The following is a 110,939-nucleotide window of genomic DNA, read 5'->3' on the forward strand; positions in this document are numbered from 1 at the left end:
GGCGATGCGACCATGAGTTTCGTTCTTAACTACAACTGATCGTTGTTGGCGGTGGGCAGCAATCCTTTTGCTCGCGGACCTGATCCCGGCCTCGGCCGGATCGCTGTCGCCAGCCCTCGGTTATCCAGCTTTTCCGAGCGCACCAGAGAGCAAATAGAAGGGCGCGCGCGCGAGGCTCCCACCGTTCGATTTCACAACCGCCGGCGTCCGGCTAGAATACCGACGGATCACTCTTGATCCATCCCCCATTGCCACAGACCAAAGCGGCACTCTCCATAAGAGGGTGACGCTGTTGCTCGTGGGACAACGGCCCATTTGCGCAGGTTGCCGGGGTTCGATTCACAGGAAGGTATTCCATGATTCCAGCGTGTTGTCGGGCTGTCGTTCTCTGTCTGTTGTTGGCTCCAACGTCCGTGCTGTTTGCACAGGAACAAGCTGTTTCCCTGGTCGGACGGGTGGCGGTGGCCAGTCGACCCTGGCTGAAGGAGGAGGACCGGCAATGGCTGGCAAACAGAGGGCCTCTCACGGTGGGCGTGGCATTGCCCGACTATCCGCCGCTGGGCATGCTCGACGTCAATCGGTTCCAGGGTATTACCGCTGATTATCTGTCCTTGCTGTTCGAGACGCCCCCCGTGGTGCGTCAGTTTCCTTCCCGGCAGGTGGCCTTGACTGCCCTGCGCAATGGTGAGATCGACCTGCTCGGCGGCGGCACCGAAGTAGAGGCCAGCGAAAACGGTCTGCGGCTGACCCATGCCTATGAACCTGATCAGCCGGTGCTGGTCACGGCCGAAAGTCGCCCATTCGATCCACAGACACGCGGCACGACACTGGCCGTGGCTGCCGGCTACCTTTCCCAGAAGCAGCTCTTGAGCGCCTATCCCAACAGTCGGCTGTTGATCTTCGCTTCTCCGCAGCGTGCGCTCGAGGCGTTGAGCCTCGGGGAGGTCGACGGGGTGATCGATGACGCGATATCCGCCCATTACCTGATCAACATCAATTACCTGTTGAACCTGCATATCGAGAATTTCGCCCCGGTAGAAAGCCATGGGTTCGGCTTCCTCGTACGGGCTTCCGATGCGCGATTGCAGGAATTGATCGAGCGGGCCCTGCTGCCGATTCGGGCACGTTACGGCGAAAAAATCCTGCGTGGCTGGAGCGCGGGGCGTAACCTGCGCCTGACTCAGCAGCGGGTGACGCTGACGCCTGCCGAGAACCGTTGGCTGGCCGCGCACCCGGAAATCCCGGTGACTGTCAATGATTCTCTTGGTGCCTTGGGGCAACTGGACCGCAATGGGCGGGTGCGGGGTATCGGTCCTGACTATCTCGAGTTGATCAGCCAGCGCAGCGGCCTGAAGTTCCGCCTTATCCATGTGCAGAACTACGCCGAAATGAAAACGCAGATGGGCAACGGCAAGGCCATCATGACCGCCGCCGTTGCGCCCGGCCCGGACGCCGAGGCGGATATGGAGATCCTCCTGCCGTACCTGAGGAGCTCGGTCGTGCTGATGACTCTGCGCGGTCCCCGGCATGACGCTATCCATGGCTTGCAGGACCTGCGGGGCAAACGCCTGGCCAGTGTATCGGGCTATTTCATCAATCAGATCATCCAGCAGGACTATCCGGATATCCGGCTACAGATCTACCCCAACTTCCGGGAGGCCATGCGCAGTGTCGACGATGGGCGCAGCGACGCTTTCGTCGGTGGCGACTACACCGGGCGCTTCCTGTCCGCCCAGGGTTTCAACAACCGCTTGCGGGTGAGCGACATTCTTGACGAGTACGCCCGGCCAGTCAGCCTCGGGGTGCTGAAAGGCCAGGAAGAATTGCGCAGCATCCTGGAGAAGGCTCAGGTCGCCATCGCCCCGGAAGAGGTGGCGGATATCGTGGAGCGATGGGAGCCACGGTTCGCTGCCACCGGCAGCCACTTCTGGCGTGACCATCGCAGTAATATCCTGCGGCTCGGCGGTGTCTTCGGCTTGCTGGTCCTGTTGTCGCTGATCTGGGGGTTCTACCTGACCCGGCAGGTGCGCAAGACCCGCCAGGCCGAAGGCGAGCTGGCGCTGGCGCGGGAGAAGGCCGAAGCGGCCAACGAGGCCAAGAGCATCTTTTTGTCCACCATGAGCCATGAGATCCGTACTCCGCTGAACGCCATCATCGGCCTGCAGGAAGTGGTGCAGCAAAAGGCCGAACGGGGCGAGCTGGACCTGGCGTCGCTGGCCGTCGCGCAGGAGGCGGCACAGGGGCTGCTGCTGTTGCTCGGTAATGTGCTCGACCTGAACCGGATCGAGTCGGGGATGATCGACTCGGCGCCCGAAGCGGTGCTGATCAAGGCCCAGATCGAAGCGATCGCGCCCCTGGTGGTCGGCATGGCGCGACAGAAGCAGCTGGCGTTCGAGATGCAGTTCACTGGCGACATGGAACAATGGGTGCTGATCGATCCGCTGCATTTGAAACAGGTGCTGTTCAACCTGCTGAGCAATGCCATCAAGTTCACCGAGCGCGGCCGGGTGATGCTGCATGCCTCGGGCAGCCGGGAGGCAGCAGAACATCTGCACCTGTTGCTGGAGGTCATCGACAGCGGTATCGGTATCTCGGAGCAGGACCAGGCCAGATTGTTCCAGCCATTCTCCCAGGTCAGTTCGGCTCAGACCGGGCAAACCTTTGGCAGTGGGCTGGGGCTGAATATTACCCGGCGGCTGGTCGAACTCATGGGCGGCACTATCGTCCTGAGCAGCGAACCGAATATAGGCTCCTGCTTCAGCGTGACCCTGCAACTGCCCCTGGCCGAGGCGCCTGCCGAAGCGGCGGCAGACGTACCGCAGGCGAGCACGGAGCCGCTTTCGCTGAATATCCTCGTTGCTGAGGACAATGCGTTCAGCCGGCTGACGCTGGAAGAGCAATTGCTGGTCCTGGGGCATCGCGTGACGCTGGTCGAGGATGGGCAGGCGGCGTGGGAAGCCTGGCTGGCCACTGAGTACGATGTGTTGATCACCGACAGCCAGATGCCACGCCTGGGCGGCTATGACTTGACCGTGCGCATCCGCCAGATAGAGCGCGAGAAGGGTCGCCGGCGCTGCTGGATCCTGGGGGCGACCGCCAGTGCCGAGGACGCGGAAATCCAGCGCTGCCTGGCCGCCGGGATGGATGAGGTGGTGTTCAAGCCCCTGACCCAGCAGGTGCTGAGACAGGCCCTGGAGAATACTCAACGAGCCCCTGCGCGGGCTTGAGCGCGACGAACCGGTCACCAGGACAGATCCCATCCCGGACAATCGCGGCGCTGACTGAGCGGGCCGGACGCACTCAGCGCCGGCTTTCCCAGCATCGCACTGGCCTGCATGGCCCGCCTGAATATCTCCCCGCTTCACCTTGATATGCCGTTGCGCCGTTCACCCAGGGCGGCCATGGCAAGATAAATCCTAGAGAAATTTAAGATTCGGCTGATTTACGTCTGACCTGGGCTCCACTCACTCTTTAGCGCATTCGAGCCGCGTTCCGCACACCACCCTGCCTACAGTCCCCCAACCACGCGTGGCATTCCTCTCACAGAGAGCAGCCGTGGACAGCGAAGCCGCTCCCCTGAACCTTCCTGCCGGATGACGGACACGTCCGCACCCACCGCAGGCCGCTGACCAAGCCCTTTTAAACATTCCTTCCATCGGAGATGACCATGACCATTCTCTATCGCGACATGAATCAAGCCCAGCTCGACGCGGCGTATAACAACACCGAGGCAGTGCCGGATTTCCCCGGTATCTACGCAGACTTGCAGGCGCGTAGCGCCAGTTTCTACGCCTCTGTGGCCGGCCGGCTCGATCTGCCTTACGGCACCGGCCCCAGGCAGCGTTATGACTGGTTGCCCTGTGGCAAAGCCGACGCCCCGACGTTCATCTTCATCCATGGCGGGTATTGGCAGAATTGCAGCAAGGAAGATTTCGCCTTCATCGCCGCCGGTCCCCTGGCTGCGGGGTTCAACATCGTCCTGGCCGAATATACGCTCGCGCCGCAAGCCTCGATGACACAGATCGTCAGCGAGATTGGCAGCCTGCTCGAGCATCTCCAGGCCGACGTTGATCACCTGGGTATTGCGGGGCACAAGGTGGTCCTGAGCGGGCACTCGGCTGGAGGCCACCTGGCGATCCAGTTCCGTTCGCACCCATGGGTGACCGATGTCCTGGCGATCAGCGCGCTGGTCGACCTGGAACCCATAAGCCTGTCGTGGCTCAACCAGAAACTGAGTCTCTCGGAAGCGGAGATCAACACCTATAGCCCGCTGCACCATATCGACAAGGGCGTCCATACATGGGTGGCGGTAGGTGCCGACGAACTGTCGGAACTGGTCCGCCAGTCTGATGAATACGCCAAGCAAGCGTTGGCCCGAGGAGAGTCTGTGCAACTGATTCACGTGCCGGGCTGCACGCACTTTTCAGTACTGGACGAAATGGCAAAACCGCAGGGAGTCTTGCTTCAGGCTTTGTCATCCGCCAGCTGATCGTGGATCGGAACTGAGCAAACCTGTGTCGAGCCGCCAGTTGCTGGCGGCTCGCTTGAGCAGGACGTTGGGGTGCGACTTACATCGACAGGATCAGGCGCCCGGCGAACAGAATCAGAATCACTCCCATGGTTCGCTCGAACCAGTGGCCCATGCGCATGAACAGCAAGCGCACTCGCGGGCTGGAAAAGAACAGCGCGACGATCACGAACCACAGCGCGTTCACACAACACATCCATACACCGTAGAGCGCCTGCACCTTGAGGGGCGTGGTGGCGCTGATCACCGTGGTGAAAATCGCCAGGAAGAACAGCGTGGCCTTGGGGTTGGTGGCGTTAGTCAGGAAACCGGTCATGAAGGCCTTGGGCAAGGTCTGCCGCTGCACCTGATCGTTGTTCGTGTCGCTGCCCTCGATCGATGTCTTGGGTTTGCTGCGCAGCAGGCTGACCCCGAGATAAAGAATGTAGGCGCCGCTCACCACCTTGGCCACGTTCAGCAGCCATGGCGTGGTGTGCATCAGCGCACCGACCCCCAGCAGGGTGTACAGCACATGCACGGAAATCCCCGCGCCGATGCCGATGGCCGTGCACAGCCCGACCACCCGGCCAAAGCGCACGCTCTGGCGGATGGTCACGGCAAAGTCAGGCCCGGGAGCCACCACGGCGAGAAAGTGGATGGTCGCCAGGGCCAGGAATTCGCCTAGATAGTTGGAAAGCATTTCAACTCCAGAAGGTCAGGGGGGACGAGCTGCCGCGATAGCCGACAAAAAAGGAAAGGCTCAGGCGCGGGTTGGCCACCCCCGGGGTGACTGCGTGCATGCGCCTTGAGTTGAACATGATGAAATCCCCGGGCTCCGGACGGATCTCCAGCGAGGGTGTGCCGAGCAGGGCGGGGTCGATGCCGTAGCTGTCGCCGCGCATGTCGTCGAACTGGTCCGGGGAAATATCGTGATTCCACATCTGCAGGGCGCCACCCGCATCGGGCATGTTCAGGTAGAGGTTGCAGGCGAACTGCGCCTCCAGGCTGTGGGCCTGGAAGCTGTCGGGGGCGTCCTTGGCGAAAATGTCGTGATGGGCGAGGAAGCACACCCCGGGTTTCACCACCCGCGACAGGCCAACGTACATCTTGCGCCCGTACAGGTTTTCCAGGTGAGCGCCGGCCGGCCAGGACTCGTCGAGCATGCAGCGCAGGGTGTCGACGGGAGACGCATAGGGCGCGCAACGCGTGCGCAGTTCGGCGATGTTGGCGGTGGCGCGTTCGAAATAGTCTTCGATCAGCAGCGGCTGGTTTTCCGCCTCATAAAACGCCATGCCGATCCGCCCGATGCTGGGGGCGTTGATGTAGCCCTCGAAGCCGGGAGCGAGAATCTTGTCACCCAGCTGGATCGCCTGGGTGTGCGGCAGGAAATTCTTGATGCGCAGGGCGAGCACTTGTTCCTGGGCCAGTTTCTTTATGCACGTCTCATCGAGACGCTCGACGTCAAGCATCATCTGCAGATCCCTCTATCCGATAATCGTCGAACCCGCGCACGCGGGTTTCCCCTGTGTCAGGCGATGCGTCGCGTGATGTGCAAGGCGACACCGCCGATGAATCAGTCCACGTGGTAGTGAACCGAAAGCATTCCTTTTTTCTGCGAGAGGGAGGCGATAGTGACGTTGCCCAATTCCTTCAGGCGCTTCACGTGGGTCCCCCCGCAGCCATAGGCGGGAAGCTCGCCGAAACCGATTTCCCGCGAGCCTTCACGCAGCGAGACCAGGCGCGGCAGGTCGGCGGCAATCCAGTGATCGATGCCACTCTGCAGGCTGTCGACGTCGAGTTCCTGCGGGCTGTCCCCGGGCTTGAAGGACACGCGGCCCTCGCCAGGCCAGTGATGGGCCTTGACCGGGACCCAGCCGCGGGTTTCGCCGAAATGACCGATCAGGTGCCCGGCCGAGTGCATGCGGGTATTGAACTGGCGGCGCTGTTCATCGACCTGGACCTGGACCATGCCCGGTTGCACCGGCTGGCTGACGTAATGAATGATTCGCTCGGGTTCCTGGACCACGCGCAACACCTGGCTTTCGCCGATCCAGCCGGTGTCGCAGGGTTGGCCGCCGCCTTGGGGATGAAAGATCGTGGCACGCAGGATCACCGCGAATTCGTTGTCCTGCGGGGTGCATTCGAGCACTTCAACGTTGGCCTTGAGTTCATCATTATGAAAAAAGAGGCGAAGCGTCATATTCCGTGCCCTTATTAAAATACCTTTTTTAATTATATGGCGCGGCGGAATTGCGTGATAATCCGTTCAAACCTCAAAGGACTGTTGTGCTGTGAGCATAAATCTTCCCCTTCCGCTGCTGGGCGAAATGGCGATTTTCGTCAAGGTCGTCGAGGTCGGCAGCTTCTCCGAAGCCGCCCGCCAGCTGGGCTCGTCACCGTCGGCGGTGAGCCGCAGCATTTCCCGTCTGGAGAAGGCGCTGGCGACTCGCTTGCTGCAACGCACCACGCGCAAGTTGCGCTTGAGCGAAGGGGGCGAGGAGGTGTTCAAGCGCTGCAGCGAGATGGTCAGCGCCGCCAAGTCGGTGATGGAAATCAGCGGTCAGTTCACCCACGAGGCCGAAGGGCTGGTGCGGGTCAGCGTGCCCAAGGCCGTGGGGCGTTTTGTCGTGCATCCGTACATGCCCGAGTTTCTGCGGCGTTACCCCAAGGTCGATGTCGAGCTGTTATTGGAAGATCGCAACATTGATCTGATCGACGACAACGTGGACCTGGCCATCCGCATCACCGATCGGCCGCCGGCGGGGCTGGTCGGGCGCCAGTTGCTGACCATCGATCACATGTTGTGCGCCACGCCGCAGTACCTGGCCGAGCACGGGACGCCCAGCCATCCCCACGATCTGCTCAACCACAGTTGCATTTACCTGGGTGAAACCCCCAGCGATGCGCGCTGGAAGTTCAAGAAGGGCAGCAAGTCGGTGACGGTTGGCGTGCGTGGGCGTTATGCGGCCAATCACACCGGGGTACGGCTGGGGGCGGTGCTGGAGCATATCGGTATCGGCAGCTTGCCGTACTTCACGGCGCGGCATGCCCTGGAGCAGGGCTTGCTGGTGCAGGTTCTACCGGACTGGACGTTTCTCGCTTCCTACCATGGCGGTGCCTGGCTGTTGCATTCGCCAACCCGCTACCTGCCGCCGAAGCTGCGGGTATTCATCGATTATCTGGTGGAGTGCCTGGCCAAGGAGCCGACCTTGAGCCGGCAGGGCAAGCAGGAGGCGAAAGGCTACGAACAACCCGAAGGCGATGGAGCGGGTTGAGCCAGCCGTTCATGGGTAGAAAAAAGGCCCGCCGGTTCAACCGTGCGGGCCTTTGTAGCATCCGGGCCGGACTCAGTGCTTGCTGTCCTGGGCGGAGAGCGCCAGCAGTTGCTTTTCCTGGTTCCAGTCGAACGGTTCATCATTCTGCTCGGCTTCGTAGCGACGCTCTTCGAGCGCCTGGTACAGGTCGATTTCCTCGTCGGGCATGTAGTGCAGGCAATCCCCAGCGAAGAACCACAGCAGGTCGCGCGGTACCAGATGGGCGACCTGTGGATAACGCTGCATCACCTGGCACAGCAGATCCTGGCCCAGGTACTGGCTTTCGATCGGGTCGATCGGCAGCGAGGCGCGCAGTTCGTCGAAGCGTTCCAGGAACAAGGCATGGCTTTCTTCGGGAACCTGCTCGGCTTCACCCACCGCGACCAGGATACTGCGCAAATGGTCGAGCAGGACGAGATGATCGGCGACGACGTTGGACATGACATGAGTCCTCAACAGCAAAACGGGCGCGGGAGTATATAGCTCCCGCGCCCGGTTTCATAATCCGCCTGACGGTCCTGCGCCTTAGCGGGTTTTCCCTTCGCTCAGGGTCAGCTCTTCCTTGGCAAAGTCATCGACATCGATGACTTTGCGGCGGGCGGCTTCAGCCTCGCGCAGGGTCTGGGCTTCCACCGGCTGCAACACGCCGGCCTCCAGCGCGGCGTCGATGGCATGCTCGCCGGCCACCGGCTTGACCTGGCCACTTTTCAGCGCCTCGTGCAGTTTTTTCTGCAGCGGGTGACTGGCGCTCAACAAGTCGAAGGCCTGTTGCAGGGCGCCGACCGGGTCCTGCGTCGATTGTGGGCGGTAGCAGCCGGCCAGCAGCTCTTCCAGGGTCGGGTCGCCCTTGGCCCGGCCGATGATCGCGGCGACTTCGGCGTCCAGCTGGTCGGACGGACCTTTGTGACGGCGGCCGAACGGGAATACCACCACCCGCAGCAGGCAACCCAGCACCCGGTTCGGGAAGTTCTCGAGCAGTTCGTCCAGCGCCCGTTCCGACTGGCCGAGGCTTTCTTCCATGGCCCAGGTGAACAGTGGCTGCAGATGCTCTGGCGAATCCAGGTCGTGGTAGCGCTTGAGGGCGGCGGAGGCCAGGTACATATGGCTGAGCACATCGCCGAGGCGTGCTGACAGGCGTTCGCGACGTTTCAGCTCGCCGCCCAGCAGCATCATGCTCAGGTCGGCCAGCATGGCGAAGGCCGCGGCCTGGCGATTGAGGGCGCGGAAATAACCCTGGCTGAGCTTGTCCCCCGGCGCCTGTTCGAAGTGCCCCAGGCCGAGGTTCAGCACCAGGGTGCTGGCCGCGTTGCCCACGGCAAAACCGATGTGCTTGAGCAGCAGGCCGTCGAATTCGAACAGCGCCTGATCGTGGTCTTCGCGACCGGCCAGGGCCATTTCCTTGAGCACGAACGGATGGCAGCGAATGGCGCCCTGGCCGAAGATCATCAGGTTGCGCGAGAGGATATTCGCGCCTTCCACGGTGATGAAGATCGGCGCGCCTTGCCAGCTGCGGCCCAGGTAGTTGTTCGGGCCCATGATGATGGCCTTGCCGCCGTGCACGTCCATCGCGTGGCTGATGCACTCGCGGCCGCGTTCGGTCAGGTGGTACTTGAGAATCGCCGACAGCACCGAAGGCTTTTCCCCCAGGTCGACCGCATTGGCCGTGAGCATGCGCGCGCTGTCCATCAGCCAGGCGTTGCCGCCGATGCGGGCCAGGGCTTCCTGGATGCCTTCGAAGGCATTGAGCGGGACGTTGAACTGCTCACGTACCTGGGCATATTGGCCGGTCACCAGGCTGGTGAACTTGGCCGCGCCAGTGCCGACGGCCGGCAGGGAAATGGAGCGGCCGACCGACAGGCAGTTCATCAGCATCATCCAGCCTTTGCCGAGCATTTCCTGGCCGCCGATAAGGAAGTCCAGGGGAATGAACACGTCCTTGCCGGAGTTCGGACCGTTCATGAAGGCAGCGCCGAGCGGCAGGTGGCGACGGCCGATTTCCACGCCGGGGGTGTCGGTCGGAATCAGCGCCAGGCTGATCCCCAGGTCTTCATCGTCACCCAGCAGATGGTCCGGGTCGTAGGCCTTGAAGGCCAGGCCGAGGAGGGTGGCGACCGGGCCCAGGGTGATGTAGCGCTTTTCCCAGTTCAGGCGCAGGCCGAGGGTTTCCTCGCCTTGCCATTGGCCTTTGCAGATCACCCCGGTATCGGGCATGGCGCCGGCGTCGGAACCGGCCAGCGGGCCGGTGAGGGCGAAACAGGGGATATCGTCGCCACGGGCCAGCCGCGGCAGGTAGTGGTTACGCTGTTCGTCGGTGCCGTAATGCAGCAGCAGCTCGGCGGGGCCGAGGGAGTTGGGGACCATCACGGTGGACGCCAGGTCGCCGCTGCGGGTCGCCAGTTTCATCGCCACCTGGGAGTGGGCATAGGCGGAGAAGCCCTTGCCACCGAACTCCTTGGGGATGATCAGGGCAAAGAAGCCGTGTTGCTTGATGTGCTCCCAGGCGGCGGGCGGCAGGTCCATGGACTGGCCGATCTGCCAGTCGCTGACCATGGCGCACAGCTCTTCGGTGGGGCCGTCGATGAAAGCCTGTTCCTCTTCACTCAACTGCGCTTTCGGGTAGGCCAGCAGCTTGTCCCAGTCCGGACGGCCGCTGAACAGTTCGCCGTCCCACCAGACCGTGCCGGCATCGATGGCGTCGCGTTCGGTTTGCGACATCGGCGGCAGGACTTTCTGGAGCCAGCTGAACATCGGGGCGCTGAAGTACTTGCGGCGCAGGTCGGGCAGTAGCAAGGGCAACGCCACCGCAGCCAGCAGTACCCAGAAGATCAGCAGCAGCCAGCCCGGTGCACGGCTGAAGGCGCCCATGGCCAGCAGGTAGACGGCCACCACGCCCAGGGCGGGCAGGGGCGCAATGCGGCGGTGGGCCAGGTAGGCAATACCGACCAGCAGAACCAGTATCCACAACAACAGCATATTTAATCCTCCGTGAAATCAGGGGCAAAATCACCCACAGAGCTTAGTCGGCATCCGACAAAAGGGGTGACAGGGCAGTGCGCTTGCGGCGGTAAGAAGAAGCGGACGCAGGCGTCAGGCATCGGGTCAGCAGTGTGTCGATCTTGTCAGGCTCGAAGCGGCAGCCTCTGATATTTGGCCGAAACGTCGTTATCGCTGGGATGAGGCCGTCGCTAGACTCGGGACTTCACTCGGAGATCATCCCCATGCACGAGTACCTGAGTCCCAGCCGCTTCATCGATAGTGACCACCCCGCGGTGGTGGAGTTCGCGGAAACTCATCGTGGCGCCAGCAGCGATCCGCTGGAGCAGGCGGTAAGCCTCTATTACGCGGTGCGCGAGGCCGTGCGCTACAACCCCTACACCTTCAGTCGCGACCCCGAGACCCTGCGGGGCAGCCATGCCCTGGCCGCGGGCGAAAGTTACTGCGTGCCCAAGGCCACCCTGCTTGCCGGCTGCGCGCGGCATTGCGGGATCGCCGCGCGGATCGGCCTGGCGGACGTGCGCAATCACTTGTCGACCCCGCGTTTGCTGGAGTTGCTGCGCAGTGATGTGTTTGCCATGCACGGCTATACCGAGCTGTACCTGCAAGGACGCTGGGTCAAGGCCACGCCGGCGTTCAACCGGAAACTCTGCGAGATGTACGATGTAGCGCCACTGGAGTTCGATGGCCGTCATGACAGCGTATTCCACCCGTTCAACCGCCAGGGCGAGCAGATGATGGAGTACGTGCTGGACCACGGACAATTCGCCGACGTCCCCGAGACCTTCTTCTTCAAACACCTGGAAAAATGTTATCCGCATCTGTTCGCCGAGCAGATGCCGTTGCTGCTGGGCGACATGCAGAGTGATTTGAGTCAGGTCTGATCCGGCGTAGACTGCCTCGGCATTCATCACTGAGGAGCGGTCATGCTGAAGATCTGGGGTCGGAAAAACTCGTCGAATGTCAGGAAAGCATTGTGGTGCGCCGAAGAGCTCGGGCTGACCTACGAGGCGGTGGATGCCGGTGGTGCCTTCGGTGTGGTGGATACCCCGGAATATCGGGCGATGAATCCCAATGGGCGGATTCCGCTGATCGAGGACGACGGCTTTGTGCTGTGGGAGTCCAACACCATCGTGCGTTATCTCGCCGCGCGCCATGCCGCCGGTACGGCCTGGTACCCGAGCGATGTACAGGCGCGGGCCTCGGCCGAGAAGTGGATGGACTGGACCACCTCGACCTTCGCCGAACCCTTCCGGCACCTGTTCTGGGGTGTGCTGCGCACGCCGGCACAGCAGCAGGACTGGGACAAGATCAATGCCGCGCTGAACAGCTGCGGCGAACTGCTGGCCGTGGTCGACCAGGCCCTGGCCGAACATCCCTACCTGTCCGGCGAGGAAATCGGCATCGGCGATATCCCTCTGGGCAGCTTCATTTATGCCTGGTTCGAAATGCCCATCGAGCGCCCGCAATTGTCTAATCTGCAAGCCTGGTACGCCCGCCTGCAACAGCGTCCGGCCTACCGCAAGGCGGTGATGACCGCGTTGACTTAATACTGACTATCAATACGGGTGACTGTACTTGTGCGGCGTCGGCAAGCACCATTGGGTGTATCCGGCGCCGTTGCAATGCAGGCGGTCCGCCCTTACTTATAATGTTCTCCCTTCTTGGTGCGTAAATCCGATATGAGTTCCGCTCTGTCCATCCGGCAGCTAACCAAAACCTACGGCAACGGTTTCCAGGCCCTGAGTGGTATCGATCTGGATGTCGCCGAAGGTGACTTCTTCGCCTTGCTCGGCCCTAACGGTGCCGGCAAATCCACCACCATCGGCATCCTCTCGACCCTGGTCAACAAGACCAGCGGCACGGTGAATGTCTTCGGCCATGACCTGGACCGCGAGCCCGCCGCGCTCAAGCGCTGCATCGGCGTGGTGCCACAGGAATTCAACTTCAACCAGTTCGAGAAGACCTTCGACATCGTGGTGACCCAGGCCGGTTACTACGGTATCCCGACCAAGGTCGCCAAGGAGCGGGCCGAGCAGTACCTGACCCAGCTCGGCTTGTGGGACAAGCGCGATGTGCCGTCGCGCTCGCTGTCCGGCGGCATGAAGCGCCGCCTGATGATTGCCCGCGCCCTGGTGCACGAGCCGCGCCTGTTGATCCTCGACGAACCGACTGCCGGCGTGGACATCGAGCTGCGCCGTTCGATGTGGACCTTCCTCACCGAGCTGAACCAGAAAGGCATCACCATCATCCTCACCACCCATTACCTGGAGGAGGCTGAGCAGCTGTGCCGCAATATCGGCATCATCGACCACGGCGCCATTGTCGAGAACACCAGCATGCGTCAGCTGCTCAGCCAGCTGCATGTGGAAACCTTCCTGCTCGACCTGAAGACCGACCTGAAGGTGGCGCCGCAACTGATCGGTTATCCAAGCAAACTGCTGGACAGCCACACCCTGGAAGTCCAGGTCGACAAAGCCGTGGGCATCACCGCGCTGTTCAGCCAGTTGGCCCAGCAGAACATCGAAGTGCTGAGCCTGCGTAACAAAACCAATCGCCTTGAGGAGCTGTTCGTGTCCCTGGTGGAGAAAAACCTGTCGAAGGTGGCGGTATGAGTTCCGAGCTACGGCCCAACCTTGTCGCGCTGAACACCATCGTCTATCGCGAAGTACGGCGTTTTACCCGGATCTGGCCACAGACCCTGCTGCCGCCGGCGATCACCATGGTTCTGTACTTCGTGATCTTCGGCAACCTGATCGGCCGGCAGATCGGCGACATGGGTGGTTTCACCTACATGGAGTACATCGTGCCGGGCCTGATCATGATGTCGGTGATCACCAACTCCTACGGCAACGTGGTCTCGAGTTTCTTCGGCAGCAAGTTCCAGCGCTCCATCGAGGAATTGATGGTGTCGCCGGTGTCGCCGCACACCATCCTCATCGGCTACACCCTGGGCGGTGTCCTGCGGGGGTTGGCGGTGGGGGTGATCGTGACGCTGCTGTCGCTGTTCTTCACCCACCTGCAGGTGCATCACCTGGGCATCACCTTGCTGGTGGTGGTCCTGACCGCGACGATCTTTTCGCTGTTGGGCTTTATCAACGCGGTGTTCGCGCGCAACTTCGACGATATCTCGATCATCCCGACTTTCGTGCTGACCCCGCTGACCTACCTGGGCGGGGTGTTCTACTCCATCACCCTGCTGCCACCGTTCTGGCAGACGGTGTCGCTGGCCAACCCGGTGCTGCATATGGTCAACGCCTTCCGTTTCGGCATCCTCGGGGTTTCCGACATCCAGATCAGCGTGGCCATTACCTTCATGCTGGTGGCGACCGTGGTCCTGTACTTCGGTTGTGCCCGCCTGCTGGTCAGCGGTCGCGGCATGCGCCAGTAAGCCCGCGCAGAAACGACAACGGCCTCCCTAGGGAGGCCGTTTGCGTTTCTACAGCCGGCTCTGCTTGCGGCGGCGCCATTGCCGGCTGACCCACCAGCGCCAGTACAGCATGGTCAGGCAATAGGCGAGGGCGCCCAGCACCAGGCCGGCCACCAGCGAGCCCAGCAGGAACGGTTGCCAGAGGGTCGAGAGTTCGCCGCTGATCCATTCCCAGGTCAGCTCGTCGGGCAGGGTCCGGGCGGGTACGTTCATCAACCAGGCACCGATCTGATAGGTGCAGAAGAACACCGGCGGCATGGTGATCGGGTTGGTCAGCCAGACCAGGCTCACGGCAATCGGCATGTTGCCGCGCACGGAAATGGCCAGCACGGCTGCCAGCAGCATTTGCGCCGGGATCGGCATAAAGGCCGCGAACAGGCCGACCGCCATGGCACGCGCCACGGAGTGCCGGTTGAGGTGCCAGAGGTTGGGGTCATGCAGCAACGTGCCAAGAAAGCGTAAGGACTTGTGTTCCCTGATGCTGGTCGGATCTGGCATGTAACGTTTGAATAGGCGCCGGGGCATAAGGCTTCTCGGTCAGTTCAAGCGGCAAGTATGCCCGGATTCTAGAAGGCGCCCATTCAGACTTTGTGACAAATGATAAAGCCGGCCCCCGGTCCGCTGAGCTAAGCCAGAGAGTGGGAACACTCAAAAACTGCTCAAGGACGGGCTTATGCGCACAGGGATGCTGGCGTTGGCGGCGGGGCTTTTGAGCCTGCGCTTTTTGCCGGCGCTGCCAGCGATCGGATGGCTGGCAGTGCTGCCGGTAGTGGCCTTGATGCTGTTGCCGTTTCGCACCTATCCATTGGCCCTTTTTCTGTTGGGCCTGGCGTGGGCCTGCATCAGCGCGCAATCGGCGCTGGATGATCGTTTGGCGGAACCACTCGACGGGCAGACTCGCTGGCTCGAAGGTCGAGTGGTGGGGCTGCCGCAGCAGGCCGAGGGGTTGGTGCGTTTCGAGCTGGAAGACGGGCGGGCGCGGCGCGGGCGAATCCCGCAACGCCTGCGCCTGGCCTGGTATGGCGGGCCGCCGGTGCACAGCGGCGAACGCTGGCGCCTGGCGGTGAAGCTCAAGCGACCTGCCGGCCTGGTCAATCTGCAGGCCTTCGATTACGAGGTCTGGTTGCTGGCCCAGCGCATCGGCGCCACGGGTACGGTCAAGGATGGGCAATTGCTGGCCGCCCCCCGGGAGAGTTGGCGTGCGCGCATTCGCCAGCGCTTGCTGCAAGTCGATGCCCACGGGCGCGCCGGCGGCCTGGCGGCCCTGGTGCTGGGCGACGGCTCAGGGTTGAGCCAGGAAGACTGGCGTGTCTTGCAAGACACCGGGACCGTGCACCTGATGGTGATTTCCGGGCAGCACATCAGCTTGCTGGCCGCAGTGATGTACGCCCTGGTGGCGGGGCTGGCCCGTTACGGCCTGTGGCCCGGACGCAGGCCCTGGCTGCCCTGGGCCTGCGGGCTGGCGTTCGCTTCGGCCCTGGGGTACGGGTTGCTGGCGGGGTTCGATGTGCCGGTGCGCCGTGCCTGTGTGATGGTTGCCCTGGTGCTGATCTGGCGCCTGCGCTTTCGCCACCTGGGCGCCTGGTGGCCGTTCTTGCTGGCATTGAATGCGGTGTTGTTGTTCGAGCCGCTGGCCTGTCTGCAGCCAGGTTTCTGGCTGTCCTTTGCCGCAGTGGCGGTGTTGATCCTGATCTTCGGCGGGCGCCTGGGAGGCTGGCGCTGGTGGCAGTCCTGGACCCGTATTCAATGGTTGATCGCCATCGGCCTGTGCCCGGTGCTGCTGGCGCTGGGGTTGCCCATCAGTCTCAGCGGGCCGCTGGCCAATCTGCTGGCAGAGCCCTGGATCAGCCTGCTGGTGCTGCCGCCGGCGTTGCTCGGCACCTTGTTGCTGGCGGTGCCTTACCTGGGCGAAGGTTTGCTCTGGCTGGCCGGTGGCTTGCTGGACCTGCTGTTTCGCGGCCTGACCCTGCTGGCTGCCCAGTGGCCGGCGTGGGTAGCGCCGGCCATACCGCTCTGGGCCTGGAGCATCAGCGCGCTGGGAGCCTTGCTGCTGTTGCTGCCTGCGGGCGTGCCGCTGCGTCCCTTGGGCTGGCCGATGCTGCTGTTGGTGGTGTTCCCGCCGAAAAGCACGCTGCCATATGGCGAGGCGGAAGTCTGGCAACTGGATGTCGGGCAGGGCCTGGCGGTGCTGGTACGGACTCGCGAGCACGCGATGCTGTATGACGCCGGTCCGCGTTTTGGCGATTCCGACCTGGGCGCGCGGGTAGTGCTGCCGTCCTTGCGCAAGCTGGGCGTCGCGCGCCTCGACCTGATGCTGCTCAGCCACGCCGATGCCGATCATGCCGGTGGCGCCGACGCCATCCAGCGCGGCTTGCCGGTGGCCAGGCTGGTCAGCGGCGATCCCGAGGGTTTGCCGGCCTATTTACCGGCAGAGCCTTGCGCCAGCGGCGAGCAGTGGCAATGGGACGGGGTGCGTTTTTCCCTGTGGCAATGGGCAGGTGCGCAGAACGGTAACCAGAAGTCCTGTGTGATGCAGGTCGAGGCCCAGGGCGAGCGTTTGCTGCTGACGGGGGATATCGATGCCCTGGCCGAGCGCGCCTTGCTGGATACCCCGCTGGCCGTCGAGACCCACTGGTTGCAGGCGCCGCACCATGGCAGCCGCAGTTCGTCGTCCGCGGCCCTGCTCAAGGCCCTTGCGCCTTCGGCGGTGCTGATCTCCCGTGGGCACGGCAACGGGTTTGGGCATCCGCACCCGCAGGTCGTCGAACGTTATCGCCAGCAAGGGGCCGCCATTTACGACAGTGCGGAGCAGGGAGCGCTGCGGCTGATGCTGGGCACTTACACCGAACCGACGAGCCTGCGGGCGCAGCGGCGCTTTTGGCGCAAATGGCCACTATCTCCTTAAATAACCGAGAGTTATTAAAGCCTGAAGGCATGCGACATCAGGTTCTTCGGTGCATTCGGCCCCTATGTTAGAGTGGCGCACTTTTTCGAGGGGACTGTCACTGTGTGGGAATTGGTCAAATCCGGCGGCTGGATGATGTTGCCGATCATTCTGAGTTCCATTGTCGCGGTCGGCATCATTGCCGAGCGTCTGTGGACCCTGCGGGCCAGCCGCGTTACCCCGCCTCATCTGCTGGGCCAGGTGTGGCGCTGGATCAAGGACAAACAGCTGAACAAGGACAAGCTCAAGGAACTGCGCGCCCATTCGCCCCTGGGCGAGATCCTGGCCGCCGGCCTGGCCAACTCCAAGCATGGCCGCGAGGTCATGAAAGAGTGCATCGAGGAAGCCGCCGCCCGGGTCATCCACGAACTGGAGCGCTACCTCAATGCCCTCGGCACCATCGCCGCCATGGCCCCGCTGCTGGGCTTGCTGGGTACGGTGCTGGGCATGATCGATATTTTCAGCTCGTTCATGGGCTCGGGCATGACCAGCAACGCCGCGGTGCTGGCCGGTGGTATCTCCAAGGCGCTGATCACCACCGCGTCCGGCCTGATGGTCGGTATCCCGGCAGTGTTCTTCCACCGTTTCCTGCAACGCCGGGTCGATGAGCTGGTGGTGGGCATGGAGCAGGAAGCCATCAAGCTGGTCGAAGTGGTGCAGGGCGACCGCGATGTCGATCTGGCCGAGGGCAAAGCGTGAAATTCCGCCGCAAGCCACGGGAAACCATCGATATCAACCTCGCGTCGTTGATCGACGTGGTGTTTATCCTGCTGCTGTTTTTCGTCGTGACCACCACCTTTACCCGGGAAACCCAGTTGCGCGTCGAGTTGCCGGAGGCCGTCAGCGGCTCGCCGGCCGAAGACCAGCAGACCAAGCAACTGGATATCGCCATCAGCGCCGACGGGGTGTTTTCGGTGAACAACCAGGTGCTGCCCAAGAGCGACCTGGCCAGCCTGATCGAAGCCTTGCAGAAGGAGTCGGCGGGTGACACCAACCTGCCGCTGTCCATCAGTGCCGACGGCAAGGCCCAGCACCAGGCCGTCATTACCGCGATGGACGCCGCCGGCAAGCTCGGTTTCAGCCATCTGCGCATGACCACCGTCGAGGCGGCGCCAGCACCCTGATGGCCATGTCCGATCGTTTGCTCGCTGCCTGGTACAACGGCCATCCCGCGCTGAAACTGCTGCAGCCCCTGGAGTGGCTCTATCGCCGGGTGGTGGTGCGCAAGCGCGAACGCTTCCTGGCCGGTGAGAGCAATGTTTACCAGCCGCCGGTGCCGCTGGTGGTGGTCGGCAATATCACCGTGGGCGGTACCGGCAAGACGCCGCTGATCCTGTGGCTGATCGAGCATTGCCGGCGCAGCGGGCTGCGGGTCGGCGTGGTCAGCCGTGGTTACGGCGCCAAGCCGCCGCAGTGGCCATGGCGGGTCACCGCCGAGCAGAGCGCCGCTGTCGCCGGCGACGAGCCTTTGCTGATCGTCCAGCGCAGCGGCGTGCCGCTGATGATCGACCCTGATCGCAGTCGCGCCGTGCGAGCCCTGCTGGCCGCCGAGCCGCTGGACCTGATTCTCTCCGACGACGGCATGCAGCATTACCGCATGGCCCGCGACCTCGAGCTGGTGCTGATCGACGCCGCGCGCGGGCTGGGCAACCGGCGTTGCCTGCCGGCCGGGCCGCTGCGCGAGCCGGTCGAGCGCCTGCAAAGCGTCGACGCAGTGCTCTACAACGGCGCCAGCGACGATCGCGAGGATGGCTTCGCCTTTCGCCTGGTGCCCACCGCCCTGGTCAATCTGCAAAGCGGCGAACGTCGCGGGCTTGAGCACTTCGCGCCGGGGCAGGCATTGCACGCGGTGGCCGGTATCGGCAATCCGCAACGTTTCTTCACTACCCTTGAAACGCTACACTGGCAGCCTGTCCCGCATGCTTTCGCCGACCACGCCGAATACAGTGCGCAGGCGCTGAGTTTCACTCCGGCGCTGCCGCTGGTCATGACCGAAAAGGATGCGGTGAAGTGCCGTGCCTTCGCGGCTCCCGACTGGTGGTACCTGGCGGTGGATGCTGTGCCATCCCCGGCCTTCGTGGCCTGGTTCGATACGCAGCTGATGCGCCTGTTGCCCGCTCGTCTTCTGCCTTAACGCTTCTATCCAGGGAATTCTCATGGACACCAAATTGCTCGATATCCTCGCTTGCCCGATCTGCAAGGGACCGCTCAAGCTCAGCGCCGACAAGACCGAGCTGATCAGCAAGGGCGCCGGCCTGGCCTATCCGATTCGCGATGGCATCCCGGTCATGCTGGAAAGCGAAGCCCGCACCCTCAGCACCGACGAGCGCCTGGATAAATGACCACAGCCTTTACCGTTGTCATTCCAGCCCGATTCGCTTCCACCCGCCTGCCGGGTAAACCGCTGCACTTGATCGCCGGCAAGCCGATGATCCAGCACGTCTGGGAGCAGGCCTGCAAGAGCGCCGCCCAGCGTGTGGTGGTAGCGACTGACGACGCGCGAATCGTCGAGGCCTGCCAGGGCTTCGGCGCCGAAGCGGTGCTGACCCGCCAGGACCACAATTCCGGTACCGATCGCCTGGCGGAAGTCGCCAGCCAATTGGGCCTGGCCGCGGACGCTATCGTGGTCAATGTCCAGGGCGACGAGCCGCTGATCCCGCCGGCGGTGATCGACCAGGTGGCCGCCAACCTGGCCGCCCACACCGAAGCGAGCATGGCTACCCTGGCCGAGCCGATCGAAGACGTCGAGACCCTGTTCAACCCGAACGTGGTCAAGGTGGTCAGCGACATCAATGGTCTGGCGTTGACCTTCAGCCGCGCCACCTTGCCGTGGGCGCGCGATGCTTTTGCGAAGAATCGCGACTTGCTGCCGGAAGGCGTGCCGTATCGCCGCCATATCGGCATCTATGCCTACCGCGCCGGCTTCCTGCATGACTTCGTCAACTGGGGCCCGTGCTGGCTGGAGAACACCGAGTCACTGGAGCAGTTGCGGGCCTTGTGGCACGGCGTGCGTATCCATGTCGCCGATGCCCTGGAAGCGCCGCCTGGTGGTATCGATACCGCCGAAGACCTTGAGCGCGTTCGTCGCCTGCTGGAGGCCTGATGCGGGTTTTGTTTGTCTGCCTGGGCAACATCTGCCGTTCACCGACGGCGGAGGGCGTGCTGCGCCACAAGTTACGTGAAGCGGGGCTGGCCGACCGGGTCGAAGTCGCGTCCGCGGGGACTGGCGAATGGCACATCGGCAAGGCGCCGGACAAGCGCAGCCAGCGCGCGGCGCTGTTGCGCGGCTACGACCTGTCGGCCCAGCGCGCACAGCAAGTCAGCAGCGCGGACTTTGCTCGCTACGACCTGATCCTGGCCATGGACGAGAGCAACCTGCGCAACCTCAAGGCGCTGCAGCCGGCCCAGGGCAAGGCCGAGCTGGACCTGTTCCTGCGCCGCTACGAGGCGGCGGTGGACGAGGTGCCGGATCCTTACTACGACGGTGAGCAAGGTTTCGAGCAGGTGCTGGACCTGATCGAGTACGCCAGCGATCGGCTGGTGATCGAGCTGAAGGGGCGGCTATGAGCTTGCATCTGCAGTCCCAGGTTTCCCTCAAGCCCTTCAACACCTTCGGCGTCGATGTGCGCGCGCAGCTGTTCGCCGAGGCCCACAGCGACGCCGACGTGCGTGAGGCGCTGGCCTATTCGGAGCAGTACCAACTGCCGCTGCTGGTGATTGGCGGCGGCAGCAACTTGCTGCTGACCGCGGATATTCCAGCGCTGGTCTTGCGCATGAGTACCCGTGGCATTCGTCTGCTGAGCGACGATGGCCAGCAGGTAGTAGTCGAAGCCGAAGCGGGTGAAACCTGGCATCCCTTCGTGCAGTGGACCTTGCAACAGGGCTTGTCCGGTCTGGAAAACCTCAGCCTGATTCCGGGGACTGTGGGCGCCGCACCGATGCAGAACATCGGTGCCTACGGGGTTGAGATCAAGGATGTGTTCGCCGGCCTGACCGCACTGGATCGGCAGAGCGGTGAGTTGCGCGACTTCAGCCTGGAAGAATGTCAGTTCGCCTACCGCGACAGCCTGTTCAAGCAAGAGGCCGGCCGCTGGCTGATTCTGCGGGTGCGTTTTGCCCTGGCCCGCAGCGAGCATCTGCACCTGGAATATGGTCCGGTGCGCCAGCGCTTGAGCGAGCAGGGCATCGAGCAGCCGACGGCCAGCGATGTCAGTCGCGCCATTTGCAGCATCCGCAGCGAAAAGCTGCCGGACCCGGCGGTACTGGGCAATGCCGGCAGTTTCTTCAAGAACCCGGTGGTGTCCGCTGCTCTGGCGGCCGAGATCAGGCAGCGGCATGCGGGGCTGGTGGGTTATCCACAGGCGGACGGGCAGGTGAAGCTGGCTGCTGGCTGGTTGATCGAACAGGCGGGCTGGAAGGGCTTTCGCGATGGCGATGCCGGGGTGCATCGTTTGCAGTCGCTGGTGCTGGTCAACTATGGCGGTGCCACGGGCTTGCAGCTGTTAAGCCTGGCACGAAGGATCCAGCAGGATATTGCCGAGCGCTTCCATGTTCAGCTGGAGATGGAGCCCAATCTCTATTGAGCCCGTTGAGCTAAGCTCAAGGCGCGCCAGCAAAGCCTTGCACGGGTTCACACCCTGCAAGGCTTTTTTGTTAATTGCGGCTTAACTTAGCCTGCTAACAATGCAACTATTTGTACCCCAAAGGCCCGGTGAAGACTCCCCGTCTTCATAAGAGAGCCCATTAGCCTGAGTCGATCTGCTCCTGCAAGTCGTTGTGCTCAACGGCAGATTGCTCGACCCCATAAACGGAAAATATGCGGGCGTGCCCATGATTACCCTGAAACTCAACGGTCAAGATCACCCACTGGATGTCACCGAGGACATGCCGCTGCTCTGGGCTATCCGCGACGTGGCGGGCTACAACGGTACCAAGTTCGGTTGCGGCATGGGCCTGTGCGGCGCGTGCACCATTCATATCGACGGCTCCCCGGCGCGCAGTTGCATCACGCCGATCGGCTCGGTGGTCGGGCAGGACGTCAGCACCATCGACAACCTGCACAGCGACCCGGTCGGCAAAGTCGTGCAGCAGGCCTGGCTGGACAGCGCGGTGGCCCAGTGCGGCTACTGCCAGGGCGGGCAGATCATGTCGGCCACCGCCTTGCTCAAGGTCAACCCCAACCCCAGCGACGAACAGATCGAAGCCGCCATGGTCGGCAACATCTGCCGCTGCGGCACCTACAACCGGATCAAGACGGCGATCCGCCAGGCCTCCACCCACCTGAAGGAGGCCAAGGCATGAGCCAGCTGCCGAATGATTTTGCCTTGAGCAACCTCAGCCGCCGCGGTTTTCTCAAAGGCGTCGGCGCCACCGGCGCATTGGTGCTGGCGGCCAGTTGGGGCTGGCAGGACGCTTTCGCCGAAGAGAAGAAGTTCGGTGCCGACGGCATGCCCAACGGCTGGGTCGATGACCCCAAGGTGTACGTGAGCATCGCCGCCGACGGCAGCGTGACCGTGCTCTGCAACCGTTCGGAAATGGGCCAGGGTGTGCGTACCAGCCTGAGCATGGTGGTCGCTGACGAACTGGAGGCTGACTGGGCGCTGGTGAAGGTCAGGCAGGCGCCGGGCGACGAGGCGCTGTTCGGTAACCAGGACACCGACGGTTCGCGCAGCATGCGCCATTGGTACGAGCCGATGCGGCGCTGCGGTGCGGCGGCGCGGACCATGCTTGAGCAGGCAGCGGCCGAACAATGGAAAGTCCCGCTGGCCGAGTGCCGGGCGCAGTTGCATAAAGTGGTCCACCAGCCGAGCGGCCGTGAACTGGGCTACGGCGCCCTGGCCGCCGCGGCGAGCGCCCTGGCGGTGCCGGCCCGCGACAGCCTGCGGCTGAAGCAACCCAGCGAATTCCGCTACATCGGCAAGGAGGGCACCCGCGCCATTGATGGTGCGGATATCGTCAATGGCCAGGCGGTCTACGGCGCCGACGTGCATTTCGACGGCATGCTCTTCGCGACGGTTGCACGCCCTCGGGTCTATGGCGGCAAGGTCAAATCCTTCGATGGCAGCGCGGCGCTGAAGGTGCCGGGCGTGATCAAGGTGGTGCAGATCGAAAGCCGTCCGCTGCCTTCCGAGTTCCAGCCGCTGGGTGGTGTGGCGGTGATCGCCAGCAATACCTGGGCAGCGATCAAGGGCCGCGATGCGTTGAAGATCGAGTGGGACGATGGCGTCAACGCCGGCTACGACTCGATTGCCTACCGCAAGGAGCTGGAAGCCGCGGCGCTCAAGCCCGGCAAGGTAGTGCGCAGCACTGGCAATATCGACGACGCCATGAGCAGCGCCGACAGCAGCCTGGAGGCCTCCTACTACCTGCCGCACCTGGCGCAGGCGCCGATGGAGCCGATGGTCGCCGTGGCGCGCTTCCAGGACGGCCAGTGCGAAGCCTGGGCTCCGAGCCAGGCGCCACAGGTGACCCGCGAACGTATTGCCGAGCGCCTGGGCATTCCCTTCGACAAGGTGACGGTCAACATCACCTTGCTCGGCGGTGGTTTCGGGCGTAAATCCAAGCCCGACTTCATCCTCGAGGCGGCGATTCTCGCCAAGGAAGTGCCGGGCAAGGCCGTGCGGGTGCAATGGACCCGCGAAGACGACATTCACAACTCCTACTTCCACACCGTGTCGGCGGAATACCTCAAGGCCAGCCTGAACAAGGACGGCATGCCGTCCGGCTGGCTGCACCGCACCGTGGCGCCGAGCATCACCGCGCTGTTCGCCCCGGGCATGAACCATGAGGCCGCCTTCGAGCTGGGCATGGGCTTCACCAACCTGGCCTATGCGATTCCCAACGTGCGCCTGGAAAACCCCGAGGCCGCTGCGCATACCCGGGTTGGCTGGTATCGCTCAGTGTCGAACATCCCCCACGGTTTCGCCATCCAGAGCTTTGTCGACGAACTGGCGCACAAGGCGGGCCAGGACCCATTGAAGTACCAGCTCAAGCTGCTGGGGCCGGATCGCCAGATCGACCCACGGACCTTGAGCGAAGAATGGAACTACGGCGAGTCGCCGGAGCGTTACCCGATCGACACCGCGCGCATGCGCGGCGTGCTGGAGACCGCGGCCAAGGCGGCGGGCTGGGGACGCAGCCTGCCCAAGGGCCGCGGCCTGGGGCTGGCGGTACACTACAGCTTCGTCACCTATGTGGCGGCGGTGATCGAGGTCGAGGTCAAGGATGATGGCACCTTGATCGTGCACAAGGCCGATATCGCCGTGGATTGCGGTCCGCAGATCAATCCCGAGCGTATCCGCTCGCAGTTCGAGGGCGCCTGTGTGATGGGCCTGGGCAATGCGGTGGTGGGTGAGATCAGCTTCAAGGACGGCAAGGTCCAGCAGGACAACTTCCATATGTATGAAGTGGCGCGCATGTCCCTGGCGCCGAAAGACGTCGCCGTGCATCTGGTGACGCCACCAGGCGATGTGCCGCTGGGTGGTGTCGGTGAGCCGGGCGTGCCGCCGATCGCGCCGGCCCTGTGTAATGCGATCTTTGCCGCCACCGGCAAGCGCATCCGCAACCTGCCAGTGCGCTACCAGTTGCAAGGCTGGCAACAAGCGAGCAAGGCCTGATGGACAGCGTTGATCTGAATGTCCTGCGCAGCGTGCTGGAATGGCGCCGCGCGGGGCAGCGCGTGACCTTGTACAGCGTGGTTCAGACCTGGGGGAGCGCGCCGCGGCCACCGGGGGCGATGCTGGCTTTGCGCGAAGACGGCATGGTGATTGGCTCGGTCTCGGGCGGTTGTATCGAGGACGACCTGATCGCCCGTTTGCACGATGGCCGCCTGCCTCTGGACGGGCCGCCGGTGCAACTGGTGACTTATGGCGTGACCCGCGAGGAGGCTGCGCGTTTTGGCCTGCCGTGCGGCGGCACCTTGCGCCTGACCGAGGAGCGGGTTGGCGATCCGGGCTGGGTCGCGGAACTGCTGGCTCGTTGCGAGGCGCATGAAATCGTCGCTCGGGAGTTGAACCTGAGCAGCGGTGAAGTGCTGCTAAAGCCGGCCAGCAAGACCGATGTGCTGAGCTTCGATGACACCACCCTGCGGGCGATCTATGGCCCGCGCTGGCGGCTGTTGCTGATCGGCGCCGGGCAGTTGTCGCGGTATGTGGCGGAAATGGCGCGGCTGCTGGACTTCGAAGTGCTGATCTGCGATCCACGCAAGGAGTTTGTCTACGGTTGGGAAGAGCAGCACGGGCGTTTTGTGCCGGGAATGCCGGACGATGCGGTGCTGAATATCGAGACCGACGAGCGTACGGCCATTGTCGCGCTGACCCATGACCCCCGGCTGGATGACATGGCGCTGTTGACCGCGCTCAATTCCCGGGCGTTTTACGTCGGGGCGCTGGGCTCTCGGGTCAACAGTCAGAAGCGTCGGGAGAATCTGGCCCAGCTGGGGCTGGAGCCGCAGGCCATCGAACGCTTGCACGGACCCATCGGCCTGCATATCGGCAGCCATACACCGGCGGAGATTGCCCTGTCGGTGATGTCGGAGATCGTTGCCATCAAGAACGGCATCGACCTGTTGCAGAAAAAGCCGCCCCAAGTGGCTGCGCAGGTGAGCGCGTGAGCGAGTCGCTGTGCGCGGTCATCCTGGCCGCGGGGCAGGGCAGTCGTTTCCGACAGGCGGCGGGGGGCGGGCAAGACAAGTTGCTGGCTCCATGCCTGGGACGAGACGCGGTGATCAGGCCGGTAGTCGAGCAGGTCCTGAGGAGCTTGCCCGCCCTACTGGCCCGTAGAGTCCTGGTGACAACGCCGGACCGTGCCGAGGTGATTGCCTTGGCTGAAGCCTATGGCTGCCAGGTGGTGCTTCTGGATTCGCCGGGCATGGGCGACAGCCTCGCGGCCGCCGTCGCAGCCTGCGCCGATGCCAGTGGCTGGCTGGTGGTGCTAGGGGATATGCCCTTTATCCTGCCGTCGAGTATCGAGAGCGTGGTGCGGGAACTGGGCGAGCAAATGATCCGGGTGCCTGTTTATAAGGGGGCCTATGGTCACCCGGTGGCTTTTGGTGCGGCCTTTGGGCAGGCGTTGCAGGGCCTTTCCGGGGATCGGGGGGCCAGGCCATTGTTTGCCGCGGGGCAGGTCGTCGAGGTGGAACTGGCGGATGCTGGCGTGTTGTGGGACGTGGATACGCCGCAGGCGTTGGTTTTTACCGGTTGAGATCGCTGGGCTCGCTTTCGCGGCGAAGATGTTGATCGAAGAATTGCAGGCATAAAAAAAGCCCCGCCTGGGTGACCAGGCGGGGCTTTTTATCGGGCTAGGAATCAGACGAGGGGTTTAGGCTCGTGCTCTTCTTCCTGGGCCTTGGGCTTGTGCTCTACCACTTCTTCGACGGAGCGCGGGGCTTCGTCGGCGGCAGGCGCAGGTTGCTCGATGGCTGGTTCGGCAGCAGGAGCAGCCTCGACCACCTCGGCAACCACCGGCGCAGGCTCGGCGGCCACTACGGTTTCTGCCGGAGCTTCAGCGGCAGCAGCGGCAGCCAGTTCGGCTTCCTTCTGCAGACGCTCGGCTTCGCGCTTGCGACGACGCACTTCACGCGGGTCGTTTGGCGCGCGACCGGTGCTGGTCAGGGCGCTGGCCGGAGCGGCCTCGATAACCGGTGCAGCCACTTCGGCGGCAGGTGCCTCAACCGGCGCCGCCGGTGCGGCAGCCACAGGCTCGGCAACTACAGGTTCAGCAGCCACGACTGCTTCAGCCACAACTTCTGCGACTGGCGCAGGCGCTTCGGCAATGATCGCCTCGGCGGCACGCTCGAAGGCACTAGGCGCTTCCTGGGTTGGTTCTGCCGCTGGTGCTTCGGCGACTGGCGCTTCGACCACAGGCTCGGCAACGACTGCAGGTTGTTCTGCAACAATTGCAGGTTGCGCAGCCTGTTCTTCGTGCTGTTCTTCACGAACCTGGGCGACTTCAACAGCAGGTGCTGCTGGAATCTCTACCGCAGTGGTGGCCTCGACGACTGGTGCTTCGACGGTCGGTGCGGCTTCCTGGACGGCGGCGGTGGCACGTTCGGCCTGCTCGTGAGCCTGGGCTTCGGCCGGGGCGCTGATCACGGTGCTGGCAACGGCAGCGGTTACCGCCAGGCCTGCGGCCAGATCGGCGCTGCTTGGCTCTTCGCTGTTTTCTTCCGAACCTTCGATCACATTGCCGTTGGCGTCACGCTGACGCTCGCGACGGTTGCTGCGACGACGCTGGCCACGGGAGCGGCGGCGTGGGCGATCGCCCTCGGCGTTCTCCTGACCGTCTTCCTGCAGTTGCTCTTCGTTCGGCAGCAGCTCTTCTTCAGCTACGGCAGCGGCCTGTTCGGCGCGAGGTTGACGCTCTTCACGCGGTGGGCGCGGTTGACGCTCTTCGCGCGGCTGACGAGCCGGGCGTTCTTCGGCGGCAGCGACAGCGGCAGGAGCAGCGTCCAGCGGTTCGCGCAGTTCACGCACGCGTTCTTCACGCTCGCCGCGTGGCTTGCGGTCTTCACGTGGTGGGCGTGGTTGACGCTCTTCACGTGGCGGACGTGGCGCGCGCTCTTCGCGAGCGGTGGCCTGGACTTCCTCGCGAGCCTCGCGAACTTCGCGTGGCTGACGCTCTTCGCGGGCTTCGCGCGGTGCGCGCTCTTCACGAGGGGCGCGTTCTTCGCGTGGCTTGCGCTCTTCGTCGCGGCGACCGTTGCGATTGCGGCTCTGCTGACGACCGTTGCGGCGTTCTTCGTTGCGTGCAGGACGCTCGGTGGCCGGTTTTTCAACCACGACCGGAGCGGCTGGCTCTTCCTTGGTGGCGAACAGGCTGACCAGGGATTTCACCAGGCCCTTGAACAGGCTTGGCTCGGCAACGGCGGCCGGAGCGGCAACCGGGGCGGCGACCACTTCGGTTGGAACCGGTGCATTGGCACGGGCTGGAGCGGTCTTGACGGCGGCTTCCTGGCGAACCAGGGTGCGGGTCGCGGCGGCTGGCTGGACTTCTTCGGCTTCGGCAGCGGCAGCGGCGATTTCGTAGCTGGACTGGTTGATGCCGGCTTCCGGGCTGTCATCACGCAGACGCTGGACTTCGAAGTGCGGCGTTTCGAGATGGTCGTTCGGCAGAATGACGATACGAGCACGGGTGCGCAGTTCGATCTTGGTGATCGAATTGCGTTTTTCGTTGAGCAGGAAGGCAGCAACCGGAATCGGCACTTGGGCGCGAACTTCGGCGGTGCGATCTTTCAGGGCTTCTTCTTCGATCAGGCGCAGGATCGCCAGCGACAGCGATTCGACGTCGCGGATGATGCCGGTGCCGTTACAGCGTGGGCAGACGATGCCGCTGCTTTCGCCGAGGGATGGACGCAGGCGCTGGCGGGACATTTCCAGCAGGCCGAAGCGCGAGATGCGACCGACCTGGACGCGAGCGCGGTCGGCTTCCAGGCATTCGCGGACTTTCTCTTCCACGGCGCGCTGGTTCTTGGCCGGGGTCATGTCGATGAAGTCGATGACGATCAGGCCGCCGATGTCACGCAGGCGCAGCTGGCGAGCGATTTCTTCCGCTGCTTCCAGGTTGGTCTGCAGGGCTGTTTCTTCGATGTCGCTGCCTTTGGTGGCGCGCGCCGAGTTGATGTCGATGGACACCAGGGCTTCGGTCGGATCGATAACGATGGAGCCGCCGGAAGGCAGTTCGACGACGCGCTGGAAGGCGGTTTCGATCTGGCTTTCGATCTGGAAACGGTTGAACAGTGGAACGCTGTCTTCGTAGAGCTTGATCTTGCTGGCGTACTGCGGCATCACCTGGCGGATGAAGGTCAGGGCTTCGTCCTGGGCTTCAACGCTGTCGATCAGCACTTCGCCGATGTCCTGGCGCAGGTAGTCGCGGATGGCGCGGATGATCACGTTGCTTTCCTGGTAGATCAGGAAAGGCGCTGCGCGGTCCAGCGAGGCTTCTTTGATGGCGGTCCAGAGTTGCAGCAGGTAGTCGAGGTCCCACTGCATTTCTTCGCTGCTACGGCCCAGGCCGGCAGTGCGGACGATCAGGCCCATGTCGGCAGGGGCGACCAGGCCGTTCAAGGCTTCGCGCAGTTCGTTGCGCTCTTCGCCTTCGATGCGACGGGAGATGCCGCCGGCACGCGGGTTGTTCGGCATCAGCACCAGGTAACGACCGGCCAGGCTGATGAAGGTGGTCAGGGCTGCGCCCTTGTTGCCACGTTCTTCTTTTTCGACCTGAACGATGACTTCCTGGCCTTCGCTCAGGACGTCCTTGATATTGACGCGGCCTTCGGGAGCTTTCTTGAAGTATTCGCGGGAGATTTCTTTGAGGGGCAGGAAGCCGTGGCGCTCAGAGCCGAAATCGACAAAGGCAGCCTCGAGGCTTGGTTCGATGCGAGTGATACGGCCTTTATAGATGTTGGCCTTCTTCTGCTCGCGTGCACCGGATTCGATGTCCAGGTCGTAGAGGCGTTGGCCATCTACCAGTGCAACACGCAACTCTTCGGGTTGAGTTGCGTTAATCAGCATTCTTTTCATGTAGTACCGTCGGTTTCCGGGCTGCCGGAAACGGCGTTCGGCACACACGACTTCTCACGGTCGGTGTCAGGTGCGTCAGGAGCGGTTGGCCGCTCCAGTGTCTAGCGAAATCCGGCCAGTTGGGGCGAACTCGCGACTCACGCGTCCTGCTTGCTGGGGTGACAAAAGGCACCTCTTAAGCAAAAGCTCAATCAGGAGGAGGAATCAACCGGCGACTGTGGACGAGATGAAGCGTCTTGATAAAGCCTAATGCTACACAGTCCGACGGTTGTGCATCTCCACCCTACACGTATCCCTGATAATTCGGGTGCTGCCGCGCGCAGAATCCGCAGCGGGTTGGCATTTACCGTGAGCTCCGAAAGGGGAACTCACGCATCATGGCTAATTTAGGCGGTGTTTCCGAAGCGCTCGCTCGGGTTCGTTCGTAGCTGACTGCACTTTGTGAACTGGCCGTGAATATTTGCTCGAAAGGCGAGTGGAAACTCTGCTTTTCGGCGTGCTTCAGGCCTCATGTCACCTGCGCTTGTTACAACTGCAAAACTCCACCGTTCGTAGCGAAAGCCCCGTAGGACGGCCTCGCATCCTGGTGAATTGCGTTGGTCAGGGCCGGCTGTTGGCCGTTGGTCCGCTGTCCAGGCCGCTTTTGGCGGCGTTCGCGACTATAGCAGTAATCATTAAGTGCTTCAATTCCATAAAAAATTGTTATCATTTGCGCCATGACGACTACTGCCCCCTCGACCCCAGGCGTTCAACTGCTTGAGGTCTCGCCGGAATATGCCGGCCAACGAATCGACAATTTCCTCCTCGCTCGGCTCAAAGGCGTGCCCAAGACCTTGATTTACCGCATTTTGCGCAAAGGCGAAGTGCGGGTGAACAAGGGCCGGATCAAGCCCGAATACAAGCTGCAGGCGGGCGATATCGTGCGCGTGCCGCCGGTGCGCGTGCCGGAGCGTGACGAACCCGTGCCCGTGGCGCAGGGTTTGTTGCAGCGCCTGGAGGCTTCGATTGTCTATGAAGACAAAGCCCTGATCGTGATCAACAAGCCCGCCGGCATCGCTGTGCATGGCGGCAGCGGTCTGAATTTCGGGGTGATCGAAGCCTTTCGTCAGTTGCGCCCGGACGCCAAGGAGCTGGAGCTGGTCCATCGCCTCGACCGCGATACTTCCGGCCTGCTGATGATCGCCAAGAAACGCAGCATGCTGCGTCATTTGCATGAAGCCTTGCGCGGCGATGGTGTCGACAAGCGCTACATGGCGCTGGTGCGCGGCAACTGGGCGACCTCGATCAAGCAGGTCCGTGCGCCGCTGCTCAAGAGCAACCTGCGTTCCGGCGAGCGCATGGTCGAAGTGAACGAAGAGGGCAAGGAGGCCTTGACCGTGTTCAAGGTGCTGCGCCGCTTCGGTGACTTCGCCACCATGGTCGAAGCCAAGCCGGTGACCGGTCGTACTCACCAGATCCGTGTGCATACCCTGCATGCCGGGCATTGCATTGCCGGCGACAGCAAGTATGGCGATGACGATTTCACCAAGGAAATCCGCGACCTGGGCGGTAAGCGCCTGTTTCTGCATGCCTACATGCTGACCGTGCCGTTGCCCGATGGCGGCGAGCTGAAATTGCAGGCGCCAGTGGATGAAATGTGGGCCAAGACCGTGGAGCGCCTGAGTGCACCCTGATTACAAACTGCTGATCTTTGATTGGGACGGCACCCTGGCAGACTCCATTGGTCGGATAGTCGAGGCCATGCATGTGGCTTCCGATCGCTCGGGGTTTGCCCGGTGCGACGATTTTGCGGTCAAGGGCATTATCGGCCTGGGATTGCCGGAGGCGATCCGCACGCTGTATCCGCGCATCGGCGATGCCGAGCTGGTAGATTTTCGCCAGCACTATGCCGATCACTACATCGCTCTCGAGGCCGAGCCTTCTCCATTGTTTGCCGGGGTGGTGCAGTCTCTCGAAGCTTTCCGGCGCGAGGGATATCATCTGGCGGTAGCGACCGGTAAGGCGCGTCGTGGTCTGGATCGGGTGTTGAAGGCGCATGGCTGGGAAGATTATTTCGACATCACCCGCGCCGCCGACGAAACCGCGAGCAAGCCTCATCCGCTGATGCTCGAGCAGATCCTGGCGCATTGCGAGGTGCGCCCCGAGCAGGCGTTGATGGTCGGTGATTCCTCTTTCGACCTGCTGATGGCGCGTAATGCAGGCATGGCATCGGTTGCGGTCGGTTATGGCGCGCAATCGCTGGAAGTCTTGCAGGCTTACGAGCCGCGCCTGTCTATCGATAGTTTTCCTCAATTGCATGCCTGGCTTGGCCGGCGGGGCAATTGAGTCTTTTGGGGTAAAAGCATGAGCGACGAATGGAAAGCGCCAAGTAAGTCGGCTGCCGACAGTGCTGACGACAAGAGCTGGAAGCTGCTGGAAAAGACCCTGCTGGCCGGTGTGCAAGAGCAGCGGCGTTCGCGGCGCTGGGGGATTTTCTTCAAGCTCCTGACCTTTGTTTATCTGCTTGTGGCCCTGGCGCTGTTTACGCCGTTGATGGATATGGAAAAAACCGCCACCCGCGGGGCCGGTTACACGGCGTTGATCGAGGTGACGGGCATGATCGCGGACAAGGAGTCGGCGAGCGCCGACAACATCGTGACCGGCTTGCGTGCGGCTTTCGAGGACTCGAAGGTCAAAGGCATTGTGCTGCGTATCAACAGTCCTGGCGGCAGCCCGGTGCAGTCGGGTTATGTCTATGACGAAATCCGTCGCCTGCGTGGCTTGCATCCGGATATCAAGGTGTATGCAGTGATTTCCGACCTGGGGGCTTCCGGCGCCTACTACATTGCCAGCGCCGCCGATCAGATCTATGCCGACAAGGCGAGCCTGGTCGGTTCCATCGGGGTCACGGCGGCCGGTTATGGTTTCGTCGGTACCATGGAGAAGCTGGGTGTGGAGCGTCGTACCTACACCTCGGGTGAGCACAAGTCGTTCCTGGACCCGTTCCAGCCGCAGAAGCCCGAGGAAACCCAGTTCTGGCAGGGCGTGCTGGATACCACTCATCGCCAGTTCATCGCCAGCGTCAAGCAGGGGCGTGGCGAGCGTCTCAAGGACAAGGATCACCCGGAGCTGTTCTCCGGCCTGGTCTGGTCCGGCGAGCAGGCACTGCAACTGGGCTTGATCGATGGGTTGGGGAATGCCAGCTCGGTTGCCCGGGATGTGGTCGGCGAGAAGGAGTTGGTGGATTTCACCGTGCAGGAGTCGCCTTTCGATCGCTTCTCGAAAAAGCTGGGTGCCAGTGTTGCCGAGCATTTGGCCATGTGGATGGGCTTTCAGGGGCCGACACTGCGTTGATTGCGCTGTTTTAAAAAGAGCCGGCCCTATGGCCGGCTTTTTTAGTGTGGGTGGTCAGGGGATTTCCACGCTTTCGGCGAGCAGCATGTCTACCAGGCGGATCAGCGGCAGGCCGATCAGGCTGCTGGCGTCGCTGCCCTCGGTGCTGCGGAACAGGCTGATGCCTAGGCCCTCAGCCTTGAAGCTGCCGGCACAGTCATAAGGCTGTTCGGCGTGCAGGTAGCGTTCGATGCGGGCAGGGCTCAGCTCGCGCATATGCACGGTGAAGGGTACGCAGTCGACCTGGCAGTGGCCGCTCTCGCTGTTGAGTAGGGCCAGGCCGGTGAGAAAGGTCACGCTGGCGCCGCTGGCGGCGAGCAATTGCTCGCGCGCCTTTTCGAAAGTGTGGGGCTTGCCGATGATGCGCTCGCCGAGCACCGCGACCTGGTCCGAGCCAATGATCAAGTGTCCCGGGTGGGTGGCGGCCAGCGCTCGGGCTTTCTCTTCGGCGAGGCGCTTGACCAGGTCGCTGGCGGATTCGCCGGGGCGATGGCTTTCGTCGATATCCGGTGAGTTGCAGATGAATGGCAGGCGCAGGCGGGTGAGCAATTCGCGCCGGTAGGCCGAGCTTGAGGCAAGTAATAAAGGCAGCATGCGCATCTCCTGAGGCTGGCCGCGAATTCTAGCGGGGCTTGCAAGTGACGGACAGGGCTGAATTTCCTTTGACATGGCCAGGGGCATCCCTATAATGCTGCGCCTATGTTGAATGACCCGATTCCACCTCACGTTGACCCGCGCAAATTGGCTGACCGTGGCACCACCCTTCAAGGTGAACTGCTGCTGGCCGATTTGAAGAGACTCTGCGACCCGCTTTCCGACGATGTCGGTACGGTGCAGGCTAAATTCGTTTTTGAACGAGATGAACGTAAATCTGTGGTGATCCACAGCTTTATCGACACTGAAGTCAAAATGGTTTGCCAGCGTTGTCTTGAGCTGGTCACCCTGCCGATCCACAGCGAATGCAGTTACGCTGTGGTGAAGGAGGGTGCGAATACCCAGTCGTTGCCGAAAGGTTATGACGTGCTGGAACTGGGCGAAGATCCTTTGGATCTGCAGGCTTTGATCGAGGAGGAGCTTTTGCTCGCCTTGCCCATCGTGCCTGCTCATCATCCGGAAGAATGCCAGCAGCCGGCGGGTCTCGATGAGCCCGAACCGAGCGAGGACGAGGTAACGCGGTCCAACCCGTTCAGTGTATTGGCGCAGTTAAAGCGTGACCCAAACGTTTAGGAGTTAATCAATTATGGCTGTTCAGCAGAACAAAAAATCCCGCTCTGCCCGTGACATGCGTCGTTCGCACGACGCTCTCGAGGCTAGCACCCTGTCCGTAGAAAAGACCACTGGTGAAGTTCACCTGCGTCACCACGTATCGCCAGAAGGCGTATACCGTGGTCGTAAAGTGATCGACAAGGGCGCTGACGAGTAATCCTTGTCCGCTCAAGTCATCGCGATTGACGCAATGGGCGGGGACTTCGGTCCCCGCAGCATTGTTCAGGCCAGCCTTGCTTGCCTGTCTGCCACCCCCTCGCTGCACCTGGCCCTTGTCGGCCAACCTTTCCTTCTAGAAGAACTGATTTCCGGTCATTCGGCTGTGGATCGCGCGCGCCTGACGGTTGTGCCCGCCGCAGAAGTCATTGGCATGGATGAAAAACCTTCCCAGGCTCTGCGTGGCAAGCCGGACTCCTCCATGCGAGTGGCGTTAGAGCTGCTGCGTGATGGCAAGGCCCAGGCCTGTGTCAGCGCCGGCAATACCGGTGCGCTGATGGCGTTGTCGCGTTATGTGTTGAAAACCCTTCCGGGCATCGATCGTCCGGCGATGGTGGCGGCTATTCCAACCCAGCGCGGCTATTGCCAGCTGCTGGATCTGGGGGCAAACGTCGATTGCAGCGCCGAGCACCTGTTCCAGTTTGCGGTCATGGGGTCGGTGGCAGCCGAGACGCTGGGGGTCGTTCGTCCGCGAGTGGCGTTGCTCAATATCGGTACTGAAGACATCAAGGGCAATCAGCAGGTCAAGCTGGCAGCTAGCCTGCTGCAGAATGCCCGGGGTCTGAATTACATCGGTTTTGTCGAGGGCGACGGATTGTATCGCGGCGAGGCGGATGTGGTGGTATGCGACGGTTTTGTCGGCAATATCCTGCTCAAGTCCAGCGAGGGGCTGGCGACCATGATTGCCGCGCGTATCGAATCCCTGTTCAAGCAAAACGCGGTTTCCCGTGTGGTCGGTGCTCTGGCATTGCCGCTGATGCGGCGCCTGCAGGCTGATCTGGCGCCGGCGCGGCATAATGGTGCGAGCTTTCTCGGCTTGCAGGGAATAGTCGTGAAAAGCCACGGTTCAGCAGGGGTTCAGGGCTTCCAGAGTGCGATTCAACGGGCGTTGATCGAGATCCAGGAAAACCTCCCTGAGCGCCTGCACGGGCGGCTCGAAGATCTGTTGCTTTAGGCGTTTGCACTCGGAAATGCTTAAATGTGACCGCTCAGTTCAATTGGCCATCCAACTCTCAGTTTCTTGCGTCCACCACGGTGCGGCGTCAATTCTCCGACGACAAGATCATTAGGGGCTTGTTACATGTCTGCATCCCTCGCATTCGTCTTTCCTGGACAGGGCTCGCAGTCCCTCGGCATGTTGGCCGAGTTGGGCGCGCAGTACCCGTTGATCCTCGAAACCTTCAAAGAAGCTTCCGATGCTCTGGGCTACGATCTCTGGGCCTTGACCCAAGAGGGTCCCGAAGAGTTGCTCAATCAAACCGACAAAACCCAGCCGGCCATTCTGACCGCCTCCATCGCCCTGTGGCGTCTGTGGCTGGCGGAAGGCGGGGTGCGCCCGGCATTCGTTGCCGGCCACAGCCTGGGTGAATACAGCGCGCTGGTTGCCGCTGGCAGCCTGACTCTGGGCGAAGCCGTGAAGCTGGTAGAGCGTCGCGGCCAGTTGATGCAAGAAGCCGTTCCTGCAGGGCAGGGCGGCATGGCGGCGATTCTCGGCCTGGAAGATGCCGATGTGCTGGCCGCTTGTGCCGAAGCCGCACAAGGCGAAGTGGTCAGCGCGGTCAATTTCAACTCCCCGGGCCAGGTGGTGATCGCCGGCGCCAAGGCCGCTGTCGAGCGCGCCATCGAGGGTTGCAAGGCGCGTGGCGCCAAGCGCGCCATGCCATTGCCTGTCAGCGTGCCATCACACTGCGAGCTGATGCGTCCGGCTGCCGAGCGCTTCGCCGAGTCGATTGCCGCCATAAACTGGCAGGCACCCCAGATTCCACTGGTACAGAACGTCAGCGCTGATGTGGCGCCGGATCTCGAAACCCTCAAGCGCGACCTGCTGGAGCAGCTGTACAAGCCGGTGCGTTGGGTGGAGTCGGTGCAGACCCTGGCCGCCAAGGGCGCTACCCAGCTGGTCGAGTGCGGTCCGGGTAAGGTCCTGGCGGGCCTCAACAAGCGCTGCGCCGAAGGCGTATCGACCTCTAACCTGAACACCCCAGATGCCTTCGCTGCCGCTCGCGCAGCGTTGGTCTGAATTAGGAGAAGCCTGCATGAGTCTGCAAGGTAAAGTTGCATTGGTTACCGGCGCCAGCCGCGGTATTGGCCAGGCCATCGCGCTTGAACTGGGTCGCCTGGGCGCGATCGTTGTGGGTACCGCAACTTCCGCTTCGGGTGCCGAGGGTATTGCTGCCACCTTGAAGGAAAACGGCATTCAGGGCGCAGGCCTTGAGCTCAATGTCACCAGCGACGAGTCCGTTGCTGCCGTGCTGGCCAGCATTCAGGAGCAGTTCGGCGCGCCGGCGATCCTGGTGAACAACGCCGGTATTACCCGTGACAACCTGATGATGCGCATGAAAGACGACGAGTGGTACGACGTGATCGATACCAACCTGAACAGTCTGTATCGCCTGTCCAAAGGCGTTCTGCGCGGCATGACCAAGGCTCGCTGGGGTCGAATCATCAGTATTGGTTCGGTGGTGGGTGCCATGGGCAACGCTGGCCAAGTAAACTACGCCACCGCCAAGGCGGGTCTGGAAGGTTTCAGCCGTGCTCTGGCGCGTGAGGTTGGCTCGCGGTCGATTACCGTGAACTCGGTGACTCCGGGTTTCATCGATACCGACATGACCCGCGACTTGCCTGAAGCGCAGCGTGAAGCGCTGCAAACACAAATTCCGCTGGGTCGTCTGGGGCAGGCTCAAGAGATCGCGCAAGTGGTCGCTTTTCTTGCATCCGACGGTGCGGCATACGTGACCGGGGCTACAATCCCGGTGAACGGCGGGATGTACATGTGAGTTAAATGTGACGGATTGCTTCAAAAAAATGTCATACGAGCTGTCTAAAATCCGTTATAAAGCTGCAATCAATTTATAGGCAGGTGGCCAAAGGGTTTGAGGAGTGAAGCTTTCAGTTGAAAAGCTGAAAAGCCTTTCTATACACTTACCCACTGGCCAGCTGCCTGAATTTGTCCATTAGGAGTGAAAACAAGGTATGAGCACCATCGAAGAGCGCGTCAAGAAAATCGTTGCTGAGCAACTGGGCGTTAAAGAAGAAGAAGTTGTTAACACCGCTTCCTTCGTTGAAGACCTGGGTGCCGACTCCCTTGACACCGTTGAGCTGGTGATGGCTCTGGAAGAGGAATTCGAGACCGAAATCCCTGACGAAGAAGCTGAAAAGATCACTACCGTTCAAGCAGCTATCGACTACGTTACCAGCCACCAGGCTTAATCGTATTTAGTCGTCTTTTGCTGTCATGGAAAAACCGCACTGCCGTTACGGCGTGCGGTTTTTTCTTTAGGCCTGATGCAAAGTGTCGTCATTAGAAAAAAGGAGAGTGCTGTGTCGCGTAGACGCGTCGTAGTCACCGGTATGGGTATGTTGTCGCCACTGGGTACGGATGTTCCGAGCAGCTGGCAGGGCATTCTGGCTGGCCGCAGTGGCATTGGTCTGATCGAACACACCGACCTTTCTGCCTATTCCACCCGTTTTGGCGGCTCGGTAAAGGGCTTCAATGTCGAGGAATACCTGTCGGTCAAAGAGGCCCGCAAGCTCGACCTGTTCATTCAATACGGCTTGGCGGCCGGTTTTCAGGCAGTGCGTAATGCTGGCCTGGAAGTGACCGATGCCAACCGCGAGCGAATCGGCGTTGCCATGGGGTCGGGTATTGGCGGTTTGACCAATATCGAGGAAACCAGCCGCACGCTGCATGATTCCGGCCCGCGTCGAATCTCTCCATTCTTCGTGCCTGGCTCGATCATCAATATGATTTCCGGATTCCTGTCCATCCATCTGGGTGCCCAGGGGCCGAACTACGCCATTTCCACAGCCTGCACCACAGGTACCCACTGCATTGGCATGGCGGCCCGCAATATTGCTTTTGGCGAAGCTGACGTGATGATCGCCGGTGGCGCTGAAATGGCCGCCTGCGGCCTGGGCATGGGTGGCTTTGGCGCATCCCGCGCACTGTCGACCCGCAATGACGAGCCAACCCGTGCCAGCCGTCCTTGGGACAAGGGCCGTGATGGCTTCGTGCTGTCCGACGGTGCCGGCGCGCTGGTGCTCGAAGAGCTGGAGCATGCCAAGGCCCGTGGCGCGACCATCTATGCCGAACTGATCGGTTTTGGCATGAGCGGCGACGCCTATCACATGACTTCGCCACCCGCCGATGGCGCCGGCGCGGCGCGTTGCATCGCCAATGCGCTGCGTGACGCCAAGCTGAACGTCGAGCAGGTGCAGTACATCAATGCCCACGGTACTTCGACACCTGCCGGTGACCTGGCGGAAGCCGAGGCGATCAAGAGTGTGTTCGGCGATCACGCTTACAAGCTGGCGATCAGCTCCACCAAGTCCATGACCGGCCATCTGCTGGGTGCCGCGGGTGCCATCGAGGCCATCTTCAGCGTGCTGGCGATCAACAGCCAGGCAGCGCCACCGACCATCAACCTCGATGAGCCGGACGAAGGTTGCGACCTGGATTTCGTGCCGCACACCGCGCGCAACATGGACATCGACGTGGTGCTGTCCAACTCCTTCGGGTTCGGCGGTACCAACGGCTCCCTGGTGTTCCGCCGGTTCGCCGGCTGATGGACAGCTGGGTCGACGGTCAGCCGGCTGACGTACTGTCGCTCAAGGACCGCGGCCTGGCTTATGGCGACGGTCTGTTCGAGACCATCGCGGTGAAGGCGGGCCAGCCCTTGTTGCTGGAGCGGCACCTGCTGCGTCTGGCCGAGGGCTGTTCGCGCCTGGCCATCGCTGCCGATCAAGCGTTGATCCGCAGCGAGCTCACCGCCTACGCCTCGCTGCTGGGGGAGGGCGTGCTCAAGCTGATCCTCACCCGGGGTGATAGCCAGCGCGGTTATGCCGCCGACCCGCGGGCGCAGCCGCGGCGAATCCTCCAGGGTAATGCGCCGGCCGCTTATCCGGCGGCGCATGCCGAGCAGGGGGTTCGACTGTTCCCTTGTACTACCCGCCTGTCCGAGCAGCCCTTGCTCGCCGGCCTCAAGCACCTCAACCGACTGGAGCAGGTTCTTGCCCGTTCCGAGTGGCAGGACGGCGAGCATGCCGAAGGCCTGATGCTCGACGTTTCCGGGCGGGTGATCGAGGGTGTGTTCAGCAATCTGTTCCTGGTGCGCGACGGTGCCTTGTTCACGGCCGATCTGAGCCGTTGCGGGGTCGCCGGAGTGATGCGCGCTGAAATATTGTTTCAGGCCGCGTCCTTGGCTATCCCCACGGAAATCGCCGACATCAGTCTCGAACAGTTGCAACAGGCCGACGAAGTCTTTGTCTGCAACAGTGTCTATGGCATTTGGCCGGTGCTTGCCTGTGGCGCACTGCGCTGGTCGGCCGGACCGCTCACCCGTAAACTGCAACGCATTGCCCGCACGCTACTGGATGCCTGATTTGTGAGACGTAAACTATTGCTTCTGCTGGAGACCGGACTGGTTCTGGCAGGTCTGGCGCTGGGCGCCTCGGCCTGGAAGTTGAACTCGGCGCTGGAGCAGCCTCTCAACCTGACCCAAGAGCAATTGCTCGACGTGCCGGCTGGCTCGACGCCAGGCGGTACCTTCAACCGTATGGAAGCCAATGGCGTTCTCAAGGACGCGTTCTGGCTGCGCCTGTACTGGCGCTTCAACATGGAAGGACAACCACTGCACAGCGGTGAATACCGCATGACCCCAGGGATGACCGCGCATGGCCTGATCGGGGTCTGGCAGCGTGGTGAAGTGGTGCAGTACAGCCTGACCCTGGTGGAAGGCTGGACTTTCCGTCAGGTGCGCGCGGCGTTGGCCAAGCATGACAAGCTCGAGCAGACCCTGAATGGGTTGAGTGACAGTGAAGTCATGGAAAAGCTCGGTCACGGCGGAGTTTTCCCCGAAGGCCGGTTCTTTCCCGATACCTACCGTTTCGTGCGCGGGATGACCGATGCTGAACTGCTGGAAAAAGCCTACAACCGCCTGGACGAGGTGCTGGCCAAGGAATGGAACAAGCGCTCGGCCGATGTGCCTTATACCGAGCCCTATCAGGCGCTGATCATGGCCTCGCTGGTGGAGAAGGAAACCGGCGTGCCCCAGGAGCGCGGACAGATTGCCGGGGTATTCGTGCGCCGCATGCAGGTGGGTATGTTGCTGCAAACCGATCCGACGGTGATCTATGGTCTGGGGGAGCGTTACAACGGTAAGTTGACCCGCGCCCTGCTGAAGGAAGCGACCCCCTACAACACCTACGTGATCAGTGGCTTGCCGCCGACGCCGATCGCCATGGTCGGCCGCGAGGCGATTCATGCCGCGCTCAACCCGGTACCGGGCAGCAGTCTGTATTTCGTGGCGCGTGGCGATGGCAGCCATGTGTTCTCCGACGATCTGGATGCGCATAACAATGCCGTGCGCGAGTTCCAGCTCAAGCGTCGCGCCGATTATCGTTCCAGCCCGGCACCGGCGGGCAGCCCGGCGGTTTCCGAGACTCCGGAGTCGACCCCGGCGGCGTCACCCGATACGGCGCCCGAGGCAGTTCCGCAGGAGTCCCCTGAAGAGCCTTCTCAGGAGGCTCCCCAAGTGAGCCCGGAAGTATCGCCGCAAGCACCGCTCGAAACTCCCGTCGAGCCCGAGCCGAAAAGCCCGCAATGACTTTGATTAAGGACTGCCTGTGACTGGCTTGTTTATTACTCTGGAAGGCCCGGAAGGCGCGGGTAAGAGCACTAACCGCGAATACCTGGCCGAGCGCCTGCGCGCCGCTGGCATCGAGGTGTTGCTGACTCGCGAGCCGGGCGGTACGCCCTTGGCCGAGCGGATCCGCGAGGTGCTGCTGACCCCCGGCGACGAGGTCATGAATCCCGATACCGAGCTGTTGCTGGTGTTCGCCGCGCGCGCCCAGCATCTGGCCGAGGTGGTTCGTCCGGCGCTGGCCCGTGGCGCGGTGGTGTTGTGCGACCGTTTTACCGATTCCACCTACGCCTATCAGGGTGGTGGTCGTGGTTTGTCCGTGGAGCGCATCGCGACCCTGGAGCAGTTCGTTCAGGGTGAGCTGCGACCCGACCTGACCCTGGTGTTCGACCTGCCGGTCGAAGTGGGCCTGGCCCGCGCCCGCGCCCGTGGCCGCCTGGACCGTTTCGAGCTGGAAGGCCGGGTGTTCTTCGATGCGGTACGCCAGGCGTACCTGAAGCGCGCGGCGGCCGATCCGGCGCGTTACCTGTTGGTGGATGCGGCGCAGCCGCTGTCCCAGGTCCAGCAAGCACTGGGCGTACTGTTGCCGAAATTGCTGGAGCTGCACCGTGGCTGAGGCCTTTCCCTGGCAGGACGAACTCTGGCAGCAGCTGGCGGGCCGAGCGCAGCATGCCCACGCCTATCTGCTCCATGGCCCGGCGGGCATCGGCAAGCGTGCGCTGGCCGAGCGCCTGATGGCGCGCCTGCTGTGCCAGCGTCCGGCCGGGCTGGATGCCTGTGGGCAGTGCAAGTCGTGCCTGCTGTTGCAGGCCGGCAGCCATCCGGACAACTACGTGCTGGAACCGGAGGAAGCGGACAAGGCGATCAAGGTCGACCAGGTGCGCGAGCTGGTCAGCTTCGTGGTGCAGACCGCGCAACTGGGCGGGCGCAAGGTGGTGCTGATCGAGCCGGTGGAGTCGATGAACATCAACGCTTCCAACGCGCTGCTGAAAAGCCTCGAAGAGCCGTCCGGCGATACGGTGTTGCTGCTGGTCAGCCACCAGCCGAGCCGCTTGCTGCCGACCATCAAAAGTCGCTGCGTGCAGCAGGCCTGTCCTCTGCCCAGTGAGGTCATGAGCCTGCAATGGCTGAGCAAGGCGCTGCCGGACTGTTCGGAAGAGGAGCGGGTCGAGCTGTTGACCCTGGCGGCCGGTTCGCCCCTGGCGGCTGTCAGCCTGCAAGCCCAGGGCGCGCGCGAGCAACGGGCGCAGGTGGTCGACGGGGTGAAGAAGTTGCTCAAGCAGCAGCAATCGCCGACCCAACTGGCCGAAGGCTGGAATGCGATACCCTTGCTACTGCTGTTCGATTGGTTCTGCGACTGGTCGAGCCTGATCCTGCGCTATCAGCTGACGCAGGACGAGGAGGGGCTGGGATTGGCCGATATGCGCAAAGTGGTGCAGTACCTCGCGCAGAAGTCCTCCCAGGCCAAGGTTCTGGAGATCCAGGACTGGATCCTTGCGCAGCGCCAGAAGGTGTTGAACAAGGCCAACCTCAATCGGGTGCTGTTGCTCGAAGCCTTGCTGGTGCAGTGGGCCGCACTGCCTGCCCGCAACTGACGGCGGCGCCTGGAAACAAACCGAATCGCCGGCTGCTCCTCGGGCCGGCCTGTTCATTGACCGAATGTGGTTGTCGCTTCTTATGCTTGTAGATTCCCATTGTCACCTCGATCGCCTCGACCTCGCCGCGCACGACGGCTCCCTGGATGCCGCCCTGGATGCGGCTCGTCAGCGCGGTGTCGGGCATTTCCTGTGCATTGGCGTCAGCGCCGACAATGCGGCCGACGTCAAGGTGCTGGCTGAGCGTTATGACGACGTCGATTGCTCGGTGGGTATCCATCCCCTGGATGTCCAGCCCGGCGCCGCACCAGCCCTCGACTGGCTGCTGCGGGAGCTGAATCACCCGCGGGTGGTGGCCATCGGCGAGACCGGCCTGGATTACCACTACGAGCCGGAAGCTGCGCAGTTGCAGCAGGAATCCTTCCGCCTGCACCTGCAAGCCGCCCAGCAGACCGGCAAGCCGGTGATCGTCCACACCCGTGGCGCGCGCGCCGATACCCTGACCCTGCTGCGTGAAGCAGCGTTACCGCAAGCCGGGGTCCTGCACTGCTTCACCGAAGACTGGGACATGGCCAAGGCCGCGCTGGACCTGGGTTTCTACATTTCCCTGTCCGGGATTGTCACTTTCCGCAATGCCGATGCGCTGCGGGACGTGGCGCGCCAGGTGCCGGCCGACCGTTTGCTGGTGGAAACCGATTCGCCGTACCTGGCGCCGATTCCTTATCGCGGCAAGCCCAACCTGCCGCAGTACGTGCGTGAAGTCGCCGAGTTCCTGGCCATGCTGCGTGGGGAGCCCTACGAGCGTTTTGCCGAGCAGACCACCGAGAACTTCAAGCGTCTGTTCCCGCTGGCGCACGTCAAGGGCTGAATCGCAGGCAAAAAAAACCCGGGTTCTGGGGGGTGAATCCGGGTTAAGACCATTAGGAGTAAAACAAAGGCACACCATCCCTTGGTACCTTCATCGGCGCTTCACTTGGGGGAGATGTCACGCCGACATTTCAAGTATTGATCACTATTGAATTCAGTCCAGTTGGCCTTGCTCGTTTCTTAAACAAATTTGGAATACGAGCGCTTCGCTTGAGTTCTCATTGCCGGGCGATGTCAGCCACAATGGCGAGAGTCTCGTCGATCACGCGCCTTTCGGTATAGAAATGCGGTGAAAATCTAACTCCGGGACCACGGGGAATACACACCACCTGCTGCTGTTGCAGCGCCTCATGAACTGCCTGATTATCGATGCCATTGATACTGAACGAAAAAATTCCGCCGCGTCGGGCAGGGTTGAGCGGGGTGTGCAGGCATACGCCGGGGATAGCATTCAGGCCATCCTGGAGCCACTGGACCCGTTCGGCGATCAAGGTCGCTACTTGTTCCATGCCCACTTCTTCCAATAACGACAGGCTTGCTTCCAGGGCCATGGCGCCAAGCATGTTCGGGCTGCCGCACTCGAAGCGCCGCGCGCTCTTGGCCGGTTCCCATGCGCTGCGGCTGTAATCGCCCATGTGTTCCAGCATGTGCCAGCCGAACTCATGGAGCTTGAGCTGCGCGCGCAGCTCGCTGCGGCAATAGAACACGCCGAGGCCTTCAGGCCCGAGCATCCATTTGTGGCCGTCGGCCATGGCGAAGTCGCATTGATAGGCCTGGACATCGAAGGGTTGGGCGCCCAGTTGCTGGATCGCGTCGATGCAGAACAGCACGTTCTGTTGTTTGCAGCCGGCGCCCAGGCGCTGCAGATCCAGGCGCAGACCGCTGGCGAACTGCACCGCGCTGATCGCCATCAGCCGGGTGCGCGGCCCGCAGGCGGCCAGCAGGGCGCCTTCCGGATCGTCGCCCTTGAGGCTGACCTGCAGCACTTCCACGCCCTGGCTGGCCAGGGCTTCCCAGACGACGCGGTTGGAAGGGAATTCCTCGTCGCTGATGACGATCTGGTCACCTTGTTCCCAGGGCAGACCAAAGGCGACGAATGACAGCGCTTCCGAAGTATTTTTGACCAGCGCGATGTCATCCGTTGACGGTGCATTTAGCAGGCGCATCAGGCGTTCGCGCAGACGTTGCTCAAGGGCCATCCAGTCCGGATAGTCCCGCGCACCCAGCAAAACGTTCTCTTTGGCGAAGCGCGCCACGGCTTCGGCGGCTCGATTCGGCCAGGGGGCGACAGCTGCGTGATTCAAATAACGCAGGCCCGGGGCCTGTACAAATTCATCAAGAAACATAGTCATGGTCGGATGATCCGTGCATTTTGGCGCAATTTAGGCATAATACGCGGCTTCGATTTTGACCCCGACAGACCTTTTCTTATGCAGAAAGAACCTCGTAAGGTCCGTGAGTTTCGTCGCCGTGAGCAAGAAATTCTCGATACCGCGCTCAAGCTGTTCCTCGATCAAGGTGAAGACAGCGTCACCGTCGAGATGATCGCTGATGCCGTTGGTATCGGCAAAGGGACCATCTACAAGCACTTCAAGTCCAAGGCGGAGATTTATCTGCGCCTGATGCTCGATTATGAGCGCGACCTGAACGAGCTGCTGCACTCTGCCGATGTCGACAAGGATAAGGAAGCCCTGTCCCGGGCCTACTTCGAATTCCGCATGCGTGATCCACAGCGTTACCGGCTGTTCGATCGCCTGGAAGAGAAGGTGGTCAAGGGCAACCAGGTGCCGGAAATGGTCGAGGAGCTGCACAAGATCCGTGCTTCCAACTTCGAACGCCTGACCTTGTTGATCAAGGGCCGCATCAGCGAAGGCAAGCTCGAAGACGTACCGCCTTACTTCCACTACTGTGCGGCCTGGGCGTTGGTGCATGGCGCGGTGGCGCTGTATCACTCGCCGTTCTGGAGCAACGTGCTGGAAGACCAGGAAGGCTTCTTCCAGTTCCTGATGGACATCGGCGTGCGCATGGGCAACAAGCGCAAGCGCGACCCCGATAGCTCCGGCAGCTGATTCATTCGGTGGCCTTATGGCGCCATGATTTCTCTATATGGCGCAGTGTCCCAGGAATATACTCAGGCATGGGACTTGCCAAAACCTGATTTTTGAGTCAGGTTTTGGTCGGTTCACTCTTCCTTCGCCGGAGTTATCCATGATCGTTGATCGTCAAGGCAGGCGTTTTCGCAATCTGCGTATCAGCCTGACTTCTGCCTGCAACTACGCCTGTACCTACTGCGTGCCCAACGGCAAGCGGCTGGTGGCTGCCCAGGACGAGTTGTCGGCCGAGGCCATGGCGCGCGGCGTGGCCTATCTGATCGAGGCGGCAGGCATCGAACGCTTGCGGATCACCGGCGGCGAGCCCCTGGTCAGTCCGAAACTCGAAGCCTTCATGGCGGCGGTGGGGCAAATGGGGCTGGAAGACATCAGCCTGACCACCAATGGCCAATTGCTCGCACGCAAGCTGCCGTTGCTGGTGGATGCCGGTATCCGGCGCATCAACGTTTCCCTCGATACCCTGGACGCCTCGGCTTTCCGCGGCATTGCGCGTGGCGGCGATCTGGCGACCGTGCTCGACGGCATGGACCAGGCTCGCGCGGCGGGCATGAAAATCAAGGTCAATATGGTGCCGCTGCGCGGGCAGAACCTGGACCAGGTAATGCCGCTGCTCGACTACTGCCTGGAGCGTGGCTATGAACTGCGCTTTATCGAGCTGATGCGCATGGGCCACCTGGCCAGCGATTCCAACGCTTTCCTGCAGCAGTTCGTCAGCCTGCAGCAGCTGCTGAGCCTGATCGGCGAGCGCTACGAATACCTGCAGGCCGATGCACCGGTGGACGCCACCGCAGTGCGCTATGAAATTCCGGGGCAGGGCCATTTCGGCGTGATCGCCAACGAAAGCGTACCGTTCTGCCGGACCTGCTCGCGCCTGCGGCTGTCGTCCACCGGCTGGCTGCACGGTTGCCTGTCGTCGAGTAACCGGCATTACGTCGGCGATCTGCTGGACAAGCCGCGCCACCAAGCCTTGCCGGCCTTGCAGCGCCTGCTGGTCAAAGCCTTGGGCGACAAGCAGGATGTGGCGTTCTCCGGTGGTGCGACGGTGATGAAAATCATCGGCGGCTAAACCCCATCTCCCTGATCCCCGTCCTCTGTAGCCGCTGCCGCAGGCTGCGATCGAGGGCGTAGCCCTCGCCAATCCAGGCGACCCCATTTCTCTCCAGCCAATAGCCTTCACCAGGTTTGTGGCTGCTGCGCAGCCATTCGCAGCCTGCGGCAGCGGCTACAGGCGCCCGAGCTGGCGCGGAAGCTGCATCTCGTGGCCATTCGCCGGTTTTCCGTCACCGGCTTCTGGAGGGAAGGATGCGTAGCCTGGTTTTGCTGCTGGCTTTTTTGGGGCTCGGCGGCTGCATGAATGTCAGCGATATGGGCGAGGGCGTTCGCTATCACATGAGCGATGCGGGTTTTCTCGATCACAGTAATACCCAGCGCTCCAACTCGTTCCGCGTTCAGCCGGACTCGTTCATTTTCATCGCCCAGGGCGCCTTTGCGCCGCCGGGTAGCGCTTACCCGCGCCCCAACGTGGTGGCCGAGGAAGCCTTCAAGGGCTTTATCCAATACTTCCCCATGGTCCGCCGCGCCCGGGCGCCGGAAGGCCTGGACCAGGCCATGGCCGAGGCCCGTGAGGTGGGTGCGCATTACTTGCTGTACACCCGTTTCGCCAAGGCCGACGATCGTATTGGCAACTCCGATGAGTGGTTCGACCAGGAAGCCGTGGATCGCCTGGGGATCGACAACGGCGTGATTCAGATCATGCTGATCGAGACCAGTACCCAGTATCTGATCGACACCGCGCGGATTCGCAGTCGTGGCGGTTTACTGACGTTCCACGACAACAAGCCGGAAGACCTGCTTGGCCCTCCGCTCGAACAATACGCCCGCAGCCTGTTAGGCTTGAGCGATTAAGCCAAGCACGAGGAGAGCAGCATGAGTGGTCCGGGCAAAGCCAACGATCTGTTGGCGCAGATCCCTAAGGCGCAGAAGGGCTTGCCGCCGGTCCACCTGTGGAATCCCGACTTCTGCGGCGATATCGACATGCGTATCGCCCGCGACGGCACCTGGTACTACCTGGGTACCCCCATTGGCCGCAAACCCATGGTCAAGCTGTTCTCCACCATCATTCGTCGCGACGGCGATGACTACTTCCTGATCACCCCGGTGGAAAAGGTCGGCATCAAGGTCGATGACGCGCCCTTTGTCGCTGTCACCCTGGAGGTCGAAGGGGAAGGCGAGGCCCAGGTCCTGCGCTTTACCACCAACGTCGATGAGCAGGTCAGCGCCGGCAGCGAGCATCCGCTGCGAGTGGTGATCGACCCGCAGACCCAGGAGCCGGCGCCTTACGTTCATGTACGCAGCAACCTGGAAGCACTGGTGCACCGCAATGTGTTCTACCAACTGGTGGAGCTGGCGGTGAGCCGTCCGATCGACGGTCAGAACTGGCTGGGCGTCTGGAGCGGCGGGGTGTTCTTCCCGATCGGCCTGGAGCCCTGAACTGCGAAATACCTTGTTTCCCGAATAAATATCTTGCGACGAAGATCGCGTTTCGGGTATCAATTTGTACATGATTAAACATGTTCGATTTGACAAGAAAAAACGCGTGGTCGATGAGCTGATCCGACGCATCGAAAGCGGCCTCATGGAGGACGGTTTCCTGCTGCCGGGCGAGCATCAGTTGGCCCAGGAGTTCTCGGTGAGTCGTGGCACCTTGCGCGAGGCCCTGGCCGAACTCAAACGCCGCAACTACATCGCCACCCAGAGCGGGGTCGGCTCCATCGTCACCTATGACGGTGTGGTGCTGGACCAGCAGAGCGGCTGGGCCCAGGCCCTGGCGGACACCGGTGCGCTGATCAACACCGAGCTGCTGCGCCTGGAAGCGGTGCAGCGTCCCGACCTGCTCAGCCGCTTCGGCACTGACCAGTTCATCGCTCTGGACCGGCGCCGGCGCTCTACCGACGGCACCGTGGTTTCCCTTGAACGTTCCCTGATGCCTGCCACCGGAGGCCTGGAAAGCCTGCCGCGGGTAGGGCTGATCGATGATTCCCTGACCATTACCCTGGCCGCCTACGGCTATATCGGCGAGCGCGGCGATCAATGGATCGGCGCCGAGCCCCTGAACGAAGAACAGGCGCACCTGCTGGGGCGTCCGGTCGGCAGCGTCTTCCTCAAGGCCCTGCGGACCACCTATGACCGTCGCGGACGCTTCATGGAGCAGGTAGAAAGTTTCCTCGACCCGGTGCACTTTCGCCTGCACCTGCAATTCGGGGCGCAGAAATGATCCCGCTGGATCGCGCTCTGGGCGCCTTTTACGGGCTGGCCTTGGGCGATGCCCTGGGCATGCCGACTCAATCCCTCAGCCGGCAGCAGATCAAGCAGCGTTTCGGCGCCATCCATCGCCTGGAAGACGCCGGCCCCGATCAACCGATTGCCGCCAACATGCCCAAGGGCTCGATCACCGACGACACCGAGCAGGCGATCCTGGTCGGCGACCTGCTGGTCGCGGGCAAGGGGCGGATCGAACCGGCGGCGCTGGCCCACAGCCTGATCGAGTGGGAAGCGGCGATGCAGGCCAAGGGCTCCCAGGACCTTTTGGGCCCCTCGACCAAGCGCGCCATCGAGATGATCCTTGCCGGCCATACCGCGGAAGAGGCCGGGCGCTACGGCACCACCAACGGCGCGGCGATGCGCATCACCCCGGTGGGCATCGCGGCGAATGTCGACGATGTCCAGGGCTTCATCCGCGCGGTGGTGGAAGCTTGCCAGGTCACCCATAACACTACGCTGGGTATCTCCAGCGCGGCGGCGGTGGCGGCGGTGGTGTCCGCCGGGATCAACGGCGTGCCGCTGGGCGACGCCTTGCAGATCGGCGTGCAGATCGCCCAGGAAGCAGAGCGGCATGGCCACTGGGTGGCTGGCGGGCGTATTGCCACGCGCATCAGTTGGGCGCGCACCCTCAGCGTCGAAAGCGACAAGGCGCTGCTGGCCGATCTGTTGTACGACGTGATCGGCACCTCCGTCGCGTCCCAGGAGTCGGTGGTGGTGTCCTTTGCCCTGGCGCACCAGGTGGCCATCGGTGAACTGCAGGCGTTCGAGGCGCTGTGCATGGCCGCGAGCCTTGGGGGCGACACCGATACCATTGCCGCCATCCTCGGCGCGATGCTCGGTGCCTGCCAGGGGATGGAGTGCTGGCCGGCCGCCTTGATCGAGCAGATCAAGCAGGTCAACGACCTGGATCTCGAACCTCTGGTGCAGGGGTTGCTGGCCCTGCGTTAAAGACTGGCTGCCTGGCCAAGGCTCCCACCACCTGTGCGCGAGCCGTCGCTGAAGCATTTTTGCCATGGATAGCAGGAAACGGCGAGGAGTGCCGGGATGTCTGATCGACTTCCGAAATTGCCGACAATCACAACAAGGGCAACAGGAGCTTTTTCATGAGTGCATCGAACCCCGGGCAAAGCGCCGGGCAATTGGAAACCCGCGGCATCGAGCCGGTGCCGGAAGGCGAGTGCAACGGCCATCCGCTGCAATTGTTCTGGGTCTGGTTCGCCGCCAATATCAGCATCCTCGGCTTGCCGCTGGGGGCGACCCTGGTGGCCTTTCGTGGCCTGTCGATCTGGCAGGCGATCATCGTCGCCATCCTCGGCGCCGCCGGTTCGTTCGCGGTGGTGGGGATCATCTCCATCGCCGGCCGTCGCGGGCGGGCGCCGAGCCTGACGCTGTCGCGGGCGATCTTCGGCGTGCGCGGCAATATCGGCCCGACCCTGGTGTCGCTGATGTCGCGCCTGGGCTGGGAAACCGTCAATACCACCACCGCCGCTTTCGTCCTGCTGTCGCTGTGTTCGATTCTGTTCGGTTCGCCGGTGGCAGCCAAAAGCGCGCCGCTGCTGACCCTGCTGTTCATCGGCATTTTCGTGCTGCTGACCCTGGCCGTCTCCGGCCTCGGCCACGCGACCCTCTTGGTGATCCAGAAGTGGGCCACCTATGTATTCGGCGCGCTGAACCTGCTGGTGGGCGGCTTCCTCTGCGCCACCATCGACTGGAGCGCGGTGTTCAACGCCACCCCGGCGCCGTTGAGCGCGATGATCATCGGCGTCGGCACCATGGCTGCGGGCACCGGTATCGGCTGGGCCAACGCCGGCGCCGACATGTCGCGTTATCAGCATCGTAGCGTCAAGGCCGCGCGCCTGGTGGCGTCGGCGGCCTTCGGTGCCGGCATTCCGCTGGTGCTGCTGATTACCCTGGGCGGCCTGCTGTCGGTGGGCAACGATGACCTGGCCTCGGCCACCGACCCGATCGTGGCGATTCGCGACATGCTGCCGACCTGGATGGCGGTGCCGTACCTGATCACCGCTTTCGGCGGCCTGCTGCTGTCGAACAACCTGTCGGTGTATTCGGCCGGCCTGACCACCCTGACCCTGGGGCTCAAGGTCAAGCGGGTGTACGCGGTGGTGGTGGACATCGTGGCGATCTTCGCCGGCTCGATCTACTTCATGCTGATCGCCGAGAGTTTCTACGGGCCGTTCATCACCTTCATTTCGCTGCTGGCGGTACCCATCACCGCCTGGGTCGGGATCTTCGTGGTCGACCTGATCCACCGGCACTACTACAGCCCCAAGGACCTGCTGGACGTCAGCCCGAGCAGTGCCTACTGGTATCGCGGCGGGGTCGAATGGCGGGCCTTCGGTGCCTGGGCGCTGGCCATAGTGCTGGGTTTCAGCTTCACCACCATCGGCACCACCGCCGAAAACATCTGGTTCGCCGGGCCGCTGGCCGATTCCTGGCTGGGTCATAACGGCCTGGGCTGGATTGTCACCTTCCTGGTGGCCGGTGGTGTGTATGCGGTGCTGGGCGGGGCCAGGGACCGCCGCGGCGCTTTTGTCGAGAATGCCAATGCCTAGAATGCTGCACACCGGCCAGGTGATGGTCGATCTGGTGATGTCCGTGGAGCGCCTGCCGAGTTCCGGCGGCGATGTGCTGGCGCAATCCGCCAGTTTCGAGGCCGGCGGCGGCTTCAACGTGATGGCTGCCGCCCAGCGTAACGGCTTGCCGGTGCTGTACCTGGGGCGACACGGCAACGGTCGCTTCGGGGATCTGGCTCGTGAGGCAATGCGCGCCGAGGGCATCCGGATCGCTCTCGAGGCCAGCCGCACCGAGGACACCGGCCTGTGCGTGGCGCTGACCGAAGCCTCGGCCGAACGCAGCTTCATTTCCTACATCGGGGTGGAAGGCCAGCTGTCGGCCGAGGATCTGGAAGGTGTTGCGGTGCAGGCCGATGACTTTGTCTATGTCAGCGGCTACAGCCTGCTGCATGTCGGCAAGGCCGAGGCTTTGCTGGACTGGCTGCTGGCCTTGCCGCAGGGGATCCAGGTGGTGTTCGATCCGGGCCCGCTGGTGGAATCGCCGGACTCCGAGGCCATGCGCCGGCTGCTGCCGCGTATCGATCTCTGGACCAGCAACAGCGTCGAGGCCTTGCGCTTCACCGGGACCTCGACCATCGCCGAAGCCCTGCGACGCCTGCATGACGGACTGTCGCAGGAGGTGTTGCTGGTGGTCAGGGACGGGCCGCAGGGTTGCTGGGTCAGCCAGCATGGCCATGGCGCCCATGTGCCGGGCTTCAAGGTCCGGGCGGTGGACAGCAACGGCGCTGGCGATGCCCATGCCGGAGTCTTTGTCGCAGCGCTGGCGCAGGGGCTGGAGCCGCTGCAGGCGGCGCGCCGGGCCAACGCCGCGGCGGCCCTGGCGGTGACCCGCTGGGGGCCGGCCACCGCGCCGGGTACGGTGGAGGTGGATGCGCTGGTCAATGCGGATAGCGTCCGCGCCTAGGCGTTCGCCGACTGAACGATCGCGAGCAAGCTCGTTCCCGCCGGGAGTAGGCCTGCTCGCGATCCATGGTTTATTCCGCCTTGCGCAATGCCTCGATCAGTTCCTGCTTGCTCATGGTCGAGCGGCCACGAATGTTCTTCGTTCGGGCCTCCTTCAGCAGGCTGTCCTTCGTCTGGGTACTCAGCGACGCCGTGCTGTTGCGGGCATGTCCTTCACGGCTGGCGACGGCGCGCCTGGCCGAGGACTGGCGCGCGGCGGTTTTTTCCGAGGCCGGTGTGCGTTGCCCGGAACCGCCAGCCCGTTCCCCTCCACCGGACTGCTTGTTCACCGTGGCCCAGGCGCGCGCTTCGGCCTCGTCCTTGGGCACGCCCTTGGCTTCGTAGCCGGCTTCGATATGCGCGGCCTTGCGCTTCTGCTCGGCGGTGTATTTGGCTTTGCTTCCACGAGGCATGAGGGCTCTCCTTTGGCAATGGGTACCTGAAGTTGGGGCGGGGAAAAGGCCGATAAGTGCCCGGGAATCGACGAATGGGGCTCTGGATACCCTGCCAGAGGGTGTGATCGCTATCACAGAAGCGCGGCATTTCGCGCAAGAGGGGCAGGCCAGGGCGGCCCGAGGTTTGCCAGGACGGGGGAACTCTCGCACAATGCCTGCCCCGGAAATGGATGTGTCTGACGAATTCTCAGGCCTTTTCGCGAGTTACTCATGGATGATTCTTACGCCCCAGATCAGGGGCGGCCGATCGACACGGCACACCTGCCGTCAATCCCCTGTTGTGCCCATCCAACCCCGTCACCGGTCTGTCGCTGCCGTGCGGTTGGTCGTGGCCTGTTTTTAAAGGAATGAACCAATGAATACCCGGATGTTTTTGGCTGCGGCCCTGTTGGGCGGCACCGTGCTGTTGGCCGGTTGTGGCGACAAGAGTGAAAAGGTCAGCCAGCCCGTCGCGCAGGTCGATACCCGGCAACAGGAAATAGAGAAATACAACCAGTACGTCGGTGCGGCGAACAGCATCAGCGAATCCTTCCAGACCTTCCTCCAGCGTTACCAGCAGTACGAGGTGCCGGCCCTGGCGGGCAAGGCGCCGATCACTGCCTTCAGCATTGGCAACGATATCCTCATCGATCGCCTGAGCCGGGCGCTGGATGGCGCCCTGGCCATCGATACGCCGATCCCGGAAGTGGATCAGGCGGCCCAGGCCTTTTCCGCGGCCCTGAAAACCCTCTCGCCCTTGAGCCATGAACTGCAGAACTACGCCACTTCCAAGGGCTACCTGAGCGACAACGGCGAGCTGGCCCGTCGCCAGAGCCAGGCCTACCTGGCCGCCCTGACCGCAGTCAGCGAGAAGGAGCAGGGCTTCTACGCCGGCCTTGGGGCGCGTGACCTGGCGCTGACCAAGCAGGCATTCGATGAGGCGCCGAAAGACACCGCGGCCTACTACCGTGCCGGGCTGATCTACTACGGCAAACTCAACACCGCCGATGCCGAGACGCTGTTCGCCGAACCGAACGATCCGCAGGCCCTGGCGGCCTTCGAGAAGTCCCTGGCACTGGTGGCCGACGCGGCCGCGGGCTGGAATGGCAAGGTCAGCGCCCAGGCCGCGCAGAGCGGCAAGTCGTGTGGTGGCGGCATGCTGGAAATCAATGAGTTCATCGGCCAGTCGCGTTCGATCGTCCGCGACGTCAAGGACGGGGTGTACAAGCGCGCTCCCGAGGGCGCGATGAAGAACCTGCCGGCACACATGCAGAGTTCGAGCATCGTCCGCTCGGCCAACCGCTACAACCGCACCTACGGCAACATGATCAATCGCTTCAACCATCCGACCTGCTGAGTCGGCGCTGACGGCACCCGCGTCGTAACGCGGGTGCCGGTGGGCGCGAACGAACGCCCCGGTCTTCGATCAGGCGTCCAGCTTGCGGGCCGCTTCCACTCCGGAAGCGGTCAGCTTGATCGGCAGGTTCAGGGCATGTTCTCCCGCCGGGTTGAGGGTGACATGGCCCTCCTTGATCAAGCCGCGTTCCTGCAACATTGCCAGGGTACTGGCCACGACTCTTTCGCCGCGATAGTTATCCAGCACCTCCTTGCCCAGGCCGTTGGGGTGGGCGTGCAGCAAGCGGGTGAGCACTTCTTTTTCCAGCTCTTTGTCGACGTTCATGCGGACCTCTGTGTGGGAAGGTGCGTGCCTGGTTCATTGATCGGTGCCGTGGCCTTCGGAGCCTGTGCCGCCGGTGGTGGTTTTCGGCTTGCTGTCCGGCGGGTCGGTGTCCAGGGTGCCGGCGCGGCCGGTGTCGTTGCCCTGGATACGCGGATCGGTACCCGTGGCAGGGGGCAGGGTGCTTTCGTCCACCTGCGGTGGGTTGATATTGATGTTCGGCGAGCCTTGGGTGGCCGGGGACTTTGGCCGCTCCACCGGGTCGGTCGGGCCGCTGGCGCCGGCGAAGGCCGCCGAGGACAGCAGCCCGGCCAGGGCGAGGAGCGTCAGCCTGGATTTGATCATGATGTCGCCTCCATTCGTTTTTAGAGTCGCTACCTGATCTTGGGCTGCCGGCGATTTTGATTGGTGCCTGATGAACGACGAACGGTTCAGGCGTTCTGCGCGACCTCTTCGGGTTTCAGCCCGCGCCAGACCAGGCGCCCGACGCTGATCAGCCAATTCAGCAGGGCGATGCCCAGCACCGTGAGCATCAGCGCCGACATGCCCTGTTCGACGATGATCCGCCCGGCCAGCAGCGGAAAGCCGAACACCCCGATGAAGTAGGCCAGGCTGAACAGCAGCAAGGCTTGCGAGGTGTCGCCGGGCGGTGCTTCGTTGGCGGCCAGGCCATTGATCACCGAGTACGTCAGGCCGTAGCCGACCCCCAGCACCACGGCGGCCAGCAGATAACTCACCGCGTCATCGACCATCAGCTGGAACATCAGGATCGACCCCAGCATCAGCCCCGAGAGCAGGCACGCCGCGCGATAGGCGTCGCGCTTGACCACGAAGCCGGCGATCAGCAAACGGCTGCCGATGGCGGCTGCCATGAAGCCGAGAAAGAACAGCGAATAGTCCAGCGAGCGGGAGGCCGCGTAGCTGGTCTGGAAACTCGACAGGCCGCCGAATACGCAGCCGCCGAGACCGACCATGAGGATCGGGAACAAGGCCTTGGACGAGAGCACCCGGGCGCTGCTGGCCCAACTGATTTTCGCCGCGCCGCTCCCCAGATGGCTGGGGTGTCTTTTCAGCAGCGCGCCCAGGCGCCAGAAGATCAGCACGCCGATCAGGCTGGCGGCCGCGGCAAGCAGAAACGCCATGCTCAACGGGTAGCCCAGGGCATTGGCCAACCGCCCCAGCAACGGGCCCGAGCCGATGCCGCTCATCATGCTGCCCGACAACAGGGCGAAGAATCTGGCCCGCTGCGCCGGCGCCACCATCATCGCCACGATGATCGGCCCCAGGGTGTAGAACACGCCCCAGCCCAGGCCCAGGGTCAGGCCGAAAAACAGCAGGGCATCGCCGAAGCCCGGCGCCAGGGCAAAGCCCAGGCTGGCGACCACCAGCAGGCAACCGAACAGGGCAATCGAGCGCGCGGCGCCCAGCAGATCCGACAGGTGCCCGGAGAAGATCACGGCGAAAAAGGTGCTGAGCATGGCGACCGAAATCACGCTGCCGGCATCGTGCTCATTGCCACCGCGCGAGCCGATCAGCAGCGAGAGCAGGAAGGTCGAGCCATAGGACAGCGACAGCAGGTAGCTGGCGACGCAGAACAGCCCGAACAGCCTGGCTGGAACCATGGGGGGTGGAGTAGCGCTGGACATGCGCAGGCCTCGTTCTTGTTGGATTCATGAGGCGCCGTTCTACCATGGGCGGCTGTCGCGTTAGTTGTGATCTTGCAGGCTTCAGGATTAGCCCGCAGCGGAGTAAGTCAGCCACCAATCTCGTCGATGAATTCGTCCATGAAGCGCTTCAGGCGGGCATGGCGCACCTGCGCCAGGCGCGCGCCGGTCACGGTCTGGAAACCCTCGGCCAGGTGCAGCAGCTTGGTGTGGAAGTGGTCGAGGGTGAAGTTCAGGTCGTCGTAGCCGCGGTGTTCGGCGTGCGGGTCGTGGGGATCGTAGAAGGCTCGGTTCAACCGGCCGCCGACATAGAAGGTGCGGGCCACGCCGAGAGCGCCCAGGGCGTCGAGACGGTCGGCGTCCTGCAGGATCTTCGCCTCCAGGGTGCGAGCCTCGATGGCGGCGGAAAAACTGTGGGCTTCGATGGCGTGGGCCACCGCGGCGATCGTCGCTTCGGGCCAGCCCAGTCGGTGCAGCAGGGCCGCGGCCTTTTCCGCCGACAGGCGCGAGGCCTGGGCGCGCAGCGGTGAGCTCTTTTCCACGGCGACGCAATCGTGCAGCAGGGTGGCGGCCAGCAGCACTTGCAGATCGCCGCCGTCTCCCCGGGCGATGCGCCGCACATTGGCCCACACCCGCTGCAGGTGCGACAGGTCGTGGGCGCCGTCGTCGACGGGCTCCAGCGCGTGGGGCAGCAGGGTGTTGGCGAGATCGGGCAGGGGAGCAAAAGCGTCGGAAGTCATTTCAGCCAGGCAGTAAAAGTACAGGCGCACACTGTAGCCGCTGCCGCAGGCTGCGATAAGGCCCGCGGGACCTTCGGGCGTCGATAAAAGTGCCGTGCGCTTCGCGACCGATCGCAACCAGCGGCAGCGGCTACAGGTATCGGGCAATTCCGACATGGACAATCACCCGTCACGACCTCCAGGCATATCCCTGTGAAATACCCGTGCATGTCCTTCCCCTGTCGATTTAATATGGCCGCCTGCCTTCCAACCGAGACCCGCCGATGTCCGTCGAAATCCGTCCAGCCGTGCCCAGCGATGCACCGCAAATCCTTGCCTTCATCAGGGAGTTGGCCGATTACGAACGTGCTCGTCATGAGGTCATCGCCAGCGTCGCCGACATCGAACACAGCCTGTTCAGCGAGGGCGCCACGGCCCACGGCCTGATCTGCCTGCGCGACGGCGTGCCGATCGGTTTCGCGGTGTTTTTCTTCAGCTATTCCACTTGGCTGGGCAGCAATTGCCTGTACCTGGAAGACCTCTACATCACCCCCGCACAACGCGGCGGCGGCGCTGGCAAACAGCTGCTGCGGCACCTGGCGCGGATCGCCTGCGACAACGGTTGCGGGCGCTTCGAGTGGAGCGTGCTGGAGTGGAACGAACCGGCGATCCAGTTCTATAAATCCCTGGGCGCCCAGCCCCAGGAAGAGTGGGTGAGGTACCGCATGGATGGCGATGTGCTGCGCGCGTTCGCCCAGGGCTGATTTACCCGGCGTTTCTTTCGTGCAGGAGCGAGCTCGCTCGCGCTAGCAATCCTGACAGCCAACTCCATTCTCAAGGCAGCCCTCGAGCTCAGGGCTGCCGTCGTTCGACCAGGGCTCAGGCCTGCAGGCGCCAGCCCGCCATATGGGCGAGCGCGGACTATAAGGCAGCGTCTCTGGAGCGGACGAGGTTCTTTGCAAAGCTTGTAGAAGCAGCGGGTCGACGCTCGATTGCCCGCGATGATGCCCGCTCTGGCGCTGCATTTTTTGGACGGGGTACATATCCATTCCTGCGGTCACGGCGGCTTATGGTTCGCCCTTACGGCGACTCACTTTTTATCGACTGCCGTAGGAGCGAGGCTTGCCCGCGATGGCGCCGGTTCTGGCGCTGCCTTTTTCGGACAGAGTACATATCCGTTCCTGCGGTAACGGCGGCTTAGGGTTCCGCCCTTACGGCGGGTCACTTTTTTTCAAACGCCAAAAAAAGTAACCAAAAAACGCTTGCCCCTGCGTACGGCCTTCGCTGCGCTCAGGTTCCCTCGCTCCGGCGTCCATCAGGGGGCATCGACTCCGGTCGGCTTCGCTTCGACCTCCATACGATGTCCTCGACTGCGTCGAGGGGCGCTGCGCGCCATCCCCCTGATGAACGCCTCCACTCGGCCTCCCGATGGGGCGGGTAGATCAAGATCAAAAGCCAAAGCCAAAGCCATGCGCGACCTACCGGTCGGCGCTAAATCTTGTAGCCGCTGCCGAGCCCGCGAGGCTGCGATCGGCCTGGGCGGCATTCCGACGCAGCGGACGCCAGGTCTTGAGATCGCTGGAGGACCTTCGGTCCTATCGCAGCCTGCGGCAGCGACTACAGGGGATTTAAATCCCATAATATGGGAATGACATTTATATATTGAGATTTTATTCGGGTCGGGTTTATAGTCGCCGCCATCAGCTCTTACGCACTCACTGCCAAAAACAACTCACAGGTGAAGCGATGCAGGCGCAATTGATCGCGCTCGATTGGGGAACCACCTCCCTTCGTGCTTACAAACTCGCAGCAGGCGGCCAGGTGCTGGAACAGCGTGCGTTGACCTCGGGGGTCATGCAGTTGCCGAAGGTGGCACGGATGATTGCCGGCCAGCGCTGCGACGACGGTTTTGAACTGGCCTTCGATGAGGCCTGCGGCGACTGGCTCGACGCGCAACCGGGACTGCCGGTGATTGCCTGCGGCATGGTCGGCAGCGCCCAGGGCTGGCGCGAGGCCAGTTACTGCGAGACCCCGGCGGATGTCGCCCAGCTCGGGCAGGCCCTGGTGACCTTGCGCAGTCGGCGCGGGGTGGACGTGCATATCGTGCCGGGGGTGATCCAGCGTTCGCGCTTGCCGAACGTGATGCGGGGCGAAGAAACCCAGGTGCTGGGGGCGCTGCCGCAGCTGCCGGACGGGGCAGGGAACGACGTGCTGATCGGCCTGCCCGGCAGTCATTCCAAATGGGTGCAGGTGGCCGATGGCTGCATCGTCCATTTCGACACCTTCATGACCGGCGAGCTGTTCGCCGTGCTCAGTCAACACAGCATTCTCGGCCGCACCCAGGAGCGGGGCGCGCCATTCGACGCCGAGGCCTTCGACCGCGGCGTGCAGGTGGCCTTGTCCGCCGAGGGCGAAATCGGCCCGCTGTCGACCCTGTTCAGCGCCCGCAGCCTGGGGTTGACCGGTGAACTCAGCGGTCGCGCCCAACCGGACTATCTGTCGGGCCTGCTGATCGGCCACGAACTTTGCGCATTGGCCTCTGTGCAGCGGCGCCGGCGTCACAGCGACCCATTGCCGTCGATCGTGCTGATCGGCAATTCCCAGCTTTGCGCCCGTTACAGCCGGGCCTTGTCCGCCTGCGGTTTTCCCCGGGCAATCCTGGCCGAACAGGCTACCGAACGCGGTCTATGGCACCTGGCCGAAGCGGCCGGGCTGCTGGCGCGCGTCCCTTGCGTTCACCCTTGAAAAGAGGTCCGACATGCTCAAGCAAGCACTGGCACATAACGGCCTGATCGCCATTCTCCGGGGGCTGCGTCCGCCAGAAGCGGCGGCCATCGGCGAAGTGCTGTATCAGGCGGGGTTTCGGGTTATCGAGGTGCCGCTCAATTCGCCACAACCCTTTGACAGCATCCGCATCCTGCGCGACGCCTTGCCCGCCGATTGCCTGATCGGCGCCGGTACGGTGCTGACCCCGGAGCAGGTCGAGCAGGTCAAGGCCGCGGGCGGCCAGGTGATCGTCATGCCCCACAGCGATACCAAGGTGCTGCGCGCGGCCAGGGCCGCCGGCCTCTATCTGTCGCCCGGCGTGGCCACGCCGACCGAGGCCTTTGCCGCGCTGGCCGAAGGCGCCGACGTGCTCAAGCTGTTTCCCGCCGAGCAGATGGGCCCGGCGGTGGTCAAGGCCTGGCTCGCGGTATTGCCGGCCGGCACCGTGTTGCTGCCGGTGGGCGGGATCACCCCGGACAACATGCAGGTGTTCGTCGACGCCGGGGTCAAGGGCTTCGGCCTCGGTTCCGGGTTGTTCAAGCCAGGGATGAGCGCCGCCGAGGTGGCGACCCGCGCCAAGGCCTATGTCGCCGCCTGGAATGCGCTGCGTTAAGACTTTTTGGCGCCCTCGGCGCTGCATCCGACAAGAGAGACAAGAAGATGAAAATCACCAAGTTGACCACCTTTATCGTTCCGCCGCGCTGGTGCTTTCTCAAGGTCGAGACCGACGAGGGTGTCACCGGCTGGGGCGAGCCCGTGGTCGAAGGTCGGGCGCACACGGTGGCCGCCGCCGTGGACGAACTGGCCGATTACCTGATCGGCAAGGACCCGCGCAATATCGAGGACATCTGGACCGTGCTTTACCGCGGCGGCTTCTACCGCGGCGGCGCCATCCACATGAGTGCCCTGGCCGGGATCGACCAGGCGCTGTGGGACATCAAGGGCAAGGCCCTGGGGGTGTCGGTCAGCGACCTGCTGGGCGGCCAGGTGCGGGACAAGATCCGCGTCTATTCGTGGATCGGCGGCGACCGTCCGGCCGACACCGCGCGTGCCGCCAAAGAGGCGGTGGCGCGTGGTTTTACCGCGGTGAAGATGAACGGCACCGAGGAGCTGCAGTTCCTCGACACCTTCGACAAGGTCGACCTGGCCCTGGCCAACGTCGCCGCGGTGCGTGACGCAGTCGGCCCCAACGTCGGGATCGGCGTCGACTTCCATGGCCGGGTGCACAAGCCCATGGCCAAGGTGCTGATGAAGGAACTCGATCCCTACAAACTGATGTTTATCGAAGAGCCGGTGCTCAGCGAAAACTACGAGGCCCTCAAGGAACTGGCGCCGCTGACCAACACGCCGATTGCCCTGGGCGAGCGGCTGTTCTCGCGCTGGGATTTCAAGCGGGTGCTCAGCGAAGGTTACGTCGACATCATCCAGCCGGACGCTTCCCATGCCGGCGGTATCACCGAAACCCGCAAGATCGCCAACATGGCCGAAGCCTACGACGTGGCCCTGGCCCTGCATTGCCCGCTGGGGCCGATTGCCCTGGCCGCTTGCCTGCAACTGGACGCGGCCTGCTACAACGCCTTCATCCAGGAGCAGAGCCTGGGCATCCATTACAACGAAAGCAACGACCTGCTGGATTACGTCAAGGACCCGCGCGTCTTCGACTACCAGCAAGGCATGGTGAAGATTCCCAACGGCCCGGGCCTGGGCATCGAGATCAACGAGGAATACGTCATCGAGCGCGCGGCCATTGGCCACCGCTGGCGCAACCCGATCTGGCGCCACGCCGACGGCAGCTTCGCCGAATGGTGAGTTGATTCATCGCTGATAGGAGCGAGCTTGCTCGCGATGCCGGCGCGGTGCAGCAACCGACGCTCGCGAGTAAGCCCGTTCCTGCAGGTACATAGCTGCATAGCCCTCAATAACCATAAGAAGAGGCATTCCCATGCAACCGCAGACCTTCATCGGGCAGGCGTCGCTGGTCGCGCCGAGCCGCAAGCGTTTTTTCATCATGGTGCTGTTGTTCATCACGGTGGTGATCAACTACCTGGACCGCAGCAACCTGTCGATCGCCGCGCCGGCCTTGACCCGCGACCTGGGCATCGACCCTATCCACGTCGGGCTGATTTTCTCGGCCTTCGGCTGGACTTACGCCGCCATGCAGATCCCCGGTGGCTGGCTGGTGGACCGGGTGCCGCCGCGCATTCTCTACACGGCGGCACTGCTGCTGTGGTCGCTGGCGACCGTGATGCTCGGCTTTGCCGCCAGCTTCATCGCCCTGTTCGTCCTGCGCATGGCGGTGGGCGCGCTGGAGGCGCCGGCCTATCCGATCAACAGCCGGGTGGTGACCACCTGGTTTCCCGAGCGCGAACGCGCCACGGCCATCGGCTTTTACACTTCCGGGCAGTTTGTCGGGCTGGCTTTTCTCACCCCGGTGCTGGCCTGGCTGCAGCATGCCTTTGGCTGGCACATGGTGTTTGTCGTCACCGGTGCGGTGGGCATTCTGTGGGCGGCGATCTGGTACGCGGTGTATCGCGAACCACGGGATTTCAAGGGCGCCAACCCGGCGGAAATCGACCTGATCCGCCAGGGTGGCGGCCTGGTGGATATCCAGCGTGAGACGGCCAGGAGCAAGGCGCGTTTCAGCTGGACCGACCTGGGGATTGTCCTGAGCAAGCGCAAGCTGTGGGGCATTTATCTGGGGCAGTTCTGCCTCAATTCGACCCTGTGGTTTTTCCTCACCTGGTTCCCCACTTACCTGGTGAAGTACCGCGGCATGGATTTCATCAAGTCCGGCCTGCTGGCGTCGCTGCCGTTCCTCGCGGCCTTTGTCGGCGTGCTGTGTTCCGGGTTCTTCTCCGACTGGCTGATCCGGCGCGGCGCCTCGGTGGGTTTTGCCCGCAAGCTGCCGATCATTGGCGGGCTGCTGATTTCCACCTCGATCATCGGTGCCAATTTCGTCGAGTCGACACCGCTGGTGATCGCCTTCCTGGCCCTGGCGTTCTTCGGCAATGGCCTGGCCTCGATCACCTGGTCGCTGGTCTCGACCCTGGCGCCGGCGCGGTTGCTGGGGCTGACCGGCGGGGTATTCAACTTCATCGGCAACCTGTCGGCGATCGCCACGCCGATCGTCATCGGCTTCCTGGCCAGCGGCGACTCCTTTGCCCCGGCCATTACCTACATTGCCGTGCTGGCGCTGGCGGGGGCCCTGTCCTACGTGCTGCTGGTGGGCAAGGTCGAGCGTATCGAGTTGTAGTGGCGGGGGGCGGGCGACCATAATGCCGCCCGTTCTCACCCTCGGAAGGCTGGATATGCAGGACGACGCAGCAAAGACCGCCAAGGATGCCGCCCCCACCGGTACCCAGACATTGCTCCGTGGCCTGGCGGTAGTGCAGGCCGTGGCCAGCGGTGCCCGCGACCTCAAGGAAATCGCCCGGCTGATCGGCACCACCCGCAGCACCACCCATCGCCTGGCCAGTTGCCTGGTGGACGAGCGTTATTTGAGGGTGATGCCGCAGGTCGGCTACCTGTTGGGGCCGAAGCTGATCGAGCTGGGTTTCCAGGCCCGCGAGGCCTTGCCGTTGGTGACCCTGGCCAGGCCGTTTCTCGACCAGCTGTCGGCGTTGACCGGCGACACCATTCACCTGGCGATTCGCGAAGACGACGATGTGCTGTACCTGCACAAGAACCCGGGGCGCAACGGCCCGGAAATGCGCTCGCGGGTCGGCCATCGCATGCCGCTGGCGCGCACCGGGATCGGCAAGGCGCTGCTGCTCGATAGCCCGCCCCAGGAGTGGCAGCGCTTATATGAAGCGAGCCTGCCGGCGGGGGGCAGGAATGCGCTCTGGCCGCAGCACGAAGAGCCGACCTGGGAGCAGTTCCAGCAGCGCATGCAGGACTATGTGGCGGGGGGGTATGCCTTCGACCTGGAGGACAACGAACCGTCGATCCGTTGCGTGGCGGCGCCGGTCCGCGATGCCAGCGGCCAGATCGTCGCCGGTATCAGCATCGCCAGCACCGTGCCGTACATGCCGCTGGAAAAAATGGCCGAGCTGATCCCGGTGATCAAGCAGGCCGCCGCTGGCATCTCCGCCGAACTCGGCGGCTGACTCAGGTTTCCATAGGCGCGAAGCTTGCCCGCGATGGCATTTTTCCAGGTCCATCGCCATCGCGGGCAAGCCTCGCTCCTACAGAACGCGGTTTATTGCTTGAGGGTGGCCATGTCGATGACGAAGCGGTATTTCACATCGCCGGCGATCATCCGCGCGTAAGCCTCGTTGATCTGGCGGATGTCGAGCATTTCGATGTCGCAGGTGATGTTGTGCTCGGCGCAGAAATCCAGCACTTCCTGGGTTTCGGCGATGCCGCCGATCAGCGAGCCGGCCAGCACGCGACGGCCCAGCACCAGCTTGGCCGCGTGCACGGGCGGGTCCACCGGTTCGATCAGGCCGACCAGGATGTGTACGCCGTCAAAACGCAGGGTATCCAGGTAGGGGTTGAGGTCGTGTTGCACCGGGATGGTGTCCAGCAGGAAGTCGAAGCGGCCGGCCGCGGCCTTCATCTGTTCGGCATCGGTGGAGACGATCACATGATCGGCGCCCTGGCGACGGGCTTCCTCGGCCTTGCTCGCCGAACGGGTGAACAGGGTCACTTCTGCGCCCAGGGCCTTGGCGAACTTGATGCCCATGTGGCCCAGGCCACCCATGCCGAGAATGCCCACCTTGTCGCCGGCCTTCACCCCATAATGCTTGAGCGGCGAGTAGGTGGTGATGCCCGCGCAGAGGATCGGCGCGGCGCTGGCCAGGTCGAGTTTTTCGGGAATGCGCACGACAAAGTGCTCGCTGACCACGATGCTGTCGGAGTACCCGCCCATGGTGTTGCTGCCGTCGACCCGGTCCGGAGTGGCGTAGGTCATGGTCGGGCCTTCCAGGCAGTATTGCTCCAGGTTGGCGGCGCAGGCCTCGCAATGCCGGCAGGAGTCGACCATGCAGCCGACGCCGACCAGATCGCCCACCTTGTGCCTGGTCACTTGGGCGCCGACGGCGGTGACCTTGCCGACGATTTCGTGGCCCGGCATCAGCGGGTACACGGCGATGCCCCATTCATTGCGGGCCTGGTGGATATCGGAGTGGCAGACGCCGCAGTAGAGAATCTCGATCGCCACGTCATCCGGACGCGGGCTGCGGCGCTGAAAACTCATGGGGGCGAGGGGCGTGGTGGCGGACTGGGCGGCGTAACCGATGGCTGTGTACATGATGAACCTCGCAAAAGCACTGACAGGTGAGGCGGGCCATTCTCGGCGCCGCTGCCTGGCGCGAACATGGCGATTCCTCGGCATGTCATGCCTATTCCTCCGCCATCGGCTATTTGCGCGCGGCATTGGCGTGCAGACCTGCGATGATGTTTTCATCCCTTTTTCCGTGAAGTTTTCCCCATGTTGTTGACCCGCCATCTCGATGCCAATGCCACCCTGGTGTCCCTGATCCAGCCTCTTGCGACCCGCGACGGTTTCGTTCCCACGGGGCTGCCCGGGGTCCAGGTGTTGCGGGCCAGTTGCGACGTGGCCCGCGGCCCGCATATCTACGAGCCGAGCCTGATGATCATCGTCCAGGGCAGCAAGCTGGCGTACCTGGGCCCGCGGACCCTGGAGTACGGCGCTGGGCATTACCTGATCCAGGCGCTGTCGGTGCCCTTCGAGTGCGAGACCTTCGCCATGCCCAATGCGCCATTGCTGGGGGTGTCCATCGCCATCGACCGGGCGCTGTTGGGCGAGCTGGTGCTGGCGATGGGCGTTGCCGCGGGGCGCAGTGCCCAGGCGCAGACCCCGGAGTCGATGACCTCGGTGGTGCTCGACGACACGATGCGCGGTTGCGTGGAGCGCCTGCTGCGCTGCCTGCACGATCCTCTGGAGTGCAAGGTGATGGGCCAGGCGCGCTTGCGCGAATTGATGTTCACCGTCTTGCGCGGGCCGCAGGCCGATGTACTGCGCGCGCTGGTGGAACAGCACGGGCAGTTTGCCCGGGTGGCGGCCTCGCTGAATCACTTGCACGAGCATTATACCGAGCCGCTGAACGTCGAGACCCTGGCCCGTTGCGCGAACATGAGCACCTCGACCTTTCATGAGCACTTCAAGCGCAGCACGCTGCTGTCGCCGGTGCAGTACCTCAAGCGCCTGCGCTTGCTCAAGGCGCAGCAGTTGCTGCTGGGGGAAGGGCTGGGCGTGGCCCAGGTGGCGCATCGGGTGGGCTACCAGAGCACCTCGCAGTTCAGCCGTGAATACAAGCGCTACTTCGAGCGCAATCCGGGGGATGAGCGAGCAGCGTGATGGGAGGCGCTCGTCTGGAGGAGCGAGGCTTGCCCGCGATGAAGGGTGAGATGGTCTGACAGATACATCGCCAAATCCTTATCGCACGCAAGCTGTGCTCCTACAGAAGCAGGGCAGTGGCGCCGGCAATAAAAAAGGCTCCCATTCGGGAGCCTTTTTCTTCAAGCGTACGCCTTACATGTTCGGGTAAGTCGGACCGCCCGCGCCTTCCGGCGCGACCCAGGTGATGTTCTGCGCAGGGTCCTTGATGTCGCAGGTCTTGCAGTGCACACAGTTCTGGGCGTTGATCTGGAAGCGCTTCTCGCCGTCTTCCTTGGTGATCACTTCATACACCCCGGCCGGGCAGTAGCGTTGAGCTGGCTCATCGTACAGCGGCAGGTTCTTGCCGATCGGGATGCTCGGATCGGTCAGCTTCAGGTGGCAAGGCTGTTCTTCTTCATGGTTGGTGCCCGAGATGAACACCGAACTGAGTTTGTCGAAGCTGAGCTTGCCGTCCGGTTTCGGGTAGTCGATCTTCTTGCAGTCCGCGGCCAGCTTCAGGCAGGCGTAGTCCGGCTTGGTGTCGTGCAGGGTGAACGGCAGCTTGCCACCGAAGAGGTTCTGGTCGACCCAGTTGAAACCGCCGCCGACGATGGCGCCGTACTTATGGATCGCCGGGCCGAAGTTGCGGCTGGCGAACAGTTCTTCGTACAGCCAGCTGGACTTGAACGCTTCTACATAGGTGTTCAGCTCGTCGGCGCCTTCGGAACCGGCGAACAGCGCATCGGCCACGGCGTCAGCGGCGAGCATGCCGGACTTCATGGCGGTGTGGCTGCCCTTGATCTTGGCGAAGTTCAGGGTGCCCAGGTCGCAACCGATCAGCGCGCCGCCCTTGAACACCATCTTCGGCAGCGAGTTCAGGCCGCCTTTGCAGATGGCGCGCGCGCCGTAGCTGACGCGCTTGCCGCCTTCGAGGTACTGCTTGAGCACCGGGTGATGCTTGAGGCGCTGGAATTCGTCGAACGGCGACAGGTAGGTGTTGCTGTAGGACAGGTCGACGATCAGGCCGACCACCACCTGGTTGTTTTCCAGGTGATAAAGGAAGGAGCCGCCAGTGTTCTCGGTGCCCATGATGTCCAGCGGCCAGCCGGCGGTGTGGACCACCAGGCCTGGCTGATGCTTGGCCGGATCGATTTCCCAGATTTCCTTGAGGCCGATGCCGTAGTGCTGGGCGTCGGCGTCGCTGTCCAGGTTGAAGCGCTTGATCAGTTGCTTGCCGATGTGGCCACGGCAGCCTTCGGCGAACAGGGTGTACTTGCCACGCAGTTCCATGCCGGGGGTGTACAGGCCTTCCTTCGGATTGCCTTCGCGGTCGACACCCAGGTCGCCGGTGATGATCCCGCGGACCACGCCGTTCTCGTCGAACAGCGCTTCCTGGGCGGCGAAGCCCGGATAGATTTCCACGCCCAGGTTCTCGGCCTGCTGGGCCAGCCAGCGGCACAGGTTGCCCAGGGAGATGATGTAGTTGCCTTCGTTGTGCATGGTCTTGGGCACAAAGAAGTCGGGAACTTTGGTCGCGCTGTCGGCGTTTTTCAGGACATAGATGTCATCGCGCTTGACCGGGGTGTTCAGCGGGGCGCCGAGTTCCTTCCAGTCCGGAAACAGCTCGTTCAGGGCGCGCGGTTCGAACACGGCGCCGGAAAGAATGTGAGCACCGACTTCGGAGCCTTTCTCGACCACGCAGACGCTGATTTCCTTACCGGCTTCGGCGGCCTTCTGTTTCAGTCGGCAGGCGGCGGACAAGCCAGCGGGGCCGGCACCGACGATGACCACGTCGAATTCCATGTATTCGCGTTCCACTAGGCTATCTCCTACTCAAGGCTCAACGGTTTTTTTCTAATTGGAGGTTGGGTGTCGCATCGATGGTTTTCTCCGCCAAACAGGGGAGGGGACAATGAACGACCCGCCTTTCTCTCTAGGCGGCGCATTATATCTACACCACTCTTAGCGTCCAATACAAACGTTTGTTTGAATTTGCTGCAGCCCATGTAAATCAAAGAAGCGCGGCTTATGACTGGCCATTTTGGCGTATTGACCAGAATAGGCGTTCCGGTCAAGATACGGTCGGTTTTGCGCTCGCCGTAGGCTGACTGTTGGTTTCAAGAGCACCTCTAAAGACAGGGCGAAGGCAGTACAAGGTGACGCAACGCGCAGTTTACACGCCGCGATAAAGAATGACCGGCCAGTCGCTACTGACGAACGGTCATCATCCCGTGAGCAAGGTCATCTGTCTGCTGTTGCAAGAGTCCATGCCAGCGTTTTTAGAGGTGCCCTTGTGCCCGATGAGCATCAACCGCCAGGTTCGCCTAGGCGACTTTCTTTTCACCGGAGAGTAACGAGGAATCCATGAAGGTTCTTGTAGCTGTCAAACGCGTTGTCGATTACAACGTCAAGGTTCGCGTCAAGGCGGACAATTCCGGCGTCGACCTCGCCAACGTCAAGATGTCGATGAACCCTTTCTGCGAAATCGCAGTGGAAGAAGCCGTACGCCTGAAAGAAAAAGGCGTAGCGACTGAAATCGTCGTCGTCTCCATCGGTCCCGCTACTGCTCAAGAGCAACTGCGTACCGCCCTGGCGCTGGGTGCCGATCGTGCCATCCTCGTCGAGTCCGCTGATGAACTGAACTCCCTGGCCGTGGCCAAGCTGCTCAAGGCCGTGGTCGACAAGGAACAGCCTCAACTGGTGATCCTTGGCAAGCAAGCCATCGACAGCGACAACAACCAGACCGGCCAGATGCTGGCAGCCCTGAGCGGCTACGCTCAAGGCACCTTCGCCTCCAAGGTCGAAGTGTCGGGCGACAAGGTTGCCGTGACCCGTGAAATCGACGGCGGCCTGCAAACCGTTTCGCTGAACCTGCCCGCGATCGTCACCACCGACCTGCGTTTGAACGAGCCGCGCTACGCGTCTCTGCCAAACATCATGAAAGCCAAGAAGAAGCCGCTTGAAGTGCTGACTCCTGATGCTTTGGGCGTTTCCACCGCCTCTACCAACAAGACCCTGAAAGTCGAAGCGCCGGCTGCACGCAGCGCGGGTATCAAGGTCAAGTCGGTCGCTGAACTGGTCGAGAAACTGAAAAACGAAGCGAAGGTAATCTGATCATGACTATCTTGGTAATCGCTGAACACGACAACAAGGTGCTGGCTCCGGCCACCCTGAACACCGTTGCCGCCGCTGCCAAAATTGGCGGCGACATCCACGTCCTGGTCGCCGGCCAGGGCGCTGGCGCCGTGGCTGAGGCCGCCGCGAAAATCGCTGGCGTGAGCAAAGTCCTGTCCGCCGACAACGCAGCCTACGCGCATCAGCTGCCGGAAAACGTTGCCCCTCTGGTTGCGGAGCTGGGCAAGGGCTACAGCCACATCCTGGCCGCCGCCACTTCCAACGGCAAAAACATCCTGCCGCGCGTTGCCGCGCAGCTGGACGTCGACCAGATCTCCGAGATCATCTCGGTAGAAAGCGCCGACACCTTCAAGCGTCCGATCTATGCCGGTAACGCCATCGCTACCGTGCAATCGAACGCCGCCGTGAAGGTCATCACCGTGCGCGCCACCGGTTTCGATCCGGTTGCCGCCGAAGGCGGTTCGGCCGCTGTCGAAGCGGTTGCTGCCGCTCACGATGCCGGCAAATCGAGCTTCGTCGGCGAAGAGCTGGCCAAGTCCGACCGTCCTGAACTGACTGCTGCCAAGATCGTCATTTCCGGCGGCCGCGGCATGCAGAACGGCGACAACTTCAAACACCTGTACGCCCTGGCCGACAAGCTGGGCGCTGCCGTGGGTGCTTCGCGCGCCGCGGTCGACGCAGGTTTCGTACCCAACGACATGCAGGTCGGCCAGACCGGCAAGATCGTGGCGCCACAGCTGTACATCGCCGTCGGTATTTCCGGCGCGATCCAGCACCTGGCCGGTATGAAAGACTCCAAGGTGATCGTTGCGATCAACAAGGACGAAGAAGCGCCGATCTTCCAGGTGGCCGATTACGGCCTGGTGGCGGATTTGTTCGAAGCCGTACCAGAGCTGGAGAAGCTGGTCTAATCCAGCGGCTTCACTTATAAGAGAGCCCGGTCTTTTGGCCGGGCTTTTTTATTGTCTGGGATTTGAGTGGGAGAATTTCGCCATGGATCTGCGCCGCCTGGGTGGCCTCTCAGTGCTGCTGGGACTGACACTGATGCCGTTGTCGTCGATGGCCGCCGGTAAATGCGAGCGCCTGGTGGTGACCGGCAGTCCGGATGCCCCGCCGTATCTGTGGCGCGACCCGCAGGACCCCAGCCACCTGATTGGCGCCAGCGCCGAACTGTTGCAACACGTGGCGCAGGAACTGGGGATCAAGGTCGAGTTGTTGTATGCCGGCAAACGCTCCGCCGCCCTGGATGAAGTGCGCAGCGGGCGCATGGACATGCTGGCCGACGCGCCGCTGACGGTGAGTGAGCTGGAAGCGCTGGACTACATTCATCCGCCGCTGCTGGAGAACGATTTCCTGGTCTGGACCCGCAAGGGCTCGACGTTGAGCTACAGCCAGCCGTCGGACCTGCATGGGCATACCGGCGCATTGTCGGAAAGGGCGCGCCTGACGCCGCCCTTCGAGGCCTTCGCCAAGGAGCAATTGAGCCTGACCCGCATGCCGAATCTGACCCAGGCATTCCAGAAACTGTTGCTGGGGGAGGTGGAGTACGTACTGGCCGGACGCTACGCCGGCATGGCCCTGGCCCAGTCGCTGGGCATGGCCAACGATCTGCTGGCATTCCCGCAGCCTGCCGACAAACCTGGCCTGTTCCTGGCCATCTCGCACAACTCCGCCTGCAACGACCCATGGTTGCGCGGACAGTTGGCGAAAAAGATGACAGAATTGCCCGCGTCCGGTCTGACGGAAGCCGTGCTGCAGCGCAATCTCGAGCGTTGGAAGGCACAGTTGCAGCAACCTGTCAGCACCCCCAAACAGTAGGGATTTCTAGTGAGTATTCGACCTCTTTTCGCTGCCCTGGCCGTCCTGGCTCTGGCGGGTTGCGCAGCCGATCCGGCGCCGAATGAACAAATGCGCCTGACCGAACAAACCCTGGCCCAGGCCAAGGCCGTGGGAGCCACGGCAGAGGATGTGCCGGAAATGAAACTGGCCGAGGACAAATTCGCCCGCGCCCAACGCAACATGCAGGAAGAGTCGTTCAAGCACGCGCGCATGCGTGCCGAGCAGGCGGAACTGGATGCGCGCCTGGCCGAGGCGCGGGTCCTGACCCTGAAAAGCCAGGAACAGCTGAACCTCGTCCAGACTCGCATCACTCGTCTGCGCAAGCAGTTGGGAGATGCCCAATGATTCGTCTGACTCGAGTATTGGGTGGCGCCCTGCTGATCGCCTGCACCGGCCTCTACGGCTGCGCCGGGCAACGCAGCGAAGCAGCGCTGGAACAGGCCGGCGAGGACTTCCAGAAGGTCAAGGAAGATTCCAATGTGCTGCGCATCGCGCCCAAGGATGTGATCCGCGCCGGTGAGTCCCTGGCCCGGGCCGATCGCCTGTCCAGTTACTGGGGCAGCGGTTCGGATGTGGTGCACTACGCCTACCTCAGCCAGCGCTACAGCGAAATCGCTCGCGAGCACACCAACCAGGCACTGAACCAGGAGCAGGCGGCCAAGCTCGAACTCGAACGCCAGCGCCTGCAACTGGCCCTGCGCGAGGCCAAGCTGCTGAGCGTGCAGCAGCAGGGCAAGTGGCTGGAAGAGCAGATCATCAACCTGGCCACGACCCAGACCGATCGTGGGCTGGTGATGACCCTGGGCGATGTGCTGTTCGATACCGGCGAAGCGGAGCTGAAGAGCTCGGCCAATCGTACCGTGCTCAAAGTCGTGCAGTTTCTCCAGCTCAACCCCAAGCGTGTGGTGCGGATCGAGGGCTACACGGACAACACCGGCGACAAGCAGAGCAATCTGAAACTGTCCCGCGACCGGGCGCAGGCCGTGGCCGATATCCTGGTGGACCTGGGCGTCGAGGAGAAACGGGTCCAGGTCGAAGGTTATGGCGATGAGTACCCGGTCGAGGCCAACGCCTCGGAACGTGGGCGGGCGCAGAACCGTCGGGTGGAAATTGTCTTCTCCGACGAGAAAGGCCAGTTGGGCGCCGCGCGCTAAGACGCAGCGGCTCAAGACAACCCGGCTTCCCCCGTGGAGCCGGGTTTTTTGTGCCTGACGATTGGCACACAAGACAGTACAGTTTTTGCTGACACTGCCCTGTATGGTCGACTATTGTGGCAACTGTCCCAGTACACTTATGAACTGTTCCGGTATCGTCATCCACAAGAATAAAATGCCGGTGAAATCGAGTGCAGCGTCATGACCAATCTCTTGCTTTATCAACGTATCGCTCAGCAGCTGGCTGAAGATATCCGTCGTGGTGTGTACCAGCCCGGGGAACGCGTGCCTTCGGTACGCAAGATGAGTTCCCAGCTCAACGTCAGCCACGCCACGGTGCTCCAGGCCTACGCCAATCTCGAGGATCAGGGGCTGATCCGCGCCCGTCCGCAGTCGGGCTATTACGTGCACCAGACCCCGGCGCTGACCGCGCCGACCCCGGACATCGCCCGGGTCGAACGGCCGGGCCTGGTGACGCGCAGCAGCATCATTCATCAGGTGTTGGTGGAGTCGCGCCGTGAAGGCGTGTTTCCGCTGGGCGCCGCGGTGCCGAGCGTCGATTACTTGCCGGTGCGGGCGTTGCACCAGCAACTGGCCAAGGTCACCCGTTTCCATAGCCCGCGCGCCTTCAGCTACATGTTCAGCCCCGGCTTCGAGCCGTTGCGCCGACAGGTGGCGATTCGCATGCGCGACGCTGGCGTGGTGGTCGACCCTTCCGAAGTGGTGATCACCCACGGCTGCGTGGATGCCCTGCAGATGTCGTTGCGCGTGCTGACCCGCCCGGGCGACCTGATCGCCGCGGAGTCGCCGACTTACTACGGCCTGTTGCAGCTGGCCGACCTGCTGGGGCTCAAGGTCATCGAGATTCCCAGCGACCCTTCCACCGGCATGAGCCTGGAGGCGCTGCAACTGGCGGCCAACCAGTGGTCGATCAAGGCGCTGGTGTTGACCACGCGCCTGAGCAATCCACTGGGCGGCACCATGCCGGAAGAGCGGCAGAAACAACTGCTGCGGCTGGCCTCGGATTTCGATATCCAGGTGGTCGAGGACGATATCTACGGCGAACTGATGTTCGAGGTCGGTCGTACCAAGGCGCTGAAAGCCTATGACCGGCTGGATCGGGTGATCTATTGCTCGAGCTTTTCCAAGACCCTGTCACCCGGCGTGCGCATCGGCTGGATGATTGCCGGCAAGTTCCAGCAGGAAATCCAGCGCTTGCAGACCTTCAGCACTCATTCGGCCTGCAGTGTCACGCAGATGGGCGTCGCGGCCTACCTGGAGAACGGCGGTTACGACCGGCATCTGCGTTTTATCCGCCAGGAGTACCGCAAGAACCTCAGTGCCTTTCAGCTGGCGGTGCAGCAGTACTTCCCGGAGGGCACGCAGATTACCCGTCCGAACGGCGGTTTCATTCTCTGGGTCAGCCTGCCGGGGCGGGTCAATACTCAGGAATTGCATGTCCGGGCATTGCAGCAGGGCATCAGTATCGCGCCGGGGCTGATCTTCAGTAATACCGAGCAGTTCAACCACTGCATTCGCCTCAACTGCGGTACCCCATGGAATCGCGAGGCCGAACGGGCACTGATGACCCTGGGCATGCTGGCCAGCCAGCTGTGCCAGGAGGCCGCGGGCGGTTTTTGAAGGATCGGTTACCGTGCTTGTTTTCGCGCGGTCAACAGGCGAGCATATGGCTCTTTGCCGCCGATCCTGTTGTTTCCCTATGAAAGCGATTTTTCCTGTTGCCTGGGTATTGGTCAGTGTATTGAGTGCTTTCGGCACGGCCAGCGTTCTGGCGGCTCCGGCCCAGGAAAAGGTCGCGGCAAGCGCCACCGCGAATAAATCGCAGAAAACCGCGGCAGCCAAGAAAGCCGCGCCGGTAAAGAAGGCGGCAGCGACCAGCAAGGCCAAGCCCAAGACCAAGGCACAGAAAAGGCGCGCGCCGATCGCTTCCAAGTCCAAGCCTGCCAGTGAGATCGTGAAGACGCGTTTGCCTTCGGCCAATGTGGATCTGAGCCTGCCGCCGGAAATGGTCAAGCAATTGCAGCCGATCGGTTCGGTCAACCAGCCCAAGCGCACCCCGTTGCTGCCGCCGATGTTCGGCGAGAAACCCAAGGACGACAGTCCGTTCCAGCTCAACGGTCGCTTGCTGAGCAACGAAATGCAGTTGCAACTGCGCAATGACGAACGGCGTGATGTGGAAGGCGCGGCGCTGGATTTCGAGTTCAAGCAGTAAACCTCATCCTGACTGTGACCCGCAGCCCTGACGCTTTGTCGGAGACTGGTCAGTCACGCGAGCCTGAGCGTAAAAACCAGTGGGCGGCCAATTTCAAACGGCTGTTTTAGCGGTTACTCTAGTCCGCGTCATTTCAATACTTTGCCCGTCGCGAGGAGCTTGTCGTCATGAACTGCCGTGAAGGCTGTGGCGCCTGTTGCATTGCCCCTTCCATCAGTACCCCGATTCCTGGAATGCCCGATGGCAAACCGGCCGGAGAACGTTGCATCCATCTTTCTGTCGAACTGCTGTGCGGTTTGTTCGGCCAACCCGAACGGCCCGCCGTCTGTGGTGCGTTCCAGGCCGATGTCGAAGTCTGCGGCGACAGCCGGGAAGAGGCTATCCGCTTGTTGGGCTGGTGGGAGCAAGTGACGGCGGCGTGAAGTGTTTTCAATGAACGGAACTTCAACAATAAGGAATAAGACAATGGGTTCGCTGCATCGAATTGCTGTGCTCTGTGGGTTGACCGTTCTACTCTCGGCAACCGCCCACGCCGAAGATTGGCAAACGGCCAAGGATGAAGACGGCATCAAGGTCTCCTTGAGTGAAGTGGCCGGTTCCAAATACAAGGCGTACCGGGGCGTGACCACCATGAAAACCAGCGTGGCCAAGCTGCGCGCTTTGCAGGACGACGTGACGGGCGCCTGCGCCTGGATTCACGAATGCAAGTCGCAGAAACTGCTCAAGCACGAAGGCGAGCAGAGCTGGACCTACACCCAGTTCAATACCCCATGGCCGGTCACTCCGCGTGATTCGGTGCTGCACGTCACCACCAGCGAAGCGGCCGATGGCAGCCTGACCCGCAAGCTCGAAGGCGTACCGACCTACATTCCCGAGGAGAAAGGTTTCGTGCGTGTCGCCCAGGTCGAAGGCTTCTGGAAGTTCGTGCCCAAGGGCGCGGACCAGGTCGAAGTGACCTATCAGGTGCACACCGAACCGGGCGGCAGCGTGCCGTCCTGGCTGGCCAACAAGTTTGTCGTGGATGCGCCGTTCAACACCCTCAAGGCATTGAAGGCGCGCGCCGAGAAACCGTAAGCGCCGATCGTTGCGAAAAGGCTGCCCCAGGGCAGCCTTTTTTAATGGCACCGCCGGGCCCTTGGTTTGAACGATCATTGGTTCTTCAGGGTCGACATCTTGTGAGTCCATCCATGGGCTTCATCAAGGAGGCACTGATGCAAAAGTGGCAAGTCACTTTCGTTGACGATCATGGTGTCCAGTCAGTCGAGCAGTTCGACTGTGAGCAGCGGCCCAGCATGGAGGAGGCGGCACAATTGATTCGCGCAAAGCTTCTGCCGGTTCCGGCCGAGCTTGACCTCAACGATCTGGAAGGACGCACCGACGACCCTACGCTCAAGAGCCTGAAAGATCAGAACAGCATTCAAATCCTCAGCATTACGCCGATTTAATCTTTAATGCGCAAAGCCCCACCGAGCTTTAACCCAGACCTTGGCAGCGCCTGCGTCTTGGCGCTACTCTGCATTCGAGATCAGCGAATGAATCGCTAAGGTCTGGTCTTGTCAGCTACATGCTTGTTTCCTGGCGGCGATCTTCTCGCCGCAAGCCTGCACCGTGCGGTGACAGGCAAGGAAGTACGGAAAGTCTATCCATCGGTTTGAGGAGGACGTTTCATGAGCACAGCCTATCAAGAAGACATCAGCAGCAGCGTGCTGCGCCGCATGAAAGAAGGCGGTTTCGACTTTTCACGATTCCATCCCATCGAGTTCTACGCCATTTTCCCGGACGAGGAGCGGGCACGCAGGGCGGCAGGGCAGTTCCGCGGTGAATCCTTGAATGCCCAGGTCAGCGTGCGCGATGACGGCGCCTGGTACCTGGAGCTGAGCAAGGTGATGTACGCCACCTACGGCGGCATCGGCGATTTCGAGCAGGACTTTGAAGCGGTGGTCGCGCCCCTGGGCGGGATCATTGAAGGTTGGGGCGTGAAGCAGGAGGTTCGAGGGCGACTCGTTTAGTGCATATGAATAGCGTCAAGACTCAGCATCGGCTGACCTTCGGGTCGGCCGATTTCGTTTCTGCCCCCGGGTTCCTACAAAAAAGCGGGTAAAAAAAGGCCACCCGCTGAGGGTGGCCAAAAGGGAAGACCGGTAGGAGAGGAAACCGGTCGGGGACATTCCGGGGCCGGCTGCCATTGGCGCCATGAAGGGTGGGGCGTCGACTGCGCACCGTGGTGGTGCTGAAGTCATCTGCGCTGTTGCAACGAATTCTGCGCAGTTTTGCCCAAGCGGTGAAATCAAGTCTGGCTATGCCGTCGATAGCCACTATTGCCCAGGCTGCTTACGTCCCGCCATATGCTTCAGATACCCCACCAGCAACTCCAGCTCGGCATCCGGCAATACGCTGCTTGCGAAGGCCGGCATCTTCGCCTGTGGCCAGCGGCGCAGGCTCTGTGGGTCACGGATATAACGCTTGAGGAAGTCCGCACCGAAATACTCGGTGGGGCTGTAGGGGATATTCAGGTCCGGGCCGAACTGCGAGTCGCCGGCGCCGTTGAGACGATGACAAGCCAGGCAGTTCTTCTGGAACAGAGCGAAGCCCTGGTTCACCGGGTCGCCGGCCGCCAGTGTGGGGGCCGGGCGCAGGGCCGGGAAACGCTCGGCTACCGGCGCCAGGCGCTTGATGCTCGCCACTTCGAATGGCCATTGCTCGGGGCTGATATGACCGGCCTGCGGGTTGGTCCACACCATGTAGAAAGGTCCGGCGCTGTGCTTGCCTTCAGCCAGGGGCGGCCAGGGCTTGGTCGGGTCTTCGATGGCCAGCCAGGCCTGGGCGCCGTCTTGGTTGAGCAGGGGGGCGGCGGGCAATTCGGCGGCGAAACCGTCCAGGGCGACAGCCTGCAGATGGTCATCAGCCTTGATGCCGGTGAGCAGGGCCGAGATCGGCACCGCGCGGTAACTCATGTCGCGTTTGTACGACACGTCATCCTTGACGGTGACGGTCCGGGCCTGAGGGTGCTTGAGCAGTTCTTCGGTCTGCCAGGTGCGACTGCCGGCCCCCAGTTCCAGGGTCAGCTGCGCGGCATGCACGGGTGCGGTGAGCAGCAGGGCGCTGCACAGGAGAATAAGAGATTTCAATTGATCGCTGTTCCGTCGCTGGGGTGGAGAGCAGCGCGTACGGCCTGTCTCCAGTTTTCTGATAAGCGCGACGACGCCCTGATTCAGCGTGGCCGCGGCGTCAGAAAGAGTGGCACACAAGCGCCTGCCCCGGTAGCGAACCGGAGCACAAAGATGCAATTGCGTGACGGGATGGCCACGCCTCTAGCCGATCACTTTGGTGATATTCGGCAAAATCAGAAGCAAGGTGGTTGCGAACAGAATGAGCCCCGCTTGACGGACTTTCGAATGCTTGAACATGGCTGAATGCCTTTTGTTGTTATTCCTGAACATCAAATGCATGCCTGCCGCTTCACTCTGGTCAGGCGATGTGTCCCTTTTCTTACACGTGCACCGGCAAGACCCGGCTGCAACGATTCACTGCCTACAGTTCCTACCTTAGGGGCCTTGTAACCCTTGGCTTAGATCCATTTCATATCAGCTAATAGGCGGATGCTTTAAAAAACGCATGAGGCTTATTGCCATCTTCTTGCCCGGCCTTTGTCTAGACAGTTCCGTTATGCGGCGGGCGGAATCCATTAGCTCACTACCGTTCGTCTGAGCGTGACCGTCAAGGTCAGTGAGCGCATCGGTCATTGAATCCGGGGCCCTCGGGGCCAAGAGTGGGAGCCCTGTCATCATTCATCTGCACAGCGGTTCGAGGACGTCATGACCCAGGCTTTGATATTCGATGCATTACGCACCCCCCGTGGCAAAGGCAAGGCCGACGGCGCCCTGCACAGCGTCAAGCCGGTGAACCTGATGGCCGGGCTGCTCGGTGCCCTGCAGCGGCGTACCGAACTCGACACCAGCCAGGTCGACGACATCGTGCTCGGCTGCGTGACGCCGATTGGCGACCAGGGGGCCGACATCGCCAAGACCGCAGCGCTGGTCGCCGACTGGGACGTCAGCGTGGCCGGAGTGCAGATCAACCGCTTTTGCGCCTCGGGCCTCGAAGCGGTGAACCTGGGCGCGATGAAAGTGCGCTCCGGCTTCGAGGACCTGGTGGTGGTCGGCGGTGTCGAGTCGATGTCGCGGGTGCCCATGGGCAGCGACGGCGGTGCCTGGGTGCTCGACCCGCAAACCAATATGCACAGCCATTTCACCCCGCAAGGCATAGGCGCGGACCTGATCGCCACCCTGGAAGGTTTCAGCCGTGAGGATGTCGACAGCTTTGCCCTGCAGTCCCAGCAGAAGGCCGCGCGGGCCAGGGCGGCGGGGGCTTTCAGCAAGTCCCTGGTGCCGGTGCAAGACCAGAATGGCATCGTCCTGCTGGATCATGATGAGTTCATACGCGCCGACTCCACCCTCGAAGGCCTGGGCAAGCTCAAGCCCAGCTTCGAGATGATCGGCCAGATGGGTTTCGACGCCACCGCCTTGCGGGTCTACAGCCATGTCGAGCGCATCCACCACGTGCACACCCCGGGCAACAGCTCAGGGATAGTCGATGGCGCGGCGCTGATGCTGATCGGTTCCGAAGCCAAGGGCCAGGCGCTGGGCCTCAAGCCACGGGCGCGGATCGTCGCCACGGCGGTCACCGGTACCGATCCGACCATCATGCTCACCGGGCCGGCGCCGGCCACCCGCAAGGCGCTGGCCAAGGCCGGGCTGCGGGTCGAGGACATCGACCTGTTCGAGGTCAACGAGGCCTTCGCCTCGGTGGTACTGAAGTTCATCAAGGACATGGCCATCGACCCGGACAAGGTCAACGTCAATGGCGGCTCCATCGCCATGGGTCACCCGTTGGGCGCCACCGGCTGCGCGATCCTCGGCACCTTGCTCGACGAGCTGGAAGCGCGGCGCCAGCGTTACGGCCTGGCGACCCTCTGCGTCGGCGGCGGCATGGGTATCGCCACCATCATCGAACGCCTCTGAGCCCTGACTTCAAGGACACACTTTCATGACCCAAGCCATCCGTTACGAAAAGGGCCAGGACCAGATCGTCGTTCTGACCATCGACATGCCGGGCCAGAGCGCCAACACCATGAACGCGGTGTACCGCGAGGCCATGGCCGCCTGCGTGGCCCGCCTGCAAGCCGAGCAGGAATCGATTGCCGGGGTGATCGTCACTTCGGCGAAAAAGACCTTCTTCGCCGGCGGCGACCTCAATGAATTGATCAAGGTCGGCAAGCCCGAAGCCCAGGCCTTCTATGACATGGTGCTGACCCTCAAGGGCCAGTTGCGGGCCCTGGAGACCCTGGGTAAACCCGTGGTCGCGGCGATCAACGGCGCCGCCCTGGGCGGTGGCTGGGAGATCTGCCTGGCCTGCCATCACCGGGTGGCGCTGGACGATTCGTCGCTGCAGGTCGGCCTGCCGGAAGTGACCCTCGGCCTGCTGCCGGGCGGTGGCGGGGTGGTGCGCATGGTGCGTTTGCTGGGGCTGGAAAAAGCCCTGCCGTATCTGCTGGAAGGCAAGAAGGTCCGACCGCAGCAGGCGCTGAAAGCCGGCCTGATCGACCAACTGGCCAGCGACCGCGACGACCTGCTGGCCAAGGCCAGGGCGTGGATTGTCGCCAACCCGGCGGCCAAGCAGCGCTGGGACGTGGCCGGCTACCAGATCCCCGAGGGCACGCCGTCGCACCCGAAAGTCGCGCAGATGCTGGCCATTGCGCCGTCGATCCTGCGCAGCAAGACCCAGGGCTGCCTGCCGGCGCCGGAGAAAATCCTCTGTGCGGCAGTGGAGGGCGCCCAGGTCGATTTCGATACCGCGCAGTTGATCGAAGCCCGCTATTTCACCGAGTTGACCACCGGCCAGGTGGCGAAAAACATGATCGGCACCTTCTGGTTCCAGCTCAACGAGATCAATGCCGGTGGCTCCCGGCCCCAAGGCTTCGCGCCCTATGTGACCAGGAAGGTCGGGGTGCTGGGTGCCGGGATGATGGGCGCCGGGATCGCTTACGTCAGTGCCGTGGCCGGTATCGAAGTGGTGCTCAAGGATGTCACCCAGGCGGCGGCCGAGAAGGGCAAGGCCCATTCGGCGGCGTTGCTGGAGAAGAAGGTCGCCCGTGGCCAATTGAGCGCCGAGCAGCGTGACGCCACGCTGGCGCGGATCCGCACCACCGAGCAGGACGCCGACCTGGCCGGGTGCGACCTGATCATCGAGGCGGTGTTCGAGGATCGCGAGCTCAAGGCCAGGGTCTCGTCGGCGGCGCAGCAGGTGGTGGGGGCACAGGCAGTGATTGCGTCCAACACCTCGACCTTGCCGATCAGCGGCCTCGCCAGGGCCGTACCGGATCAAGGCAAGTTCATCGGCCTGCATTTCTTCAGCCCGGTGGAAAAAATGCCCCTGGTAGAAATCATCAAGGGCGAGCAGACCAGCGACGAAACCCTGGCGCGCGGTTTCGACTTCGTCCAGCAGATCAAGAAGACCCCGATCGTGGTCAACGACAGCCGCGGCTTTTTCACTTCGCGGGTGTTCGGCACCTTCACCAACGAAGGTATCGCCATGCTCGGTGAGGGTGTGGCCGCGCCGATGATCGAGACCGAGGCGCGCAAGGCGGGTATGCCGATCGGCCCGCTGGCGATCTGCGACGAGGTTTCCCTGAGCCTGCTGAGCCATATCCGCCAACAGACCGCCAAGGACTTGCAGGCCGAAGGCAAGTCGTTGCCGGAGCATCCGGCTTTCGCCGTGATCGACCTGCTGCTCAATGAATACAAGCGCCCAGGCAAGGCGGCGGGCGGTGGTTTCTACGACTACCCGGCCGGGGGGCAGAAGCACTTGTGGCCGCAGCTGAAAACCCGCTTCGAGAAAGCCGATGGGCAGATTTCGCCGCAGGACGTGCGCGACCGGTTGTTGTTCGTGCAGGCCATCGAAACCGTGCGTTGTGTGGAGGAGGGCGTGTTGCGTTCGACGGCCGATGCCAATATCGGTTCGATTTTCGGTATCGGCTTCGCAGCCTGGACCGGCGGGGCCTTGCAGTTCATCAACCAGTACGGCCTGAAGGACTTTATCGCCCGGGCCCAGTACCTGGCCGAGCAATATGGCGAGCGTTTCGCGCCGCCGGCGCTGCTGCTGGAGAAGGCCGCCAAGGGCCAGTTGTTCTGAGGTTGAAGGGACTGAAGTGATGCATCGCGGGGCTTGCCTTGATCGGGCGTTTCAAGGCAGGCTCTGGGGTGTTCATTATTCCCATCACGTGTCAGGTATTTTTTATGTCGCTACGCATCTGCATTCTGGAAACCGACATCCTGCGTCCAGAATTGGTCGACCAATATCAGGGTTACGGGCAGATGTTTCAGCGCCTGTTTTCACAGCAGCCCATCGCTGCCGAATTTACCGTCTACAACGTGATGCAGGGCCACTACCCGAGCGATGACCAAAGCTTCGACGCTTACCTGGTCACGGGGAGCAAGGCCGACTCCTTCGGTACCGATCCCTGGATTCAAACCCTCAAGACCTACCTGCTGGAGCGTTATAAGCGCGGCGACAAACTGCTGGGCATCTGCTTTGGCCATCAGTTGCTGGCGTTGCTGCTGGGCGGCAAGAGCGAACGCGCGACCCAGGGCTGGGGCGTGGGTACCCACAACTACAAACTGGCGGCCAAGGCGCCCTGGATGAGCCCGGTGATGGAAGAGCTGACGCTCTTGATCAGCCATCAGGACCAGGTGACTGCCTTGCCGGAAAACGCCACGGTCATCGCTTCGAGCGATTTCTGCCCGTTCGCGGCCTATCACATCAATGACCAGGTGCTGTGCTTCCAGGGCCACCCGGAGTTCATCCACGACTATTCGCGGGCCTTGCTGGACCTGCGCCAGCAGCACCTGGGCGAACAGGTCTATCAAAAGGGCATCGCCAGTCTGGGCCGGGATCATCACGGCAACACCGTTGCCGAGTGGATGATGCGTTTTGTGGCGCACAAGCCGCAGGCCGGATCGGTTTGAATCCATAGCCGCATCGCCAGCCGGCTCGCTTCTACAACGGCCTCAAGGCCCTTGCAGGAGCGTCCAGCCCGGCTCTGCTGTCAGAGCCACCCCGAGCGCTTGAAGCTCGCCCACAACCCCGTACAGCCCAGCACCAGAAACGCCAGCACACCGAAGTAGCCGTAGTGCATCTTCAGCTCGGGCATGTTGTCGAAGTTCATTCCGTAGATCCCCGCCACCGCGGTCGGGAACGCCAGGATCGCCGCCCAGGCGGCGAACTTGCGTTGCACCACGCTTTGTCGCGAGGCCTCCAGCAGCACGCCGATCTCGATGGTCTGGCTGGCGATGTCGCGCAAGGTCGCCAGGTCTTCCATCTGCCGGGTGACATGGATCTGCACGTCGCGAAAGTACGGGCGCATGTTCTTGTCGATAAAGGGGAAGCTGAGCTTCTGCAGCTCTTCGCTGATCTCCACCATGGGCGCTACATAGCGGCGCAGGCGCAGCACATCGCGACGCAGGCTGTGGAGGTGCTGGATATCCCCCTCGTTGAGCGAACTGCACAGCACGCTGTGCTCCAGTTCGTCGATCTCGGCATGGATCGCTTCGCTGACCGGCTGGTAGTTCTCGGTGACGAAATCCAGTAGCGCGTAGAGCACGAAGTCTTCGCCGTGCTCCAGCAGCAGCGGTCGTGCCTCGCAGCGCTGACGCACGAACCCATAGGATTTGGAGTGGCCATTGCGGGCAGTGATGATGTAGCCGTTGCCGGCAAAGATATGGGTTTCGATGAACTCCAGCTTGCCGGCTTCGCGCACCGGGGAGTAGGTGACGATAAACAGCGCGTCGCCGAAGGTTTCGAGTTTCGGCCGGCTGTGTTTTTCCAGGGCGTCTTCGATGGCCAGTTCGTGCAGGTTGAACTGGCGCTGCAGATTGGCCAGCTCCTGGGCGTTGGGTTCTTCGAGGCCGATCCAGACGAAGTGCCCGGGTTTGGCAGCCCAGGCCGCCCCTTCGTCGAGGGTGATATCAGTGACTTTTCTACCTGCGCTGTAGACAGCGGCGGCAACAACTCTACCCATGGTTCCTGTTCGCTTCTTCTTATCGAAATGAGGAGTGAGACTTCGTGCAGCTTAGCCCCATGACTGATCAGAGTCAGCCTGTTGGGCGGAGTTCGCCGGCAATAAAAAAGCCCGCACGCGGCGGGCTGTTTTCAGGCGGTCTGTAGCTGGCGGTCCATCGACTCGATGCACTCGCGCATCTGTTCGCGACACTGCTCGATCAGCCTCGGCATGTCGTCCAGGCTCAGCCCGGCGGTGGGGATCGCCGGCAGCGAGCGGATCAGTATCCTGCCACTGCGCCAGCGGTTGAGGCGCATGTGGCGGATGTAGCTGCTGGCGCACACCGGGACGATCGGCACGCCGGCGGCGATGGCCATCTGGAAGGCGCCTTTCTTGAACGGCAGCAGGTCTTCGCCGAGGTTGCGGGTACCTTCCGGGAACACCCAGATCGAGGTGTCCTTGTGTTGCAGGGTGTGGGTGGTGGTCAACATCGAGCGGCGCGCCTTATGCGCGTTGCCACGGTCGATCAACACATTGCCCGCCAGCCAGAACAACTGGCCGAACAGCGGCACCCATTTCAGGCTCTTTTTACCGATGCACACGGTGCGCCGGGGCACCACGTTGCCGAACACGAACAGGTCGTAGTTGGACTGGTGGTTGGCGATGATCACGCAGCTCTTGGGCTTGTCCATCAGCGGCCCGACTTCGGCCTTGACCCGCAGGCGCAGGATGCACATGGCTGGCAAGGCATACAAACGCGCGCACAGACGGCTGTTATCCGGGTTGAACGGGCGGCACAGCCCCAGCCCCACGCCGAGAATTCCCGCTGCAACAAAATGCAGGCCCATCAATAACATACGAAACAGATACAGCATCTACAGGCCCACCGGGGACAAAAGGTGGCGCAGTGTACGGATGTGCACTGTTTTCGGCAATTACCTGTATAGAGGGGGAAGATGGCCGATGTTTAAGCGCATGTTTCCGACTCGTTGCTCAGTGGCGAACTAGAGCGTCGCGCCAGTCTTTCTCGTGGTGCGGGCATAAAAAAGCCCGACGCGCGGGTCGGGCTGTGGGCGGTGGGTCCAGGTTTTAGCCCAGGTGTTCCTGATCGAGGATGATCGCGTTGTCCAGGGTTTCCAGCAGCGCCTTGCGCACTTTCAGCTTGGTGTTCTTGTGGGCGGTCATGTTGATCTTCTTCAGTTGACGCGCGGCGGCCAGGGCGGCGCCTTGCAGCTCCTCGACGCTCACCACCTTATCGAGGAAGCCGGCATCCACCGCGCCTTGCGGGTCGAACATCTCGCCATTGATCACCGAGCGGTGCAGCGCGGATTTACGCAGGCGGTCACGGGCCAGCTCGATGCCGGCGTGGTGCATGGTCATGCCGATCTGCACTTCGTTCAGACCGATGCTGAACGGGCCTTCGACGCCGATGCGGTAGTCCGCGGACAGCAGCAGGAACGCGCCCTTGGCCACGGCGTGCCCAGGGCAGGCGACGATGACGGGGAAGGGGTGCGACAGCAGGCGACGGGCCAGGGTCGACCCCGAGGTCACCAGGCTCACGGCTTCTTTAGGGCCGGCGGTCATCACTTTCAGGTCGTAGCCGCCCGACAGAATACCGGGCTGCCCGGTGATGATCACCACCGCGCGATCGGTGACGGCCTGGTCCAGCGCGGCATTGAAGGCGGCAATCACATCCGGGGAAATGGCATTGACCTTGCCATTGCTCAAGGTCAGGGTCGCGATACCGTCTTCGAGGTGGTAAGAAATCAACTCACTCATGACGCAATTCCTTGTATTGAAGTGGGGCAGACGTTACTCACGGTCACAGGTCAGGTAAAGCGCTGTGACTGACTGGTGAGTCAGCCCTTTCTGGCCTGACAAGCGTAGCCGGCCACCTGGGGCGCGGATCGGCCCTCTTATATAGCTGCCAGCCAGGCCAGAGATTGGCCGGTTTGCCATGGCGTTGATGCCAGCGCAATGCTGCAATCCGAAGAAATGTCTTAAGCGCATGAAAATTCTCAAAAAAACCTTTGCCATCAGAAAAGCTTTCGACTACATTAGCGCGCCTCGACAGACTGAATCGGTTTGACGAGACACGGTTGGGTGTCCGAGTGGCTTAAGGAGCACGCCTGGAAAGTGTGTATACAGGAAACTGTATCGAGGGTTCGAATCCCTCCTCAACCGCCATATTCGATCTACGCAAAACCCCTGGTTTCCTCGAGAAACCAGGGGTTTTGTGCTTTCTGGGGCTGCTTAATCGCGGCAGTGGGCGAGCGGCTTCTTTGCTGAACGCCGTTTCCCCGCGATGGTCAAAACCATTACGAGTTCGCAACAGCCAAGGTTGCTCCAGCAAGGTATCGATCACGCTGGATACTTGAGTGGTCTTTGGCTTTGTTACCCCTGCGAAGCCTGGCGGTCAAGTCACCTTGAGGGTGAGGTTTTCCGCCGATATCAGGCGGGCATCAGCGTGCGGTTTTCTGTGCTCCGTAATGGCTACGAGGAGACGCACAATGGTCATTCACTTCAAGGTCGCCGGGCATCTGGCCTGCGGCCACAAAGGTTCCAATCTCATATCCAGCACCGAACCGGCGCGGGTCAAATGCCGCAGTTGCCGCAATACCGAGGTGTTCAAGGAAGCCCGTAAGAATCAGCGCAATGCGGCACGTCGAGCGGCGCGCAAGGCGAAGGCTGCGCACACCGCAAGCGATTGGCGCGCAGCCTGGACCCAACGGCTGACGGCCATGGCCGGATTGCAGCGTCTGCCTCGGGGCTTTGATGGGCAGCCGTACGTTTAGCGTTTGTCCCGGGCACCCCACGCTTTCAGGTCTAGAATGGTCAGGCGCATCGAGTGGGGCGATGCTGGTTGTCTGCGGGCGTGGGGTGATGTTGCCGGCGTCGGCAGGCTTTGCAGCTACTCAATCGAGGACACCATCATGTCCACGCACGAACAGGTCACCGAGCATAAATCCTTCTCCGAACCGGATGAGACCCGCGAGTTTTCCAATGGCAAGGCAGAGATCCTGAAGATCGGTCAGTGTGAAGTGGGGCGCTTCACTTTCAAGCCGGGCTGGCGCTGGTCGAACGACATTAAACCGCTGGCGCAGACACCGAGTTGCCAGGCACCGCACTTTCAGTATCACGTGGCCGGCAGGCTGGCGATCCTGATGGATGACGGCACCGAAATCATCGCCGGGCCGGGTGATATCACCTCCCTGCCTAAAGGTCACGACGCCTGGGTGGTGGGGGATGAAACCGTGGTGGTGGTCGACTGGTTCGGGGCCAGCAACTACGCTCGTAAGGTCTAGGTGAAATACACCCGGAAAAAGGAGCTGATGCAAGCCATCAGTTCCTTTTTCAGCGACGATCCACACCCTTGGACGAAGAACTCCAGCTTGGGCCATTCGTCGGTCTTTTCTCTTGTGAACTACAAGTCCTTAAATGACCGGCTAGTCTGAAAAGCCGTGACGGTCGATATTTTCTAGGCAGTCAGGTGCTTGCCGGTATCGACCGGTTGTTGGAGGGAGCAGGGAGATGAGCGATCCTTATATCGAGGACAACGGGGATGAGTTCCCAATCAACAACCTGGTGCGCTGCGGTCAGGCAGCGTTTGACAGCGAGCCACCGGCCAAGGCGTCGGTAGGCAAGACCAGGGCCAGTGCGTTACCCAGGGTGACCCAGACAAAGTTTTTCCCGAAAGCGGCGCTTCCTAAGAGAAGGTAGCCTTCATACATACCGAACGACCCCGCTTCCGGGCGGGGTTTTTGTTACCTGAACAATGGGCCGCCGCGATTGATTTGAATGAAGTTGGACCTTTCGTCTTATCCGTTGCACAGGGTAGCGGGGTTTTCACACTTTATTCACAAACGACTGCGTAGGCTCGACTCATCCGTTAAAGCAAATCCTATTAGCCCGTCTCCCCAGCGGGCTTTTTTTTGCCTGGCTGAAAACTCTTTGCGCAAAAACGGTCCAAGACTGTGACTAAAAGGATCGCAGCGTTCTGCTGTTGCCGCTCAGACTTAGTCAGACACCGCTTTAGAATGACTCTCCAGCATCTTTTTCGAGGTTTACATCATGCGTTTAACACTGCCTGCTCTGGTTTTGGGGCTTCTGGCTGCTCAAGGTGCGATGGCCGCCGGTGATGGCACTGCTGCGGTCGGCGGCGGTTTGGGTGGCGCGCTGGGCAATGTGGTGGGACAACAGATTGGCGGCAGCACGGGCGCCGCGGTGGGTGCGGGCCTTGGCGGCGCTGCCGGCAGTGCGGTCGGTGCCCGTAAGGGCAGTCGGACCGAAGCGGCCATCGGTGGCGGCCTGGGTTCGGCCGGCGGTTCGGTGATCGGCAACAAGCTGGGCGGCAGCACTGGCTCGACCATCGGCGCAGGCCTGGGCGGCGCGGCCGGTGGCGCTTTGGGCAGCAGCATGGGTGACGATGACCATCACTCCGGCGGCAGAAAGCACAAGAATAAACACAAGCACAAGCACGACTGATTCTGCAGCGGTGCGCAAAAAAGCCCGGCCTCGTGCCGGGCTTTTTTATGGGAACGAATAGCGTTCCAGCCCCTCGAATTCAATGAAGGACACACTGTGTCGACGAGGTTTGCCATGATTCCAGAAACCCTAGGCAAGAAAGAACAGGACGCTTCGGGCGTGCCCTTGGTCAACGATCCAGGCAATGAAGATCCGGGCTCGTTGATGGATGACGCCCTGGTGCCGCTGAGCGATGACGATGAGGCAGGCGAGTCGGAGGAAAAGGGCCCGTGAAGTCTGCTTCCAGCACGCCGGCATGAGCGGTGTGAGGTGCCTATGAAGCATGATCCGAAACCTATCGACCGGGATGACACGCCCGAATATCCGCTGCCTTCCCCCACGGATGCGCTGACTCCCGAGCAGATCCTCCCGGATGCCAACGCCGAACAGGAGCTGTCTCGACCCGAGCCGCAGCGCAAGGCGGCCAGGGGCAAACGGCGCACCGCCCCGGGAGGCGCGTCGTGAGCCGCGCAAAACTGCTGAGCCTGGTGTTGGTCGCCCTGGTGTCGATTTTCTGTTTCTCCAGCCTGGTAGAAGCCGCTGATGGACGAGCCCCGGCCAATCCTCTGCTGCGGTCGTTCGAGGGCGGTTCCGGCAACGATCTCATGCTGCGACCAGGAGCCCTGGGCGGGAATGGTGTGGGTGTCATGGACAGCCGTTCACGGGTCGACAAATTGCGCGGCTCTTCCGGCCAGGGCGGCGGCATGGGCTCCACTGGCGTCAATGGTTCCATCATGGGCGGTGGCGGTGCCGGCGGTGGAACCGGCAGCGCGGGCGGTGGCACCGGGGGGCCAGGAGGCGGCAGCGGACGGGCGGGACGCTAGCATGCTTTGTTCACTCATGATGTCGAGACCAGCGAGCCCGGCCTGTCCGGGCTTTTGTCTGCCTGCACGCTGACCCGCGGTTGCTCCCCGTCATCTGCCGCGGCTATGCTGCTGAACCCTTTAATCGGGCAAGAAACTGGCCGTACCTGAGCCGCTCCCCGGGATGTTTTTTGTTAACGGATCAGATGCGATGAATGCACAGTTGAATGACGTGGGCCCGATCAAGGCCGTGATTTTCGATATGGACGGTTTGCTGCTGGACACCGAAGGCATCTACACCGAGGTGACGCAGATCATCGCCGATCGTTATGGCCGCACCTTCGATTGGACGATCAAGCAGAACATCATCGGTCGTGGCGCCGCGGACCTGGCCCGCTACGTGGTGCAAGCCCTGGATCTGCCGATCACGCCCGAGGAGTTCCTGGTGATTCGCGAGCCGCTGATGCGCGAACGCTTTCCCCGGGCGCTGGCGATGCCGGGCGCGCAGGAGCTGGTGCAGCACCTCAAGGCCAATAACGTACCGATTGCCGTGGGCACCAGTTCTTCGCGCCAGTCTTTCGCCCAGAAAACCACCTTGCACGGCGACTGGTTCGCGCTGTTCGACACCATAGTCACCGCCGACGACCCGGAAGTGGGCGCGGCCAAGCCGGCGCCGGACATCTTCCTTACCGCCGCGCGGCGCCTGGGCGTTGCCCCCGAGGATTGCCTGGTGTTCGAGGATTCGCCTTTCGGTGTCACCGCGGCGAAGGCGGCGGGAATGACCGCGATCGCCATTCCCGACCCGGCGATGGCGGACGCCAAGTACGCCCATGCCGATGCCATCCTGCGTTCGCTGAAGGGCTTCCAGCCGGCGGCCTGTGGTTTGCCGCTGCTGCAATGGAGCTAAACCTGTAGCCGCTGCCGCAGGCTGCGATAAGCCCGCCAGGGCTTCAGCGCTCTCAAGTGCGGCGCCTTCTGCGAAATCGATCGCAGCCTGCGACAGCTCCTAAAAAAAACGCCGGGCCACCTGATGAGGGTGGCCCGGCGTTTTTCATGGGCACAGAATCAGGCGCTGAAGCCGCCGTCGATCGTCAGACTGGCGCCGGTGATGTAACCCGCTTCCGGGCCTGCCAGGTAAGCCACGAAGCTGGCGATTTCTTCCGCGTGGCCGTAGCGCCCGATGGCCATCAGCGGGATCAGGCTTTCGGCGAAGTCGCCGTGGGCCGGGTTCATGTCGGTGTCGACCGGGCCGGGCTGCACATTGTTGATGGTGATGCCCCGTGGGCCGAGGTCGCGGGACAGGCCTTTGGTCAGGCCGACCAGGGCCGACTTGCTCATGGCATAGGTACCGCCACCGGCAAAGGGCATGCGCTCGGCGTTGGTACTGCCGATGTTGATGATGCGCGAGCCTTCGCCCATATGCCGGGCTGCTTCCTGGGTGGCGACGAACACGCTGCGGATGTTGATGGCCAGGGTCCGGTCGAAATCTTCCAGCTTGAAGTCTTCCAGCGGGCCGATGGCCAGGACGCCGGCGTTGTTGACCAGGATGTCCAGGCGACCAAAGGTTTCGACCGTGCTCTCGACCGCCTGGCGGATGGCCGCGGCATCGGCGCTGTCGGCGAGGATCGCCAGGGCCTTGCCGCCAGCGGCGGTGATGCTGTCCTGCAAGGCTTCGGCCTTGGTGGTAGAGCTGACATAGGTGAAGGCGACGGCGGCGCCTTCGGCCGCCAGGCGTTGCACGATGGCCGCGCCGATGCCGCGGGAACCGCCTTGAACCAGGGCTACTTTGCCGCTGAGGGATTGAGTGGTCATGTCGTTCTCCAAAAAAGTCCAAGGCGGGCTGCCTTGTGGTTGGAGTCGAGTATCGACTTCGGATTAGGTGCTGTGTAGATAGGAATCGCTCTAGTCTGTATAAACCAGAAGTTTATAGTGAGGCGCCATGGAAACCTTCAGCAGCATCGAATGCTTTGTGCGCAGCGCCGAAGTCGGCAGCTTTGCCGAAGCCGCGCGACGCTTGAGCCTGACCCCTGCTGCGGTGGGTAAAAGCGTGGCCAAGCTCGAGGCCCGGCTCGGGGTCCGGCTGTTCCAGCGCAGCACCCGCAGCCTGACCCTGACCGAGGCCGGCAAACTGTTTCTTGGCGAGGTCAGCGCCAGCCTGTACACCATCCAGAACGCCGTGGCCAACCTGGCCAGCGCCGAAGGGCGCCCGGCGGGCACTCTGAAAGTCAGCATGGGCACGGTGTTCGGGCGGCTGTACATCGTGCCCATGCTCGGCGAATTCCTGCGGCGTTTCCCAGAGATCAGCCCGGACTGGCATTTCGATAACCGTCAGGTGGACCTGATCGGCCAGGGTTTCGACGCGGCGATCGGCGGCGGCTTTGAGCTGCCCCTGGGGGTGGTGGCGCGACGGCTGACCCCGGCTCACCGCATCCTGGTGGCCTCGCCGGACTATCTGGCGCGCTGCGCGGCGGTCGAGCAGCCCGAGGATTTGCAATATTGCGAAGGCATCCTGATCCGCTCGCCACAGACCGGGCGGGTGCGCTCCTGGGCCCTGACCAGCCGCACCCGGCAGCAAAGCCCGCTGAGCCTGAAGGCGCGGATGACCATGAGCGATTCGGAAGCGGCCTGCGCCACTGCCGCCCAGGGCCTGGGGGTGGCCCTGGTGAGCATGCCGTTCGCCGTCGGTTACTTGAACGCCGGCACCCTGGTGCGGGTATTGCCGGACTGGTACGTCGACGACGGCAACATCTCGATCTATTACGCCGAGCACAAACTGTTGCCGGGCAAGACCCGGGCCTTCGTCGACTTCGTGATCGAGCAGTTCGCCGAGCAGGGTCTGGAGCGACGTTTCAGCGCGGTTTGAAGAGGCGTGCAAACCCGCTTCCCTAATAGAAGCGGGCTTGCTCGCGACAAGCGAAGGCTCAGCGCCCGAAGCGCCCTGGCCAGCCGATGATGGTCTTCGGCCGTGGCGTGGCGTAGGTGCGTACCTTGGAGGTGGACAGCCCTAGGCGCACCAGGGATTCGGCGATGGTCACCGCCGCAGTCACGCCGTCCACCACCGGTACGCCGGTGCGCTGGCGGATCTGCTCGTCCAGGCCGGCCATGCCGCCACAGCCCAGGCAGATCACCTCGGCCTTGTCTTCGCTGACCGCCAGTTCGGCCTGGCGCACGATGGCTTCCAGGGCACGCGCCGGGTCCTCTTCCAGCTCCAGCACTGCCAGGCCGCTGGCCCGAACCGAGGCGCAGCGGTCGTACAGGCCGGAGAGTTTCAGGCGGTCCTCGATCAGCGGCACGGTGCGATCCAGGGTCGTCACCACCGAATAGGCGTGGCCGAGGAACATCGCGGTGCTGGCGCCGGCGTCGGTGATGTCCACCACCGGCACGTTGAGCAGCTCCTGCAGGCCTTCGCGGCCGTGCTCGCCATAACCGGCCTGGATTACCGCATCGTAGGGCTGGTCGTAGGACAGCACGCGGTCCATGACGGCGATGGCGGCCAGGTAGCTTTCGAAGTTGCCTTCGATGGAGTCGGCGCCGAAGTGTGGGGTCAGGCCGATGATTTCGGTGCCGGGCGCGGCCACGGCCTGGGCCTGGCGGGCGATGGCCTGGGTGATGGAGTCGGTGGTGTTGACGTTGACCACGAGAATTCGCATGGGCTGTCCTTATCGTTAGGCATTCGGGGCCCGCCGCAGGCGGGCCGTTCAAGGTTAGTGGCTGACGTTATCGACGGCGATGGATTCGCCGCTGACATCCGCATAGTAGGGCTGGCGTTTGGCGACGATCAGGTACAGCAGGCCGGCAATGCCGGCGCCGATCAGCCAGGAGAAGGGCGAGACGCTGGCAAACCCCGGCACCAGGGCCAGGACGATGGCGATCAGCGCCGAGGGAACGAATGCCGCCACCGCCCGCAGGTTGACCCCATGGCTGTAGAAATACGCGCCTTGCGGGTGCTCGCTGTACAGCTCGGGCACGTTGATCCGGCCTTTGCGCAGCAGCCAGTAGTCAACCATGATCACCCCGTACAGCGGCCCCAGCAGGGCACCGAGCCCGGACAGGAAGTACACAATCACCAGCGGGCTGTTGTAGAGGTTCCACGGCAGGATCAGCACCGCGAGGGTCGCGCTGATCAGCCCGGCGCGGCGGAAGGTCAGGTATTTCGGCGCCAGGTTGCTGAGCACGAAGGCCGGGGCGACGAAGTTGGCCATGATGTTCACCGCCACGGTGACGATCAGGAATGCCAGGCAACCGAGTACCAGAAAGAAGGTGTTGGGGATCGAGGCGATGATTTCGGTCGGGCTTTCGATGATCTTGCCGTTGATCTGGAACTGCGCGCCGCAGAGCAACACGGTGATGGCCGCGAACACCAGGATGTTCACCGGCAGGCCCCAGAAGTTGCCGACCTTGATGGTCCGACGGCAGGGCGAAGAGCGGGCGAAGTCGCAGAAATTGAGGATCAGCGTGCCGTAGATCGCCAGCCACAGCGCGCCGCCGGCGAAGATCTGGCGCCACATTTCGCCACCGCTCAACGGCTCGCGGATCGACCAGGCGATGCTGGCGTTGGCCTGGGTGTACATCCAGGCGGCGAGGGCGGCAACGGTCACCAGGATCACCGGGCCGGCAAAGGCCTCATAGCGCCGGACCATTTCCATGCCGTAGGCGAGGATCGCCAGTTGGACCAACCAGATCGCCACGAAACACACCCAGCCCAGGCTCGACAGGCCGAGGATCGAGTTGTGGTCGTAGTCGGCGAAGCCGGGGTGGATGGCCGTGAGCAATACCCGGAACACCACCGAGGCCAGGTAGGTCTGGATACCGAACCAGGCGATGGCGATCACCGCGCGGATCAGCGCCGGAATCTGCGCGCCATGGATGCCGAAGCTGATACGGCTGATCACCGGAAAGGGCACGCCGGTCTTCTGGCCCATGTAGCCGGACAGGTTCATGAAGAAGTACACCAGCGCCGCGCCGATCCCCAGGGACAGGAGGATCTGCCAGCCGCCCAGGCCCAGGGCGTACAGGCCGATGGCGAAGGAGTAATTGGCGATGTTGTGCACGTCATTGGTCCACAGCGCAAAGATGCTGTAGCCACCCCAGCGCCGGCCTTCGACCTTGGTCGGCGCCAGGTCGCGGTTGTGCAGGCGCGGGCTGAGGTCGACCGGCGAAGCGGTGCCGCGGGCGATGCTGGGGTCGAGGTTGGCGTGGGTATGGGAAGAGGGCAAATCCAGTGCGATGTTATTGGAAGGACTTGTACGCATTCCGGCAGGCTCCTGATCGCGGACCAGCGCTGACTGTGCTTGAGCGCAAGGCTCGGCAGTCTTCGGCGCAGTCCGGGAATCACTGGGTTCTGGGCATCTGCAGGCGGATTCGGGAACCCGGCTTGCGGATATAAAGTGTATGTATTTTTTATTTAAGTTGTATACAAGATGCTAGGCGACTTAAGCCACTTCCGTGCCAGATCCCAATCTAAGCAAGCGACCGATAATTTCGGTTTGTTCTTAAGATTTTCTAAGTGACTGAAACTGCGAAACTATAAATTGACCATTCGAACAGGTATTTATTTTTCGAGGGGGTAGGGTGTGAGCGCGATGGAGAATGGCTCAGGGAGGAGGGTGTAACTTTTTGGGGCGTAGAGGCATAAAGTGCACACAAAAATGGCACCTGTGGTGACACTTATGTGTACAAGATTTTTACCGGGAGGAGAGGCTTCTGCAGGAGCGAAGCTGGCTCGCGAGACGGCGTATCTGACACACCGCTTCGCGAGCCAGCTTCACTCCGACAGACCGAGGAAAGAGGATTGGGGGCTTTAGCCCTTGCTGATGATATTGCCAGCGTGCAGGCCACATTCCTTCTGCGTGGCTTCTTCCCACCACCAGCGGCCTTCGCGCTCGTGCTGGTTCGGCAACACCGGGCGGGTGCAAGGCTCGCAACCGATGCTGATGAAACCACGCTCGTGCAGGCTGTTGTACGGCAGTTCGAGCATGCGGATGTAACCCCAGATCTCTTCGCTGGTCATCTGCGCCAGCGGATTGAACTTGTACAGGGTGCGCTCCGGGGTGGAGAAGGCACTGTCGATCTCCAATACCGCCACCTGGCTGCGGGTACCCGGGCTCTGGTCGCGGCGCTGACCGGTGGCCCAGGCGCTGACGGTGGACAGCTTGCGGCGCAGCGGCTCGATCTTGCGGATACCGCAGCACTCACCGTGACCATCCTTATAGAAGCTGAACAGGCCTTTTTCCTTGACGAAGGGTTCGAGCTTGGCGTGGTCCGGCGAAACCACTTCGATGTCGATCTTGTAGTGCTCGCGTACCTGCTCGATGAAGCGGTAGGTTTCCGGGTGCAGGCGTCCGGTGTCGAGGCTGAACACCTTGACGTTCTTGTTCAGCTTCCAGGCCATGTCCACCAGCACCACATCCTCGGCACCACTGAAAGAGATCCACAGGTCATCGCCGAACTCGGCGAATGCCAGTTTGAGAATGTCCTGGGCGGATTTTTGGGCATAGGTCGCGGCGAGTTCAGCGACATTGAACGATGGGCTCATCAGGGCGGTTTCCTACAGGTCGGTGGCGCTGAGCGCTCTAGATACTGGCGATGGTAACAAAATCCGCCCCCGGCTGGCGCGCTCCTTGCGTTGCGTGGGCCAGGGCGAATCGCTAGAGTTCGGCAGTCCTTTTGCTCGCTCGAATAACCAATACAAATGGGAGTGTCCTGTGGAAATTGCCTGTCTCGACCTGGAAGGTGTACTGGTCCCGGAAATCTGGATCGCCTTTGCCGAAAAAACCGGGATTGAATCCCTCAAGGCGACCACCCGGGATATTCCCGATTACGACGTGCTGATGAAGCAGCGCCTGCGGATTCTCGACGAGCACGGCCTGAAGCTCTCGGACATTCAGGAGGTGATCGCCACCCTCAAGCCGCTGGACGGCGCCATCGAGTTCGTCGACTGGTTGCGCGAGCGTTTCCAGGTGGTGATTCTGTCCGACACCTTCTATGAGTTTTCCCAGCCGCTGATGCGCCAGCTGGGCTTTCCCACGCTGCTGTGCCACCGCCTGGTCACCGACGACAGCGGCCGGGTGACCGGTTACCAGCTGCGCCAGAAAGACCCCAAGCGCCAGTCGGTGCTGGCCTTCAAGAGCCTGTATTACCGGGTGATCGCGGCGGGGGACTCGTACAACGACACCAGCATGCTCGGCGAGGCCGATGCCGGCATTCTGTTCCATGCCCCGGACAACGTGATTCGCGAGTTTCCGCAGTTCCCGGCGGTGCACAGCTTTGCCGAGCTGAAGCAGGAATTCCTCAAGGCCTCGAATCGCGAATTGAGCTTGTAACGCTGTACCTGTAGCCGCTGCCGAAGGCTGCGATCGGCCGGTACGGCCGCGGCGTCTTCCCCCAACGCTGAAGGGCCTGCGGCCCTATCGCAGCCTTCGGCAGCGGCTACAGGGGCATGATCAGAGGTTCTGCAACGTCTCTAGCAGGACCTTCACCTTGGTGATGGACTCCTGATACTCGGCCTGCCAGTCCGAGTCCGCGACAATCCCGCCACCGCCCCAGCAGCAGATTTGCCCATCCTTGACCAGCAGGCTGCGGATGGCGATCGAGCTGTCCATCTCGCCACGCACGTCCAGGTACAGCAGCGAACCGCAATACAGCCCGCGCCGGGTCGGCTCCAGCTCGTCGATGATCTGCATCGCGCGGATCTTCGGTGCGCCGGTGATCGAGCCGCCGGGGAAGCTGCCGGCGATCAGGTCCAGGGCGTCCTTGTCGTCCGCCAGCTCGCCGGTGACGCTGCTCACCAGGTGATGCACGTTCGGGTAGCTTTCCAGGCTGAACAGCTCCGGTACCCGCACCGAGCCGATGCGGCAGGTGCGGCCCAGGTCGTTGCGCAGCAGGTCGACGATCATCAGGTTTTCCGCGCGGTCCTTGGGGCTGGCCAGCAGCTCGGCGGCGTTCGCCGCGTCTTCGGCAGCATCCTGGCTGCGTGGGCGGGTGCCCTTGATCGGCCGGGTTTCCACCTGGCGCTCACTGATCCGCACGAAGCGCTCCGGCGACAGGCTCAGCACCGCGCCACCTTCCGACAGGCTCTGGAACCCGGAAAAAGGCGTCGGGCAGGCCGCGCGCAGCGCGCAGTAGGCAACCCACGGATCGCCAGCGCAGGGCGCGCGAAAGCGCTGGGCGAAGTTGACCTGATAGCAGTCGCCGGCCTGGATGTACGCCTGGATGCGCTCGAACGCCTGTTGATACTGCGCGGTGCTGAGGTCAGGCAGCATCGGCCCGCTGAGCTTGAAGCTGTCGTGGGCGCCGGCCGGCGCCTGGCCGAACAGGTCGATCAGGCGCTGGCGTTCGGTGGCGGCGAGGGCGGGGTGGAACACCAGTTGGCTGGTGCGCTGCTGATGGTCGCTGATCAGCGCCCAGTCGTAGAGGCCGAAGCGCGCATCGGGCAGTTGCAGGTCATCCAGGGCCTGGCTGGGCAGGCGTTCCAGATGGCGTCCGAAGTCGTAGCTCAGGTAGCCGATCAGCCCGCCGGCGAAAGGCAACTGGTAAGGCGCCGGGATCGCCGCCTGACCCAATTGGTCCAGGTTGAGCCGCAGGCGTTGCAGGAAATCTTCGCCGCTTTCGTCCTTGAGGACGGCCAACTGGGCCCGTGGCCAGGCGCTGAGCAGGTCGTAGCGGCCGCGCTCGGCACTGGGCCGGCCGCTGTCGAGCAGGACGGCGCCAGGGGCATGGCGGATCGCCGCGAAATACTCGGCGGGGTTGGTGCGATAGGGCAGCGGGTGTACGGAACAGGTCGACATGCGGGGCGGATCAGCCATCGGAGGAGCGCGGCTGGCGATTGTAGTCCCCTCAGGGATTTGCTCCTAGTGGGGATGGCGGGGATTGCCCGGTTTACGACGCATTGCCCGCCTCGCCGCATACCCTGTAGCCGCTGCCGAAGGCTGCGAAAGGACCGAAGGTCCTCGGTGATGTCGAAAGCGGCGCCCGCTTCGCGGTCGGGCGCAGCCTGCGGCAGCGGCTACAGGGTTTTCCGTTGCTGTGGTTCAGCCTTCCACCGCCGGGATATGGCCGAACAGGTCCTGGGCAAACTGCACGCGCTGCTCGACGGTTTCGCTGATGCCGCGGGCTTTCAGTTCTGCCAGGTGTGCTTCGACCGCGTGGGTGCGCTGGGTCAGGCCGCAGTCGTTGGCGATCTGGATGTTCAGGCCGGGACGGGCGTTGAGCTCGAGGATCAGCGGGCCCTTTTCCTGGTCCAGCACCATGTCCACCCCGATGTAGCCCAGGCCGCACAGCTCGTAACAGCCGGCCGCCAGCTTCATGAAGCCGTCCCAGTAGGGCAGTTGCACGCCGTCCACCGCGTTGGTGGTGTCCGGGTGCTTGGTGATGATGTTGTTCAGCCAGGTGCCGCGCAGGGTCAGGCCGGTGGCCAGGTCGACGCCGACGCCGATGGCGCCCTGGTGCAGGTTGGCCTTACCGCCGGACTGGCGGGTCGGCAGACGCAGCATGGCCATCACCGGGTAACCCATGAGCACGATGATGCGGATGTCCGGCACGCCTTCGTAGCTGATGCTCTTGAAGATCTGGTCCGGGGTCACCCGGTATTCGATCAGCGCCCGGTCACGGTGGCCGCCCAGGGAATAGAGGCCGGTGAGGATGCTGGAAATCTGGTGCTCGATTTCCTCATGGCTGATGATCTTGCCCGATACCGTGCGGTAGCGCCCTTCGAAACGGTCGGCGATCACCAGGATGCCGTCGCCGCCGGCGCCTTGCGCCGGCTTGATCACGAAGTCGTTACGCCCGCCGATGATCTCGTCGAGCTTGTCGATTTCCTTCTCGGTGGAAATCACGCCGTACAGTTCCGGCACATGGATGCCGGCCTCGATCGCGCGTTCCTTGGTAATGATCTTGTCGTCGACGATCGGGTACAGGCTGCGCTTGTTGTACTTGAGCACGTAGTCCGCGTTACGCCGATTGATCCCCATGATGCCCCGGGCTTCCAGGGCCTTCCAGGTCTTCCACAGGCCGAACATTACGAATCAGCCTTGACGAAGGCTTTGAAACGGATCAGCTCGGTCAGGCGGTAGCCGCGGTAGCGACCCATCGCCAGCATGAAGCCCACCAGGATCAGCAGCATCGCCGGGAAGGTGAAGACGAAGTAGACCAGCTCCGGCACGCTCATGATCAGGTGCGCCAGGGAGGCGGCGAACAGCGTGCCGATGGCGACTTTCATCGCATGGCCGGCGCCTCGTTCTTCCCAGGTGATCGACAGGCGTTCGATGGTCATGGTCAGGATCACCATCGGGAACAGGGCCACCGACAGGCCGCGTTCCAGGCCGAGCTTGTGGCTGAACAGGCTGATGGCGGCGATCAGCACCACGACGAAGGTCAGCACCACCGACAGCCTCGGCAGCATCTGCAGCTTCAGGTGTTCCAGGTAGGACCTGAGCGACAGCCCGAGCGCGGTGATCACCGTGAACAGCACGATACCGAAGCCCAGCTGGGTTTCGCGGAAGGCCAGGGCGATCAGCACCGGGGTGAAGGTACCCAGGGTCTGCAGGCCGATCAGGTTACGCAGCACCAGGATCACCAGCACGCCGATCGGGATCATCACCATGATCATGAAGGTCTGCTGGGTCTGCAGCGGCAGGCCGTACAGCGAGTATTCGAGGAAGTTGGCGTCGGTGTTCTCGTCGGTCAGCTTGGCCAGGCGAATGGCGTTCATTTCGCTGTTGTTCAGGCTGAAGGTGACGGTGGCTTTCTTGCCGCCATCGACGGTGATCAGGTTGTCGTCACCGATCCACCACAGCAGGCGGTCGCTGGGCAGGCCCTGTTCGCCGGTTTCCGGGTTGAAGTACAGCCAGTCGGTACCGTTGAAGCTGCGCAGCCACAGTTCCGGGGCCTGCGGCTGGTCGGCCACCAGGCGGATGGTGTGGACCTTTTCCATCGGCACGTGGGCGATGGACAGCAGCAGGTCGACGATCTTGGCCTTGTGCGCCGGCGACGGATCGCCCGCCAGGAGCATCTTGGCGTTATCGTCGTTGGTGTTGTTGACCCGCTTGATGGCTTCGCTGATGAAGGTCTCGACGTCGGCCGAATGCTGGCGGATCGGCGCGAGCAGGGCTTCGGCGGCGATCTTTTCCGGGCCTTCGACGGCGATGCTGTCGCGGAAGGTCGGGCCCTTGATCTTGGCTTTTTCCGCGGTGTAGCGCTTGGTCAGCACCAGGCGGTAGTAGAGGGTCTGGTTGCCCTTGGCGCGGCGGGCCGACCAGGTCACCTTGCGGTTGCCATCGACGCGGTTCACCGCCACCCCGTAGTTATTGGAGATGAAGCTCTCGTTCAGGCTGACATAGTCGCGGCTCAGGGGCGGCACGAACATCTGGATCTTGATCGGGTCCTTGGCGTTGGCGACGAACTCGACCTTGGCGTCGATGTTCCACAGGTCGTCGGTGGCGTCTTCGGTCACCGGGATGCCGAGCACGAAAATCTGATAGGCCGTGATCGAAATGCCCAGCACCACCAGGATGGCGATCAGGATTTTCAGATGGAGGGTAAGAGAGCGCATTGGAATTACTCTGCGGTATGAGCGTCGGTGGCGCAGGCAGGTTTGCCAGCAGCGTATTTAAGACTGGGGTCGACCAGTGCATCGAAGCGCTTGAGCGCTTCGGAACCGATCAAGAGCGGGTATTGGAATGCACTGCGGTCGGTCAAGTTCACTTCTATGCTGCGCAGGGCACCGCCCATGCAGATATCCAGCTCGATGACCGGGCGCGCGGTGTACTTCTTGTTGTTTTCCTCATCGGGGTCGTAGTCGCCGGCGCGGCGCTTGATCTTGCTGACGCGGGCCAACGGACGTTCGATGGGGTGGGAATGGGCGGCGTCGATGGCCAGGTAGAAGCGTACCCAGGACTCGCCATTGCGCTTGAAACGCTTGATATCGCGGGCGCTGAGGGAGGCGGTCTTGGCGCCGGTGTCGAGCTTGGCGGCGACTTCCAGGTCGATCCCGGACAGTCTGGCGTATTCATTCAGACCGTAAACGGTCTTGCCGGCGGCGGCACTCAGGCCCGGCAGGCCGAGCAGGCAGAACAGTATGGAGAAGGCCTTGAGTCTCATAGATCCTGGTGCGTTGCATGGGTTCTTCAGTTCAAGGCGACTGGCATTGCTGCGCAAGCTCCCTCGTGTGCTGCCTTATTAATGTGACAGGCAAATGCGGGCGGCATTCTAGCATGCTGGTTTTATGGCGCCAGCGGCGGGGCGGGTGCTTTTGTGCCGGTTTGGTGCAAAGGGTTATTAGACGATTGTCGACAATATCTATTTTTCCTTTGACTGCATCGGTTGTATTGGCTAGTTTTTGTCGCATTGATTTTAAAGGTGTCGACAATATGCTGGATCAGCTCGATCCCCCCGCCGTGACCCAGGACGATTCGGAAACCTTGTCCGAAAACGTCTTCAGGCGCATTCAGGCGGCCATCGTCAAGGGCGAGATCGCCCCGGGCAGCAAGATTTCCGAGCCGGAACTGGCGCGCACCTACGGCATCAGCCGTGGCCCGCTGCGCGAGGCGATCCACCGCCTGGAAGGCCAGCGCCTGCTGGTACGGGTGCCCCATGTCGGGGCGCGGGTGGTATCCCTGAGCCATGCCGAGCTGATCGAACTCTATGAAATCCGTGAATCCCTGGAAGGCATGGCCTGCCGCCTGGCCGCCGAGCGCATGACCAACGAGGAAATCGACGAGCTGCGCCGGGTCCTCGATACCCATGAGCGCGACGCGGCGTTCCAGGCCGGGCTCGGCTACTACCAGCAGGAAGGCGATTTCGACTTTCATTACCGGATCATCCAGGGCGCGGGCAACCGCACCCTCACGCAGATGCTCTGCGGCGAGCTGTACCAACTGGTGCGCATGTACCGCATCCAGTTTTCCGCCACGCCCAATCGCCCGCACCAGGCGTTCGCCGAGCACCACCGGATTCTCGATGCCATTGCCGATCGCGACGGCGAACTGGCCGAGTTGTTGATGCGCCGTCACATCGGCGCTTCCAAACGCAACATTGCCCGTCACTTTCCAGAGTGCGCGCCCTAGAGAGGTGAGTCATGAGTTCCAACAACAAGAGCACTCCAGGCCAGCGCTTTCGCGATGCGGTCGCCAGCGAACGACCGTTGCAGGTGGTCGGCGCCATCAATGCCAACCATGCGCTGTTGGCCAAGCGCGCCGGGTTCAAGGCGATCTACCTGTCCGGTGGCGGGGTGGCGGCCGGCTCCCTCGGCGTGCCGGACCTGGGCATCACCGGGCTGGACGACGTGCTGACCGACGTGCGCCGCATCACCGACGTCTGCGACCTGCCGCTGCTGGTGGACGTGGACACCGGTTTCGGTTCGTCGGCGTTCAACGTGGCGCGCACCGTCAAGTCGATGATCAAGTTCGGCGCGGCGGCGATTCATATCGAGGACCAGGTCGGCGCCAAGCGCTGCGGCCACCGGCCGAACAAGGAGATCGTTTCCCAGCAGGAAATGGTCGACCGCATCAAGGCCGCGGTGGATGCCCGCACCGACGACAGCTTCATGATCATGGCCCGCACCGACGCCCTGGCGGTGGAGGGGCTGGAGTCGGCCCTGGATCGCGCCGCCGCCTGCATCGAAGCCGGCGCCGACATGGTGTTCCCGGAAGCCATCACTGAGCTGGAGATGTACAAGATCTTCGCCAGCCGGGTGAAAGCGCCGATCCTGGCCAACATCACCGAGTTCGGCGCCACGCCGCTGTACACCACCGAGCAACTGAAATCCGTGGATGTTTCCCTGGTGCTGTACCCGCTGTCGGCATTCCGCGCCATGAACAAGGCGGCGGAAAACGTCTACACCGCGATCCGTCGCGACGGTACCCAGCAGAACGTGATCGACACCATGCAGACCCGCATGGAGCTGTACGACCGCATCGACTACCACACCTTCGAGCAGAAGCTCGATGCGCTGTTCGCCCAGAAGAAGGGTTGATGCCGAGCACGGCTCGACTACTGAGGCAAAACCTGTAGCCGCTGCCGAAGGCTGCGATCGGCCGGCACGGCCGCGGCGCTCCTCTCGACGCAGGAGGACCTTCGGTCCTGTCGCAGCCTGCGGCAGCGGCTACAGAAAGCAGTATTGGTTTTGACGATTTGCCGATTCCCTAACAAATTCAAGATTGGAGAGAGCAATGGCCGAAGCAAAAGTATTGAGTGGCGCTGGCCTGCGTGGCCAGGTGGCCGGACAGACTGCCTTGTCGACCGTGGGCCAGGCCGGTGCCGGGCTGACCTACCGGGGTTACGACGTACGCGAACTGGCGGCCGACGCGCAGTTCGAGGAAGTGGCCTACCTGCTGCTGTACGGCGAGCTGCCGACCCAGGCGCAACTGGACGCCTACACCCAGAAGCTGAGCAAGCTGCGCGACCTGCCGCAGGCACTGAAAGAAGTGCTGGAGCGCATCCCGGCCGACGCCCATCCGATGGATGTGATGCGCACCGGTTGCTCGTTCCTCGGCAATATCGAGCCGGAACAGGACTTCTCCCGGCAACGTGACGTCACCGACCGCCTGCTGGCCGCGTTCCCGGCGATCATGTGTTACTGGTACCGCTTCAGCCACGACGGTAAACGCATCGATTGCGTGACCGACGAGCCGTGCATCGGCAGCCACTTCCTGCACCTGCTGCACGGCAAGAAACCGAGCGAGCTGCACACCAAGGTGATGAACGTGTCGCTGATCCTCTACGCCGAGCACGAATTTAACGCCTCGACCTTCACTGCCCGGGTCTGTGCCTCGACCCTGTCGGACTTGTACTCCTGTGTCACCGCGGCCATCGGTTCGCTGCGCGGCCCGCTGCACGGCGGCGCCAACGAGGCGGCGATGGAGATGATCGAGCGCTTTGCTTCGCCGGAAGAGGCGATCAAGGGCACCCTGGGCATGCTCGAGCGCAAGGACAAGATCATGGGCTTCGGCCACGCGATCTACAAAGACAACGACCCGCGCAACGAGGTGATCAAGGGCTGGTCGAAAAAGCTCGCCGTCGAGGTGGGCGACAAGGTGCTGTTCCCGGTTTCCGAAGCCATCGACAAGACCATGTGGGAGCAGAAGAAGCTGTTTCCCAACGCCGACTTCTACCATGCCTCGGCGTACCACTTCATGGGCATCCCGACCAAGCTGTTCACTCCGATCTTCGTCTGCTCGCGCCTGACCGGCTGGGCCGCCCACGTGTTCGAACAGCGCGCCAACAACCGCATCATCCGTCCAAGCGCCGAGTACGTCGGCGTTGAACAGCGCAAGTTCGTGCCAATCGAACGTCGCTGAATGGTGGCTGCCGTCACCGGCTGAACCCAAAGCCCTGTAGGAGCGAGCTTGCTCGCGATAGCGGTGTAACGGTCGACATAGATGTTGAATGTCATTCCGTCTTCGCGAGCAAGCTTCGCTCCTACAGAGGGCGGTTCAGTGCCGGTGCCAGCCCCACCTTTTGCAATCACCGTGACCGAGTCCTGACGATGAACACTGAATTTCGTAAACCGTTACCCGGTACCCGCCTGGACTACTTCGACACCCGCGCGGCTGTCGAGGCCATCCAGGCGGGCGCCTACGACAGCCTGCCGTACACCTCGCGCGTGCTCGCGGAAAACCTGGTGCGGCGCTGCGATCCGGCGACCCTGAGCGCTTCCCTGAAGCAACTGATCGAGCGCAAGCGCGACCTCGACTTCCCGTGGTTTCCGGCCCGCGTGGTGTGCCACGACATTCTTGGCCAGACCGCCCTGGTGGACCTGGCCGGCCTGCGCGATGCCATCGCCGACCAAGGTGGCGACCCGGCCCAGGTCAACCCGGTGGTGCCGACCCAGTTGATCGTCGACCACTCGCTGGCGGTGGAGTGCGGTGGCTTCGACCCGGATGCGTTCGCCAAGAACCGCGCCGTGGAAGACCGGCGCAACGAAGACCGTTTCCACTTCATCAACTGGACCAAGAAGGCCTTCAAGAACGTCGACGTGATCCCGCCGGGCAACGGCATCATGCACCAGATCAACCTGGAGAAAATGTCCCCGGTGATCCAGGCGCGCGATGGCGTGGCCTTCCCCGATACCTGCGTCGGCACCGACAGCCACACCCCGCACGTGGATGCCCTGGGCGTGATCGCCATCGGCGTTGGCGGCCTGGAAGCCGAAAGCGTGATGCTCGGCCGGGCGTCCTGGATGCGCCTGCCGGAAATCGTTGGCGTCGAGCTGACCGGCAAGCTGCAACCGGGCATCACCGCCACCGATATGGTGCTGGCGCTGACCGAATTCCTGCGCAAGCAGAAGGTGGTGGGTGCCTACCTGGAGTTCTTCGGTGAGGGCGCCGCGGCGCTGACCCTGGGCGACCGCGCGACCATCTCCAACATGGCCCCGGAATACGGCGCCACCGCGGCGATGTTCTACATCGACCAGCAGACCATCGACTACCTCAAGCTCACCGGTCGTGAAGACGAGCAAGTGCAGCTGGTCGAGACCTATGCCAAGCAGGCCGGCCTGTGGGCCGACAGCCTGAAAAATGCCCAGTACGAGCGCGGCTTGCAGTTCGACCTGTCCTCGGTGGTGCGCAACATGGCGGGCCCGAGCAACCCCCACGCCCGGGTGGCGACCAGCGACCTGGCGGCCAAGGGCATCGCCGGCCAGTGGGAAGAAGTGCCGGGGCAAATGCCCGATGGCGCGGTGATCATCGCGGCCATCACCAGCTGCACCAATACCAGCAACCCGCGCAACGTGATCGCCGCCGGCCTGCTGGCGCGCAACGCCAACAAGCTCGGCCTGACCCGCAAACCCTGGGTCAAGTCGTCGCTGGCGCCGGGTTCCAAGACCGTCGCCATGTACCTGGACGAAGCCGGCCTGACCAGCGAGCTGGAGCAACTGGGCTTTGGCGTCGTGGCCTTTGCCTGCACCACCTGCAACGGCATGTCCGGCGCGCTGGACCCGGTGATCCAGAAAGAGATCATCGACCGCGACCTGTATGCCACCGCGGTGCTTTCGGGCAACCGCAACTTCGACGGGCGCATCCATCCATACGCCAAGCAGGCGTTCCTCGCATCGCCGCCGCTGGTGGTGGCTTATGCGATTGCCGGGACCATCCGTTTCGACATCGAGAAGGACGTGCTGGGCCTGGACGCCAACGGCAAGGAAATCCGCCTCAAGGACATCTGGCCGAGCGACGAAGAGATCGACGCGGTGGTCAAGGCTTCGGTGAAACCGGAGCAGTTCCGCAAGGTGTACATCCCGATGTTCGCCATTCACGAAGATACCGGGCCCAAGGTCGAGCCGTTGTACGACTGGCGTGAGATGAGCACCTACATCCGCCGTCCGCCGTACTGGGAAGGCGCCCTGGCCGGGGCGCGCAGTCTGACCGGCATGCGCCCGCTGGCGGTGCTGCCGGACAACATCACCACCGATCACCTGTCGCCGTCCAATGCCATCATGCTCGACAGCGCGGCGGGCGAGTACCTGGCGAAAATGGGCCTGCCGGAAGAGGACTTCAACTCTTACGCGACCCACCGCGGCGACCACCTGACCGCGCAGCGCGCGACCTTCGCCAACCCGAAACTGTTCAACGAAATGGTCCAGGAAGGCGGCAAGGTCAAGCAGGGTTCGCTGGCGCGGATCGAGCCGGAAGGCCAGGTCACCCGTATGTGGGAAGCCATCGAAACCTATATGCAGCGTAAGCAGCCGCTGATCATCATCGCCGGCGCCGACTACGGCCAGGGTTCGTCCCGTGACTGGGCGGCCAAGGGCGTGCGCCTGGCCGGGGTGGAAGCCATCGCCGCCGAAGGCTTCGAGCGCATCCATCGCACCAACCTGGTGGGCATGGGCGTGCTGCCGCTGGAGTTCAAGCCGGGCACCGACCGCAAGACCCTGGGCATCGACGGCACCGAAACCTTCGATGTGGTGGGCGAGCGCAAGCCGCGCGCCACGCTGACCCTGGTGATCCAGCGCAAGAACGGCGAGCGGGTCGAGGTGCCGGTGACCTGCCGTCTCGACACCGCCGAAGAGGTGTCGATCTACGAAGCGGGCGGCGTGTTGCAGCGCTTTGCCCAGGACTTCCTCGAATCGGCTGTGGCCAGTTAAGTGACGTACCGGGGGCGGGCCGCAAGGCGCCGCCCTCGGTCTTTATCAGGACCGAAATTCATGGCTTTCGTAGCGCAAATCAAGATTCCCGCCACCTACATGCGGGGCGGCACCAGCAAGGGTGTGTTCTTCAGCCTGCAGGACCTGCCCGAGGCGGCGCAGCTGCCGGGCGCGGCCCGCGATGCCTTGCTGTTGCGGGTGATCGGCAGCCCCGACCCGTACGACAAGCAGATCGACGGCATGGGCGGCGCCACGTCCAGCACCAGCAAGACGGTGATCCTGTCGAAAAGCATCAAGCCCGGCCACGACGTGGATTACCTGTTCGGCCAAGTGTCCATCGACAAACCTTTCGTCGACTGGAGCGGCAACTGCGGCAACCTGTCGGCGGCGGTCGGTTCCTTCGCCATCAGCAGTGGCCTGGTGGATGCCGAGCGCATTCCGCAGAACGGCGTGGCGGTGGTGCGTATCTGGCAGGCCAATATCGGCAAGACCATCATCGCCCACGTGCCGATCACCAACGGCGCGGTCCAGGAAACCGGTGATTTCGAGCTGGACGGGGTGACTTTCCCGGCGGCCGAAGTGCAGTTGGAGTTCCTTGACCCGGCGGCTGAGGAAGAGGGCGCCGGTGGTTCGATGTTCCCCACTGGCAACCTGGTGGACGACCTGGAGGTGCCGGGTGTCGGGACTTTCCAGGCCACCATGATCAATGCCGGGATCCCGACTATCTTCATCAACGCCCGCGACATCGGCTACAGCGGTACCGAGCTGCAAGGCGATATCAACGGCGATCCCAAGGCGCTGGCGATGTTCGAGACCATCCGCGCCCACGGCGCGCTGCGCATGGGGCTGATTCAGAATCTGGATGAAGCGGCCAAGCGTCAGCACACGCCCAAGGTCGCCTTTGTCGCGCCGCCCGCGGACTACCAGGCTTCCAGCGGCAAGGCGGTGCAGGCCGCGGATGTCGATCTGCTGGTGCGCGCGCTGTCCATGGGCAAGCTGCACCACGCGATGATGGGCACCGCCGCGGTGGCCATCGGCACGGCGGCGGCGATCCCCGGGACCCTGGTCAACCTGGCGGCCGGCGGCGGAGAGCGCAGCGCGGTGCGCTTCGGCCACCCGTCGGGGACCCTGCGCGTCGGTGCCGAAGCCGTGCAGGACAACGGCGAATGGAGCGTGACCAAGGCCATCATGAGTCGTAGCGCGCGGGTCTTGATGGAAGGCTGGGTACGTGTGCCTGGCGACGCGTTCTAAATCATAAGCGGCCCCTGTAGGAGCGAGCTTGCTCGCGATAGCGATACCACGGTCGACATCGATGTCGACAGTCCATCCGTCATCGCGAGCAAGCTTGTTCCTACAATGGGGTGAATAAAAAAATAACCCGATCAGCCTGACCTTGAGGATGCAACCCACACCCAACCCTTGATGGAGTGAACTGCCCATGAGCGCCAACGTTGATCTGAACGAACGCCCCGATTACGACCAGGTCCTGCAGGACATCGCCGACTACGTTCTGAACTATCGGATCGAGTCCCGCGAGGCTCTGGATACAGCCCGCAACTGCCTGATGGACACCCTCGGCTGTGGCTTGCTGGCCCTGCGCTTTCCCGAGTGTACAAAGCACCTGGGGCCCATCGTCGAGGGCACGCTCGTGCCGTTTGGCGCGCGGGTGCCGGGTACTAGCTTGCGCCTGGACCCGGTCAAGGCGGCCTGGGATATCGGCTGCATTGTCCGTTGGCTGGATTACAACGACACCTGGCTCGCCGCCGAGTGGGGCCATCCTTCCGACAACCTCGGTGGCATCCTCGCCGTGGCCGATCACCTGTCGCAAAAGCGCGTGGCCAATGGCGAGGCGCCGCTGACCATGCGCGCGGTGCTCGAGGCTATGATCATGGCCCATGAGATCCAGGGGGTGATTGCCCTGGAAAACTCCTTCAACCGGGTCGGCCTCGACCATGTCCTGCTGGTGAAAGTCGCCTCGACCGCGGTCACCGCCAAGTTGATGGGGGCCAACCGCGAGCAGCTGCTGGCGGCGCTGTCCCATGCCTTTGTCGATGGCCAGGCGCTGCGTACCTACCGCCATGCGCCGAACGCCGGTTCGCGCAAATCCTGGGCGGCGGGGGATGCCACCAGCCGTGGCGTGCGCCTGGCGGATATCGCCCTGCGTGGCGAGATGGGCATCCCGGGAGTGCTGAGCGCGCCGCAGTGGGGCTTCTACGACGTGCTGTTCAGCCACACCAACAAGGACCTGGCGCTCAAGCCCGAAGACCAGCGCCGTTTCAGCCTGTCGCAGCAGTACGGCACCTATGTAATGGAAAACGTGCTGTTCAAGATCAGCTTCCCGGCCGAGTTCCATGCGCAGACCGCCTGTGAAGCGGCGGTGACCCTGCACCCGCTGGTGCGCAATCGCCTGCACGAGATCGACAGGATCGTCATCACCACCCATGAATCGGCGATCCGCATCATTTCCAAGGTCGGCCCGCTGGCCAACGCCGCCGACCGCGACCACTGCATCCAGTACATGACCGCCGTGCCGCTGGCGTTCGGCAACCTGGTGGCCGAGCACTATGAAGACGACTTCCATGCCGCCCACCCGATCATCGACCAGTTGCGCGAGAAGATGCAGATAGTCGAGGAGCCGCGCTACACCCGCGAGTACCTGGAGGCCGACAAGCGCTCCATCGCCAATGCGCTGCAGGTGTTTTTCAAGGATGGCTCCAGCACCGAACAGGTGGTGGTGGAATACCCGATCGGCCATCGCCGGCGTCGCGCCGAAGGCATTGCGCTGCTGGAAGACAAGTTCAAGGCCAACCTGGCCACCCGCTTCACCGCCCAGCGTTCGGCGCAGATCTTTGCCCTGTGCAAGGACCAGGCGCAGCTGGAAGCCACGGCGGTACACCGGTTCGTGGATCTGTTGGTGATCTGAGGGCAGGGCGGACCGTTGGTCCGATCGCGACTAGCTGGCTCCTACAAGATCTTGTAAGCCGTGTAGGGGCAGCCGGTCGACGCTCGATTGCTCGCAATAGCCTTCTATTTGGTCAGATAACGCTACTTGAAGCGCCGCTCGACGCCTTTTTCCACGAGGATCTTCGCCGAGATCTCTTCCACCGAGAAGTGCGTGGAATTGATGTGCGGAATGTTCTCGCGGCGGAACAGGTTTTCCACCTCGCGCACTTCGAACTCGCACTGGGCATAGCTCGAATAACGGCTGTTGGGCTTGCGCTCGTTGCGGATGGCGGTGAGCCGGTCGGGGTCGATGGTCAGGCCGAACAGCTTGTGCTGGTGCGCGCGCAGGGCAGTCGGCAGCTGCAGGCGTTCCATGTCGTCTTCGGTCAGCGGGTAGTTGGCGGCGCGGATGCCGAACTGCATGGCCATATACAGGCAGGTCGGGGTCTTGCCGCAGCGCGACACGCCGACCAGGATCAGGTCGGCCTTGTCGTAGTAGTGGGTGCGGGCGCCGTCGTCGTTGTCGAGGGCGAAGTTCACCGCCTCGATCCGCTCCATATAGTTGGAGTTGCCGCCAATGGAATGGGACTTGCCGACCGAATACGACGAGTGCTCGCTCAACTCCAGCTCCAGGGGGGCGAGGAAGGTCGAGAAGATGTCGATCATGAAACCATTGGACGTCGCGAGGATCTCACGGATGTCCTGATTGACGATGGTGTCGAAGATAATCGGGCGAAATCCGTCCTTTTCGGCGGCGATGTTGATTTGTTGTACCATGGCCCGCGCTTTATCTACGCTGTCGATATACGGTCGCGTGATTTTGCTGAAGGTAATGTTTTCGAACTGCGCCAGGAGGCTCTGGCCGAGGGTTTCAGCGGTGATGCCGGTACCGTCGGAGATAAAGAAAGCAGATCGTTTCATTTGCACCTTGGGCCTTAAGCTAG

Annotated in this window: 109 protein-coding genes and 1 tRNA gene; 81 read left to right on the forward strand and 29 right to left on the reverse strand. The window is 62.6% G+C overall.

Going from position 1 to position 110,939, the window contains the following annotated elements; all coding sequences use genetic code 11:
- Nucleotides 1-533: 533 nt before the first annotated feature.
- Both BMY68_RS01300 and BMY68_RS01305 read left to right on the forward strand, forming a co-directional pair.
- Complete coding sequence (locus BMY68_RS01300) at nt 534-3,227, forward strand: ATP-binding protein (RefSeq protein ID WP_239694080.1); 2,694 nt, start codon at nt 534-536, stop codon at nt 3,225-3,227.
- A gap of 440 nt (nt 3,228-3,667) precedes the next feature.
- The gene (locus BMY68_RS01305; RefSeq protein ID WP_085530216.1) at nt 3,668-4,489 is read left to right on the forward strand and encodes an alpha/beta hydrolase; all 822 of its coding nucleotides are present in this window, start codon (nt 3,668-3,670) and stop codon (nt 4,487-4,489) included.
- Between the two features lie 79 nt (nt 4,490-4,568).
- On the opposite strand, the gene BMY68_RS01310 is transcribed toward BMY68_RS01305, so the two are convergent.
- The 3 genes from BMY68_RS01310 to BMY68_RS01320 form a co-directional block, all read right to left on the reverse strand.
- Nucleotides 4,569-5,207 (reverse strand): LysE family translocator, encoded by a 639-nt coding sequence (locus BMY68_RS01310; protein WP_085530217.1) that lies wholly within the window; start codon nt 5,205-5,207, stop codon nt 4,569-4,571.
- 1 nt (nt 5,208) lies between these two features.
- A complete protein-coding gene (locus tag BMY68_RS01315; RefSeq protein WP_062823195.1) occupies nt 5,209-5,979 on the reverse strand; it encodes a 2OG-Fe(II) oxygenase in 771 nt (256 codons plus the stop codon).
- Between the two features lie 101 nt (nt 5,980-6,080).
- Nucleotides 6,081-6,707 (reverse strand): alanyl-tRNA editing protein, encoded by a 627-nt coding sequence (locus BMY68_RS01320; RefSeq protein WP_007931638.1) that lies wholly within the window; start codon nt 6,705-6,707, stop codon nt 6,081-6,083.
- A 91-nt stretch (nt 6,708-6,798) separates the two neighbouring features.
- Here BMY68_RS01320 and BMY68_RS01325 point away from each other — a divergent pair, with 91 nt between their 5' ends.
- Nucleotides 6,799-7,782 (forward strand): LysR family transcriptional regulator, encoded by a 984-nt coding sequence (locus tag BMY68_RS01325; protein WP_009042832.1) that lies wholly within the window; start codon nt 6,799-6,801, stop codon nt 7,780-7,782.
- 72 nt (nt 7,783-7,854) lie between these two features.
- On the opposite strand, the gene BMY68_RS01330 is transcribed toward BMY68_RS01325, so the two are convergent.
- Both BMY68_RS01330 and BMY68_RS01335 read right to left on the reverse strand, forming a co-directional pair.
- Nucleotides 7,855-8,262 (reverse strand): PA2817 family protein, encoded by a 408-nt coding sequence (locus tag BMY68_RS01330; RefSeq protein WP_007931642.1) that lies wholly within the window; start codon nt 8,260-8,262, stop codon nt 7,855-7,857.
- Between the two features lie 84 nt (nt 8,263-8,346).
- Nucleotides 8,347-10,794 carry an acyl-CoA dehydrogenase gene (locus BMY68_RS01335; RefSeq protein ID WP_085530218.1) on the reverse strand — a complete coding sequence of 816 codons (2,448 nt, stop codon included), beginning with the start codon at nt 10,792-10,794 and terminating at the stop codon, nt 8,347-8,349.
- A 245-nt stretch (nt 10,795-11,039) separates the two neighbouring features.
- On the opposite strand from BMY68_RS01335, the gene BMY68_RS01340 reads away from it, so the two are divergent.
- The 4 genes from BMY68_RS01340 (at nt 11,040) to BMY68_RS01355 (ending at nt 14,206) form a co-directional block, all read left to right on the forward strand.
- Nucleotides 11,040-11,699: a transglutaminase-like domain-containing protein gene (locus BMY68_RS01340; RefSeq protein ID WP_009042834.1), complete on the forward strand. Its 660-nt coding sequence runs from the start codon at nt 11,040-11,042 to the stop codon at nt 11,697-11,699.
- Nucleotides 11,700-11,741: 42 nt separating this feature from the next.
- Nucleotides 11,742-12,365: a glutathione S-transferase family protein gene (locus BMY68_RS01345; RefSeq protein WP_009042835.1), complete on the forward strand. Its 624-nt coding sequence runs from the start codon at nt 11,742-11,744 to the stop codon at nt 12,363-12,365.
- A 132-nt stretch (nt 12,366-12,497) separates the two neighbouring features.
- On the forward strand, nt 12,498-13,430 hold the full coding sequence (locus BMY68_RS01350; RefSeq protein ID WP_085530219.1) for an ABC transporter ATP-binding protein: 933 nt from the start codon (nt 12,498-12,500) through the stop codon (nt 13,428-13,430).
- The gene (locus BMY68_RS01355) at nt 13,427-14,206 is read left to right on the forward strand and encodes an ABC transporter permease (protein ID WP_007931651.1); all 780 of its coding nucleotides are present in this window, start codon (nt 13,427-13,429) and stop codon (nt 14,204-14,206) included. Before BMY68_RS01350 ends, BMY68_RS01355 begins: the two co-directional genes overlap by 4 nt.
- Nucleotides 14,207-14,254: 48 nt before the next feature.
- Here BMY68_RS01355 and BMY68_RS01360 read toward each other — a convergent pair whose 3' ends face one another.
- The gene (locus BMY68_RS01360) at nt 14,255-14,770 is read right to left on the reverse strand and encodes a DUF2062 domain-containing protein (protein ID WP_007931653.1); all 516 of its coding nucleotides are present in this window, start codon (nt 14,768-14,770) and stop codon (nt 14,255-14,257) included.
- 148 nt (nt 14,771-14,918) lie between these two features.
- Here BMY68_RS01360 and BMY68_RS01365 point away from each other — a divergent pair, with 148 nt between their 5' ends.
- The 12 genes from BMY68_RS01365 to BMY68_RS01420 all read left to right on the forward strand — a co-directional run bounded on the left by BMY68_RS01365 (nt 14,919) and on the right by BMY68_RS01420 (nt 26,390).
- The gene (locus tag BMY68_RS01365; RefSeq protein WP_085530220.1) at nt 14,919-17,150 is read left to right on the forward strand and encodes a DNA internalization-related competence protein ComEC/Rec2; all 2,232 of its coding nucleotides are present in this window, start codon (nt 14,919-14,921) and stop codon (nt 17,148-17,150) included.
- 102 nt (nt 17,151-17,252) lie between these two features.
- Complete coding sequence (locus BMY68_RS01370) at nt 17,253-17,888, forward strand: MotA/TolQ/ExbB proton channel family protein (RefSeq protein ID WP_007931657.1); 636 nt, start codon at nt 17,253-17,255, stop codon at nt 17,886-17,888.
- Nucleotides 17,885-18,313, forward strand: coding sequence for an ExbD/TolR family protein (locus tag BMY68_RS01375; RefSeq protein ID WP_007931660.1), 429 nt, complete (start codon nt 17,885-17,887; stop codon nt 18,311-18,313). Before BMY68_RS01370 ends, BMY68_RS01375 begins: the two co-directional genes overlap by 4 nt.
- Nucleotides 18,313-19,323 carry a tetraacyldisaccharide 4'-kinase gene (lpxK, locus tag BMY68_RS01380; RefSeq protein WP_085530221.1) on the forward strand — a complete coding sequence of 337 codons (1,011 nt, stop codon included), beginning with the start codon at nt 18,313-18,315 and terminating at the stop codon, nt 19,321-19,323. Before BMY68_RS01375 ends, lpxK begins: the two co-directional genes overlap by 1 nt.
- A gap of 22 nt (nt 19,324-19,345) precedes the next feature.
- Nucleotides 19,346-19,531, forward strand: a complete 186-nt coding sequence (locus BMY68_RS01385; RefSeq protein WP_007931663.1) for a Trm112 family protein — start codon at nt 19,346-19,348, stop codon at nt 19,529-19,531.
- Nucleotides 19,528-20,292: a 3-deoxy-manno-octulosonate cytidylyltransferase gene (gene kdsB / locus BMY68_RS01390; protein ID WP_085530222.1), complete on the forward strand. Its 765-nt coding sequence runs from the start codon at nt 19,528-19,530 to the stop codon at nt 20,290-20,292. Before BMY68_RS01385 ends, kdsB begins: the two co-directional genes overlap by 4 nt.
- Entirely contained in the window at nt 20,292-20,756 is a 465-nt protein-coding gene (locus tag BMY68_RS01395; RefSeq protein WP_007931667.1) for a low molecular weight protein-tyrosine-phosphatase, read from the forward strand. Before kdsB ends, BMY68_RS01395 begins: the two co-directional genes overlap by 1 nt.
- Nucleotides 20,753-21,772 (forward strand): UDP-N-acetylmuramate dehydrogenase, encoded by a 1,020-nt coding sequence (gene murB / locus BMY68_RS01400; protein ID WP_085530223.1) that lies wholly within the window; start codon nt 20,753-20,755, stop codon nt 21,770-21,772. The genes BMY68_RS01395 and murB overlap by 4 nt, the downstream gene beginning before the upstream one ends.
- A gap of 247 nt (nt 21,773-22,019) precedes the next feature.
- Nucleotides 22,020-22,490 (forward strand): (2Fe-2S)-binding protein, encoded by a 471-nt coding sequence (locus tag BMY68_RS01405; RefSeq protein WP_085530224.1) that lies wholly within the window; start codon nt 22,020-22,022, stop codon nt 22,488-22,490.
- On the forward strand, nt 22,487-24,805 hold the full coding sequence (locus tag BMY68_RS01410; RefSeq protein WP_085530225.1) for a xanthine dehydrogenase family protein molybdopterin-binding subunit: 2,319 nt from the start codon (nt 22,487-22,489) through the stop codon (nt 24,803-24,805). Before BMY68_RS01405 ends, BMY68_RS01410 begins: the two co-directional genes overlap by 4 nt.
- Nucleotides 24,805-25,800 (forward strand): XdhC family protein, encoded by a 996-nt coding sequence (locus BMY68_RS01415; protein ID WP_009042842.1) that lies wholly within the window; start codon nt 24,805-24,807, stop codon nt 25,798-25,800. Before BMY68_RS01410 ends, BMY68_RS01415 begins: the two co-directional genes overlap by 1 nt.
- Nucleotides 25,797-26,390, forward strand: a complete 594-nt coding sequence (locus tag BMY68_RS01420; RefSeq protein WP_085530226.1) for a nucleotidyltransferase family protein — start codon at nt 25,797-25,799, stop codon at nt 26,388-26,390. The genes BMY68_RS01415 and BMY68_RS01420 overlap by 4 nt, the downstream gene beginning before the upstream one ends.
- Before the next feature lie 104 nt (nt 26,391-26,494).
- Here BMY68_RS01420 and rne read toward each other — a convergent pair whose 3' ends face one another.
- Nucleotides 26,495-29,707: a ribonuclease E gene (gene rne, locus BMY68_RS01425; RefSeq protein WP_085530227.1), complete on the reverse strand. Its 3,213-nt coding sequence runs from the start codon at nt 29,705-29,707 to the stop codon at nt 26,495-26,497.
- Nucleotides 29,708-30,423: 716 nt separating this feature from the next.
- Between rne and rluC the strand changes: the two genes are divergently transcribed.
- From rluC to sppA, 3 genes are read left to right on the forward strand one after another with little or no spacing between them, the layout of a single operon-like run.
- The gene (gene rluC, locus BMY68_RS01430) at nt 30,424-31,380 is read left to right on the forward strand and encodes a 23S rRNA pseudouridine(955/2504/2580) synthase RluC (RefSeq protein WP_007928042.1); all 957 of its coding nucleotides are present in this window, start codon (nt 30,424-30,426) and stop codon (nt 31,378-31,380) included.
- Entirely contained in the window at nt 31,370-32,032 is a 663-nt protein-coding gene (locus tag BMY68_RS01435; RefSeq protein ID WP_085530228.1) for an HAD-IA family hydrolase, read from the forward strand. The genes rluC and BMY68_RS01435 overlap by 11 nt, the downstream gene beginning before the upstream one ends.
- An 18-nt stretch (nt 32,033-32,050) precedes the next feature.
- Nucleotides 32,051-33,040: a signal peptide peptidase SppA gene (sppA, locus tag BMY68_RS01440; RefSeq protein ID WP_085530229.1), complete on the forward strand. Its 990-nt coding sequence runs from the start codon at nt 32,051-32,053 to the stop codon at nt 33,038-33,040.
- Nucleotides 33,041-33,094: 54 nt separating this feature from the next.
- On the opposite strand, the gene BMY68_RS01445 is transcribed toward sppA, so the two are convergent.
- Entirely contained in the window at nt 33,095-33,673 is a 579-nt protein-coding gene (locus tag BMY68_RS01445) for a Maf family protein (RefSeq protein ID WP_085530230.1), read from the reverse strand.
- A 105-nt stretch (nt 33,674-33,778) separates the two neighbouring features.
- Here BMY68_RS01445 and BMY68_RS01450 point away from each other — a divergent pair, with 105 nt between their 5' ends.
- From BMY68_RS01450 to BMY68_RS01505, 12 genes are all read left to right on the forward strand, one after another.
- Nucleotides 33,779-34,306, forward strand: a complete 528-nt coding sequence (locus BMY68_RS01450) for a YceD family protein (protein ID WP_007928051.1) — start codon at nt 33,779-33,781, stop codon at nt 34,304-34,306.
- Between the two features lie 13 nt (nt 34,307-34,319).
- Nucleotides 34,320-34,502, forward strand: a complete 183-nt coding sequence (gene rpmF / locus BMY68_RS01455; RefSeq protein ID WP_003179396.1) for a 50S ribosomal protein L32 — start codon at nt 34,320-34,322, stop codon at nt 34,500-34,502.
- Between the two features lie 3 nt (nt 34,503-34,505).
- Nucleotides 34,506-35,516, forward strand: a complete 1,011-nt coding sequence (gene plsX / locus BMY68_RS01460; protein ID WP_009042849.1) for a phosphate acyltransferase PlsX — start codon at nt 34,506-34,508, stop codon at nt 35,514-35,516.
- Nucleotides 35,517-35,642: 126 nt separating this feature from the next.
- A complete protein-coding gene (fabD, locus tag BMY68_RS01465) occupies nt 35,643-36,581 on the forward strand; it encodes an ACP S-malonyltransferase (RefSeq protein WP_085530231.1) in 939 nt (312 codons plus the stop codon).
- Nucleotides 36,582-36,597: 16 nt separating this feature from the next.
- Nucleotides 36,598-37,338: a 3-oxoacyl-ACP reductase FabG gene (gene fabG / locus BMY68_RS01470; RefSeq protein WP_007928054.1), complete on the forward strand. Its 741-nt coding sequence runs from the start codon at nt 36,598-36,600 to the stop codon at nt 37,336-37,338.
- Between the two features lie 196 nt (nt 37,339-37,534).
- A complete protein-coding gene (gene acpP / locus BMY68_RS01475; protein ID WP_003175607.1) occupies nt 37,535-37,771 on the forward strand; it encodes an acyl carrier protein in 237 nt (78 codons plus the stop codon).
- Between the two features lie 111 nt (nt 37,772-37,882).
- Complete coding sequence (gene fabF / locus BMY68_RS01480; protein ID WP_007928055.1) at nt 37,883-39,127, forward strand: beta-ketoacyl-ACP synthase II; 1,245 nt, start codon at nt 37,883-37,885, stop codon at nt 39,125-39,127.
- Entirely contained in the window at nt 39,127-39,942 is an 816-nt protein-coding gene (pabC, locus tag BMY68_RS01485; RefSeq protein ID WP_062823177.1) for an aminodeoxychorismate lyase, read from the forward strand. Before fabF ends, pabC begins: the two co-directional genes overlap by 1 nt.
- Before the next feature lie 3 nt (nt 39,943-39,945).
- Nucleotides 39,946-41,166, forward strand: a complete 1,221-nt coding sequence (mltG, locus tag BMY68_RS01490; RefSeq protein WP_085530232.1) for an endolytic transglycosylase MltG — start codon at nt 39,946-39,948, stop codon at nt 41,164-41,166.
- A 19-nt stretch (nt 41,167-41,185) separates the two neighbouring features.
- Nucleotides 41,186-41,818: a dTMP kinase gene (gene tmk / locus BMY68_RS01495; protein WP_085530233.1), complete on the forward strand. Its 633-nt coding sequence runs from the start codon at nt 41,186-41,188 to the stop codon at nt 41,816-41,818.
- Nucleotides 41,811-42,797 (forward strand): DNA polymerase III subunit delta', encoded by a 987-nt coding sequence (locus BMY68_RS01500; protein WP_085530234.1) that lies wholly within the window; start codon nt 41,811-41,813, stop codon nt 42,795-42,797. Before tmk ends, BMY68_RS01500 begins: the two co-directional genes overlap by 8 nt.
- A gap of 82 nt (nt 42,798-42,879) precedes the next feature.
- Nucleotides 42,880-43,665, forward strand: coding sequence for a TatD family hydrolase (locus BMY68_RS01505; RefSeq protein ID WP_085530235.1), 786 nt, complete (start codon nt 42,880-42,882; stop codon nt 43,663-43,665).
- Nucleotides 43,666-43,882: 217 nt separating this feature from the next.
- Here BMY68_RS01505 and BMY68_RS01510 read toward each other — a convergent pair whose 3' ends face one another.
- Nucleotides 43,883-45,016 (reverse strand): aminotransferase class V-fold PLP-dependent enzyme, encoded by a 1,134-nt coding sequence (locus tag BMY68_RS01510; RefSeq protein WP_085530236.1) that lies wholly within the window; start codon nt 45,014-45,016, stop codon nt 43,883-43,885.
- 78 nt (nt 45,017-45,094) lie between these two features.
- Here BMY68_RS01510 and BMY68_RS01515 point away from each other — a divergent pair, with 78 nt between their 5' ends.
- From BMY68_RS01515 to BMY68_RS01550, 8 genes are all read left to right on the forward strand, one after another.
- Nucleotides 45,095-45,733, forward strand: a complete 639-nt coding sequence (locus BMY68_RS01515) for a TetR/AcrR family transcriptional regulator (RefSeq protein ID WP_007928069.1) — start codon at nt 45,095-45,097, stop codon at nt 45,731-45,733.
- A 139-nt stretch (nt 45,734-45,872) separates the two neighbouring features.
- Entirely contained in the window at nt 45,873-46,841 is a 969-nt protein-coding gene (locus BMY68_RS01520; protein ID WP_007928078.1) for a GTP 3',8-cyclase MoaA, read from the forward strand.
- A 236-nt stretch (nt 46,842-47,077) separates the two neighbouring features.
- Entirely contained in the window at nt 47,078-47,680 is a 603-nt protein-coding gene (locus tag BMY68_RS01525) for a DUF4823 domain-containing protein (protein WP_085530237.1), read from the forward strand.
- Between the two features lie 21 nt (nt 47,681-47,701).
- The gene (locus tag BMY68_RS01530; protein ID WP_085530238.1) at nt 47,702-48,265 is read left to right on the forward strand and encodes a DUF1285 domain-containing protein; all 564 of its coding nucleotides are present in this window, start codon (nt 47,702-47,704) and stop codon (nt 48,263-48,265) included.
- A gap of 70 nt (nt 48,266-48,335) precedes the next feature.
- The gene (locus BMY68_RS01535; RefSeq protein WP_009042859.1) at nt 48,336-49,049 is read left to right on the forward strand and encodes a GntR family transcriptional regulator; all 714 of its coding nucleotides are present in this window, start codon (nt 48,336-48,338) and stop codon (nt 49,047-49,049) included.
- Nucleotides 49,046-50,044: an ADP-ribosylglycohydrolase family protein gene (locus tag BMY68_RS01540; protein WP_062823173.1), complete on the forward strand. Its 999-nt coding sequence runs from the start codon at nt 49,046-49,048 to the stop codon at nt 50,042-50,044. Before BMY68_RS01535 ends, BMY68_RS01540 begins: the two co-directional genes overlap by 4 nt.
- Nucleotides 50,045-50,199: 155 nt before the next feature.
- Complete coding sequence (locus tag BMY68_RS01545) at nt 50,200-51,666, forward strand: purine-cytosine permease family protein (RefSeq protein WP_085530239.1); 1,467 nt, start codon at nt 50,200-50,202, stop codon at nt 51,664-51,666.
- Nucleotides 51,659-52,591 carry a PfkB family carbohydrate kinase gene (locus BMY68_RS01550; protein WP_085530240.1) on the forward strand — a complete coding sequence of 311 codons (933 nt, stop codon included), beginning with the start codon at nt 51,659-51,661 and terminating at the stop codon, nt 52,589-52,591. Before BMY68_RS01545 ends, BMY68_RS01550 begins: the two co-directional genes overlap by 8 nt.
- A 70-nt stretch (nt 52,592-52,661) precedes the next feature.
- Here BMY68_RS01550 and BMY68_RS01555 read toward each other — a convergent pair whose 3' ends face one another.
- Nucleotides 52,662-53,042, reverse strand: coding sequence for a termination factor Rho (locus tag BMY68_RS01555; protein WP_085530241.1), 381 nt, complete (start codon nt 53,040-53,042; stop codon nt 52,662-52,664).
- 397 nt (nt 53,043-53,439) lie between these two features.
- Between BMY68_RS01555 and BMY68_RS01560 the strand changes: the two genes are divergently transcribed.
- Nucleotides 53,440-54,420, forward strand: a complete 981-nt coding sequence (locus tag BMY68_RS01560) for a DUF3829 domain-containing protein (RefSeq protein WP_085530242.1) — start codon at nt 53,440-53,442, stop codon at nt 54,418-54,420.
- A 69-nt stretch (nt 54,421-54,489) separates the two neighbouring features.
- Here the strand turns inward: BMY68_RS01560 and BMY68_RS01565 are convergent, their stop codons facing one another.
- From BMY68_RS01565 to BMY68_RS01580, 4 genes are all read right to left on the reverse strand, one after another.
- A complete protein-coding gene (locus BMY68_RS01565; RefSeq protein WP_009042865.1) occupies nt 54,490-54,744 on the reverse strand; it encodes a hypothetical protein in 255 nt (84 codons plus the stop codon).
- Nucleotides 54,745-54,777: 33 nt separating this feature from the next.
- Complete coding sequence (locus BMY68_RS01570) at nt 54,778-55,086, reverse strand: hypothetical protein (protein ID WP_009042866.1); 309 nt, start codon at nt 55,084-55,086, stop codon at nt 54,778-54,780.
- An 86-nt stretch (nt 55,087-55,172) separates the two neighbouring features.
- On the reverse strand, nt 55,173-56,387 hold the full coding sequence (locus BMY68_RS01575) for an MFS transporter (RefSeq protein WP_085530243.1): 1,215 nt from the start codon (nt 56,385-56,387) through the stop codon (nt 55,173-55,175).
- Nucleotides 56,388-56,494: 107 nt separating this feature from the next.
- Nucleotides 56,495-57,145, reverse strand: a complete 651-nt coding sequence (locus BMY68_RS01580; protein WP_085530508.1) for an HD domain-containing protein — start codon at nt 57,143-57,145, stop codon at nt 56,495-56,497.
- A 263-nt stretch (nt 57,146-57,408) separates the two neighbouring features.
- Between BMY68_RS01580 and BMY68_RS01585 the strand changes: the two genes are divergently transcribed.
- From BMY68_RS01585 to BMY68_RS01615, 6 genes are all read left to right on the forward strand, one after another.
- Nucleotides 57,409-57,888: a GNAT family N-acetyltransferase gene (locus tag BMY68_RS01585; protein WP_009042869.1), complete on the forward strand. Its 480-nt coding sequence runs from the start codon at nt 57,409-57,411 to the stop codon at nt 57,886-57,888.
- Between the two features lie 982 nt (nt 57,889-58,870).
- Nucleotides 58,871-59,869 (forward strand): 2-dehydro-3-deoxygalactonokinase, encoded by a 999-nt coding sequence (locus BMY68_RS01595; protein ID WP_085530244.1) that lies wholly within the window; start codon nt 58,871-58,873, stop codon nt 59,867-59,869.
- Nucleotides 59,870-59,882: 13 nt separating this feature from the next.
- On the forward strand, nt 59,883-60,503 hold the full coding sequence (locus BMY68_RS01600) for a 2-dehydro-3-deoxy-6-phosphogalactonate aldolase (RefSeq protein WP_085530245.1): 621 nt from the start codon (nt 59,883-59,885) through the stop codon (nt 60,501-60,503).
- A 47-nt stretch (nt 60,504-60,550) separates the two neighbouring features.
- Entirely contained in the window at nt 60,551-61,699 is a 1,149-nt protein-coding gene (gene dgoD, locus BMY68_RS01605) for a galactonate dehydratase (protein WP_009042872.1), read from the forward strand.
- 133 nt (nt 61,700-61,832) lie between these two features.
- Nucleotides 61,833-63,143: an MFS transporter gene (locus BMY68_RS01610; protein ID WP_062823165.1), complete on the forward strand. Its 1,311-nt coding sequence runs from the start codon at nt 61,833-61,835 to the stop codon at nt 63,141-63,143.
- Between the two features lie 55 nt (nt 63,144-63,198).
- The gene (locus tag BMY68_RS01615; protein ID WP_085530246.1) at nt 63,199-63,996 is read left to right on the forward strand and encodes an IclR family transcriptional regulator; all 798 of its coding nucleotides are present in this window, start codon (nt 63,199-63,201) and stop codon (nt 63,994-63,996) included.
- A gap of 92 nt (nt 63,997-64,088) precedes the next feature.
- On the opposite strand, the gene BMY68_RS01620 is transcribed toward BMY68_RS01615, so the two are convergent.
- Nucleotides 64,089-65,141 (reverse strand): NAD(P)-dependent alcohol dehydrogenase, encoded by a 1,053-nt coding sequence (locus BMY68_RS01620; protein ID WP_085530247.1) that lies wholly within the window; start codon nt 65,139-65,141, stop codon nt 64,089-64,091.
- A 180-nt stretch (nt 65,142-65,321) separates the two neighbouring features.
- Between BMY68_RS01620 and BMY68_RS01625 the strand changes: the two genes are divergently transcribed.
- Nucleotides 65,322-66,212: an AraC family transcriptional regulator gene (locus BMY68_RS01625; protein ID WP_009042876.1), complete on the forward strand. Its 891-nt coding sequence runs from the start codon at nt 65,322-65,324 to the stop codon at nt 66,210-66,212.
- 174 nt (nt 66,213-66,386) lie between these two features.
- Here BMY68_RS01625 and BMY68_RS01630 read toward each other — a convergent pair whose 3' ends face one another.
- Complete coding sequence (locus tag BMY68_RS01630) at nt 66,387-68,051, reverse strand: electron transfer flavoprotein-ubiquinone oxidoreductase (protein WP_062823162.1); 1,665 nt, start codon at nt 68,049-68,051, stop codon at nt 66,387-66,389.
- Between the two features lie 546 nt (nt 68,052-68,597).
- On the opposite strand from BMY68_RS01630, the gene BMY68_RS01635 reads away from it, so the two are divergent.
- The 11 genes from BMY68_RS01635 (at nt 68,598) to BMY68_RS01685 (ending at nt 76,603) form a co-directional block, all read left to right on the forward strand.
- Nucleotides 68,598-69,347 (forward strand): electron transfer flavoprotein subunit beta/FixA family protein, encoded by a 750-nt coding sequence (locus BMY68_RS01635; protein ID WP_007928126.1) that lies wholly within the window; start codon nt 68,598-68,600, stop codon nt 69,345-69,347.
- Between the two features lie 2 nt (nt 69,348-69,349).
- Nucleotides 69,350-70,279 (forward strand): electron transfer flavoprotein subunit alpha/FixB family protein, encoded by a 930-nt coding sequence (locus BMY68_RS01640; protein WP_009042879.1) that lies wholly within the window; start codon nt 69,350-69,352, stop codon nt 70,277-70,279.
- An 82-nt stretch (nt 70,280-70,361) separates the two neighbouring features.
- On the forward strand, nt 70,362-71,186 hold the full coding sequence (locus BMY68_RS01645; RefSeq protein ID WP_009042880.1) for a substrate-binding periplasmic protein: 825 nt from the start codon (nt 70,362-70,364) through the stop codon (nt 71,184-71,186).
- A gap of 9 nt (nt 71,187-71,195) precedes the next feature.
- Nucleotides 71,196-71,552 carry a DUF4398 domain-containing protein gene (locus BMY68_RS01650; protein WP_009042881.1) on the forward strand — a complete coding sequence of 119 codons (357 nt, stop codon included), beginning with the start codon at nt 71,196-71,198 and terminating at the stop codon, nt 71,550-71,552.
- Nucleotides 71,549-72,361, forward strand: coding sequence for an OmpA family protein (locus BMY68_RS01655; RefSeq protein WP_009042882.1), 813 nt, complete (start codon nt 71,549-71,551; stop codon nt 72,359-72,361). Before BMY68_RS01650 ends, BMY68_RS01655 begins: the two co-directional genes overlap by 4 nt.
- Before the next feature lie 201 nt (nt 72,362-72,562).
- Nucleotides 72,563-74,002, forward strand: coding sequence for an aminotransferase-like domain-containing protein (locus BMY68_RS01660; RefSeq protein ID WP_007928140.1), 1,440 nt, complete (start codon nt 72,563-72,565; stop codon nt 74,000-74,002).
- Nucleotides 74,003-74,081: 79 nt separating this feature from the next.
- Nucleotides 74,082-74,594 carry a translation initiation factor 2 gene (locus BMY68_RS01665; protein WP_085530248.1) on the forward strand — a complete coding sequence of 171 codons (513 nt, stop codon included), beginning with the start codon at nt 74,082-74,084 and terminating at the stop codon, nt 74,592-74,594.
- A 167-nt stretch (nt 74,595-74,761) separates the two neighbouring features.
- A complete protein-coding gene (locus BMY68_RS01670) occupies nt 74,762-75,016 on the forward strand; it encodes a YkgJ family cysteine cluster protein (protein WP_085530249.1) in 255 nt (84 codons plus the stop codon).
- 43 nt (nt 75,017-75,059) lie between these two features.
- The gene (locus BMY68_RS01675) at nt 75,060-75,668 is read left to right on the forward strand and encodes an START domain-containing protein (RefSeq protein WP_009042885.1); all 609 of its coding nucleotides are present in this window, start codon (nt 75,060-75,062) and stop codon (nt 75,666-75,668) included.
- Nucleotides 75,669-75,781: 113 nt separating this feature from the next.
- The gene (locus tag BMY68_RS01680) at nt 75,782-76,039 is read left to right on the forward strand and encodes a hypothetical protein (RefSeq protein WP_085530250.1); all 258 of its coding nucleotides are present in this window, start codon (nt 75,782-75,784) and stop codon (nt 76,037-76,039) included.
- Nucleotides 76,040-76,261: 222 nt separating this feature from the next.
- Entirely contained in the window at nt 76,262-76,603 is a 342-nt protein-coding gene (locus BMY68_RS01685; RefSeq protein ID WP_009042886.1) for a ribonuclease E inhibitor RraB, read from the forward strand.
- Nucleotides 76,604-76,909: 306 nt separating this feature from the next.
- Here BMY68_RS01685 and BMY68_RS01690 read toward each other — a convergent pair whose 3' ends face one another.
- Nucleotides 76,910-77,722 carry a c-type cytochrome gene (locus tag BMY68_RS01690; RefSeq protein ID WP_085530251.1) on the reverse strand — a complete coding sequence of 271 codons (813 nt, stop codon included), beginning with the start codon at nt 77,720-77,722 and terminating at the stop codon, nt 76,910-76,912.
- 687 nt (nt 77,723-78,409) lie between these two features.
- On the opposite strand from BMY68_RS01690, the gene BMY68_RS01695 reads away from it, so the two are divergent.
- From BMY68_RS01695 to BMY68_RS01705, 3 genes are all read left to right on the forward strand, one after another.
- Entirely contained in the window at nt 78,410-79,615 is a 1,206-nt protein-coding gene (locus BMY68_RS01695) for an acetyl-CoA C-acetyltransferase (RefSeq protein WP_085530252.1), read from the forward strand.
- Nucleotides 79,616-79,640: 25 nt separating this feature from the next.
- Nucleotides 79,641-81,785, forward strand: coding sequence for a 3-hydroxyacyl-CoA dehydrogenase NAD-binding domain-containing protein (locus BMY68_RS01700; protein ID WP_085530253.1), 2,145 nt, complete (start codon nt 79,641-79,643; stop codon nt 81,783-81,785).
- Nucleotides 81,786-81,889: 104 nt separating this feature from the next.
- Nucleotides 81,890-82,618 (forward strand): amidotransferase, encoded by a 729-nt coding sequence (locus tag BMY68_RS01705; protein WP_085530254.1) that lies wholly within the window; start codon nt 81,890-81,892, stop codon nt 82,616-82,618.
- Nucleotides 82,619-82,698: 80 nt separating this feature from the next.
- Here BMY68_RS01705 and BMY68_RS01710 read toward each other — a convergent pair whose 3' ends face one another.
- The 3 genes from BMY68_RS01710 to BMY68_RS01720 form a co-directional block, all read right to left on the reverse strand.
- Nucleotides 82,699-83,670: a magnesium and cobalt transport protein CorA gene (locus BMY68_RS01710; RefSeq protein ID WP_009042891.1), complete on the reverse strand. Its 972-nt coding sequence runs from the start codon at nt 83,668-83,670 to the stop codon at nt 82,699-82,701.
- A gap of 131 nt (nt 83,671-83,801) precedes the next feature.
- Nucleotides 83,802-84,524: a lysophospholipid acyltransferase family protein gene (locus BMY68_RS01715; RefSeq protein WP_085530255.1), complete on the reverse strand. Its 723-nt coding sequence runs from the start codon at nt 84,522-84,524 to the stop codon at nt 83,802-83,804.
- A 214-nt stretch (nt 84,525-84,738) separates the two neighbouring features.
- Nucleotides 84,739-85,428, reverse strand: a complete 690-nt coding sequence (locus tag BMY68_RS01720; RefSeq protein ID WP_009042893.1) for a crotonase/enoyl-CoA hydratase family protein — start codon at nt 85,426-85,428, stop codon at nt 84,739-84,741.
- Nucleotides 85,429-85,746: 318 nt separating this feature from the next.
- Between BMY68_RS01720 and BMY68_RS01725 the strand changes: the two genes are divergently transcribed.
- The 9 genes from BMY68_RS01725 (at nt 85,747) to BMY68_RS01760 (ending at nt 89,883) form a co-directional block, all read left to right on the forward strand.
- Nucleotides 85,747-85,836 (forward strand) — tRNA-Ser (locus tag BMY68_RS01725).
- 323 nt (nt 85,837-86,159) lie between these two features.
- Nucleotides 86,160-86,444, forward strand: coding sequence for a hypothetical protein (locus tag BMY68_RS01730; RefSeq protein ID WP_085530256.1), 285 nt, complete (start codon nt 86,160-86,162; stop codon nt 86,442-86,444).
- Between the two features lie 138 nt (nt 86,445-86,582).
- On the forward strand, nt 86,583-86,954 hold the full coding sequence (locus tag BMY68_RS01735) for a cupin domain-containing protein (protein ID WP_007922994.1): 372 nt from the start codon (nt 86,583-86,585) through the stop codon (nt 86,952-86,954).
- A gap of 226 nt (nt 86,955-87,180) precedes the next feature.
- A complete protein-coding gene (locus BMY68_RS01740) occupies nt 87,181-87,369 on the forward strand; it encodes a hypothetical protein (RefSeq protein ID WP_007922997.1) in 189 nt (62 codons plus the stop codon).
- Between the two features lie 351 nt (nt 87,370-87,720).
- Nucleotides 87,721-88,134 (forward strand): hypothetical protein, encoded by a 414-nt coding sequence (locus BMY68_RS01745; RefSeq protein ID WP_062823150.1) that lies wholly within the window; start codon nt 87,721-87,723, stop codon nt 88,132-88,134.
- 114 nt (nt 88,135-88,248) lie between these two features.
- Complete coding sequence (locus BMY68_RS29790; RefSeq protein WP_009042898.1) at nt 88,249-88,407, forward strand: hypothetical protein; 159 nt, start codon at nt 88,249-88,251, stop codon at nt 88,405-88,407.
- A 42-nt stretch (nt 88,408-88,449) separates the two neighbouring features.
- Complete coding sequence (locus BMY68_RS01750) at nt 88,450-88,638, forward strand: hypothetical protein (RefSeq protein WP_009042899.1); 189 nt, start codon at nt 88,450-88,452, stop codon at nt 88,636-88,638.
- A complete protein-coding gene (locus BMY68_RS01755; protein ID WP_085530257.1) occupies nt 88,635-88,997 on the forward strand; it encodes a hypothetical protein in 363 nt (120 codons plus the stop codon). The genes BMY68_RS01750 and BMY68_RS01755 overlap by 4 nt, the downstream gene beginning before the upstream one ends.
- A 190-nt stretch (nt 88,998-89,187) precedes the next feature.
- Nucleotides 89,188-89,883: an HAD-IA family hydrolase gene (locus BMY68_RS01760; protein ID WP_085530258.1), complete on the forward strand. Its 696-nt coding sequence runs from the start codon at nt 89,188-89,190 to the stop codon at nt 89,881-89,883.
- Between the two features lie 158 nt (nt 89,884-90,041).
- Here BMY68_RS01760 and BMY68_RS01765 read toward each other — a convergent pair whose 3' ends face one another.
- Nucleotides 90,042-90,788 (reverse strand): 3-oxoacyl-ACP reductase family protein, encoded by a 747-nt coding sequence (locus tag BMY68_RS01765; RefSeq protein ID WP_009042902.1) that lies wholly within the window; start codon nt 90,786-90,788, stop codon nt 90,042-90,044.
- A gap of 127 nt (nt 90,789-90,915) precedes the next feature.
- Here BMY68_RS01765 and BMY68_RS01770 point away from each other — a divergent pair, with 127 nt between their 5' ends.
- Nucleotides 90,916-91,839, forward strand: coding sequence for a LysR family transcriptional regulator (locus tag BMY68_RS01770; protein WP_085530259.1), 924 nt, complete (start codon nt 90,916-90,918; stop codon nt 91,837-91,839).
- A 58-nt stretch (nt 91,840-91,897) separates the two neighbouring features.
- Here BMY68_RS01770 and BMY68_RS01775 read toward each other — a convergent pair whose 3' ends face one another.
- From BMY68_RS01775 to BMY68_RS01785, 3 genes are all read right to left on the reverse strand, one after another.
- Nucleotides 91,898-92,626, reverse strand: a complete 729-nt coding sequence (locus BMY68_RS01775) for an aspartate/glutamate racemase family protein (protein ID WP_009042904.1) — start codon at nt 92,624-92,626, stop codon at nt 91,898-91,900.
- 54 nt (nt 92,627-92,680) lie between these two features.
- Nucleotides 92,681-94,228, reverse strand: a complete 1,548-nt coding sequence (locus BMY68_RS01780; RefSeq protein WP_085530260.1) for an NCS1 family nucleobase:cation symporter-1 — start codon at nt 94,226-94,228, stop codon at nt 92,681-92,683.
- 548 nt (nt 94,229-94,776) lie between these two features.
- Nucleotides 94,777-95,511: a phosphoadenylyl-sulfate reductase gene (locus BMY68_RS01785; RefSeq protein WP_007930635.1), complete on the reverse strand. Its 735-nt coding sequence runs from the start codon at nt 95,509-95,511 to the stop codon at nt 94,777-94,779.
- A gap of 169 nt (nt 95,512-95,680) precedes the next feature.
- Between BMY68_RS01785 and thrH the strand changes: the two genes are divergently transcribed.
- Entirely contained in the window at nt 95,681-96,298 is a 618-nt protein-coding gene (gene thrH / locus BMY68_RS01790; RefSeq protein ID WP_009047891.1) for a bifunctional phosphoserine phosphatase/homoserine phosphotransferase ThrH, read from the forward strand.
- A gap of 120 nt (nt 96,299-96,418) precedes the next feature.
- Here thrH and pabB read toward each other — a convergent pair whose 3' ends face one another.
- The 4 genes from pabB to BMY68_RS01810 form a co-directional block, all read right to left on the reverse strand.
- Nucleotides 96,419-97,762 (reverse strand): aminodeoxychorismate synthase component I, encoded by a 1,344-nt coding sequence (pabB, locus tag BMY68_RS01795; protein ID WP_085530261.1) that lies wholly within the window; start codon nt 97,760-97,762, stop codon nt 96,419-96,421.
- Between the two features lie 243 nt (nt 97,763-98,005).
- Nucleotides 98,006-98,992, reverse strand: a complete 987-nt coding sequence (locus tag BMY68_RS01800) for an alpha-L-glutamate ligase-like protein (RefSeq protein ID WP_009042908.1) — start codon at nt 98,990-98,992, stop codon at nt 98,006-98,008.
- Nucleotides 98,992-100,524, reverse strand: a complete 1,533-nt coding sequence (locus tag BMY68_RS01805; protein ID WP_009042909.1) for an osmotic stress tolerance membrane protein RloB — start codon at nt 100,522-100,524, stop codon at nt 98,992-98,994. The genes BMY68_RS01800 and BMY68_RS01805 overlap by 1 nt, the downstream gene beginning before the upstream one ends.
- A 5-nt stretch (nt 100,525-100,529) precedes the next feature.
- On the reverse strand, nt 100,530-101,072 hold the full coding sequence (locus BMY68_RS01810) for a retropepsin-like aspartic peptidase RloA (RefSeq protein WP_007930640.1): 543 nt from the start codon (nt 101,070-101,072) through the stop codon (nt 100,530-100,532).
- Nucleotides 101,073-101,341: 269 nt separating this feature from the next.
- Here BMY68_RS01810 and BMY68_RS01815 point away from each other — a divergent pair, with 269 nt between their 5' ends.
- From BMY68_RS01815 to prpD, 6 genes are all read left to right on the forward strand, one after another.
- Entirely contained in the window at nt 101,342-102,037 is a 696-nt protein-coding gene (locus BMY68_RS01815) for a GntR family transcriptional regulator (protein ID WP_009042911.1), read from the forward strand.
- An 11-nt stretch (nt 102,038-102,048) separates the two neighbouring features.
- Nucleotides 102,049-102,945, forward strand: a complete 897-nt coding sequence (gene prpB, locus BMY68_RS01820) for a methylisocitrate lyase (RefSeq protein WP_085530262.1) — start codon at nt 102,049-102,051, stop codon at nt 102,943-102,945.
- Between the two features lie 196 nt (nt 102,946-103,141).
- A complete protein-coding gene (gene prpC, locus BMY68_RS01825) occupies nt 103,142-104,269 on the forward strand; it encodes a bifunctional 2-methylcitrate synthase/citrate synthase (RefSeq protein ID WP_009042913.1) in 1,128 nt (375 codons plus the stop codon).
- Nucleotides 104,270-104,457: 188 nt separating this feature from the next.
- Complete coding sequence (gene acnD, locus BMY68_RS01830) at nt 104,458-107,052, forward strand: Fe/S-dependent 2-methylisocitrate dehydratase AcnD (RefSeq protein WP_085530263.1); 2,595 nt, start codon at nt 104,458-104,460, stop codon at nt 107,050-107,052.
- 60 nt (nt 107,053-107,112) lie between these two features.
- Nucleotides 107,113-108,303, forward strand: a complete 1,191-nt coding sequence (prpF, locus tag BMY68_RS01835; RefSeq protein WP_085530264.1) for a 2-methylaconitate cis-trans isomerase PrpF — start codon at nt 107,113-107,115, stop codon at nt 108,301-108,303.
- A 187-nt stretch (nt 108,304-108,490) separates the two neighbouring features.
- Nucleotides 108,491-109,975: a 2-methylcitrate dehydratase gene (gene prpD / locus BMY68_RS01840; RefSeq protein ID WP_009042916.1), complete on the forward strand. Its 1,485-nt coding sequence runs from the start codon at nt 108,491-108,493 to the stop codon at nt 109,973-109,975.
- 122 nt (nt 109,976-110,097) lie between these two features.
- Here prpD and BMY68_RS01845 read toward each other — a convergent pair whose 3' ends face one another.
- Nucleotides 110,098-110,916 carry a posphoenolpyruvate synthetase regulatory kinase/phosphorylase PpsR gene (locus BMY68_RS01845; protein WP_007927505.1) on the reverse strand — a complete coding sequence of 273 codons (819 nt, stop codon included), beginning with the start codon at nt 110,914-110,916 and terminating at the stop codon, nt 110,098-110,100.
- Between the last annotated feature and the right edge of the window lie 23 nt (nt 110,917-110,939).

Origin of the sequence: Pseudomonas sp. NFACC41-3 (assembly GCF_900109505.1) — a bacterium.
GTDB classification, from domain to species: Bacteria; Pseudomonadota; Gammaproteobacteria; order Pseudomonadales; family Pseudomonadaceae; genus Aquipseudomonas; species Aquipseudomonas chlororaphis.

What these genes read in the sequence shown, in the direction of transcription:
- BMY68_RS01305 (WP_085530216.1), top strand. Translation starts at nt 3,668, where the DNA reads ATGACCATTCTCTATCGCGACATGAATCAAGCCCAGCTCGACGCGGCG.
- BMY68_RS01310 (WP_085530217.1), bottom strand. Translation starts at nt 5,207, where the DNA reads ATGCTTTCCAACTATCTAGGCGAATTCCTGGCCCTGGCGACCATCCAC.
- BMY68_RS01315 (WP_062823195.1), bottom strand. Translation starts at nt 5,979, where the DNA reads ATGATGCTTGACGTCGAGCGTCTCGATGAGACGTGCATAAAGAAACTG.
- BMY68_RS01320 (WP_007931638.1), bottom strand. Translation starts at nt 6,707, where the DNA reads ATGACGCTTCGCCTCTTTTTTCATAATGATGAACTCAAGGCCAACGTT.
- BMY68_RS01330 (WP_007931642.1), bottom strand. Translation starts at nt 8,262, where the DNA reads ATGTCCAACGTCGTCGCCGATCATCTCGTCCTGCTCGACCATTTGCGC.
- BMY68_RS01335 (WP_085530218.1), bottom strand. Translation starts at nt 10,794, where the DNA reads ATGCTGTTGTTGTGGATACTGGTTCTGCTGGTCGGTATTGCCTACCTG.
- BMY68_RS01340 (WP_009042834.1), top strand. Translation starts at nt 11,040, where the DNA reads ATGCACGAGTACCTGAGTCCCAGCCGCTTCATCGATAGTGACCACCCC.
- BMY68_RS01345 (WP_009042835.1), top strand. Translation starts at nt 11,742, where the DNA reads ATGCTGAAGATCTGGGGTCGGAAAAACTCGTCGAATGTCAGGAAAGCA.
- BMY68_RS01350 (WP_085530219.1), top strand. Translation starts at nt 12,498, where the DNA reads ATGAGTTCCGCTCTGTCCATCCGGCAGCTAACCAAAACCTACGGCAAC.
- BMY68_RS01355 (WP_007931651.1), top strand. Translation starts at nt 13,427, where the DNA reads ATGAGTTCCGAGCTACGGCCCAACCTTGTCGCGCTGAACACCATCGTC.
- BMY68_RS01360 (WP_007931653.1), bottom strand. Translation starts at nt 14,770, where the DNA reads ATGCCCCGGCGCCTATTCAAACGTTACATGCCAGATCCGACCAGCATC.
- BMY68_RS01365 (WP_085530220.1), top strand. Translation starts at nt 14,919, where the DNA reads ATGCGCACAGGGATGCTGGCGTTGGCGGCGGGGCTTTTGAGCCTGCGC.
- lpxK (WP_085530221.1), top strand. Translation starts at nt 18,313, where the DNA reads ATGGCCATGTCCGATCGTTTGCTCGCTGCCTGGTACAACGGCCATCCC.
- BMY68_RS01385 (WP_007931663.1), top strand. Translation starts at nt 19,346, where the DNA reads ATGGACACCAAATTGCTCGATATCCTCGCTTGCCCGATCTGCAAGGGA.
- kdsB (WP_085530222.1), top strand. Translation starts at nt 19,528, where the DNA reads ATGACCACAGCCTTTACCGTTGTCATTCCAGCCCGATTCGCTTCCACC.
- BMY68_RS01395 (WP_007931667.1), top strand. Translation starts at nt 20,292, where the DNA reads ATGCGGGTTTTGTTTGTCTGCCTGGGCAACATCTGCCGTTCACCGACG.
- murB (WP_085530223.1), top strand. Translation starts at nt 20,753, where the DNA reads ATGAGCTTGCATCTGCAGTCCCAGGTTTCCCTCAAGCCCTTCAACACC.
- BMY68_RS01405 (WP_085530224.1), top strand. Translation starts at nt 22,020, where the DNA reads ATGATTACCCTGAAACTCAACGGTCAAGATCACCCACTGGATGTCACC.
- BMY68_RS01410 (WP_085530225.1), top strand. Translation starts at nt 22,487, where the DNA reads ATGAGCCAGCTGCCGAATGATTTTGCCTTGAGCAACCTCAGCCGCCGC.
- BMY68_RS01415 (WP_009042842.1), top strand. Translation starts at nt 24,805, where the DNA reads ATGGACAGCGTTGATCTGAATGTCCTGCGCAGCGTGCTGGAATGGCGC.
- rne (WP_085530227.1), bottom strand. Translation starts at nt 29,707, where the DNA reads ATGAAAAGAATGCTGATTAACGCAACTCAACCCGAAGAGTTGCGTGTT.
- rluC (WP_007928042.1), top strand. Translation starts at nt 30,424, where the DNA reads ATGACGACTACTGCCCCCTCGACCCCAGGCGTTCAACTGCTTGAGGTC.
- sppA (WP_085530229.1), top strand. Translation starts at nt 32,051, where the DNA reads ATGAGCGACGAATGGAAAGCGCCAAGTAAGTCGGCTGCCGACAGTGCT.
- BMY68_RS01445 (WP_085530230.1), bottom strand. Translation starts at nt 33,673, where the DNA reads ATGCTGCCTTTATTACTTGCCTCAAGCTCGGCCTACCGGCGCGAATTG.
- BMY68_RS01450 (WP_007928051.1), top strand. Translation starts at nt 33,779, where the DNA reads ATGTTGAATGACCCGATTCCACCTCACGTTGACCCGCGCAAATTGGCT.
- rpmF (WP_003179396.1), top strand. Translation starts at nt 34,320, where the DNA reads ATGGCTGTTCAGCAGAACAAAAAATCCCGCTCTGCCCGTGACATGCGT.
- fabD (WP_085530231.1), top strand. Translation starts at nt 35,643, where the DNA reads ATGTCTGCATCCCTCGCATTCGTCTTTCCTGGACAGGGCTCGCAGTCC.
- fabG (WP_007928054.1), top strand. Translation starts at nt 36,598, where the DNA reads ATGAGTCTGCAAGGTAAAGTTGCATTGGTTACCGGCGCCAGCCGCGGT.
- acpP (WP_003175607.1), top strand. Translation starts at nt 37,535, where the DNA reads ATGAGCACCATCGAAGAGCGCGTCAAGAAAATCGTTGCTGAGCAACTG.
- pabC (WP_062823177.1), top strand. Translation starts at nt 39,127, where the DNA reads ATGGACAGCTGGGTCGACGGTCAGCCGGCTGACGTACTGTCGCTCAAG.
- BMY68_RS01505 (WP_085530235.1), top strand. Translation starts at nt 42,880, where the DNA reads ATGCTTGTAGATTCCCATTGTCACCTCGATCGCCTCGACCTCGCCGCG.
- BMY68_RS01510 (WP_085530236.1), bottom strand. Translation starts at nt 45,016, where the DNA reads ATGACTATGTTTCTTGATGAATTTGTACAGGCCCCGGGCCTGCGTTAT.
- BMY68_RS01515 (WP_007928069.1), top strand. Translation starts at nt 45,095, where the DNA reads ATGCAGAAAGAACCTCGTAAGGTCCGTGAGTTTCGTCGCCGTGAGCAA.
- BMY68_RS01520 (WP_007928078.1), top strand. Translation starts at nt 45,873, where the DNA reads ATGATCGTTGATCGTCAAGGCAGGCGTTTTCGCAATCTGCGTATCAGC.
- BMY68_RS01525 (WP_085530237.1), top strand. Translation starts at nt 47,078, where the DNA reads ATGCGTAGCCTGGTTTTGCTGCTGGCTTTTTTGGGGCTCGGCGGCTGC.
- BMY68_RS01530 (WP_085530238.1), top strand. Translation starts at nt 47,702, where the DNA reads ATGAGTGGTCCGGGCAAAGCCAACGATCTGTTGGCGCAGATCCCTAAG.
- BMY68_RS01535 (WP_009042859.1), top strand. Translation starts at nt 48,336, where the DNA reads ATGATTAAACATGTTCGATTTGACAAGAAAAAACGCGTGGTCGATGAG.
- BMY68_RS01540 (WP_062823173.1), top strand. Translation starts at nt 49,046, where the DNA reads ATGATCCCGCTGGATCGCGCTCTGGGCGCCTTTTACGGGCTGGCCTTG.
- BMY68_RS01545 (WP_085530239.1), top strand. Translation starts at nt 50,200, where the DNA reads ATGAGTGCATCGAACCCCGGGCAAAGCGCCGGGCAATTGGAAACCCGC.
- BMY68_RS01550 (WP_085530240.1), top strand. Translation starts at nt 51,659, where the DNA reads ATGCCTAGAATGCTGCACACCGGCCAGGTGATGGTCGATCTGGTGATG.
- BMY68_RS01555 (WP_085530241.1), bottom strand. Translation starts at nt 53,042, where the DNA reads ATGCCTCGTGGAAGCAAAGCCAAATACACCGCCGAGCAGAAGCGCAAG.
- BMY68_RS01560 (WP_085530242.1), top strand. Translation starts at nt 53,440, where the DNA reads ATGAATACCCGGATGTTTTTGGCTGCGGCCCTGTTGGGCGGCACCGTG.
- BMY68_RS01565 (WP_009042865.1), bottom strand. Translation starts at nt 54,744, where the DNA reads ATGAACGTCGACAAAGAGCTGGAAAAAGAAGTGCTCACCCGCTTGCTG.
- BMY68_RS01570 (WP_009042866.1), bottom strand. Translation starts at nt 55,086, where the DNA reads ATGATCAAATCCAGGCTGACGCTCCTCGCCCTGGCCGGGCTGCTGTCC.
- BMY68_RS01575 (WP_085530243.1), bottom strand. Translation starts at nt 56,387, where the DNA reads ATGTCCAGCGCTACTCCACCCCCCATGGTTCCAGCCAGGCTGTTCGGG.
- BMY68_RS01580 (WP_085530508.1), bottom strand. Translation starts at nt 57,145, where the DNA reads ATGACTTCCGACGCTTTTGCTCCCCTGCCCGATCTCGCCAACACCCTG.
- BMY68_RS01585 (WP_009042869.1), top strand. Translation starts at nt 57,409, where the DNA reads ATGTCCGTCGAAATCCGTCCAGCCGTGCCCAGCGATGCACCGCAAATC.
- BMY68_RS01595 (WP_085530244.1), top strand. Translation starts at nt 58,871, where the DNA reads ATGCAGGCGCAATTGATCGCGCTCGATTGGGGAACCACCTCCCTTCGT.
- BMY68_RS01600 (WP_085530245.1), top strand. Translation starts at nt 59,883, where the DNA reads ATGCTCAAGCAAGCACTGGCACATAACGGCCTGATCGCCATTCTCCGG.
- dgoD (WP_009042872.1), top strand. Translation starts at nt 60,551, where the DNA reads ATGAAAATCACCAAGTTGACCACCTTTATCGTTCCGCCGCGCTGGTGC.
- BMY68_RS01610 (WP_062823165.1), top strand. Translation starts at nt 61,833, where the DNA reads ATGCAACCGCAGACCTTCATCGGGCAGGCGTCGCTGGTCGCGCCGAGC.
- BMY68_RS01615 (WP_085530246.1), top strand. Translation starts at nt 63,199, where the DNA reads ATGCAGGACGACGCAGCAAAGACCGCCAAGGATGCCGCCCCCACCGGT.
- BMY68_RS01620 (WP_085530247.1), bottom strand. Translation starts at nt 65,141, where the DNA reads ATGTACACAGCCATCGGTTACGCCGCCCAGTCCGCCACCACGCCCCTC.
- BMY68_RS01625 (WP_009042876.1), top strand. Translation starts at nt 65,322, where the DNA reads ATGTTGTTGACCCGCCATCTCGATGCCAATGCCACCCTGGTGTCCCTG.
- BMY68_RS01635 (WP_007928126.1), top strand. Translation starts at nt 68,598, where the DNA reads ATGAAGGTTCTTGTAGCTGTCAAACGCGTTGTCGATTACAACGTCAAG.
- BMY68_RS01640 (WP_009042879.1), top strand. Translation starts at nt 69,350, where the DNA reads ATGACTATCTTGGTAATCGCTGAACACGACAACAAGGTGCTGGCTCCG.
- BMY68_RS01645 (WP_009042880.1), top strand. Translation starts at nt 70,362, where the DNA reads ATGGATCTGCGCCGCCTGGGTGGCCTCTCAGTGCTGCTGGGACTGACA.
- BMY68_RS01655 (WP_009042882.1), top strand. Translation starts at nt 71,549, where the DNA reads ATGATTCGTCTGACTCGAGTATTGGGTGGCGCCCTGCTGATCGCCTGC.
- BMY68_RS01660 (WP_007928140.1), top strand. Translation starts at nt 72,563, where the DNA reads ATGACCAATCTCTTGCTTTATCAACGTATCGCTCAGCAGCTGGCTGAA.
- BMY68_RS01665 (WP_085530248.1), top strand. Translation starts at nt 74,082, where the DNA reads ATGAAAGCGATTTTTCCTGTTGCCTGGGTATTGGTCAGTGTATTGAGT.
- BMY68_RS01670 (WP_085530249.1), top strand. Translation starts at nt 74,762, where the DNA reads ATGAACTGCCGTGAAGGCTGTGGCGCCTGTTGCATTGCCCCTTCCATC.
- BMY68_RS01675 (WP_009042885.1), top strand. Translation starts at nt 75,060, where the DNA reads ATGGGTTCGCTGCATCGAATTGCTGTGCTCTGTGGGTTGACCGTTCTA.
- BMY68_RS01680 (WP_085530250.1), top strand. Translation starts at nt 75,782, where the DNA reads ATGGGCTTCATCAAGGAGGCACTGATGCAAAAGTGGCAAGTCACTTTC.
- BMY68_RS01685 (WP_009042886.1), top strand. Translation starts at nt 76,262, where the DNA reads ATGAGCACAGCCTATCAAGAAGACATCAGCAGCAGCGTGCTGCGCCGC.
- BMY68_RS01695 (WP_085530252.1), top strand. Translation starts at nt 78,410, where the DNA reads ATGACCCAGGCTTTGATATTCGATGCATTACGCACCCCCCGTGGCAAA.
- BMY68_RS01700 (WP_085530253.1), top strand. Translation starts at nt 79,641, where the DNA reads ATGACCCAAGCCATCCGTTACGAAAAGGGCCAGGACCAGATCGTCGTT.
- BMY68_RS01705 (WP_085530254.1), top strand. Translation starts at nt 81,890, where the DNA reads ATGTCGCTACGCATCTGCATTCTGGAAACCGACATCCTGCGTCCAGAA.
- BMY68_RS01710 (WP_009042891.1), bottom strand. Translation starts at nt 83,670, where the DNA reads ATGGGTAGAGTTGTTGCCGCCGCTGTCTACAGCGCAGGTAGAAAAGTC.
- BMY68_RS01715 (WP_085530255.1), bottom strand. Translation starts at nt 84,524, where the DNA reads ATGCTGTATCTGTTTCGTATGTTATTGATGGGCCTGCATTTTGTTGCA.
- BMY68_RS01720 (WP_009042893.1), bottom strand. Translation starts at nt 85,428, where the DNA reads ATGAGTGAGTTGATTTCTTACCACCTCGAAGACGGTATCGCGACCCTG.
- BMY68_RS01730 (WP_085530256.1), top strand. Translation starts at nt 86,160, where the DNA reads ATGGTCATTCACTTCAAGGTCGCCGGGCATCTGGCCTGCGGCCACAAA.
- BMY68_RS01735 (WP_007922994.1), top strand. Translation starts at nt 86,583, where the DNA reads ATGTCCACGCACGAACAGGTCACCGAGCATAAATCCTTCTCCGAACCG.
- BMY68_RS01740 (WP_007922997.1), top strand. Translation starts at nt 87,181, where the DNA reads ATGAGCGATCCTTATATCGAGGACAACGGGGATGAGTTCCCAATCAAC.
- BMY68_RS01745 (WP_062823150.1), top strand. Translation starts at nt 87,721, where the DNA reads ATGCGTTTAACACTGCCTGCTCTGGTTTTGGGGCTTCTGGCTGCTCAA.
- BMY68_RS29790 (WP_009042898.1), top strand. Translation starts at nt 88,249, where the DNA reads ATGATTCCAGAAACCCTAGGCAAGAAAGAACAGGACGCTTCGGGCGTG.
- BMY68_RS01750 (WP_009042899.1), top strand. Translation starts at nt 88,450, where the DNA reads ATGAAGCATGATCCGAAACCTATCGACCGGGATGACACGCCCGAATAT.
- BMY68_RS01760 (WP_085530258.1), top strand. Translation starts at nt 89,188, where the DNA reads ATGAATGCACAGTTGAATGACGTGGGCCCGATCAAGGCCGTGATTTTC.
- BMY68_RS01765 (WP_009042902.1), bottom strand. Translation starts at nt 90,788, where the DNA reads ATGACCACTCAATCCCTCAGCGGCAAAGTAGCCCTGGTTCAAGGCGGT.
- BMY68_RS01770 (WP_085530259.1), top strand. Translation starts at nt 90,916, where the DNA reads ATGGAAACCTTCAGCAGCATCGAATGCTTTGTGCGCAGCGCCGAAGTC.
- BMY68_RS01775 (WP_009042904.1), bottom strand. Translation starts at nt 92,626, where the DNA reads ATGCGAATTCTCGTGGTCAACGTCAACACCACCGACTCCATCACCCAG.
- BMY68_RS01780 (WP_085530260.1), bottom strand. Translation starts at nt 94,228, where the DNA reads ATGCGTACAAGTCCTTCCAATAACATCGCACTGGATTTGCCCTCTTCC.
- BMY68_RS01785 (WP_007930635.1), bottom strand. Translation starts at nt 95,511, where the DNA reads ATGAGCCCATCGTTCAATGTCGCTGAACTCGCCGCGACCTATGCCCAA.
- pabB (WP_085530261.1), bottom strand. Translation starts at nt 97,762, where the DNA reads ATGTCGACCTGTTCCGTACACCCGCTGCCCTATCGCACCAACCCCGCC.
- BMY68_RS01800 (WP_009042908.1), bottom strand. Translation starts at nt 98,992, where the DNA reads ATGTTCGGCCTGTGGAAGACCTGGAAGGCCCTGGAAGCCCGGGGCATC.
- BMY68_RS01805 (WP_009042909.1), bottom strand. Translation starts at nt 100,524, where the DNA reads ATGCGCTCTCTTACCCTCCATCTGAAAATCCTGATCGCCATCCTGGTG.
- BMY68_RS01810 (WP_007930640.1), bottom strand. Translation starts at nt 101,072, where the DNA reads ATGAGACTCAAGGCCTTCTCCATACTGTTCTGCCTGCTCGGCCTGCCG.
- BMY68_RS01815 (WP_009042911.1), top strand. Translation starts at nt 101,342, where the DNA reads ATGCTGGATCAGCTCGATCCCCCCGCCGTGACCCAGGACGATTCGGAA.
- prpB (WP_085530262.1), top strand. Translation starts at nt 102,049, where the DNA reads ATGAGTTCCAACAACAAGAGCACTCCAGGCCAGCGCTTTCGCGATGCG.
- prpC (WP_009042913.1), top strand. Translation starts at nt 103,142, where the DNA reads ATGGCCGAAGCAAAAGTATTGAGTGGCGCTGGCCTGCGTGGCCAGGTG.
- acnD (WP_085530263.1), top strand. Translation starts at nt 104,458, where the DNA reads ATGAACACTGAATTTCGTAAACCGTTACCCGGTACCCGCCTGGACTAC.
- prpF (WP_085530264.1), top strand. Translation starts at nt 107,113, where the DNA reads ATGGCTTTCGTAGCGCAAATCAAGATTCCCGCCACCTACATGCGGGGC.
- prpD (WP_009042916.1), top strand. Translation starts at nt 108,491, where the DNA reads ATGAGCGCCAACGTTGATCTGAACGAACGCCCCGATTACGACCAGGTC.
- BMY68_RS01845 (WP_007927505.1), bottom strand. Translation starts at nt 110,916, where the DNA reads ATGAAACGATCTGCTTTCTTTATCTCCGACGGTACCGGCATCACCGCT.